At 71.0% G+C, this 115,343-nt stretch carries 88 protein-coding genes (2 of these 88 running past the window's edge); 33 read left to right on the forward strand and 55 right to left on the reverse strand.

Annotated elements, in window-relative coordinates; genetic code table 11:
- Both IE269_RS13040 and IE269_RS13045 read left to right on the forward strand, forming a co-directional pair.
- A protein-coding gene (locus tag IE269_RS13040) for a TIGR04222 domain-containing membrane protein (RefSeq protein ID WP_189823038.1) crosses the window boundary here: on the forward strand, positions 1–666 show its 3' portion. 105 nt of this gene lie to the left of the window's left edge; 666 of the gene's 771 nt are visible here — the last part of the coding sequence; its start codon lies beyond the left edge, outside the window; it ends in the stop codon at positions 664–666.
- A 199-nt stretch (positions 667–865) separates the two neighbouring features.
- A complete protein-coding gene (locus tag IE269_RS13045) occupies positions 866–2,491 on the forward strand; it encodes an alpha/beta hydrolase (RefSeq protein ID WP_189823039.1) in 1,626 nt (541 codons plus the stop codon).
- Positions 2,492–2,583: 92 nt separating this feature from the next.
- Here the strand turns inward: IE269_RS13045 and hemQ are convergent, their stop codons facing one another.
- Both hemQ and hemG read right to left on the reverse strand, forming a co-directional pair.
- Complete coding sequence (gene hemQ / locus IE269_RS13050; protein ID WP_189823040.1) at positions 2,584–3,330, reverse strand: hydrogen peroxide-dependent heme synthase; 747 nt, start codon at positions 3,328–3,330, stop codon at positions 2,584–2,586.
- A 4-nt stretch (positions 3,331–3,334) separates the two neighbouring features.
- Positions 3,335–4,798 carry a protoporphyrinogen oxidase gene (gene hemG / locus IE269_RS13055; RefSeq protein ID WP_189823041.1) on the reverse strand — a complete coding sequence of 488 codons (1,464 nt, stop codon included), beginning with the start codon at positions 4,796–4,798 and terminating at the stop codon, positions 3,335–3,337.
- Between the two features lie 202 nt (positions 4,799–5,000).
- Between hemG and IE269_RS13060 the strand changes: the two genes are divergently transcribed.
- From IE269_RS13060 to IE269_RS13070, 3 genes are all read left to right on the forward strand, one after another.
- Entirely contained in the window at positions 5,001–6,044 is a 1,044-nt protein-coding gene (locus IE269_RS13060; RefSeq protein ID WP_268253595.1) for a DUF4349 domain-containing protein, read from the forward strand.
- Positions 6,045–6,228: 184 nt separating this feature from the next.
- Positions 6,229–7,770 carry an alpha/beta hydrolase gene (locus IE269_RS13065; RefSeq protein WP_189823043.1) on the forward strand — a complete coding sequence of 514 codons (1,542 nt, stop codon included), beginning with the start codon at positions 6,229–6,231 and terminating at the stop codon, positions 7,768–7,770.
- 9 nt (positions 7,771–7,779) lie between these two features.
- A complete protein-coding gene (locus IE269_RS13070; protein ID WP_189823044.1) occupies positions 7,780–9,168 on the forward strand; it encodes an FAD-dependent oxidoreductase in 1,389 nt (462 codons plus the stop codon).
- 43 nt (positions 9,169–9,211) lie between these two features.
- On the opposite strand, the gene IE269_RS13075 is transcribed toward IE269_RS13070, so the two are convergent.
- Positions 9,212–12,328, reverse strand: coding sequence for an alpha-N-acetylglucosaminidase (locus tag IE269_RS13075; RefSeq protein ID WP_189823045.1), 3,117 nt, complete (start codon positions 12,326–12,328; stop codon positions 9,212–9,214).
- A gap of 287 nt (positions 12,329–12,615) precedes the next feature.
- Between IE269_RS13075 and IE269_RS13080 the strand changes: the two genes are divergently transcribed.
- Complete coding sequence (locus tag IE269_RS13080; RefSeq protein ID WP_189823046.1) at positions 12,616–13,746, forward strand: abortive phage infection protein; 1,131 nt, start codon at positions 12,616–12,618, stop codon at positions 13,744–13,746.
- Here the strand turns inward: IE269_RS13080 and hemE are convergent.
- Positions 13,743–14,810, reverse strand: a complete 1,068-nt coding sequence (gene hemE / locus IE269_RS13085; RefSeq protein ID WP_189823047.1) for a uroporphyrinogen decarboxylase — start codon at positions 14,808–14,810, stop codon at positions 13,743–13,745. The two genes, IE269_RS13080 and hemE, sit on opposite strands and share 4 nt — an antisense overlap.
- A 91-nt stretch (positions 14,811–14,901) precedes the next feature.
- Here hemE and IE269_RS13090 point away from each other — a divergent pair, with 91 nt between their 5' ends.
- From IE269_RS13090 to IE269_RS13100, 3 genes are all read left to right on the forward strand, one after another.
- Complete coding sequence (locus IE269_RS13090) at positions 14,902–15,597, forward strand: DUF3000 domain-containing protein (RefSeq protein WP_189823048.1); 696 nt, start codon at positions 14,902–14,904, stop codon at positions 15,595–15,597.
- Between the two features lie 254 nt (positions 15,598–15,851).
- Entirely contained in the window at positions 15,852–16,517 is a 666-nt protein-coding gene (locus IE269_RS13095) for a response regulator transcription factor (RefSeq protein WP_189823049.1), read from the forward strand.
- A 195-nt stretch (positions 16,518–16,712) separates the two neighbouring features.
- Complete coding sequence (locus IE269_RS13100; RefSeq protein WP_189823050.1) at positions 16,713–18,002, forward strand: ribonuclease D; 1,290 nt, start codon at positions 16,713–16,715, stop codon at positions 18,000–18,002.
- Positions 18,003–18,083: 81 nt separating this feature from the next.
- On the opposite strand, the gene IE269_RS13105 is transcribed toward IE269_RS13100, so the two are convergent.
- The 6 genes from IE269_RS13105 to IE269_RS13130 all read right to left on the reverse strand — a co-directional run bounded on the left by IE269_RS13105 (position 18,084) and on the right by IE269_RS13130 (position 24,979).
- The gene (locus IE269_RS13105) at positions 18,084–18,962 is read right to left on the reverse strand and encodes an ABC transporter permease (RefSeq protein ID WP_189823051.1); all 879 of its coding nucleotides are present in this window, start codon (positions 18,960–18,962) and stop codon (positions 18,084–18,086) included.
- Between the two features lie 2 nt (positions 18,963–18,964).
- Complete coding sequence (locus tag IE269_RS13110; protein WP_189823052.1) at positions 18,965–19,747, reverse strand: ABC transporter ATP-binding protein; 783 nt, start codon at positions 19,745–19,747, stop codon at positions 18,965–18,967.
- The gene (locus tag IE269_RS13115) at positions 19,741–20,472 is read right to left on the reverse strand and encodes a PIG-L family deacetylase (protein WP_189823053.1); all 732 of its coding nucleotides are present in this window, start codon (positions 20,470–20,472) and stop codon (positions 19,741–19,743) included. Before IE269_RS13115 ends, IE269_RS13110 begins: the two co-directional genes overlap by 7 nt.
- A gap of 26 nt (positions 20,473–20,498) precedes the next feature.
- Positions 20,499–21,140: a papain-like cysteine peptidase gene (locus IE269_RS13120; protein ID WP_189823054.1), complete on the reverse strand. Its 642-nt coding sequence runs from the start codon at positions 21,138–21,140 to the stop codon at positions 20,499–20,501.
- A gap of 621 nt (positions 21,141–21,761) precedes the next feature.
- Entirely contained in the window at positions 21,762–23,282 is a 1,521-nt protein-coding gene (locus IE269_RS13125) for a glycoside hydrolase family 3 protein (protein WP_189823055.1), read from the reverse strand.
- Positions 23,283–23,761: 479 nt separating this feature from the next.
- Positions 23,762–24,979, reverse strand: a complete 1,218-nt coding sequence (locus IE269_RS13130; RefSeq protein WP_189823056.1) for a class I SAM-dependent methyltransferase — start codon at positions 24,977–24,979, stop codon at positions 23,762–23,764.
- A gap of 445 nt (positions 24,980–25,424) precedes the next feature.
- Here IE269_RS13130 and IE269_RS13135 point away from each other — a divergent pair, with 445 nt between their 5' ends.
- Entirely contained in the window at positions 25,425–26,648 is a 1,224-nt protein-coding gene (locus tag IE269_RS13135) for a thiolase family protein (protein ID WP_189823057.1), read from the forward strand.
- Positions 26,645–28,777, forward strand: a complete 2,133-nt coding sequence (locus IE269_RS13140) for a 3-hydroxyacyl-CoA dehydrogenase NAD-binding domain-containing protein (RefSeq protein WP_189823058.1) — start codon at positions 26,645–26,647, stop codon at positions 28,775–28,777. The genes IE269_RS13135 and IE269_RS13140 overlap by 4 nt, the downstream gene beginning before the upstream one ends.
- 75 nt (positions 28,778–28,852) lie before the next feature.
- Here IE269_RS13140 and IE269_RS13145 read toward each other — a convergent pair whose 3' ends face one another.
- From IE269_RS13145 to IE269_RS13155, 3 genes are read right to left on the reverse strand one after another with little or no spacing between them, the layout of a single operon-like run.
- Complete coding sequence (locus tag IE269_RS13145; protein WP_189823059.1) at positions 28,853–30,367, reverse strand: phosphodiester glycosidase family protein; 1,515 nt, start codon at positions 30,365–30,367, stop codon at positions 28,853–28,855.
- A 4-nt stretch (positions 30,368–30,371) separates the two neighbouring features.
- Positions 30,372–34,868 (reverse strand): bifunctional glycosyltransferase/CDP-glycerol:glycerophosphate glycerophosphotransferase, encoded by a 4,497-nt coding sequence (locus IE269_RS13150; RefSeq protein ID WP_189823060.1) that lies wholly within the window; start codon positions 34,866–34,868, stop codon positions 30,372–30,374.
- Positions 34,865–35,890, reverse strand: coding sequence for a CDP-alcohol phosphatidyltransferase family protein (locus IE269_RS13155; protein ID WP_189823061.1), 1,026 nt, complete (start codon positions 35,888–35,890; stop codon positions 34,865–34,867). The genes IE269_RS13150 and IE269_RS13155 overlap by 4 nt, the downstream gene beginning before the upstream one ends.
- Before the next feature lie 270 nt (positions 35,891–36,160).
- On the opposite strand from IE269_RS13155, the gene galE reads away from it, so the two are divergent.
- Genes galE through IE269_RS13175 form a run of 4 tightly spaced genes read left to right on the forward strand, consistent with a single transcriptional unit; the run spans position 36,161 to position 39,706 of the window.
- A complete protein-coding gene (gene galE, locus IE269_RS13160; RefSeq protein ID WP_189823062.1) occupies positions 36,161–37,153 on the forward strand; it encodes a UDP-glucose 4-epimerase GalE in 993 nt (330 codons plus the stop codon).
- Positions 37,150–37,944: a rhamnogalacturonan acetylesterase gene (locus IE269_RS13165; protein WP_189823063.1), complete on the forward strand. Its 795-nt coding sequence runs from the start codon at positions 37,150–37,152 to the stop codon at positions 37,942–37,944. Before galE ends, IE269_RS13165 begins: the two co-directional genes overlap by 4 nt.
- The gene (locus IE269_RS13170; RefSeq protein ID WP_189823064.1) at positions 37,941–38,660 is read left to right on the forward strand and encodes an Ig-like domain-containing protein; all 720 of its coding nucleotides are present in this window, start codon (positions 37,941–37,943) and stop codon (positions 38,658–38,660) included. The genes IE269_RS13165 and IE269_RS13170 overlap by 4 nt, the downstream gene beginning before the upstream one ends.
- Positions 38,660–39,706 (forward strand): LCP family protein, encoded by a 1,047-nt coding sequence (locus tag IE269_RS13175; protein WP_189823065.1) that lies wholly within the window; start codon positions 38,660–38,662, stop codon positions 39,704–39,706. Before IE269_RS13170 ends, IE269_RS13175 begins: the two co-directional genes overlap by 1 nt.
- 16 nt (positions 39,707–39,722) lie before the next feature.
- Here IE269_RS13175 and IE269_RS13180 read toward each other — a convergent pair whose 3' ends face one another.
- The gene (locus tag IE269_RS13180) at positions 39,723–40,931 is read right to left on the reverse strand and encodes a PLL family lectin (protein WP_189823066.1); all 1,209 of its coding nucleotides are present in this window, start codon (positions 40,929–40,931) and stop codon (positions 39,723–39,725) included.
- A gap of 124 nt (positions 40,932–41,055) precedes the next feature.
- Here IE269_RS13180 and IE269_RS13185 point away from each other — a divergent pair, with 124 nt between their 5' ends.
- Positions 41,056–41,460, forward strand: a complete 405-nt coding sequence (locus IE269_RS13185) for an NYN domain-containing protein (RefSeq protein ID WP_189823067.1) — start codon at positions 41,056–41,058, stop codon at positions 41,458–41,460.
- Positions 41,461–41,496: 36 nt separating this feature from the next.
- Here the strand turns inward: IE269_RS13185 and IE269_RS13190 are convergent, their stop codons facing one another.
- From IE269_RS13190 to ngcE, 13 genes are all read right to left on the reverse strand, one after another.
- Positions 41,497–42,915, reverse strand: a complete 1,419-nt coding sequence (locus IE269_RS13190; protein ID WP_189823068.1) for a glycosyltransferase family 39 protein — start codon at positions 42,913–42,915, stop codon at positions 41,497–41,499.
- A 114-nt stretch (positions 42,916–43,029) separates the two neighbouring features.
- A complete protein-coding gene (locus IE269_RS13195; RefSeq protein ID WP_229897664.1) occupies positions 43,030–44,475 on the reverse strand; it encodes an amino acid permease in 1,446 nt (481 codons plus the stop codon).
- Positions 44,476–44,769: 294 nt separating this feature from the next.
- Positions 44,770–46,692, reverse strand: coding sequence for a 1-deoxy-D-xylulose-5-phosphate synthase (dxs, locus tag IE269_RS13200; protein ID WP_189823070.1), 1,923 nt, complete (start codon positions 46,690–46,692; stop codon positions 44,770–44,772).
- A gap of 254 nt (positions 46,693–46,946) precedes the next feature.
- Entirely contained in the window at positions 46,947–48,287 is a 1,341-nt protein-coding gene (locus tag IE269_RS13205; protein WP_438817546.1) for a sugar ABC transporter permease, read from the reverse strand.
- Complete coding sequence (locus IE269_RS13210) at positions 48,284–49,063, reverse strand: ATP-binding cassette domain-containing protein (protein WP_189823071.1); 780 nt, start codon at positions 49,061–49,063, stop codon at positions 48,284–48,286. The genes IE269_RS13205 and IE269_RS13210 overlap by 4 nt, the downstream gene beginning before the upstream one ends.
- Before the next feature lie 619 nt (positions 49,064–49,682).
- Complete coding sequence (locus IE269_RS13215; protein WP_189823072.1) at positions 49,683–50,765, reverse strand: sugar ABC transporter substrate-binding protein; 1,083 nt, start codon at positions 50,763–50,765, stop codon at positions 49,683–49,685.
- A 121-nt stretch (positions 50,766–50,886) separates the two neighbouring features.
- Positions 50,887–52,122, reverse strand: a complete 1,236-nt coding sequence (locus IE269_RS13220) for an ROK family transcriptional regulator (RefSeq protein WP_189823322.1) — start codon at positions 52,120–52,122, stop codon at positions 50,887–50,889.
- A gap of 231 nt (positions 52,123–52,353) precedes the next feature.
- Positions 52,354–53,232 (reverse strand): carbohydrate ABC transporter permease, encoded by an 879-nt coding sequence (locus IE269_RS13225; protein WP_189823073.1) that lies wholly within the window; start codon positions 53,230–53,232, stop codon positions 52,354–52,356.
- A complete protein-coding gene (locus IE269_RS13230) occupies positions 53,232–54,179 on the reverse strand; it encodes a carbohydrate ABC transporter permease (protein WP_189823074.1) in 948 nt (315 codons plus the stop codon). The genes IE269_RS13225 and IE269_RS13230 overlap by 1 nt, the downstream gene beginning before the upstream one ends.
- Before the next feature lie 63 nt (positions 54,180–54,242).
- A complete protein-coding gene (locus IE269_RS13235) occupies positions 54,243–55,526 on the reverse strand; it encodes an extracellular solute-binding protein (protein ID WP_189823075.1) in 1,284 nt (427 codons plus the stop codon).
- Between the two features lie 270 nt (positions 55,527–55,796).
- Positions 55,797–56,693, reverse strand: a complete 897-nt coding sequence (locus IE269_RS13240; RefSeq protein ID WP_189823076.1) for a carbohydrate ABC transporter permease — start codon at positions 56,691–56,693, stop codon at positions 55,797–55,799.
- A gap of 19 nt (positions 56,694–56,712) precedes the next feature.
- Entirely contained in the window at positions 56,713–57,633 is a 921-nt protein-coding gene (locus IE269_RS13245) for a carbohydrate ABC transporter permease (protein ID WP_229897667.1), read from the reverse strand.
- A gap of 125 nt (positions 57,634–57,758) precedes the next feature.
- Positions 57,759–59,195, reverse strand: coding sequence for an N-acetylglucosamine/diacetylchitobiose ABC transporter substrate-binding protein (gene ngcE / locus IE269_RS13250; RefSeq protein ID WP_189823078.1), 1,437 nt, complete (start codon positions 59,193–59,195; stop codon positions 57,759–57,761).
- Between the two features lie 363 nt (positions 59,196–59,558).
- Here ngcE and IE269_RS13255 point away from each other — a divergent pair, with 363 nt between their 5' ends.
- Positions 59,559–63,425: a GH92 family glycosyl hydrolase gene (locus IE269_RS13255; protein WP_189823079.1), complete on the forward strand. Its 3,867-nt coding sequence runs from the start codon at positions 59,559–59,561 to the stop codon at positions 63,423–63,425.
- A 65-nt stretch (positions 63,426–63,490) separates the two neighbouring features.
- Here IE269_RS13255 and IE269_RS13260 read toward each other — a convergent pair whose 3' ends face one another.
- The gene (locus IE269_RS13260; RefSeq protein ID WP_189823080.1) at positions 63,491–65,281 is read right to left on the reverse strand and encodes an ABC transporter ATP-binding protein; all 1,791 of its coding nucleotides are present in this window, start codon (positions 65,279–65,281) and stop codon (positions 63,491–63,493) included.
- Entirely contained in the window at positions 65,278–67,146 is a 1,869-nt protein-coding gene (locus IE269_RS13265) for an ABC transporter transmembrane domain-containing protein (protein ID WP_189823081.1), read from the reverse strand. Before IE269_RS13265 ends, IE269_RS13260 begins: the two co-directional genes overlap by 4 nt.
- Before the next feature lie 278 nt (positions 67,147–67,424).
- Here IE269_RS13265 and IE269_RS13270 point away from each other — a divergent pair, with 278 nt between their 5' ends.
- Complete coding sequence (locus IE269_RS13270) at positions 67,425–68,369, forward strand: FG-GAP repeat domain-containing protein (RefSeq protein ID WP_189823082.1); 945 nt, start codon at positions 67,425–67,427, stop codon at positions 68,367–68,369.
- A 210-nt stretch (positions 68,370–68,579) separates the two neighbouring features.
- A complete protein-coding gene (locus tag IE269_RS13275) occupies positions 68,580–69,521 on the forward strand; it encodes an FG-GAP repeat domain-containing protein (RefSeq protein ID WP_189823083.1) in 942 nt (313 codons plus the stop codon).
- An 82-nt stretch (positions 69,522–69,603) separates the two neighbouring features.
- Here IE269_RS13275 and acnA read toward each other — a convergent pair whose 3' ends face one another.
- Positions 69,604–72,315 (reverse strand): aconitate hydratase AcnA, encoded by a 2,712-nt coding sequence (gene acnA, locus IE269_RS13280; protein WP_189823084.1) that lies wholly within the window; start codon positions 72,313–72,315, stop codon positions 69,604–69,606.
- 269 nt (positions 72,316–72,584) lie between these two features.
- On the opposite strand from acnA, the gene IE269_RS13285 reads away from it, so the two are divergent.
- From IE269_RS13285 to IE269_RS13295, 3 genes are all read left to right on the forward strand, one after another.
- A complete protein-coding gene (locus IE269_RS13285; RefSeq protein ID WP_189823085.1) occupies positions 72,585–73,475 on the forward strand; it encodes a Vgb family protein in 891 nt (296 codons plus the stop codon).
- 102 nt (positions 73,476–73,577) lie between these two features.
- Positions 73,578–74,951 carry an FAD-binding oxidoreductase gene (locus IE269_RS13290; RefSeq protein ID WP_189823086.1) on the forward strand — a complete coding sequence of 458 codons (1,374 nt, stop codon included), beginning with the start codon at positions 73,578–73,580 and terminating at the stop codon, positions 74,949–74,951.
- A gap of 107 nt (positions 74,952–75,058) precedes the next feature.
- The gene (locus tag IE269_RS13295) at positions 75,059–76,588 is read left to right on the forward strand and encodes a helix-turn-helix domain-containing protein (protein ID WP_189823087.1); all 1,530 of its coding nucleotides are present in this window, start codon (positions 75,059–75,061) and stop codon (positions 76,586–76,588) included.
- Here the strand turns inward: IE269_RS13295 and IE269_RS13300 are convergent.
- Both IE269_RS13300 and IE269_RS13305 read right to left on the reverse strand, forming a co-directional pair.
- Positions 76,585–77,142: a hypothetical protein gene (locus IE269_RS13300; protein WP_189823088.1), complete on the reverse strand. Its 558-nt coding sequence runs from the start codon at positions 77,140–77,142 to the stop codon at positions 76,585–76,587. The two genes, IE269_RS13295 and IE269_RS13300, sit on opposite strands and share 4 nt — an antisense overlap.
- A gap of 52 nt (positions 77,143–77,194) precedes the next feature.
- Positions 77,195–77,704 carry a DUF4188 domain-containing protein gene (locus tag IE269_RS13305; RefSeq protein WP_189823089.1) on the reverse strand — a complete coding sequence of 170 codons (510 nt, stop codon included), beginning with the start codon at positions 77,702–77,704 and terminating at the stop codon, positions 77,195–77,197.
- 112 nt (positions 77,705–77,816) lie between these two features.
- On the opposite strand from IE269_RS13305, the gene IE269_RS13310 reads away from it, so the two are divergent.
- A complete protein-coding gene (locus IE269_RS13310; protein ID WP_189823090.1) occupies positions 77,817–78,464 on the forward strand; it encodes a MerR family transcriptional regulator in 648 nt (215 codons plus the stop codon).
- Between the two features lie 6 nt (positions 78,465–78,470).
- Here the strand turns inward: IE269_RS13310 and IE269_RS13315 are convergent, their stop codons facing one another.
- The 6 genes from IE269_RS13315 to IE269_RS13340 form a co-directional block, all read right to left on the reverse strand.
- On the reverse strand, positions 78,471–79,424 hold the full coding sequence (locus IE269_RS13315) for a PDR/VanB family oxidoreductase (RefSeq protein ID WP_189823091.1): 954 nt from the start codon (positions 79,422–79,424) through the stop codon (positions 78,471–78,473).
- Complete coding sequence (locus IE269_RS13320) at positions 79,421–79,579, reverse strand: hypothetical protein (RefSeq protein WP_189823092.1); 159 nt, start codon at positions 79,577–79,579, stop codon at positions 79,421–79,423. The genes IE269_RS13315 and IE269_RS13320 overlap by 4 nt, the downstream gene beginning before the upstream one ends.
- Entirely contained in the window at positions 79,576–80,643 is a 1,068-nt protein-coding gene (locus IE269_RS13325) for an aromatic ring-hydroxylating dioxygenase subunit alpha (RefSeq protein ID WP_189823093.1), read from the reverse strand. The genes IE269_RS13320 and IE269_RS13325 overlap by 4 nt, the downstream gene beginning before the upstream one ends.
- 73 nt (positions 80,644–80,716) lie before the next feature.
- Complete coding sequence (locus tag IE269_RS13330; protein WP_189823094.1) at positions 80,717–81,508, reverse strand: IclR family transcriptional regulator; 792 nt, start codon at positions 81,506–81,508, stop codon at positions 80,717–80,719.
- Positions 81,505–82,893 carry an MFS transporter gene (locus tag IE269_RS13335; RefSeq protein WP_229897610.1) on the reverse strand — a complete coding sequence of 463 codons (1,389 nt, stop codon included), beginning with the start codon at positions 82,891–82,893 and terminating at the stop codon, positions 81,505–81,507. Before IE269_RS13335 ends, IE269_RS13330 begins: the two co-directional genes overlap by 4 nt.
- 82 nt (positions 82,894–82,975) lie before the next feature.
- The gene (locus tag IE269_RS13340; protein ID WP_189823324.1) at positions 82,976–83,401 is read right to left on the reverse strand and encodes a MarR family winged helix-turn-helix transcriptional regulator; all 426 of its coding nucleotides are present in this window, start codon (positions 83,399–83,401) and stop codon (positions 82,976–82,978) included.
- Between the two features lie 303 nt (positions 83,402–83,704).
- Here IE269_RS13340 and IE269_RS13345 point away from each other — a divergent pair, with 303 nt between their 5' ends.
- The 4 genes from IE269_RS13345 to IE269_RS13360 all read left to right on the forward strand — a co-directional run bounded on the left by IE269_RS13345 (position 83,705) and on the right by IE269_RS13360 (position 87,674).
- Positions 83,705–84,631 (forward strand): SDR family NAD(P)-dependent oxidoreductase, encoded by a 927-nt coding sequence (locus tag IE269_RS13345; RefSeq protein ID WP_308436942.1) that lies wholly within the window; start codon positions 83,705–83,707, stop codon positions 84,629–84,631.
- Positions 84,632–84,716: 85 nt separating this feature from the next.
- A complete protein-coding gene (locus IE269_RS13350; RefSeq protein WP_189823325.1) occupies positions 84,717–85,637 on the forward strand; it encodes an amidohydrolase family protein in 921 nt (306 codons plus the stop codon).
- A gap of 28 nt (positions 85,638–85,665) precedes the next feature.
- The gene (locus IE269_RS13355; RefSeq protein ID WP_189823096.1) at positions 85,666–87,192 is read left to right on the forward strand and encodes an acyl-CoA synthetase; all 1,527 of its coding nucleotides are present in this window, start codon (positions 85,666–85,668) and stop codon (positions 87,190–87,192) included.
- 20 nt (positions 87,193–87,212) lie between these two features.
- Positions 87,213–87,674, forward strand: coding sequence for a MaoC family dehydratase (locus IE269_RS13360; protein WP_189823097.1), 462 nt, complete (start codon positions 87,213–87,215; stop codon positions 87,672–87,674).
- A gap of 111 nt (positions 87,675–87,785) precedes the next feature.
- Here IE269_RS13360 and IE269_RS13365 read toward each other — a convergent pair whose 3' ends face one another.
- On the reverse strand, positions 87,786–88,670 hold the full coding sequence (locus IE269_RS13365) for a PaaX family transcriptional regulator (protein WP_229897611.1): 885 nt from the start codon (positions 88,668–88,670) through the stop codon (positions 87,786–87,788).
- Between the two features lie 133 nt (positions 88,671–88,803).
- Between IE269_RS13365 and IE269_RS13370 the strand changes: the two genes are divergently transcribed.
- Both IE269_RS13370 and IE269_RS13375 read left to right on the forward strand, forming a co-directional pair.
- Entirely contained in the window at positions 88,804–90,078 is a 1,275-nt protein-coding gene (locus tag IE269_RS13370; RefSeq protein ID WP_229897612.1) for an LmeA family phospholipid-binding protein, read from the forward strand.
- Positions 90,079–90,272: 194 nt separating this feature from the next.
- Positions 90,273–92,336 (forward strand): S9 family peptidase, encoded by a 2,064-nt coding sequence (locus IE269_RS13375; protein ID WP_189823099.1) that lies wholly within the window; start codon positions 90,273–90,275, stop codon positions 92,334–92,336.
- A gap of 52 nt (positions 92,337–92,388) precedes the next feature.
- Here IE269_RS13375 and IE269_RS13380 read toward each other — a convergent pair whose 3' ends face one another.
- The 6 genes from IE269_RS13380 to IE269_RS13405 all read right to left on the reverse strand — a co-directional run bounded on the left by IE269_RS13380 (position 92,389) and on the right by IE269_RS13405 (position 100,671).
- Entirely contained in the window at positions 92,389–93,402 is a 1,014-nt protein-coding gene (locus IE269_RS13380; protein ID WP_308436943.1) for an ABC transporter ATP-binding protein, read from the reverse strand.
- A 34-nt stretch (positions 93,403–93,436) separates the two neighbouring features.
- Positions 93,437–94,459, reverse strand: a complete 1,023-nt coding sequence (locus IE269_RS13385; protein ID WP_189823100.1) for an ABC transporter ATP-binding protein — start codon at positions 94,457–94,459, stop codon at positions 93,437–93,439.
- Positions 94,459–95,445 carry an ABC transporter permease gene (locus tag IE269_RS13390; protein WP_189823101.1) on the reverse strand — a complete coding sequence of 329 codons (987 nt, stop codon included), beginning with the start codon at positions 95,443–95,445 and terminating at the stop codon, positions 94,459–94,461. The genes IE269_RS13385 and IE269_RS13390 overlap by 1 nt, the downstream gene beginning before the upstream one ends.
- A 37-nt stretch (positions 95,446–95,482) precedes the next feature.
- Positions 95,483–96,460, reverse strand: a complete 978-nt coding sequence (locus IE269_RS13395; protein ID WP_189823102.1) for an ABC transporter permease — start codon at positions 96,458–96,460, stop codon at positions 95,483–95,485.
- Between the two features lie 14 nt (positions 96,461–96,474).
- On the reverse strand, positions 96,475–98,223 hold the full coding sequence (locus IE269_RS13400; protein ID WP_189823103.1) for an ABC transporter substrate-binding protein: 1,749 nt from the start codon (positions 98,221–98,223) through the stop codon (positions 96,475–96,477).
- A 102-nt stretch (positions 98,224–98,325) separates the two neighbouring features.
- Positions 98,326–100,671: a collagenase gene (locus IE269_RS13405; protein WP_189823104.1), complete on the reverse strand. Its 2,346-nt coding sequence runs from the start codon at positions 100,669–100,671 to the stop codon at positions 98,326–98,328.
- A gap of 174 nt (positions 100,672–100,845) precedes the next feature.
- Between IE269_RS13405 and IE269_RS13410 the strand changes: the two genes are divergently transcribed.
- The gene (locus IE269_RS13410; protein WP_229897613.1) at positions 100,846–102,234 is read left to right on the forward strand and encodes an aminopeptidase P family protein; all 1,389 of its coding nucleotides are present in this window, start codon (positions 100,846–100,848) and stop codon (positions 102,232–102,234) included.
- Between the two features lie 83 nt (positions 102,235–102,317).
- Here the strand turns inward: IE269_RS13410 and IE269_RS13415 are convergent, their stop codons facing one another.
- The 10 genes from IE269_RS13415 to IE269_RS13460 all read right to left on the reverse strand — a co-directional run bounded on the left by IE269_RS13415 (position 102,318) and on the right by IE269_RS13460 (position 111,841).
- Positions 102,318–102,752, reverse strand: a complete 435-nt coding sequence (locus IE269_RS13415) for a VOC family protein (RefSeq protein WP_189823105.1) — start codon at positions 102,750–102,752, stop codon at positions 102,318–102,320.
- 93 nt (positions 102,753–102,845) lie between these two features.
- Positions 102,846–103,556 carry a GntR family transcriptional regulator gene (locus tag IE269_RS13420; RefSeq protein ID WP_189823106.1) on the reverse strand — a complete coding sequence of 237 codons (711 nt, stop codon included), beginning with the start codon at positions 103,554–103,556 and terminating at the stop codon, positions 102,846–102,848.
- A gap of 40 nt (positions 103,557–103,596) precedes the next feature.
- Entirely contained in the window at positions 103,597–104,991 is a 1,395-nt protein-coding gene (locus IE269_RS13425; protein WP_189823107.1) for an aldehyde dehydrogenase family protein, read from the reverse strand.
- Positions 104,988–105,995 (reverse strand): proline racemase family protein, encoded by a 1,008-nt coding sequence (locus tag IE269_RS13430; RefSeq protein WP_189823108.1) that lies wholly within the window; start codon positions 105,993–105,995, stop codon positions 104,988–104,990. Before IE269_RS13430 ends, IE269_RS13425 begins: the two co-directional genes overlap by 4 nt.
- A gap of 38 nt (positions 105,996–106,033) precedes the next feature.
- Positions 106,034–106,894 carry a dihydrodipicolinate synthase family protein gene (locus IE269_RS13435; RefSeq protein ID WP_229897669.1) on the reverse strand — a complete coding sequence of 287 codons (861 nt, stop codon included), beginning with the start codon at positions 106,892–106,894 and terminating at the stop codon, positions 106,034–106,036.
- Positions 106,895–107,078: 184 nt separating this feature from the next.
- Positions 107,079–108,512 (reverse strand): FAD/NAD(P)-dependent oxidoreductase, encoded by a 1,434-nt coding sequence (locus tag IE269_RS13440; RefSeq protein WP_438817547.1) that lies wholly within the window; start codon positions 108,510–108,512, stop codon positions 107,079–107,081.
- Positions 108,493–108,828: a (2Fe-2S)-binding protein gene (locus IE269_RS13445; protein ID WP_189823110.1), complete on the reverse strand. Its 336-nt coding sequence runs from the start codon at positions 108,826–108,828 to the stop codon at positions 108,493–108,495. Before IE269_RS13445 ends, IE269_RS13440 begins: the two co-directional genes overlap by 20 nt.
- 114 nt (positions 108,829–108,942) lie before the next feature.
- A complete protein-coding gene (locus IE269_RS13450; protein WP_189823111.1) occupies positions 108,943–110,133 on the reverse strand; it encodes an NAD(P)/FAD-dependent oxidoreductase in 1,191 nt (396 codons plus the stop codon).
- Positions 110,134–110,201: 68 nt separating this feature from the next.
- Entirely contained in the window at positions 110,202–110,663 is a 462-nt protein-coding gene (locus tag IE269_RS13455; protein WP_189823112.1) for a RidA family protein, read from the reverse strand.
- Positions 110,660–111,841, reverse strand: coding sequence for an acyl-CoA dehydrogenase family protein (locus IE269_RS13460; RefSeq protein WP_189823113.1), 1,182 nt, complete (start codon positions 111,839–111,841; stop codon positions 110,660–110,662). Before IE269_RS13460 ends, IE269_RS13455 begins: the two co-directional genes overlap by 4 nt.
- Positions 111,842–112,137: 296 nt before the next feature.
- Between IE269_RS13460 and IE269_RS13465 the strand changes: the two genes are divergently transcribed.
- The 3 genes from IE269_RS13465 to IE269_RS13475 form a co-directional block, all read left to right on the forward strand.
- Positions 112,138–113,868 (forward strand): AMP-binding protein, encoded by a 1,731-nt coding sequence (locus IE269_RS13465; protein WP_189823330.1) that lies wholly within the window; start codon positions 112,138–112,140, stop codon positions 113,866–113,868.
- A gap of 4 nt (positions 113,869–113,872) precedes the next feature.
- The gene (locus IE269_RS13470; protein WP_189823114.1) at positions 113,873–114,754 is read left to right on the forward strand and encodes a PaaX family transcriptional regulator; all 882 of its coding nucleotides are present in this window, start codon (positions 113,873–113,875) and stop codon (positions 114,752–114,754) included.
- A 156-nt stretch (positions 114,755–114,910) separates the two neighbouring features.
- Positions 114,911–115,343 carry the beginning of a GNAT family N-acetyltransferase gene (locus IE269_RS13475; protein ID WP_189823115.1) on the forward strand. The gene runs 440 nt beyond the window's last position, so only the first 433 of its 873 coding nucleotides appear in the window; it begins with the start codon at positions 114,911–114,913; its stop codon lies beyond the right edge, outside the window.

Raw genomic sequence — 115,343 nt, forward strand, 5'->3', positions numbered from 1 at the left:
CCCGACGTCCCGCCGTACGACGCGGAGTTGACGCTGCACGAGGCGGCCTTCCTGTGCGGAGGCCCCGAACGGGTGGCCGACCTGACCCTGCTGACCATGCACGCCGACCGCCGGCTGATGCTCGCCCACACCGGCTGGACCACCGTCGTCACCCCGCACGGCCACAACGGCCTGGAGCGCGCCGCGATCGCCGCGGCGGGCCCCGACGGCCAGTCCCGTACGGCAGTCGTACGGGCGGGAGTGGCCGCCGCCGAGACCGTGCGGGCGCTCGCCGACCGGCTGATCGCCTCCGGCCTGGCCGTCCCCGCCCACCTCCAGCACGCGGTACGCCACGGGGTCCGCGCGGTGCGGAACGCGACCGCGCTGATCCTGGCGCTGGGCGCGGTCGTCGGGTTCGTCCTGCCGCAGGACCCCGCCGAGACCACCCCGGCCGTGCTCTGGTTCACGCTCCCCCTGCTGCTCACGCTCGGCTGCCTGGCCGTGGCGCGCATCGAGGTCCACCCGTACACCCAGTGGGCGTCCACGGCGGGCCGCATCCGGCTGCGCGCCATGGAGGCGGACGGGCCCGAGGACGCCCACCGCGCCCTGCTCACCGCCGTCGCCGTGTCGGGCGCCCGCGCGATACCGGACCCTGAGCTGCGCACCGCCCTGACCGGAGCCCGCTGAGCACCGCCGGTCGCCTCGAAGCCCCGTTAAGCAGCGTTGACGGGCCCGTGAAGCAACGGGGTCAATGAGCCCGACACCGGACACCGGTGCTTTACATCGTCAACTGCCCTGCCAAGTATCCCTTTTGTCCAGTACGTACGAGAGCCGCCCCGGGCACCACGCCCGCCGCCGCGGCCGGATCAAGGGATCAGGGATCGCCATGAGAGCACTAGCGCTGTACGGAGCCACCACCCTCGGCTCCCTGGTCCTGACCGCCCTCGCGACGGCCCCCACCGGCGCGGCAGCCACCCCCCGCGAGTCGCCGGAGGCACGCGGCGTCGCCCGGGCCGCCGAGCGCGCGCAGACCGCCGGCCTGTCCTTCGGCCTGTGCCCGGAGTCGGAGCAACTGCCCGACGCGGTGCGCTGCGCCGCCGTCAAGGTGCCCCTCGACTACGCCGAGCCGCAGGGCAAGCAGATCGAACTGACCGTCAGCCGCCTGACCGCTCGGGGCAAGGACCCCAAGACCGGGAAGCCGGTGCCCCGCCAGGGCGCGCTGGTCTTCAACCCGGGCGGCCCCGGCGCCTCCTCCATGTACTTCCCGATGGTCGCGGGCATGCCGGAGTGGAAGAACATCGCCGCCGCCTACGACCTGGTGGGCTACTCCCCGCGCGGCGTCGCCCGCAGCGCTCCGCTGACCTGCATGGACTCGAAGGACTTCGCCGAGGCCCCCACCCAGGCGCCGGTGAACCCCTCCGAGTCGTACAAGAAGGAGCGGATCGCCCGCGCGAAGACGTACGCGCAGGGCTGTGCCCGCAACGCCGGCGAGGCGCTGCGCCACTACCACTCGCTCAACAACGTCCGCGATCTGGAGGTCCTGCGCGCCGCCCTCGGCGAGCCGAAGCTCAACTTCATGGGCGCGTCGTACGGCACCTACTTCGGCGCGCTGTACGCGACCCTCTACCCCTCGCACGTACGCCGCATGGTCTTCGACTCGGCGGTGAACCCCGACCCTGCGCAGATCTGGTACCGCAACAACCTCGACCAGTCGGCCGCTTTCGAGGGCCGCTGGGAGGACTTCCGCACCTGGGTGGCCAAGCACGACAAGACGTACGAGCTGGGCGACACCCCCGAGGCCGTGCAGCACAGCTACGCCAAGGCCCGAGCCGAGCTGGCGCACAAGCCCGCGGGCGGCACGGTCGGCCCCGGGCAGCTCCAGGCCGCGTTCCTGAAGGCGGGCTACTACGACGACGTGTGGGCGATGCGCGCCACCGCGCTCTCCGAGTACCTCAAGGGCAACCCGAAGCCGCTGATCGCACAGGCCGCCCCGCGCCCCGAGGCGGCCTGGGACGACGAGAACGGCAACGCCGTCTACACGGCCGTGGAGTGCAACGACGCCCCCTGGCCGACCGACTGGAAGACCTGGGACCGCGACAACACCCGGCTGGCCAAGCGCGCCCCGTTCGAGACCTGGGACAACGCGTGGATGAACCTGCCGTGCGCCTACTGGACCCAGCCCCGGCAGAAGCCGGTGGACGTGCGGGTCGCGAAGGGGGCGCTGCCGCCGACCCTGATCCTGGCCGCCGAGCGTGACGCGGCCACCCCGTACAAGGGGGCCCTGGAGCTCCAGAAGCGGCTGCCGGGATCGGCGGTGGTGACGGAGAAGGACGCCGGCACGCACGGCATCGGGGGCGGCGCGAACGCCTGCGTCAACACGCACATGGAGACGTACCTGCTGACCGGAAAGACACCGGTGCGGCGCGCTGCCTGCGCGCCGCACCGGGAGCCGAACCCGGTGTCGCTGGACGAGCGCGCCCTCCCACTGCTGGGGATTCCGGCCGCCGTCTGATCTTCCGGGCTGGGGCGGTGTTCCTGGTGAATACGCACCAGGAACACCGCCAAGTCATGTGTTCCGTATGGGAGTTGACCGTACGTCAGGTGTTACGCGAGCCCCGCCACGAGGTCCGCGACGCTCTTGCGGCGCCCGGTGTAGAAGGGCACCTCCTCGCGGACATGCATCCGGGCCTCGGAGGCGCGCAGGTGGCGCATCAGGTCGACGATGCGGTACAGCTCGTCGGCCTCGAAGGCCAGCAGCCACTCGTAGTCGCCCAGCGAGAAGGAGGCGACGGTGTTGGCGCGCACGTCGGGGTAGCCGCGGGCCATCATGCCGTGGTCCTTGAGCATGCGGCGACGGTCCTCGTCGGGCAGCAGGTACCAGTCGTAGGAGCGTACGAACGGGTACACCGAGACGTAGTCGCGCGGGGTCTCGTCGGCGAGGAACGCCGGGATGTGCGACTTGTTGAACTCGGCGGGGCGGTGCAGCGCCATGTTCGACCACACCGGCTCCAGGGCGCGCCCGAGCTTCGTACGACGGAACAGGTTGTACGCGGTCTGGAGCTCGTCCGAGGTCTCGGCGTGCCACCAGATCATGACGTCGGCGTCGGCGCGCAGCCCGGAGACGTCGTAGGTGCCGCGGACGGTGACGTCCTCGGCGGCGAGCTTGTCGAAGAGCGCCTGGACCTCGTCGGCGTAACCGTCGCGGTCCTCCGGCAGCACGTCGCGCAGCTTGAAGACGGACCACAGGGTGTAGCGGATGACCTCGTTGAGGTCCTTGGCCTTCTTGCCCGCGTTCGGGGCCTTGCCGCCGTTGGCGGGGACCTCGTTCGCGGCGTTCTCCTGAGCAGTCATGTGGCTATTGTCCCGTGCCGCCTGCCGTGCCCTCCACCAGGGTGGGCATGACCAAGATCTCTTCCGCGAGCGCGTCGGCGGCCCGCTGTCCGCTGCCGACGCAGGCGGGGATGCCGACGCCGTCGTACGCGGCCCCGCAGACCCGCAGACCGGGCACCTGCGCGAGGGCCGCACGGATGCGGGCGACGCGCGAGAGGTGGCCGACGGGGTACTGCGGGAGCCCGCCGATCCAGCGGGTCACCCGGGTCTCCACCGGCCTGGCGGCGAGCCCGGTCGCGGCCCCCAGGTCCTTCAGCGAGACGTCCACGAGGTCGGCGTCGTCGCGGTGCAGGTGCTCCTCCTCGCCGTACCGGCCGACCGACGTGCGCAGCACGAAGAGATCGGGCGCGTGCTCGCTCACCCAGCCCCACTTGCGGGAGGAGAAGGTCGACGCCTTGATGGTGTGCCCGTCGACGGGCGGCACCAGGAACCCGGACCCGTCCGGGAGCACGTCCTCGACGTCCTTGCGGGCGAAGGCCATGGTCACGAGCGCCATGGACGCGTACTCGACCTGCTGGAGCTCGGCGGCGGCGACCGGCGAGACGTCGGCCAGCAGTGCGGACGCGGACCAGGCGGGGGCGGCCAGCACCACCCCGTCCGCCTGGATCGAGCCGTTGTCGGTACGTACGGTCCACTGGCCGTCCGCCCTGGTCAGGGCGAGTACGGGGGTCTCGGTACGGATCTGGCCGCCCCGCGCCCGTACGGCGTCGGCGACGGCCCCCGGCAGGGTCCCGATGCCGCCGTCGATGCCCATGAACACGGGGCCGGTCTGCTGGTTGGCGGCGGCGCGCGCCTGGATCTCCCCGACCCCCTCCAGCAGCGAGTCGTGCTTCTTCGCCGCCTCGAACAGGGCGGGCACGGCGGCCCGCAGCGAGGTCTTGTAGACGTCGCCCGCGTACACCCCGCCGAGCAGCGGCTCGACGAGCCGGTCGACGACCTCGCGCCCGAGCCGGGCGGCGATGTACGCGCCGATGGCGATGTCGTCGCCGACCTCGGTGCGCGGCAGCGTTCTGTCCTCTTCGATACGGGTCAGACCTGCGGCGGAGAGGACCTCGGTGAGGACGGCGGGGTCGCCCGGCACGCCCATGACGTGGCCCTTGGGCATGGGGGTGAGCGTGCCCCGGTTCCAGAGGGAGGCGGTGGCGGTGGACGGCGGCTGGAGGCGCTCGCCCAGCCCGACCTCGCGGGCCAGGGCGACGGCCTCGGGCCGGCGGGCCAGCACGGACTCGGCGCCGAAGTCGACGGGGGCCCCGGCGATCTCCCCGGCCTCCAGCTTGCCGCCGAGCCGGTCGGTGGCCTCCAGGAGGGTCACCCGGACCCCGGCGCCGGTCAGCCGGTGGGCGGCGGCGAGGCCGGAGATGCCGCCGCCGACGACAACGACGTGCGGGGTGGCCTGCGGGGCGGCGTGGGGGGCGCTCGTACCGTTCATGGCTCCACTGTCTCAAACGCCGCGCCGCGTCCCGACCGTGACCTTCGAGTCCCGACCGTGACCGGTTCGGGGCCGCTTCGGGACCGGGAAACGGCAACCCGCGCGACCACCCCACACGTCGAACCTGCAACATCCTTCACCACTTTTCGGGGGGACCGAGATGCGGGCAGCAACAGGATCGGCGAGCGGCCGGACACGGCGGATGTCCATGATCGGGGCGGCGGTGGTCGCGGCGACGCTGGCGGTCGGCGGCTGCGGGGCGAGCGACGGGGCGTCCTCCAGCTCCGACCGGGGCGGCGGCAAGGCGGCGGCCCCGGAGGCGGCGAAGCAGCCGGGTGCCCAGCCGGGGGCGGACGCGGCGAAGCCGGGGGCGGGGTCGGGATCGGGGGCGGACGCGGCGAAGCCGGGGGCTCCGTCGGCGCCGAAGGCCCCGCAGCAGAAGGCTCCGGCGGCCAAGGTCCACGTGATCCGCACGGCAGAGCTCCACATGGAGGTGAAGAGCACGATCCAGACCCTGACCGAGGCACGGGCGATGGCCGAGACGGCCGGGGGCTACGTCGGCAACGAGTCGACGGAACGGGACAACGGCAACCACATCTACTCCCGGATCGCGCTGCGCGTGCCCCAGGACAAGTTCTCGTCGACCCTCGCCGAACTGGAGCGGAAGCCGGGCAAGATCCTGGCGCGGAAGGCGGACGCGAAGGACGTCACCGGGCAGGTGGTGGACCTGGCCAGCCGGATCAAGTCGCAGCGGGTGAGTGTGGCGAGGGTCCAGGAATTCATGGACCGGGCGTCGAAGCTGAGTGACGTGGTCACCCTGGAGGCCGAACTCTCCAACCGCCAGGCCGAGTTGGAATCCCTCCTCGCCCAGGAGAACGCGCTCGCCGACCAGACCAGCATGAGCACTATCACCCTCGTGCTGACGGAAACACCTCCGAAGAAGAAGCCGGAGCAGCCGAAGAAGGAGGACGAGGAACCGGGCTTCCTGGACGCGCTGGGTGGGGGCTGGGACGCCTTCCTGACCACGGTGCGGTGGATCGCGGTCGTGGTGGGCGCGGTGGCCCCCTTCGCGGCGGCCCTCGCCCTCCTCTGGCTCCTCTGGCGCAAGGCCCTCGCCCCCCGCTTCCCGCGCCGGGTGCAGCGCGGCCATGCTCCCGCCTTCCCCTCCTACCCGGCGGCCCCGGTGGCCCCGGCGCCCCACCCGGCACCGGCTCCTGCGGAGGGCGAGTCCCCGGACGAGAAGTGACCCGGGAGGGGCGAGTTTCTTCCGTGCGGGTGCGCCGCGGTTGCTCGCGCAGTTCCCCGCGCCCCTTTCAGGGGCGCGGGGAACTGCGCGAAACACCGGCCACCCCAACCGGCCCACCCGCCTCGCCCCACCCCCACCCACCCCCGATGGTGGAAGCCCGACCCTCCCCGAGGGAGTCCGCCGCATGCGCCTCGCCCCCGCCCTGACCCTCAGCACCCTCCTCCTCACCACCGCCTGCGGCACCAGCACCAGCACCGCCCCGGAGGCCCGGCCGGCGGACCTGACCGCCTTCCACACCCAGAAGCCCGACTGGACCCCCTGCCCGGGCAACGGCCCCGCCACCCCACCCCCCGGCTTCCTCTGCACCACCATCAAGGTCCCCCTGGACTACTCCGCCCCCGACGGCGACACCCTCGGCCTCTTCGTCACCCGCCGCCCCGCCACCGACCGGGCACACCGCCTCGGCGCCCTCTTCGTCAACCCCGGCGGCCCGGGCAGCCCCGCCTCCCCGTACGCGTACGGGGCACCGGAGACCTTCTCCCCCGAGGTGGCCGCCCGCTACGACCTCGTCGGGGTCGACCCGCGCGGTGTCGGGGACAGCAAGCCCCTGCCCCCGTGCCTCGACGCGAAGGCCATGAACGCGTACACGGCCATCGACACCACCCCGGACGACGCCGTCGAGGCGGACCGCCTCCGCGCCTCCGCCCGCGCCTTCGCCGAGGGGTGCGGCAAGAGCGCGGGCAAGCTCCTGCCGTACGTCGGGACCCTGGACGTCGCCCGCGACATGGACGTGGTGCGCCGCGTGCTCGGCGAGGAGAAGCTGCACTATTTCGGCCTCTCGTACGGCACGCTCATCGGGCAGGTGTACGCCGAGCGCTTCCCCGCCTCCGTCGGCCGCATGGTGCTCGACTCCAACGTCGACCCCGCCCTCCCCCTGGGCTCCCTCCTCGCCCAGCAGTCGGCCAGCATCGAGCAGACCTTCACCGCCTACCTCAACTCCTGCTCCACCAGGCCCACTTGCCACCTCCCCAAGAAGTCCGCCGACGCCTGGAAGAAGATCGACGGCCTTCTCGCGGACCTGGACGCCACCCCGATCCGCTCCCTCCCCGGCCGGACCCTCACCGACTCCGACGCCCGTCTGGCCGCCATGGCGGTGACGTACGCACCGTCCGTCTGGCCCATGTTCGACGGCGCACTGGAGCGGGCCTTCCAGGGCGACGGCTCGCAGCTCCAGATACTGGCCGACGCCGCCAACGGCCGCACCGCGGACGGCAAGGATCCGGAGGCGGGTTCCGCCCACCTCGCCGTCAACTGCGCCGACCACGGGGAGTTCCGCACCCCCGAGCAGTTCGCCGCCGCCGCACAGGAAGCCCGTACGACAGCACCACACTTCGGCCCGGCGAACGTCAACTCCTCACTCCCGTGCGCCTATTGGCCCGCCGAGTCCTCCGCCAAGGCCCATCCGGTCACCGCTCCCGGCACCCCACCCCTCCTCGTGATCGGCAACACGGACGACCAGGCCACCCCGATCCGCTGGTCCCGCGACGTCGCCGCCCGCCTGGCGAACGCCCGCCTGGTCACCAACGAGGCTTCCGGCCACGGCGCTTACCACCGCAAGGCGGGCCCCTGCCTGACCGGCGCGGTCGACACCTACCTCCTCACCGGCACCGCCCCCGGGGCCCGCACCACCACCTGCCCCGCACCCTCCGTCAAGGCAAGGCCATAGCGTGTGCCCATGACCTCCACTCCACCCGAGACCCTGATCATCATCGGCGGCGACGCGGCCGGCATGTCCGCCGCCTCGCAGGCGCGCAGACTCAAGGGCCCCGCCGAACTCAAGATCATCGCGTTCGAGCGCGGCCACTTCACCTCGTACTCCGCCTGCGGCATCCCGTACTGGGTCGGCGGCGACGTGTCCTCCCGCGACGAACTCATCGCCCGTACGCCCGACGAGCACCGGGCCCGCGAGATCGACCTGCGCATGCAGACGGAGGTCATCGAGATCGACCCCGAGGGCCGCCGGGTCAAGTCCCGCAACCTCAAGACCGGCAACGACGTCTGGACCTCGTACGACAAGCTCGTCATCGCCACCGGCGCCCGCCCGGTCCGCCCGCCGATCCCGGGCATCGACGCCCCGGGCGTGCACGGCGTGCAGAACCTGGACGACGGCCAGGCCCTCATCGACACCCTCGCCGCGACCGAGGGCCGCCGCGCGGTCGTCGTCGGCGCGGGCTACATCGGCGTGGAGATGGCCGAGGCCATGATCAACCGCGGTTACGAGGTCACCCTCATCAACCGCGGCGAGCAGCCGATGGCCACCCTCGACCCCGACATGGGCGCCCTGGTCCACGAGGCGATGACCGGCATGGGCATCACGGTGGTCTCCGACGCCGAGGTCACCAAGATCCTCACCGACGCGGACGGCCGCGCCAACGGCGTGGCGACCGACAACGCCACCTACCCCGCCGACGTCGTCGTCCTGGGCATCGGCGTCACCCCCGAGACCACCCTCGCTAAGGCCGCGGGCCTCCCCCTCGGCCCGTCCGGCGGCCTGGTCACCGACCAGTCGATGCGGGTGCGCGGCCACGACGACATCTGGGCGGGCGGCGACTGCGTCGAGGTCCTCGACCTCGTCTCCGGCCGCCTGCGCCACATCCCGCTCGGTACGCACGCCAACAAGCACGGCCAGGTCATCGGCTCCAACGTGGGCGGCGACTACGCCACCTTCCCGGGCGTCGTCGGCACCGCCGTCAGCAAGGTCTGCGACCTGGAGATCGCCCGCACGGGCCTGCGCGAGAAGGACGCGAAGGCCGAGGGCCTCCAGTTCGTGACCGTACGCATCGAGTCGACGAGCCGCGCCGGCTACTACCCGGGCGCGTCCCTGATGACGGTGAAGATGACCGCAGAACGCCGCACCGGCCGCCTGCTCGGCGTGCAGATCGTCGGCCGGGAGGGCGCGGGCAAGCGCGTGGACATCGCGGCGGTCGCCCTGACCGCCCGCATGACCGTCGAGCAGATGACCGCCCTCGACCTGGGCTACGCCCCGCCCTTCTCCCCGGTCTGGGACCCGGTCCTGGTCGCGGCCCGCAAGGCGGTGGCGGCGGTGCGCAAGGCGGGCGCGTAAGCGGAAGGGGGCGGGTCGTGCACGACCGGCCCGCCCCCGGCGCCTACTGGCCCGTCACCGCGAACCCCTCGAAGAGCGCACTCCCCCGCGCCTCGCCCCCGCCGTTCGCCGCGCTCATTCCGATGCCCACGTCCTGGGGCCCCTGCGCCGAAGGGACCGTCGCCGTGGCGACCTCCGTCCAGGTCGTGCCGTCGGTGCTGAAGGCGCCGGTGAAGGCGGTCCCCCGGCGGGTCAGGCGCAGGTGGACGGGGGCGGCGGTGCCGAGTGTCTGCCGGAAGGTGTCGATGGTGCCGTTGCCGTCGGCGTCCCAGGAGAGCACCACCCCGTTGTCCGGGGTCACGGCCAGCCCCACGAAGCCGGGCGCGACGCGTGCCGCCAGGTCGTTCCGTACGAAGAGGCCGGCCCTGGCCCAGGGGTCGGTACGGTCCTGGGCGGTCACCCGGGTCGTGACGACCGCGTTCTCCGGCAGCCCGCCCTCGCGGGTGATCGCGCCGAAGTCCGAGATGCCGCCCCACATGTCCGCTCCCCCGCCCGTCACCGCGAAGCGGTTACCGCGCTGGGCGAAGCGCGCCTCGTTGCGGTCGACCGTGCCGAACTCCGCACCGAGCCCGCCCTCGACGAGCACCTTCGCCGTCTCGGCCGCGCTGCCCGGCGTGCCCCCGACGCGGTAGGAGGCCAACGCCCGCATGTGCAGAAGGAGTTCGGACGGGTCGCCGTCCACGGTGACCTGCCAGCGGGCGGTGAAGGTCTCCCCCGGTGCGAGCGCGGGCAGGGTCGTCGGGGTGAGCGGCTGCGTGGCGACCCCGGCAGGTGCGGTGAGTGTGCAGCGCACGTCGGTCGCCGGGGCGAGGCCGTTGCGGTTGGCGACGGTCAGCGTGAGGGTCAGCGGGGTCGTCCCGCCGAGGGGGCCGCCGCTCGTGGTGAGGGCGGGTACGACGTGGTGCGGGTCGGCGGCGAGGACGTCCCGCACTCTGCGCGCCAGACGGTACGTGTCCCCCTGCGGCCGGGTGGCGAGGCGGCCCGGTGCCCGGGTCCAGGCGTCCTCCAGCGTGTACCAGTCGATCGGTTTCGGTGCCCGCTTCTCGGTGAGGGAGGCGGTCAGCTCGTCGAAGTACGCGGCCCAGCGGCGCCGGTAGAGGCCTCCGGCCAGGCCGCCCCATTCGCGGTTGGCGTAGTCGCGCAGCCCGCCCTGGTCCGCGCCGGAGCGGTGGCCCCACACGGTGAGCAGCGACAGCGCGTCGTAGGCGAGCCGGTCCGCCTCCGCCCGGTCGGCGCCCCAGCTGCGGGCGTCGGCCTCCCAGCGGCCGAGCAGGTGCGTGGGCCGGGTGGAGACGAGGGCGTCGAGCAGGTCGATCCGCTCCAGCCAGACCCGGGCGAGCGTACGCAGCCGGGGCAAGTCCCCTTGCTCGTATGCGGACTTGATGCGGGGCAGCAGCACCCGGCTCTGGTTGGCGAGGACCTGGCGGGCGACGTCCGCGAGGTCGTCGGCGTACGCGGAGGAGCGGCGCAGGGCGGGCGGCACGGCCAGCAGGGCGGGCAGTGCTCCGGCGAACTCCACATCGTCGTAACGGAGATGATCGGGCGACCAGCTCGCGGCCGTCTTCGCCGTCAGGGCGGGCCGGGCGGCGAACAGGGAGTCGGCGGGTTCGCTCCAGCTGTCGCGGCGGGTGGTGCCGTAGGCGGTGCGGCGCAGTACGTCCCAGGCGCGGACGGCGTTGCGGTCCCGGCCGCCGTACCGGGAGACGGCGTACCCGGCGAACCACTTCTCCAGGTCCAACGGAGCGGCGGACCAGGCCAGTTCGGAGAACAGCTCCAGCGCCGCGGGGTTGTTGTCGGCGCCCTCGGGCATGAGGGCGATGCCCCGCAGGGCGCTGCCGGGGCGGGTCAGCCAGGAGTGGTAGAGGGCGGCCCAGTCGGGGGTGTTGGCGCCGAGCGCGGTGTGCCCGCCGAAGTTCCAGATCGAGCCGAAGGCGTACGGGGCGCCGAGCCAGTCCTCCTCACGGTGGTTGATGCTCGCGTACCGGTCGGAGAGCCCGTCCAGGACGAGCACCCTGGTGCGGTCGGCGGCGGCCATGAACGCCTTGGACGGGTTGTCCTGCCAGCCGAGGATGGCCCAGACCGCCTGCGGACGGGCGGTGAGCAGGGCCTGCTGCACGGCCTTGACCGCGTCCGGCACGGGCACGTCGCCGGGCCTGCCGCCCTCGTGCAGGAGGTCCATCTTGTACATGCCGGAGACCCCGAACAGCTCACCGTGCACCCGGTAGTACGCGGCGGCCACTCGCCGGAAGTGCTCGCCCCGGGGGTCGAGCCAGTCGGGCCGCCGGAACCCGACCCAGTCGCCCTGCGGGACGGTGTGCGCACCGGGGTTGCGGTCGGCGAAGCCGGGTGGGACGGTCCCGAAGTAGCCGGGGAAGACCGGCGTCATGCCCAGCTCGCGCAGCCGCCCGGTAATCCTCTTCGCCAAGTCAACACGCCTGTCGAGGAGTTGCCGGGACACGGGGCCGCCGAACGCGGACATGTTCTGGAGCAGCCACCAGGGCTGGTGCGCGGGCCCGGGTATCCACTCCCGCAACTCCGTGTCGCTGTAGCCGAATTCCTGGAAGACGCGGTGGTACACGGCGTCGGCCCCGAGACAGACGAGCACCTCGTTGTACCCGTGCAGGGCGAGCACGTCGATCTCGCGCTCCCAGTACGCCCAGTCGCGGTAGGCCCCGGTGTACCCGTCGTTGGTGTCGTTGAGGGCGAACCGGTGCGGCACATTGGCGGCGACGGTCACCGGTTCCGGGACTGCGGGCAGGGTGGCCGGTAGGTTCAACTGCTCGCCCGCCCAGGTGATGTTGGCGCGGGCGACGTGCTTGAGGTACCAGTACAGGCCGCGCAGCCGCACCGCCGGAGTGCTGCCCTGGATCCGTATCCGCCCCCGGCCCCCGGAGACCCGGAACGCGTCCTGCCCCTCCGCCGCCAGCGGCTCGAAGCGGAACTGCCGCCAGTGGCGCGGGAGAAGCCGTCTCGCAGCCTCGGCATCGGCCCCGGGCGACCCACCGGGACCACCGGAACCACCGGGTACCGGAGCAGCCGCAACCGGCAGCGCGGTCGAAAGGGTCAGCGCGCCCACGGCGGCCGTGGTCGCGGCTGCGGCGAGGAAGGTGCGACGGTTCATGGTTCGTCCTCCGAGGCAGGGTGTGGGGTGCTCAGTCAGGACCGCTACTGCTGCGCCGCAGTGTTGCGCACGGTACGGGTGTGGCACGAGATGCCGTAACCCCTCCGCCGGCCCCACCCCGGCCGAATCCTCACGGCGAACCGCCACCGCTCTTCGCCGCTGCCGGGGCTTCGCTCCGACGAAGGTCTCCGACCCGTAGACCATCGACGGATGTCCGCAGCCGCCCGTCCGGGGCCACAGTGCGATCAAGCAGGCAGGTACGGAACCACAACCCCACGGGAGGCGCCATGCGCAACGACGGACTCAGCCGAGCGGGATTCCTGACCGGTACGGCGTCCGTCGCCCTCGCGGCGATGGCGACGGCCCCGGCCCGGGCCACCCCCGCACCACCGCTGCGACGCCCCGGCCTCACCCACCACGGCGTCGGCTACGAACTCCACGACGGTGAGCATCCCGAGACCGGCTGGCACGCCGGCCGTATGCGCCGTGACCTGCGGGCCATCGCCGACGAGCTGCACGCGAGCTGCGTCTCCGTGTTCGGCACGGGCGTCGACCGCTTCGCCGCCACCGCGTCCGAGGCCGCCGAGCGCGGCCTGCACCTGTGGCTCCAGCCCCGTCTGGCCGACGCCCCGCACACCGACATCCTCGACCATCTCGCCGAGACCGGCCGCGTCGCGGAGCGCCTGCGCCGCCAGGGCGCGCGCGTGGAACTCAGCGTGGGCTGCGAGTTCGTCCTCTTCGTCCCCGGCATCGTGCCGGGGACGAACGCCGTCGAGCGGATCGAGAACCTCACCAAGGGCACCTACGACCCGGCCCACCTGGTGCGCGCGCTGCGGGAGTTCATCGCCCGCGCCGCGAAGACCGGACGGTCCGTCTTCCGGGGCCCGCTGACGTACGGAGCGGCCCACGGCGACGACGTCGACTGGCGGCTCTTCGACGTGATCAGCGTCAACTACTACGGCTACCACCGCCGACGCAGCGGATACGCAAGTGACTTGACGCCGTATCAGAAGTGGGGGAAGCCCGTCGCGATCACGGAGTTCGGCTGCTGCACCTTCAAGGGCGCCCCCGAGAAGGGCGGGATGGGCTGGGCCTCCGTCGACTACACCAAGGACCCGCCGGAGATCGTCGGCGGCCTGGTCCGCAGCGAGCGCACGCAGGCCGCGTACCTCACCGACGTCCTCGACGTCTTCGAGTCACTGAACCTGTACGCCGCGCAGGCCTACCAGTTCGTCGTCCCCGACGCCCCGCACCGCCCGTACGACCCGAAGCACGACCTGGACCTGGCGTCGTACGGTCTCGTCAAACCGCTCTGGAAGGAGCTGGACCGGCCGACGGCGTCCTGGCACTGGGAGCGGAAGGAGTCCTTCCACGCTTTGGCCCGGCACTACGGCCGGGCCAAGGAGCGCAAGGTCTAGCGCGCGGTCCGCGTGTGGACGTACTCGACGAGCCGGGACAGCGCGTCCGGGTCCATCGACGGCAGGACGCCGTGTCCGAGGTTGAAGACGTGGCCCTCCAGGCCCTTCGCGGCCTCCAGGACCTCGTCGGTCTTCGCCATCACGGCCTCGGGGCCCGCGAAGAGGACGGCCGGGTCCAGGTTGCCCTGGAGCGCCTTGCCAGGGCCGACCCGGCGGGCGGCCTCGTCCAGCGGGACCCGCCAGTCGACGCCGACGACGTCCGCACCGGCCTGGCCCATGAGGCCGAGCAGCTCGCCCGTGCCCACACCGAAGTGGATGCGCGGGACCTCGTACGAGGCGACCGCGTCGAAGACCTTGGCCGAGGCCGGCATCACGGACTTCACGTAGTCGGCCGGGGAGAGCGCGCCCACCCACGAGTCGAAGAGCTGGACGGCGGAGGCGCCGGCCTCGATCTGGACCTTGAGGAAGTCGCCGGTGATGTGCGCGAGGCGGTCCACGAGGTCGGCCCAGAGCTGAGGGTCGCCGTACATCATGGCCTTGGTGTTCTCGTGGTTGCGGGACGGGCCGCCCTCCACGAGGTAGCTGGCGAGCGTGAAGGGCGCGCCCGCGAAGCCGATGAGCGGGGTCTCGCCCAGCTCCTCCACCAGCATGCCGACGGCCTCGGTGACGTACCAGACGTCCTCGGGGGTCAGGTCGCGCAGGCGGTCCAGGTCGGCGCGGGTGCGGATCGGGTCGGCGACGACGGGGCCGACGCCGGGCTTGATGTCGAGGTCGATGCCGATGGCCTTCAGCGGGACGACGATGTCGCTGAAGTAGATCGCCGCGTCGACCTTGTGGCGGCGCACGGGCTGGAGGGTGATCTCCTTGACCAGCTCCGGCATCATGCACGAGTCGAGCATCGGGATGCCCTCGCGCACCTTGAGGTACTCGGGCAGCGAGCGCCCCGCCTGCCGCATGAACCACACCGGGGTGTGCGGCACCTCTTCGCGCCTGCACGCCTTCAGGAAGGCCGAGTCGTACGTCTTGCTCTGCGGGCGGCCCGTGGGGGCTTCGTTGGCACTCACGTACCAAATCTTCGCACGCGCGCGGAAGCACTCGCCCCGGGCCGGGTGTCTCTCCCGCCGTAGGGGCCCCCTTCCGCCTACCCTTCCCCGCATGGCTCCGGCTCAGGGACGATTTTCAGATGACGCGCACGGTCACTCGCATGGCAGCAGCAACAGGGACGGCATGGAGGAGAACGCCGCCCCGCTCCCCTTTCGCCAGGCGGTAGACGCGCTGCGTGCCGCCCGGCTGCGCCCCGAGGTGGAGATCGACCCGACGAAGCCCCCCAAGCGGCTCGCTCCTTATGCGTACGCGCTGGAGGCGGCGGTCGTGGAGGAGGACGAGGACCTGGCCGACGGCCGCCTCGTCCTCCTGCACGACCCGGCCGGACACGACGCCTGGCAGGGCACCTTCCGCCTGGTGACGCTCCTGCGGGCCGAGCTGGAGCCGGAGATGGCCGCCGACCCGCTCCTCCCGGAGGTCTGCTGGTCCTGGCTGACGGGCGCGATGGACGCGCGCGGTCTGTCGTACGGGGAGGCCAGCGGGACGGTGACCCGGGCCGGCTCTCACTACTTCGGGGGCCTCGCGGACCGCAGGCCCGCCACCCAGATCGAGATCCGGGCCTCCTGGACCCCGCGCGAGGGCCTGGGCGGAGTGCCGGACACGGCGTCCTATCTGGCGGCCTGGTGCGACCTGCTGTGCCAGGTCGCGGGCCTGCCGCCCGCACCGGTGCACGGCCCCGAGACCGGCGTCCAGAGCCTGCCGGGCGTGGTGTCACTCCCCCAACGACGCGGCCCGCAACACCCCTGACCTGCGGTGATGAAGCGTCAGCGGGCCCACGGAGTCCTCCACGGGGGCCCGCTGACGGGGTGTCGGGAGGTCGCCCCCACCGGGGACCTTCTCGATCGTCCATCCGAATTGCCCGAAATGTTACTCATCAATTCGTGATCTTTCTCTAAAGCCGGGCGGGGTTGCTGCCGAAGGAGTCATTGACCCTTCCAGCACGGTTCGCCCCGGCTTGACCCCCATCAGCCGGTGCCATCCGCCACTCCCCCGGAGGCCTGGTGTCCGTTCTCCTTGAGCAGCCCGCAAGCATTGGCGCCTACCGGCCGAACAAGCCGACCGCCATGGTCGTCGTGGCCGATCCGCGCGTACGCTCCACCGTCACCCGCCACCTGTGGGCCCTCGGAGTACGTGACGTCATCGAGGCGTCCTCCATCGCCGAGGCCCGGCCCCGCGTCGGTCACCCCCGCGACATCTGCGTCGCCGACGTCCACCTGCCCGACGGCTCGGGACTCACCCTGCTGTCCGAGACCCGCGCCGCGGGCTGGCCCAACGGGCTCGCCCTGTCCGCCGCCGACGACATCGGCGCCGTTCGCAACGCCCTCGCGGGCGGTGTGAAGGGCTACGTCGTCACCGGCACCCGCAACAACATCGGCCAGCACCCCGGCCGCCCCGGCGCCGCCCCCATCGGTGCCGCCGCCGCCCGGATGCACCGCCGTCCCCCGGGCACCCCGAGCCACCCGGGCGGCTACCGGGAACTCTCCGGCCGTGAGGTCGAAGTACTGAGACTCGTCGCGGAGGGCCAGTCCAACAAGGCCATCGGCGTCTCGATGGGCCTGTCCGCCCTCACCGTCAAGAGCCACCTGGCGCGCATCGCCCGCAAGCTGGGCACGGGCGACCGGGCGGGCATGGTGGCGGTGGCCCTCCGCACCGGCATCATCCACTAGTCCCTTTCGCGGTACGGCTTCTCTCGCCGGGTGAACCTCCAGGCACCCGGCGGGCCCGGGCCCTGTGTCCTCCAGGCACGAGAACCCGGCGGCGGAACGTTCCGCCGCCGGGTTCTCGCCCGTCCCCGGGCTCCCTCCGCGCACTCCCGTACGCTCCGGCGTCGTGCCGCTGTCATACCCCTATACCCTTGACAGGTGACCGACGCCCAAGAGACCGCAGCAGAAGCAGACCTGCGAACCACCGGGGGCGGCCCCCCGGACGACGTCGAACCGGCGCCGATCCCGCTGCTGGAGCCACGCGAGGGCATTCCGCCCGTCGTGGCGACGCAGGAGGCCCTCGACGAAGTGATCGCGGCATTCGCCGCCGGAACCGGCCCCGTGGCCGTCGACGCCGAGCGCGCGTCCGGCTACCGGTACGGACAGAAGGCCTACCTCGTGCAGCTGCGCCGCGAGGGCGCGGGCAGTGCGCTGATCGACCCGGTCGGCTGCCCCGACCTCTCGGGCCTCGGCGAGGTCATCGCCGACGCCGAGTGGGTGCTGCACGCGGCCACCCAGGACCTCCCCTGCCTGCGCGAAATAGGCATGATCCCCACCCGGATCTTCGACACGGAGCTGGCCGGCCGCCTCGCGGGCATCCCGCGCGTGGGCCTCGGCGCGATCGTCGAGAACCTCCTGGGCTACGCCCTGGAGAAGGGCCACTCCGCCGTGGACTGGTCCACCCGCCCGCTCCCCGAACCGTGGCTGCGCTACGCCGCACTCGACGTGGAACTCCTCGTCGACCTGCGCGACGCCCTGGAGAAGGAGCTGGACCGCCAAGGCAAGCTGGACTGGGCGCTCCAGGAGTTCCGCGCCATCGCCGAGGCCCCGCCCGCGCCGCCGCGCAAGGACCCGTGGCGGCGTACGTCCGGGATGCACAAGGTGCGCGGCCGTCGCCGTCTCGCGGTCGTACGGGAACTCTGGAACACCCGCGACAAGATCGCGCAGCGCCGTGACGTCTCCCCGGGCAAGGTCCTGAGCGACGCCGCGATCGTCGAGGCCTCCCTCGCGGTCCCGCTGAACGCGAACGCGCTCGCGGCCCTCCCCGGCTTCGGCCACCGCATGGGCCGCCGCCAGCTCGAACAGTGGCAGGCGGCGATCGACCGGGCCAAGGCCCTTCCCGACATCGAGCTCCCCCAGCCCGGCCAGGCGGTCGCGGGCCCTCCTCCGCCGCGCTCCTGGGCCGACAAGGACCCGGTCGCGGCGGCCCGCCTGTCCGCCGCGCGGGCGGCGGTCTCGGCGCAGGCCGAGGAGATCAACATGCCGCAGGAGAACCTGATCACGCCGGACACGGTGCGCCGGGTGTGCTGGGAGCCGCCGAAGCCGGCGACACCGGAGAAGGTGGCGGAAGCCCTGGCCTCCCACGGCGCCCGCCAGTGGCAGATCGAGCTGGTCACCCCGCTGCTGGTGGAGGCGCTGGCGGCCAGGCCCGCCCCGGCGGCGGAGTGAGCCCGCGCCGCTCCCGGCGGCGCTACGCGTGAGTGAGGCCCCCGGTCACTGCGACCGGGGGCCTCACGCGTACCCCAGGAATCAGGAGTACCGGGTCACCAGGCCCTTGCGGCGGAAGGTGCGCAGCATCCGGCGCAGGGCCAGCAGGCTCAGCAGCGTCAGTACGGCCGTGCCCCCGGCCGCGAGGGCGAACTCGCCCCACGGCATCGGCTTCCCCGAGGCCAGGGTGCGGCCGACGGCGAAGACGTGGGTGGTGGGCAGGACCTGCGCGACGGGCTGGAGGACGGTCGGCAGCGTGGTGATCGGGTAGAAGACGCCGGACAGCGGCATGACCACCGAAAGCGCGCCCCACACCAAGGCCTCGGCCCCGCTGCCGTACCGCAGGACGAGTCCGACGACCAGCAGCGCCACCGCCCAGCCGGAGGCCAGCAGCAGGGCGGCGACCGGGATCAGGCCGAGGCCCAGCCGCGTGACGTCGAAGGCGTACGCGGCGAAGGCGAGGGCGGCGACCGCGACGGTGCTGGCGGCCGTGCGCACCAGGGCGAACAGACCGACGCCCGCGAGGTACTCCCAGTCCCGCATCGGGGTGGCGAGCAGGCCCAGCACGTTGCGCGACCAGGTCTCCTCCAGGAAGCCGGTGGCCAGCGAGATCTGGGTCTGGTGGACGAGATGCCACAGGACGGTGCCGCTGAGCAGATAGACGGCGACGGCGGTGGTGGCGCTCGGCGAATCCCCGGCGGCCTGGGCCGCGAACAGCCCGATCGACCCGTACAGCAGGGTGTCGACGAGCGGCCAGACCAGGACGTCGAAGAAACGGTGCGGGCTGCGCTTGAGCACCAGCCAGTGCCGCCGGGCCACGGCCCGCACCCGGTGGGCGGAGGCGGCGGCCGGGGAGCGGAGGGCGGGGCCCTCGGTGTCCGGGGGCACGGTGGTGATGGAGCTGCCCGTGGGATCGCTCATGCTCATGCGGTGGCCGCCCTTTCTCGTTCGCGGTCCTTGTCGCGCTCGGCGGCGAGGTGGAGGAAGACGCCTTCGAGGTCGTCGCGGCCGAAGGTGCGGGCGACGTCCTCGGGGGTGCCGTCGGCGGCGATCCGCCCCCCGTGCAGGAAGACGACGCGCCCGCACAGGCGCTCGACCTCGGTCATGTCGTGGCTGGTGACCAGGAGGGCGGTGCCGCGCTCGGCGGAGAGCGCGAGCAGTGCGGTACGGACGCGGAGCGCGATGTCCGGGTCCAGCGACGCGGTGGGCTCGTCGAGGATCATCAGGCGCGGCCGGTGCAGGGCCGCCTTGGCGATGCCGACCAGGGTGCGCTGGCCGCTGGAGAGCTGGGTGCCGATGGCGGCGGCGAGGTGGCCGATGCCGAAGCGTTCCAGGGCTTCGGAGACCGCCGCGTGCGGGTCGCGCAGCCCGTACAGATCGGCGTACAGACGCAGGTACTCCGAGACCCTGACCCGGTCCGGCAGCGGGAGATAGCCCGCGACGAAGCCGACGCCCTGCATGGCACGGGCCCGGTCGCCGGGCAGCCGGTGGCCGAGTATCTCCACACTCCCGGCATCGGGCTCCACCGCGCCGAGGCTCATCAGGAGGGTGGTGGTCTTGCCCGCGCCGTTGGGACCGAGGAGCCCGAGGCGCTCCCCGGCGCGCACGGTCAGGGAGACCCCGTCGACGGCACGCCCGCGTGCGTACTCCTTGACGAGGTCGCGGGCGACGAGCACGGGCGGGCGCTCGTCCGGGGGCGTCAGCATGCGGGCTCCAGGGACCAGACGAGTTCGGCGCGCAGCGGGCCGGTGCGGGAGAGGAAGGTGCCGTGGTCGCCGGCGACGGGGGCGAGCTGGGAGCCGTAGCACTGGGCGGCGGCACGCTTGGCGGCCCACTGGGCGTCGTCGGGCACGAGGTGGTGGTGGACGGTGGTGCGGTGGGTGCGCAGCAGCTCCTGGTACGCCAGACCGCACATGGAGCTCTTCGCGAGAGCCTCGCTCGCCTGGTCCGTTCCCCACTCCGGGAGGTGGCCGGTGTAGGGGAGGTCGGCGTAGACGCGGGGCAGGGGGGCGCCGAGGCGGGTGAGGGTGCGGGTGGCGCGCAGCCGGACGTTCTCGTGGTCGGGCTGGTTGCTGCCGAGGGGCGCCCAGACGTCGGTGCCGGCGGGGAGCCCGGCCAGGAAGGTGTCCAGGCCGGGGAGTTCGGGGCCGTTCGCGTACGGGCCGTCGGGGTGGTCGAGGACGACCTGCTCGACGCCGATCGCGGCGCAGGCGGCCGCGTCCTCGGCGACGCGGGCGCGGTGCGCCTCGTGTGCGGAGGAGAAGCCGCAGGTGGCGTCCCACCAGGAGACCGGGGCCTCGGGGGCCGGGGCGCCGCCGTACACGGTGACGACGGCGGTCGGCCCCGGCAGTGCGGCCAGGGTGGCGGCGAGGGAGAAGACGGCGTCGTCGAAGTGCGGGGAGAGGACGACGGTGCGCCAGGGGCGGGGCAAGGGGATACCTCCGGGGTGGTGAGGGCTCAGGAAGGGGTCGTGGGCCAGAGGGCGACAGGGTCGAGGGCACCGAACACGCGGTCCCAGTCGGCGTCGGAGCCCTGCCAGCGTCCGGGCACCTCGGGAACGGTGTCCCAGACGACACCGGGCGGCAGGGCGGCCGTGCTCGCGGGCGGGGTACGGCGCAGCCAGAGCACGGCGAACCGGTGGCCGGGATACCGATGCGCCAGCAGCTTCGGCAGCCGGGCCAGGTCGGCGTCCGTCAACTCGTCGAAGGCGTCGTGGTGGACGTACAGGGTCCGCTCGTCGGAGCGGGTCCGTTTGCGCCACCTCTCGGCGAGGTGCTGGAACTTCTCCCGTACGGAGGGGAGTTGACGGTCGATGTCCTGCTGCGTGAGCCGGTCGCCGGCCGCCGGGTGGAACTCGTGGAAGAAGCGGATGCCGGTGCCGCGGTCGTGCGCGCAGTGCCCGTCGCTGAAGGGTTCGCTCGCACCGGTGCGCAGCACGTCACGGAAGTCGGTTTCCAGGAGGGCGAGTACGGACGCGTAGTCGAGGTCGAGCCAGTCGAAGAAGTGGGCGCGGTCGGTGCCGGTGATGCGGCGGATCTGGTGGGTGGACTCGCAGTGGTAGCCGAGGCCGACGCAGGTGTCGTAGGGGGGTGGGGGCATGGGGGCTCCGGGGTGGGGAGGAGTGGGGACGGGGTGGGGTGGGGTGGGTACGGGGTGCGCCCGGTCGGGGGCGCGGGGCTGTGCCGCTTCTGCGGCTCCGCCGCGCGGGCGCGCTCTGCCCGTGCGGGCCGCTCTCTTTCCGTGCCCCTTCAGGGGCGCGGGGAACTGCGCGACCAGCCACGACGCTCCTGCACGGAACCGGTCCCCTTGCCCCGCGGGTTTAGGTGAAGGGGTGGGGCTGGGGACCCTTTGCCCCGGCGGGCAGGGGGCTTCACGTGCCCGGCACCGGGAGGCGCCCCGTGGGCCCTGTGGCTGCGCGCACCCGGCGGGCAAGGTGCGGGCAGGGGCCGGGACCGGGGCGGGCCCGGATCGGGCGTACCGCCCCCTTGCCCGCCCGTTCCGCCCCCGGGGGGCGGCCCCGCCGCCCAAGGGGACGGCGGCGAAAAGGGGCTCCGCCCAAGGGGACGGGGCGGAAAGGGGCTCCGCCCGAGGGGACGGGACGGAAAGGGGCTCCGCCCGAGGGGACGAGGGAGGTGGAAGGGGAGGCCGCGGTGCCCAAGGGACTAGGGGGAAGGGAGGAAGAGGGCGGTCTCGGCACCGAAGGGGGCCGGGGGTGGAGGGTCAGGCGCGGAGCGGAGAGGCCCATTGGCGGCCGATGAGCCGCTCCGCAGCCGCCATGGCATTGGCAAGCCCGGCCCCCCGGGTCAGCAGCGTCGGCACCTCCGGCAGCGGCACCGGCGTCAGCCCCATCTCGACGACGAGGAGATCAGGACGCCGGCCCCGAAGCCCAGCCAGCACCTCCCGCTGCCAGGGATCACGCACGGCGTCCCGGACGACCACCGCGACCGGCGCACTGCCGTCACCTCCTGGCAGCACGATCTCGCCCGGATCGGTACCGGGCTCGACGTCGACGGCGGATCCCAGCCCACCGAGCCGCTCCAGGCTCTGCGCCAGACCCCAGGGCGCCTCCCCCACCGCCAGATTGGCCCCTACGGCCAGCCGCACGACGTGAACGGGCCCGGACACGGGAAGCTCGGGCAGCCCCACACCGGCAAGGGCCCGCCGAGCCGCAACGAGACCGACACCGACACCAGCACCAGCACCAGCACCAGCACCAGCGGAAGACGCAGCCCCACCGACACCGGAACGCGGCGCGGCCCACGCCCGCAACGCCCCGACCCGCGCAGCCGCCTCCTCCAGACGTCCGACCGTCAACTCACCTCCCACGAGGGCCCGTTCCACCGCCTCGTACACCTCCGGAAGGATCTTCTCGCCGTCCGTGGCACCGAGCAGGACCAGATCGACGCCCGCCGCCCAGGCGAGCACGGCCGCCCCGCCGAAGCCCCAGCGATCGAGGATCGGGGCCATTTCCAGCGCGTCGCTGATCACGACGCCGTCGTAACCGAGTTCCTCGCGCAGCAGACCGGTGACCACGCGTCGGCTCAGGGTGGCGGGGAGGTCGTCCACCTGGGAGAGACGTATGTGCCCCGTCATCACGGCCTTGGCCCCCGCGTCGAACCCCGCGACGAACGGCGGCAGTTCGAGCGCGCGGAGCTCGTCGAGGGAGCGGGGTATGTCCGGCAGCCAGGAGTGCGAGTCGGTGCCGGTGTCGCCGTGGCCGGGGAAGTGCTTGAGGGTGGCGGCCACGCCTCGCCCCTGGAGACCGTCCACGAAGGCACGGGTGTGCCGGGCGACGAGGTCGGGGGTCGCGCCGAAGGAACGTACGCCGATGATCGGGTTGGTGGGACGGGAGTTGACGTCCGCGCACGGACCGAGGCAGAGGTTGATGCCGGTGTCGAGGAGGTCGTCGGCGACGGCCTCGGCGACCCGGCGGGTCAGATCGGGGTCGTCCACGGCACCGAGGGCGTGGTTGCCGGGGTAGACGCTGCCCCGGTGGTAGTCGAGGCGGGTGACGTCGCCGCCCTCCTCGTCGAGGGCGATCAGGGCGTCGGGCCGTACGGCGCGCAGCGGGTCGACGATGTCGTCGCGGAGGGGGCCGCCGGGCGGCAGGAGGTTGGTGCCGAAGAGGCCGACGCCTGCGAGGCCTTGGTCGAGGGCGCGTTTGACCCAGTCGGGCGGGGTGCGGCCGTCGTAGGCGGGGAGGAGGCAGGCGTTGACGAGAGAGATCAGGGAGTTGTCCATCGGGGGTCACCTTCGGTGAGGGTGGATGGGACGGAGTACGGGTGGCGCCCCGTCAGGGGCGCGGGGAACTGCGCGACCAGCCACGACGCGCCTGCACGGGAACCGTGCAATTGCCCCGCGGGTTTAGGTGAAGGGGCGGGGCTGGGGACCCTTTGCCCCGGCGGGCCGGGGGCTTCACGTGCCCGGTGCCTGGAGGCGGGCCCGAGGCCGCGGTGTCGTGGGCGTTCGGCGTGCAAGGTGCGGGTGGGGGCCGGGACCGGGGCGGGCCCGGAGCGAGGGGGCCGCCCCCTTGCCCGCCCGTCCCGCCCCCGGGGGGCGGCCCCGCCGCCCAAGGGGGCTGGGGAGAGGGAGGCAGCGGCCCCGCCGCCCAAGGGGACCGCGGCGAAAAGGGGCTCCGCCCAAGGGGACGAGGGAAGAGGCGGCCGCCCAAGGGGACGAGGGAAGAGGGGGCCGGGGGCGAGGGAAGAGGGGGTGCCCCCTCAGTCCCCCACCCTCCGCAGCACCACCCCCGTACTCCCCCTCTTGCTCAGATAGGCCCGCCCCCCGCACACCGCCTCCAGCGCCGGAGCGACCAGCACGGTCTCCTCCACCTGGGTCCACCGCGAGGTTCCGGCCAGCCACGGGCGGACCCGTTCGGCGAGGGCGGCGGGTTCGAGGGCGAGGAGCACCAGGTCGGCCGGGAGGGTGTCGAGGAGGTCGAGGTCCTGGCCGTAATAGAGCATCTCGATCAGGAGGTACGCGGAGCCCGGCAGCCGGGGCTCCGCCGCGAGCCCTTCGAGGGCGTCCGCGTGGACCCGTACGCCCTCGAAGCCGGTTTCGACGTGGCGGGCGAGGCGGTCGCGGAAGAGGGGGTTGGGCTCGGTCGCGTCGACCTCGTACCCCTTGGCGGCGAGCCGGACCGTGAGCGCCCCCTCGCAGGCGCCCACCTCGACGAGCGGCCCGTCCCCGGGCGAGCGGTGCCGGGCGATCCAGGCGGTGGAGGCGTCGAGCCGGGACCTCTCGTACGCGGAGGTCTCGAACTCCCACGGGTCGGCGACGGTGGCGGCCTCGTCGTCGAGGCTGGCCAGCAGGGCGAACAGGCCTTCGCGCTCGCGGGCCCCGTCGGTGGTGAAGAAGCGCTCGGCGGCCGGGACCCGCGCGGTGTAGATCATGAACTCGGGCTCGTCCGTACGGAGCAGCGGGGCGCAGTACCGGTTGACGAAGTCGAGCTTCGCGGCGACCGACGCGCGGTCCAGCGGGCGGTCCTCGTCGCTGACGAACTGGAGGTACGGGGAGTAGCCGACGGCGTGCCGCACCGGCAGTCCGTGGTCCCCGGCGGCCACGTCGCGGCCGATCCTCCCCCGGCTGCGCCGGTTGTCGGCGGGCGAGTGGGTCCAGACCCGGACCGCACGGCCCTCGGCGGCTTCGCGCAGCAGCCCGGCGAGCTCTTCGGAGCCGGGCGGGTCGTGGGGCGCGTCGGGGGCCCGTACGTGCGGGGCGAGGGCGGCGAGCCGGTCGGCCAGGGAGGTGCCGGCGGCCAGGTCGATCCACTGCCGGGTGTCGCAGCACAGCACCCGGACCGCCCCGCTCAAGGGCTCCTCAGGGGCCGCCCGTCCGGAGTGTTCCCCAGCCTCCTGCTCCACCGAAGCGGAACCTCGGGTGACGGAGAGGAAGTCGAGGACGGCGTCCTCGGCCCGCAGCACCACTACTAAGTCCATTACAGGGAGCACATCAGGCACGGTGTATCCCGTCGATAGGCACAGCACAGGAAAAACGGCAGGTCAAAGCCGTGTCGCACGTCCGGGGACGGGCGATCTCGTGGCGAGCCTAAGCGCTACCGAGCGGTATGGTCCAGACCAATTTTCCGGCCGCAAAAGGGAACCGAATGGCCTCAAATCCCGTACGGGGAGGCCGAGTCGGAATCCCCCGACAAGGGCCTGGCCGCCGATTCCCCCACTCCACCGCGACCCGCGCACCGGCGACTTTCCGCCACCCACGACACCCGGCGCCCGTTCGCGCGGAGTGTGACCTTCGCCGCTCCCGCCGTGGAGACTGTGCAGCATGGTTACCCGCAAGTAGCATGACGGTGTGCGGACGCGCCCACCTCGGCGTTGTCCGCGTACCGGCAGCAGCACCACCCCGCACCCCGGAGGAGAGCCAATCGTGCCTCGTACCGTCAGGGACGTCGTCTTCGTCGACGGCGTCCGCACCCCGTTCGGCAAGGCGGGCCCGAAGGGCATCTACCACGAGACCCGGGCCGACGACCTGGTCGTGAAGGCGATCCGGGAGCTGCTGCGCCGCAACCCGGACCTCGACCCCGCGCGCGTCGACGAGGTCGCCATCGCCGCGACCACCCAGATCGGCGACCAGGGTCTGACCCTGGGCCGTACCGCCGGAATCCTCGCGGGTCTCCCGACCTCCGTCCCCGGCTTCTCGATCGACCGCATGTGCGCCGGCGCGATGACCGCCGTGACGTCCGTGGCGGGCGGCGTGGCCTTCGGTGCGTACGACATCGCCCTGGCCGGCGGCGTCGAGCACATGGGCCGCCACCCCATGGGCGAGGGCGTGGACCCCAACCCCCGCTTCGTCTCCGACAAGCTGGTCGACGAGTCCGCCCTCTTCATGGGCATGACCGCCGAGAACCTGCACGACCGCTTCCCGGGCATCTCCAAGCAGCGCGCGGACGAGTACGCGGTGCGCTCGCAGGAGAAGGCCGCGAAGGCGTACGCCGACGGCAAGATCCAGGCCGACCTGGTCCCCGTATCGGTGCGTCGTACGAACGCGGAAGCCGGTGAGACGGGCTGGGGTCTGGCCACGGTCGACGAGCCGATGCGCCCGGGCACCACCCTTGAGTCGCTCGCGAACCTCAAGACCCCCTTCCGTCCGCACGGCCGTGTGACGGCGGGCAACGCCGCAGGTCTGAACGACGGCGCCACGGCCTCCCTGATCGCCGCCGAGGACGTCGCCCGCGAGCTGGGCCTCCCGGTCAAGATGCGCCTGGTGTCGTACGCCTTCGCGGGCGTCGAGCCCGAGGTCATGGGCATCGGCCCGGTCCCGGCGACCGAGAAGGCCCTCGCCAAGGCGGGCCTGTCGATCGACGACATCGGCCTGTTCGAGATCAACGAGGCCTTCGCCGTGCAGGTGCTGGCCATGCTGGACCACTTCGGCATCCCCGAGAACGACCCGCGCGTGAACCAGTACGGCGGCGCGATCGCCTTCGGTCACCCGCTGGCCTCCTCCGGCGTGCGCCTGATGACGCAGCTGGCCCGCCAGTTCGAGGAGCAGCCGCACGTCCGCTACGGCCTGACGAGCATGTGCGTCGGCTTCGGCATGGGCGGAACGGTCATCTGGGAGAACCCGCACTTCAACGGAGGCGACGACAAGTGAGCACCACCACCGCCGAGCTCCTGAAGGGCGCAGCCGAGCTGTTCCCGGACGAGGTCGTCACGCAGACGCACGTACGCCACCTCGCCCTCCCGGGCGGCGCGGGCAACTTCGCCCTCATCACCCTCGACAACGGCCTGGACCACACCAAGCCGACCACCTTCGGCCCCCAGTCGCTGGCGAACCTGAACGCCGCCATCGACCAGGTCGAGAAGGAGGCCGCCGAGGGCTCCATCGTCGGCATCGGCATCACGGGCAAGCCGTTCATCTTCGCCGTCGGCGCGGATCTGAAGGGCGTCGAGCTGCTCGGCCGCCACGAGGACGCGCTCGCCATCGGCAAGGGCGGCCACGACGTCTTCCGCCGCCTGTCCCACCTGGCCGTCCCCACCTTCGCGTACTACAACGGTGCGGCGATGGGCGGCGGCGTCGAGGTCGGCCTGCACTGCTCGTACCGTACGGTCTCCACCTCGATCGCGGCCTTCTCGCTCCCCGAGGTCTTCCTCGGCCTGGTCCCGGGCTGGGGCGGCTGCGCCCTCCTCCCGAACCTGATCGGCGCCGACAAGGCCGTCTCGGTCATCATCGAGAACTCGCTCAACCAGAACCGCCAGCTCAAGGGCAAGCAGGTCTTCGAGCTCGGCATCGCCGACGCCATCTTCGAGGGCGCCGACTTCCTGGAGCAGTCCCTCCTGTGGACCTCCGCGGTCCTGCGCGGCGAACTCCAGGTCCAGCGCCCGGAGATCGACCGCGGCGAGGCCTGGGACGCGGCGGTCGCCCGCGGCCGCTTCATCGCCGACTCGAAGGTGCACGGCGCGGCCCCCGCCGCCTACCGCGCGCTGGACATCATCGCCGCGGCCAAGTCCGGCGACCTCTCCGCCGGTTTCGACGCCGAGGACCAGGCGCTCGCCGACCTCATCATGGGCGGTGAACTCCGCTCCGGCATCTACGCGTTCAACCTGGTCCAGAAGCGCGCGAAGCGCCCGGCCGGCGCCCCGGACAAGAACCTGGCCCGCCCGGTCACGAAGGTCGGCGTCGTCGGCGCGGGCCTGATGGCCTCGCAGCTCGCCCTCCTCTTCCTCCGCCGCCTCGAAGTCCCGGTCGTCCTGACCGACATCGACCAGGAGCGCATCGACAAGGGCGTGGGCTACGTCCACACCGAGATCGAGAAGCTGCGCGGCAAGGGCCGCATCAACCAGGACAAGGCCAACCGCCTGAAGGCCCTGGTCACGGGCGTCCTGGACAAGGCCGACGGCTTCGCCGACGCCGACTTCATCATCGAAGCGGTCTTCGAGGAGATGTCGGTCAAGCAGCAGGTGTTCGCCGAGGTGGAGGCCGTCGCCCCCGCCCACGCGATCCTCGCCACGAACACGTCTTCCTTGTCGATTTCCGAAATGGCGTCGAAGCTCCAGCACCCCGAGCGGGTCGTCGGCTTCCACTTCTTCAACCCGGTCGCGATCCTCCCCCTCCTGGAGATCGTCCGCGGCGAGAAGACGGACGACGCCTCCCTGGCCACGGCCTTCGGTGTCGCCCGCAAGCTGAAGAAGACCGCCGTCCTGGTCAAGGACGCCCCGGCGTTCGTGGTCAACCGCATCCTGACCCGCTTCATGGGCGAGATCCAGAACGTCATCGATGAGGGCACCCCGGTCGCCGTCGCCGAGAAGGGCGTCGAGCCCCTCGGCCTCCCGATGTCCCCCCTGGTCCTCCTGGAGCTGGTCGGCCCGGCCATCGGCCTCCACGTCTCGGAGACCCTGAACCGCGCCTTCCCGGACCGCTTCACGGTCTCCCCCAACCTGGCCGCCGTGGTCAAGGCGGGCAAGCGCGGCTTCTACGTCTACGACTCGGGCGCCCCGGTCCTCGACCCCGAGGTCGCCGCGCTCCTCAAGCAGGGCGACGTCGTCCTGACCGAGGAGCAGGTCCGCACCCGCGTCATGGACGCGGTGGCGCAGGAGATCGGCCTGATGCTGGACGAGGGCGTCGTCGCCGAGGCCCAGGACATCGACCTGTGCCTGATCACGGGCGCCGGCTGGCCCTTCCACCTGGGCGGCATCACGCCGTACCTGGACCGCGAGGGCTTCTCGGAGCGCGTGAACGGGAAGAAGTTCCTGGCGGCGGGCGTGGCGAGCGTGCCGGCGTAACGCGTCGGGAAGTACGGGAGGGGCCTCACGGAGTCGGTTTCCGTGGGGCCCCTTCGGCGTGCGCAGACGGTCTGCTCAGCGGCCGATGACCAATGCGTTGGCCACCGGGCGCTCGACCACGCGCCCGCCCCATTCGGCCCTGGGGCGGTTGACGGTCTCCCCCTGGACGAGCATGGTCGACGATCCGCCCCCGTCCAGGTTGACGGCCTCGACCGCGCCGAGCGCGCGCATGACGGCGGCCGTCTCGTGGAGCGTCGCACCCACACTGGTTCGGGGCGCCCGACCGTCCGTCACCACGATGAGCAGACCACCGTCCTGGGTGATTCCGACAGCGGTCCGCGGCTCCCGGCGCAGCAACACGGGCACGGGGACGGGGCCTCCGGCAGGGGCCAGTCCGTTCGCCGCCGGATTCAGGTACACCTCACCGCTCCGTACGAGAGCAGGCCGTCCGCCGACCGCCCACTGAATCCCTGAACGGACTGTTCCTGCGCGGGTGTCCAGCAGGCTGGTGGCGACGGTGAGATCCCGCCCGGGCCGTGCGTGGTCGACGAGCCACTGCGCGGCGCCGCCGGAGCCCCGCAGCAGCGCACCGCCTTCCGGAATCCGAGGGGCCGGGCCGTGGTGCCGGGAGAGCACCTGCCCCTGCGGGCCGAGGCCGACCGAGATGCCGTTCGGGCCGTCGCCGCCGAGGGGTCTCCCGCCCGGTCCGGGGGTCAGAAGCGTCAAATCGCCTCCCCGGCCCGGACTGCTGTTGACACCGCTGACGGGGTGCTGGGCACCGGAGGGTGCGGTCACCGTTGTCCGGGTGCGGAGCTCGGTGACCTCGTATGCCCGGTGTCCTCCCGCCCGTACCAGAGCCGTGCCCCCCACGGGTGCGTCGTGCAGGAGCCGGTGGTCCGACACGTACAGACCGCGCGGTTCGACGCCTCTCGCCCCGGGACCCGTCATCGGTCGGAAGAACATGCCGTTCACGGCGGCCGTCGCCGAGGTCCGTTCCGCCGTGGCACGGACCGTCTCCGGCTCCGGGGCCCGAAGTCCCGGCACGGGGCGTACCGACAGGCCGCTGTCGCGGGCAAGGTGCAGGACGTGGATGTCCCACGGCCCCTCGCTCGGTCCGCCCAGCGCATCGGTGTGGGTGAGCAGCGCGCGGAATCCCGCCGCGGTCAGTCGTCGGCGCAGTGCCTGGGCGTCGGCCTTCCGGTCCAGCCGTCCCGATTGCACCGCGTGGCCCACGACACCGCCCGGTGCGTCCTGCGTCGCGGGCACGCAGAGATCCTTGACGTACGAGTCGAACCCCCGCCGGTCCAGCGCCGCCCTGAGCTCGGCGGCGTCCGCCCGGTCGGGCGACACCTCGCCCGAAGTCCGTACTCCGACCGTCCAGTGCCCCGCCGCATACCCGTGCGCGAGCCGCCAGTAGTCGACACCGGGCGCGAGCCTGCGGTGCCGGCGCACCTCGGTGCGGGTGCCGGGAGACCCGAGCGGCAGGTCCCCGAGCCGCCCCGGCCGCCGCGCGCCGTCGCCTCGGAGCAGCGCCAGCGCGGGAACCCCGCCCAGCGCCGCACCGAGGAACCCTCTGCGACTGGCCGCCACCGGGTCAGGCCGCGTCGGGCCAGGCGATGCTCAGCGGCGCCGACATGGCCTCTTCCGCCCGCACCAGGCTGAGAGGCGGCGGGACGACGCCCACCGGCTCGGGCGCCCGGGACACCAACTGCTCGATCGCCCGGTAGGTGCGGGCGCAGTTGTTCTGGTCCCGGTGGACGAAGAAGTCCTGCACCCGCTCCTGGTAGGGGCTTTCGACGGTGAAGCCGCGCTCGATCGAGGCGATGATCTCGTCGACGGCCGCCTCGACGGTTCGGGCCACCGGGCCGAACCCGTCGCGGGCGAGGTCGAAGTAGCCGCGCCGGTAGTGGCGTCCGTAGAAGTCCTCCTCGTCGAAGGGGACATGGACCAGGGGAATGCCCATGTAGGCCACGTCGAAGAACACGGAGGAGTAGTCCGTGACCATCAACGAGCATTCCTTCATCGCCTGCTGGAGGTCCCGTGCACCCGGATCCGCGACCTTCACCGAGGGCGAGTCGATGCGGAAGTGGTGCAGGTAGGGAAGGATTTCGTAGTGGGGGAAGAACTCCAGGTCCACGCCGTGCTTCTCCAGTTCCGCCACGAGGCGGGGGTGGGTGAGCAGCGAACGGTAGAAGCTGAAGTACTCGGACTGGGTGAAGACGGTCTTCGACGGCGCCCCGGACTTCTTGTAGGAGGCCGTGACGAGCCACTGCCTCCAGGTGGGCATGAGCAGGATGCGCGGACGCTGCCGGGGTTCACGGACGAGCGCGTCGAAGCGCGGGAACCCCGTGGGCTGCGCACGATCGGCGTAGGCGAGTTCCTGCGCCATGTACTGGGTTTCCTGCCGGCCGCTCGTCACGATCATGTCGTAGCTCGTGAGCTGCCGCGCGGCACCGACGGACACGTCGTTGTAGGTGACGCCGTGCTGCAGGAAGATCCGCTGGTAGTCGATCAGCTCTCCGAAACGGTGCAGGTAGAGCAGCTTCCCGTACTTCGGCGGAATCAGGTAGGACTCCGAGTCGTAGGCGCCGATCACCTTCTTGGCGTGCAGGAGGTACATGCGGTGCCGGAAGGAACCCCGCTTCAGCACGTGACCGAACTTCTTGATCCGGCCGTAGTGCTCGCTGTCGCCGTCGATCACGTAGTAGGCGTTGCGCCGCTTCTCGTTCGTCCTGATCCAACGGAAGAGGTGGGAGGCGTTGTCCTGGGCCGTATTGCTGCGTTCGCCGATCAGCCAGATGTCGCGGGAGCGCAGCAGCGGGCGGGTCGCCCAGTAGGCGAACCGCATGCGCCAGCCCGGCGCCCGCTTGCTGAGAATGCGCACTTCGCGGCGCAGTCTCCACAGTCCCTGGCTCACCCTGGCCCGCCGGGTGGTGTCCACGAGGCGGAAGTGGAGGGAGTCGCGGTTGCCGATGGTCACCATGTAGCGGTGGTCACCGACGCGGCCGGGCCCCTTGAAGCGGTGCAGCGGCAGCCGGGCCTTCATGACGACGTTGCGCTGCCCCTTGCCGTTGAGGTGACGGACGCGCAGCCGGAAGTCGCCGGCCTGGAATCCGCCGCGCGCCATCTCCTCCGGGGAGATCTCCGCGTACCAGCCCGCGCAACGGTCGCGTCCGTTGCGGGCGTTGGCGATGTCGCGCCGATGCACCTGGCGCAGCGGCACGACGACCTTGGCGGCCCTCGTCTGGTGCACGAATTCGAGTCGGTTCTCCATCGAGTCGCTGAGGTCCATCCCCGGGAAGCTCATCGAACCTTCGACGAGCAGGGAGCCGTCCCGCTCGGTGATGGACTCGACGACGACCGTCGGATCGGCGATCCGGGCGACCCGGCAGTCGTCGCCGCGTCGGCCGAACGAGCGGTAGAAGCCGTCGTTGTCGATCAGGACGCGTGGACGGACGCCGCCGGTCACGCGCTCCGGGTCCCAGAACAGTTCGAAGTTGCCGCTCTTGAGCGCGTAGTGGTCGAGCTGCTGTGCCGGGGTGGTCGCGTATTCCAGAATGACGTCGTCGGGGATGCCCCGGTAGTGCCGGTGCATGTCCGGGAAGATCTGCCGGACGTTTTCACGGCTCATGACGTTCCTCATGTTGCCGAGGAAGCCCTTGTAGGTGCGGACGGCGTATCGCTGGAACACCCTGCGGACTTCGGGAGCCTCGGCCGCGGCGACGTCGAGCAGGAAGAGGTTGAGCCGGAGGTGGTCCCGGTAGTTGGCGGGATTGCTCCAGAGCGAGTCCATGATGGAGGAGCCGTCGGGCCGCCCCCGGTAGTAGTACACCGGGGTGTCCAGGATGCTGACGCGACGGGCACGAAGCAGCGCCGGAAGCGTGACCCAGGCGTCCTCGAAGTGCACGCCTTCTCCGAAGGCGAGACCCAGACGGCGCAGCAGGCCGGTGCTGAAGAGCTTGTTGCAGGCCGAGCCGCTGAAGGCGAGATCCGGGGTTTCGGACAGGTCCTCGATGATCCGGTCCCCCGCCCCGAAGTACTGCTTCCACGGGCCGTAAGGACGGGCCGGGAAGTTCACCAGGTCGCCGATGACCACGTCGGAACCGTCCCGGCGGGCCGTGTGGACCATGCGGGAGAGCGCGTCCGGGCCCAGGATGTCGTCCGAGTCGAGGAACGTGACGAAGGGCGCCCGCACCAGCGCGAGTCCGTTGTTGCGGGCGTTGCCCAGACCGCCGTTGCGCTGGTGGAGGACGGTGGTGTTGGCGTACCGGGCCGCGAAGGCGTCGAGCATGCCGGGTGTGGCGTCGGTGGCACCGTCGTCGACGAGGACCACCTGTACGCGGTCGAAGTCCCGCTGGGCCGCGATGGAGCCCAGGCAGTCGTCCAGGTACTGCTCGACGTTGTAGCAGGGGACGACGACCGCCAGGTCGTACGTTTCCCGCGGCAGGCCCATGGGGGCGGCTTGCCGGCCCTGCCACCACATCCAGGGGGCGGACGGGTCCCGCTGCGAGATCTCGAAGTCGCCCGCGCTCCGGGCGTCCGCCGTGCGCAGCGCGAGGTTGCCGCTGACGGTGCGGTAGCCCTCCACCTCCACGCCGCCGGTGGTGAGGCGCAGCGGCGTGAGGTCCGTGTCGCGTACGAGCAGTGCGGACCGGCAGCGCTGTCCGTTCCAGTCGACCCGGACACCCAGGTTCCACACTGCTCCGGTGGTGGCGTCCCCGAGTGCTTCCGCGAGGTCGACCGTGCTGCGGAAGCGGATGTGGCGTGAGTCGACCGAGAGGATGCGGGCCGGGGCGAAGTCGTCTTCCTTGGTGCGACGGTTGCGCACTGCGGTACGAAGACTCAGCCGGTCGCCGGCGGAGATCCGGCCGAACCGGTTGACCAGTTCGCCCTCGAAGGTCAGCTCCGTTCCGGCGAGGGTCCAGGACAGCAGACGGCCGAAGAGGGGGGTGCGGTTCATGTCGGCCTTGTCCAGGCCGAGTTCGGTGACGTCGAGGCGACGGCGGGCGGCGGGCAGGTGCAGGTGGTCCCCGGACCAGTACACCCTTCCGTCCTCCTGGACGAGGTGCGAGGAGAGCACACTGCGCCGCTGGGCGTAGTCCAGCGTCGTCAGCGCGGCCTCCGTTTCGCCGTACAGCAGGAAGAAGGCCCGCACCCTGTCGAGGGGGCCGCACAGGTCGTACGCCTCGTCGCTAATCCCGCCGAGGTACGGGGCCACCGTCTCCGCGAAGCCGGTCCGGTACGCGGCGTCGCCCTCCGCGAGCGCTCCCATGTAGAGGCGCAGGTCGTGGGCGAGGAACTTGGCGTCCTTGCGGGCCTTGAGCGCGCTGTGGCCGTGGTCGAGCAGGAAGCGGTCGGTGGCGCGGTGCACCGCGACCCGGTCCTGGATGTTGCGCAGTTCACCGGTGCGACCGGTGATGGACGTTCCTTCCTGCTCCCACATCCAGCGGTAGACGGTCCCCGTCGTGAGGGTGATGCCGTCCGCCAGGCAGCCGGCCACGGTCGAGAACCAGGTGTCCTCGTAGAAGACGCCTTCAGGGAACTTGATCCCGTGCTGCTTGAGGAAGGCCGTACGGTACAGCTTGCCCGCCGCCACAGGGTCGTTGAGCAGCTGAGGGTGTGCGGGCAGCGAGGACACGTTGCGGTCCATCACGTACACGTCCGGGGCCCATGTCTTGCTCTCCCCGGTGTCCCTGTTGACCCTGAGCACACGGCCGGCGATGATGTCCCCGCCGTTCGCCGAGGCGGCCTCCAGCAGCAGCGCGCAGGCCTGGTGCGGGAGTTCGTCGTCGGCGTCCACGAACATCACGTAGTCGCCGCGGGCGGCGGCGACGCCGTCGTTGCGCGGGGCGCCGCATCCTCCGCTGTTGTGGGGGCGTGCGAGGACGCGCACCCGGGAGTCACCGGCCGCGAAGCCCTGCGCCACCGCGAGGGTGCTGTCCGTCGACGCGTCGTCGACGACCACGACGTCGAGGGCTTCATGGGTCTGGTGGAGGATCGACTTCAGGGCCCGCCCCACGGTCGGTGCGGCGTTGTGGGCGGCGATGACCACCGTGATCAGGTTGTTGAGACCGTCGTTTCGCGGGTTCACGCGCCGACCCTTTCCATGGCGTTCGTACTGTTGGCGATGTCGAGCCGGGCTCCGACCCAGTCCCGTCCACCGGAGGAAGCGCCGCGGTGGCGTCCCCGGAAGGCGGTCGCCGGGATTCCGGTCGACGTGCCCTCCGTCGAGAGTCCTTCGACGACGCGGGTGAAGTCGCGTGTGGAGAGCCAGAACTTGTACATGATGGCCAGCTCGAACAGGCCCAGCAGCAGCCCGGCGGCGGCCGTGGTCGCCACGATCTGCCCGAGCAGCGGGCCCACGATGAAGACGGCCATCTGGAATTCGATGCCGCTCACGAGGTGCGGGCGGATCCGGCGGCTCACCAGGGCGGTGCGCACTCGCGCGTACCAGGGGAAACGGCTCCTGAACTGTGCGTGCAGGTCGACGACTTCGCCCGTCTTCTCCTTCATGCAGGCGACGTTCAGGCCGGGGTTCTCACGCAGGAGGTCTTCGATGAAGACCACTTCGGCGCCTTCCCCGTCCGCCCCCTTGCGCTCCTCCATCAGGTTCTCGATCTTGCGGCGCATCGAAATGCGCATCTTGTAGATCTGGAGGGAATCGACGTATCGCAGCATGTCCAGGAAGACGACGGCCAAGGCGCCGAGGAGGTAGATCTCGTTCCCTGTGCGCCAGTACTGACCACCCATCAGGGCGATCGCGCAGAGCATGACCCTGATGCGGTCGAAGACGTAGTCGAGCCATGCTCCGAACACGGTGCCATTGCCCGTGAGGCGCGCCAGTTTGCCGTCGACGCAGTCGAGAATGAAGCTCACGTGGTAGAGCAGCGCACCGAGCGCCAGCCAGTTCCAGTCCGCGCGGCTGAAGCAATAGGCGGCTCCGAGCCCGACGAAGAGCGAGGCCCAGGTGACCCGGTTGGGAGTGACCCACTTCCAGAAGGCCACGGTCCGCACCAGGCGTGTGGCCACGGGGTCGACGAGCGCGACCGTCCACCAGGCGTCACGCTTCTTGCAAGTGAGGTCCTGAATCGCTTTCTGCGAAAGCCTTCTCATGGATTGGTGTTCACCGATTCTCCCCCGCCGCATGAACGCCCGGAAAAGAAGGGCCTGGACATTCCGGGGGCACCATCGGGCTATTTACTCAGAAGCGCGCCCATGGAGGCAGGAAATAAGAGCGCCGTAAGAATTTACCAGCGCCCTTCGTTGTTGATCATCAACCTTTGTCCCGAGTGCCAGGGACGAAAGTCCCGATAAGCACGGCCAAGGTCCTTCAATTCTCCCCCTTGTGCACATGTGAACACGGGGCACCCTACGATGGTCGACATGTCCTTTTTGATCACAGGTGGGGCCGGGTACATCGGCTCCCACGTCGTACGTGCCCTGACCAATTCCGGCGAGAAAGTCGTCGTACTCGACGACCTTTCCACGGGCGACGTCCGACGCATTCCCGCCGGAACGCCTGTCGTCATCGGCTCCACGCTGGACCGCGAACTGCTCGACCGCACGCTGCGCGAGCACCGCATCACCGGCATCGTGCACCTCGCCGCCAAGAAGCAGGTGGCCGAATCCGTGGCCCTCCCCCTGCACTACTACCGCGAGAACGTCCACGGACTGACCGTGCTGCTGGAGGCCGCCGCCGAGGCCGGTGTGCGCAGCTTCCTGTTCTCCTCGTCCGCCGCCGTGTACGGAATGCCGGACCTGGACGTGGTGACCGAGGACACCCCGTGCGCGCCGATCAATCCGTACGGCGAGACCAAGCTCGCCGGTGAGTGGCTGGTCCGTGCGGCAGGGGCTGCGACCGGCATGTCCACCGCCTGCCTGCGGTACTTCAACGTCGCGGGGGCCGCCGTCCCCGAGCTGGCGGACACCGGCGTCTTCAACCTGGTCCCCATGGTCTTCGAGAAGCTCGACGCCGGTGCGCCCCCGGCCGTCTTCGGCGACGACTACCCGACCCCGGACGGCACCTGCATCCGTGACTTCGTCCATGTCGAGGACCTCGCCGACGCCCACCGGGTCGTGGCCCAGTCCCTGGCGGAGCGCCCGGAGCGCTGCGACCTGACGTACAACATCGGTCGCGGCGAAGGAACTTCGGTACGCCGCATGATCGGCGACATCGTCTCGCTGACCGGCCACGACGGCATCGAGCCCCGCATCGAACCCCGCCGCGCCGGGGACCCGGCCCGGGTGGTCGCCGCCGCCGGCCGGATCGCCGACGAGCTCGGCTGGACCGCGCGCCACGACACCGCCGCGATGATCACGTCCGCCTGGGCCGGCTGGCGGCACCACCGCCCCACCGATGCACGGAGTGCTTCATGAGCAGGCCCCCGGCCACCCGTTTGTTCATAGCAGGGGGTTCCAGCGCCACCACTCGCGAGATCAGCCGAATACCCATGCTGGGCTGGGGTCAGGTCCTCCCCCTCTTCCTCACTCCTGATGTCGAGGTGGTCAACTGCGCCCGTGCAGGTGCCAGTACCCGTACGTTCATCGAACGTGGTCGACTCAACTGGATACGGGAAGAAATCGCACCTAACGACTTCCTTCTCCTCTCCTTCGGCTTGAACGACTGCAAGCCGGAGGAATACTTGAATTCCGAGCCGTTCGGCACCTTCCAGGACTACCTGCGGCAGTTCATTGACACCGCACGCGAGCGCCACGCCCATCCCGTACTCGTCACTCCACATGAGCGCCGTACTTTCGACACTCATGGGAACCTCCGCCATGCCATCGGCGACTACGTCATGGCGACACGGGAATTGGGCGCCGAGACGTCCACCCCTGTCATCGACATGTACGAGCGCAGCCTCGCCTGGTGGCGTCAGCTCGGTCCCGACGTGTCCAAGGAGTATTTCCTCCACCTGGGTCCGGACGAGCACCCCAACTACCCGGAAGGCATTGACGACATCACGCACCTGCGCCCCCCAGGTGCCCTGACCTGCGCACGGTTCATAGCCCGCGCGCTCGCCAAGGAACGGATCCTGCCCAGTCAGTGGGTGACCGGGCTGGACCCGAATCGACAGTTCGACCCCAAGGAGCTGGGTTGGGTCGATGACGATACCCACGCGGCCCTGGTGAAATCTCGTACCAAGAGAATGCGGAGCACGCTGTGAACCACTTGATCACTCGTGCCAGTGCGATCAGGCCCGGTTCGGCCCCCCTCGCTGCACACGTCACTCTCACCTCCGACTGCTCCGCCCCGGGCCCTCTCGCTCCAGGAAGCACCGTCGAGTTCGAGCTCAGCCTGACCACCGAGGGTGAGGGGCACCGCTATTTCGGCTACCTGATGACCGACTCATTCGTCCGTGTCGCCGATGTGATGGACGACGGCGGGCTCAAACTCCTTGCGTCCCAAGACCGGTATGCCCTCTCGGCAGGGCCGGGTGAGAGCACGACTGCGACCTTCCGACTGCGGATACACGACGCTCCCGGTGATGCCGTGCTGGCTCCGGCGCTCCGGGCGGGCCTCATCGACTCCCCCGGCGTGAACCTGACGCACAGCACCCACTCGATCGTCCAGGAGCGCTACCGCGTCACCGCGCTGCCCCCTCAAGGGCGGAAGCTGGTCGTACCGCCCGGTACCACCGTGTCCGTCGGTCACCTCACCGACGGGCTGCCCCAGGGCGTACGTCTCGTAGGCGTGGGGAGCGCCGGCCACGGCCTGGTCACCATCGCGACGGACGACTCCGTCGTGTACGCACCGGACCACGGCTACCGGGGCTACGACAAGATCCCGTACAGCCTGCGGACCGGAAACGGCAGCACGGTGCGCGGACAGGTCACGCTCTTCGTCGGGGACCTCCACTCGGTTCCGGGGGTGCTCGCCTGATGGCCCGTTCGATCACGAAGAAGCAGCGCACCCGCGGCCAACGCATACGTCGCGCCCTGTGCTGGGTCCTCGCCGGTGTTGTTGTCGTCGGTGGTGGGGTCGGGTACTGGGCGTACTCGCGGCTCGACGGGAATCTCAGCAACGTCGACATCGATGCCGCCCTCGGGGGCGACCGGCCCGGGAAGGATGCGCGGGGGGCGCAGAATCTGCTGGTGCTCGGGTCGGATTCGCGCAGTGGGGGCAACAAGGGGCTGGCCGGTGGGGACACCGGTGGGACCGCGCGGTCGGACACCGCGATGGTGGTGCACATTCCCGAGGGGCGGAAGCGGGCGACCGCGGTGAGCATTCCGCGGGACACCCTGGTCAGTCGGCCCGCGTGTGCGAAGAGCGGTGGTGGGGAACTGCCTTCGGCGCAGCGGGTGATGTTCAACTCCGTGTACACGGCCGGGGGGCCGGCGTGTGTGGTGAAGACCGTGGAGGCGATGTCGGGGATCCGGATGGATCACTACGTCGAGATCGACTTCGCGGGGTTCAAGGAGCTGGTGGACGCGCTGGGCGGGGTCACCGTGACCACCGAGCGGGCCATCGACGACAAGCAGAGCGGTCTGAAGCTGGCGGCGGGGACGCACCGGCTGGACGGGACGCAGTCGCTGGCCTTCGTTCGGACGCGGCACGGGATCGGTGACGGGAGTGACCTGGGGCGGATCGGGCTGCAGCAGAAGTTCATCCTGGCGCTGCTGGCGGAGGTCGAGCGGCAGGACGTGCTGGGCAGCCCGACGAAGCTGTTCAAGGTGGCCGACGCCGCCACGAAGGCGCTGACGACCGACTCCGGCATCGGTTCGCTGACCGGTCTCGCCGGGTTCGCGAAGAGCCTGCGGGGACTGGATGCCGGGACGATGGAGACGGTCATGCTTCCGGTCGCCTACGACAAGGCCGACCCGAATCGTGTCGTCGCCGCCGAGCCGCAGGCCGGGGAGTTGTGGGACGCGCTCCGGGCCGGACGGGCCGTTCCCGCCTCGGCGAAGAAGTCGCCCGCGGGCGGGTAGGCCGCGTCCGGGAGGGTCAGACCCGCACCCACGCCGCCAGCGACAGGCCCTTTTCGTCCGTGCGCTGGCGCGCGACGTGCAGGGTGCCGTCCGTGGCGATGACTGCCATCACGACCCGGTTCGTCGCGTCGAGGGCCAGGGCGGGCGGGCCCAGGCACTCCGGGCCCGTCAGGGACCACCACAGGCCCTCCGGCTCGGCCAATGTGCGGCATGCTGCCAGGGCCGGGCGGCCGGTGGTGGTGCGGTGGGCCAGGATCGTGCAGTCGTGGCCGTCTATCGGGGCGCGGAGGGCCGCAAGGGGGGTGTGCGGGGTCGGTTCGGTGCCGCGCAGGGGGGTGAGGGGGTGGTCCGGGTCCGGGTCCGGGTCCGGGTCCGGGCCCGTTCGGTGGGCGCAGAGGGTCGCGATTGTGGTGGGGGCCGGTGCCGGGGGGCCGTCCGTCGGCAGGGTGCCGTCCGACGGCGGAGTGCCGTCCGTCGGCGGGGCGTCGTCCGTGGGCTCGGTCAGGGGGACCTGGCCGTAGTAGGTCAGCTCGTTCTCGGTCGTCTCCAGGCCCGTGACCGTGCCCTCCGAGGCGTCGAAGGGGAGGGGGGCCGGCGGGGAGAAGGGCGCGCCCCGGTCCGGTTGGGTCCAGCGGGTGGTGTGGCCCTGGTTGGTCGTCGCCAGCAGTTCGATCAGGCCCGCGTCCGTGGTCGTCGCCGTCAGGGGCTGTCCGCAGCCGACGCCGCGCAGGTCCTTCCACTCCTCCCACTTGCCGTTGGCCGCCTGGCGGCGCAGCAGCACCCCGCCGTAGCCGTTGCGTACGAAGACGTGGACCGCGCCCGAACCGTCCACGGCCACCGTCGGGGCGCCCATGCGCGCCACCCGTGCCGGGTCCGGGTACGTACGCGTACCCAGCGAGGACCAGGCGCCCAGCGGGCGGCCCGACTGGTACTGCGTCGCGTGCAGGTACTCCGCCTCGGTGTCCTTGCGCTGCCTGCGGCCCACGACGTGCACGAAGCCGTCCGTGCCCTGCGCGATCGTCAGGCCGGTCAGCTCCAGCGCCGGAAAGACCTCCGGGCCCTTCCAGTCCGGTCCGCCCGGGCGGGTCTCGGTCCAGCGCAGCAGGGCGCCGTCGGCCACTCCGTACGCACTGAGGCGTCCGTCCTTGCCGCGCACCATCCAGCTGCGGCCCGCCACCGGGCCGGACGCCGGTCTCCCGGTGCCCTCCGTACTCCCCAGCCCCATTGCCGCCGCCCTGCCTTCCGCGCATATCCGATCGTGTGTGGGAATCGCGCATGTGAAACGTTCATGTATTCGAGCCAAGGATAGGTGGCGGGTCCGACAGTGGCCTCCGTGGGACGCTGGCCCCATGACGTCCGTGCCTCCCGTGCCTCCCGCCCCGCTGCCCCTGCTCGTCGTCGACGCGGCGAACGTCGTGGGATCCGTGCCGGACGGCTGGTGGAAGGACCGGCACGGGGCCGCCGAGCGGCTGCGGGACCGGCTGCCGGTGTACGCCGAGGAGGGAGTCGCCGGGCGGCCGGGGCCGGTCGAAGTGGTGCTCGTCGTCGAGGGCGCGGCCAAGCGGGTGGAGTCCGTGCCCGGCGTACGGGTCGTCGCCGCTTCCGGCAGTGGGGACGACCGCATCGTCGAGGTCGTCGCCGCCCGCGAGCCCGCCGAACGGGACTGCGTCGTCGTCACCGCCGACCGCGAGCTGCGCCGCCGGGTCGAGGCGTACGGCGCGGAGTGCGTGGGGCCTCGTACCGTACGAGGTTGAGTGCGGGGTTGAGTACGGGGCTGAGCGTGCCCGAGATCAGCGTGCGCGTGCGTACAGGACCGCCCCGTCCACCGTCGCCACCCGCTCGTACCCCTCCTCCAGGATGCGCCGCAGCGTCGGCATCCGGTCCGGGGCGTACGGCTTGCCCCGGGAGTCGTCGACGATCAGGGGCGGGCGCGTCCGGGCGATTTCGGCCCGGAAGACCGGCCAGCTGCCCTCGACTCCGTACCGCTCCCCCACCCGGGTGCCGGTGCGGCCGCCGCTGAAGTTCGTGAGGAGGCCGGCGGTCAGGTAGCGGCTGGCGGGGGTGCGGTCGGCCAGCCAGTACGTCTCGGGGTGCATGCCCCAGATCAGGACGGGGTCGGTGGCGGACGTACGGGCGCGGATGGCGTCGGCGAGGCGCTGGGCGTGCGCGAGTTCGGGGCGCGGGGCGAGGAAGCCCCAGGTCAGGAAGAGTGCGCAGGTGCAGGCGAGGGCGGTGAGCGCGCCGGTGGTCCAGCGGCGGGGCAGGGCGTGCAGGGCGGCCGTGCCGAGCAGGGCGAGCGGCGGCATCAGCTGGAGGTAGTAGTGGCCGAAGAAGTGGAATCCGGTCATGACGGCCACGGCGGAGGCCGCGAGCCACAGCCAGAGGTCCGCACTGGGTGCCCTCCACCGTCGTACGAGCGGAACCAGCAGGCCCAGACAGGCGGCGGCCAGGATGCCCGCGTTGCCGAGCCCCCGGCCGAGCGCGTACAGCCCCGAGCCGGTCAGGTCCGCGTACGAACCGGAACCCGTGACCACCCAGAAGAGGAAGCGGGAGGGGCCGGTGAGGAGGGCCACGGCGGCGACGGGGACGACGAAGCCCGCGACGGTACGGGTCAGGGCCTGCGCCCGTCTCGACGCGCTCCAGGCGAGCCACAGCGCCGGGAGGAGCACCGCCCCGCCGGTCTGCTTGGCCAGGAAGGCACCGGCGGCGGCCGCCCCCGCCCAGGCCCAGAGACGGCGGTCGGCGCACCACATGGCGAGGGCGGTCAAGGGCAGGGCGAAGAGGCCGAAGGAAGCGGCCTGGGTGTCCTCGGGGTGCAGCCCGGCGGAGATCAGCAGGAAGCCCGTCCCCGCCACCGCCCCGGAGAGGTCGCCCCACCTGCGGCGGGCCAGCGAGGCGAGGAGGGCGGCGGTGGCGAAGAGGGCCAGGACCGCGAGGACCTTGAGCGGAACGAGGGAGCGGTCGCCGAAGAGGCCGAGGGCGGCTTCGTACAGCCAGGGGACGAGGGGCGGCTTGCGGTCGACGACGGTGTCGTACAGGACCCCGCCTGCTGCAAGCTGGCGTGCCTGGACGGCGAGGAAGCCCTCGTCCGGGTTCCAGAGGGGGTGGAGGAAGGAGGGGAGGCGGGTGAGCGCGGCGAGGAGCAGCAGCCCGGGCAGGAGCCGTCGCCAGTAGGGGTACGGGGTCGGGGGCGCGGGCTCGACGAGCATGGGGCCAAGTTATCCGGCGCGGGATGCGGGGCCCCTTCGGGGGCGCGGGGAAAGAAGAGGGGCGGGTCCGCGGCCCCGTGGGACCGCGGACCCGCCCTCGGGGCGCGCGGGAGGTTACTTCGGCGCGGCGGCCGTCGACTTGCCCAGCTTGCTGTTCCGCCTGCCGTACACGAAGTACACCGCCACCCCGATCAGCATCCACACCCCGAACCGCAGCCACGTCTCCGCCGGCAGGTTCAGCATCAGCCACAGCGAGGCCAGGACCGACAAGGCCGGGATCAGCGGGACCAGCGGGGTCTTGAAGGAGCGGGGCAGGTCGGGGCGCTTGCGGCGGAGGATGACGACGCCGACGGCGACCACGACGAAGGCGAAGAGGGTGCCGATGTTGACCAGCTCGGCGAGTTCATCGATGGAGGTGAAGCCCGCGACGACCGCGACCAGGGCACCCAGCAGGATGGTGGAGCGGTACGGGGTGCCGAAGCGCGGGTGGACCTGCGAGAAGGTCTTCGGGAGGAGGCCGTCGCGGCTCATCGCGAAGAAGACCCGGGACTGGCCGAGGAGCAGGATCATGCAGACGGAGGTCAGGCCGACGGCCGCGCCGAAGCTGATCAGGCCCGCCCAGAAGGGGTGCCCGACGGATTTGAAGGCGTCGGCGAGCGGGGCGTCCGTGGAGAGGTCGCTGTATTTCTGCATGCCGGTGACGACCACCGACACCGCCACGTAGAGCAGTGTGCAGATGATCAGGGAGCCGAGGATGCCGCGCGGTACGTCGCGCTGCGGGAGCTTGGTCTCCTCGGCGGCGGTGGCGACGATGTCGAAGCCGATGAAGGCGAAGAAGACGACGGCCGCCGCCGTGAAGATGCCCATCACGCCGAAGCTGGTCGGGGTGAAGCCGAAGAGGAGCTGGACGAGCGGGGCGGTGAGGCCGCTGCCGCCTTCCGTCTCCACGGTGGGGGGAACGAAGGGCTTGTAGTTGGCACCGGTGATGAAGAAGGCGCCGACGATGATGACCAGCAGGACGACGGTGACCTTGATGCCGACGATGACGCTGGTCACGCGGGAGGAGAGCTTCATTCCGGCGACCAGGATCGCGGTGATGACGAGCACCAGGATGCAGGCCAGCAGGTCGAAGCCGAATTTGCCGTCGTGGGTGCCGGAGAGGAAGTCCGGCAGGTTGATGCCCGCCGTGTCCAGCAGTGAGCGCATGTAGCCGGACCAGCCGACCGCCACCACCGCACAGCCGAGCGCCAGTTCCAGGACGAGGTCCCAGCCGATGATCCAGGCGGGCAGCTCGCCGAGGGACGCGTAGGAGAAGGTGTACGCCGATCCCGCGACCGGCACGGTCGAGGCGAACTCGGCGTAACAGAGGGCGGCCAGTCCGCAGACCACGCCGGCGACCACGAAGGCCAGGGCGACCGAGGGGCCGGCCGTCTCCTTCGCGATCTTGCCGGTGAGGACGAAGATGCCGGTGCCGATGATGACGCCGACGCCGAAGACCGTGAGGTCGAGGGCGGAGAGGGACTTCTTGAGCGCGTGCTCCGGTTCCTCGGTGTCGCGGATGGACTGCTCGACCGTCTTCGTCCGGAAGACTCCCTGCTGCCTGCCGACGCTGTCCTGCCTGGCGGCGCCGCCCTGCCTGCTGTCCCCTGATGATCCTTGGTGTTCCGTGCTCACCGCAGCACCTCCGCCGATCGGCTGTCCCCACCTCTGGGTGGAGGGTCACCGCAATCATCGTGATCATTCGTGCGGGTCCGCGACCGTGCGAACGGCTTTTCACCCGATGGGGCGAATGTACGAAAAAGTCCGGGCCGGAGGTTTCCCTCCGGCCCGGACACAGACTGCGTCAGCGCGCCATCAGTCGCGTACGGCCTCCGCCGCCACCGTGCGCTCCAGCCGCCCGTCGATCTTCGCGACCAGGCCGGTGACCTGGCGGGCGATGTCCGGTGCGGTCAGCCCGATCTCGGCCAGCACCTCCTTGCGGGAGGCGTGGTCCAGGAAGACCGGCGGAATGCCGAAGTCACGCAGCGGAACATCCACGTCCGCGTCGCGCAGCGCCTGCGCGATGGCGGAACCGACGCCTCCGGCACGGGAGTTGTCCTCGACGGTGACGACGACCCGGTGCTGTTCGGCCAGCGGCGCCATCGCCTCGTCGACCGGCTTGACCCAGCGCGGGTCGACGACGGTGGAGGAGATGCCCTGGGCCTCCAGGAGGTCGGCGATCTCCAGGCACATGGGGGCGAGTGCGCCGACCGAGACCAGGAGGACGTCCGGACGGTCCACGTCGGCGGCGGGCTTGCGCAGCACGTCCATGCCGCCGACCTTGGCGACGGCCTTGACCGCCGGGCCGACCGCACCCTTGGAGAAGCGGACGACGGTGGGCGCGTCCTCGACCTGGACGGCCTCGCGCAGCTGGGCGCGGACCTGGTCGGCGTCGCGCGGGGCGGCGATCCGCAGGTTCGGGACGACCTGGAGGATCGACATGTCCCACATGCCGTTGTGCGAGGCGCCGTCGGTGCCGGTGACCCCGGCCCGGTCCAGTACGAACGTCACACCGCACTTGTGGAGGGCCACGTCCATGAGGACCTGGTCGAAGGCACGATTGAGGAATGTGGCGTAGACGGCGAAGACGGGGTGCAGGCCTCCGGTGGCGAGACCCGCCGCGGAGACGGCGCCGTGCTGCTCGGCGATGCCCACGTCGTACACGCGGTTCGGGAACGCCTTGGCGAACTTGTCCAGACCGACCGGCTGGAGCATGGCCGCGGTGATCGCGACGATGTCCTTGCGCTCCTTGCCGAGCTTGACCATCTCCTCGCCGAAGACCGAGGTCCAGTCGACGCCCGAGGAGGCGATCGGCAGACCCGTGTCCGGGTGGATCTTGCCGACGGCGTGGAAGCGGTCGGCCTCGTCGGCGAGGGCGGGCTGGTAGCCGCGGCCCTTCTCGGTGAGGCAGTGCACGATGACCGGGCCGCCGAAGCGCTTGGCGCGCTGGAGGGCGGACTCCAGGGCCTCGATGTCGTGTCCGTCGATCGGGCCGACGTACTTGATGCCGAGGTCCTCGAACATGCCCTGCGGGGCGATGAAGTCCTTGAGGCCCTTCTTCGCGCCGTGCAGCGTCTCGTAGAGCGGCTTGCCGACGACCGGGGTGCGCTCCAGGAACTCCTTGCCGCGGGCCAGGAAGCGCTCGTAGCCGTCGGTGGTGCGCAGGGTGGCCAGGTGGTTGGCGAGGCCACCGATGGTCGGCGCGTACGAGCGCTCGTTGTCGTTGACGACGATGACCAGCGGGCGGTCCTTGGCGACGGCGATGTTGTTCAGCGCTTCCCAGGCCATGCCGCCGGTGAGGGCGCCGTCACCGATGACGGCGACGACGGCGTCGTCCTTGCCAAGCACCTCGTTCGCCTTGGCCAGGCCGTCGGCCCAGCCGAGGACGGTGGAGGCGTGGCTGTTCTCGATGACGTCGTGCTCGGACTCGGCGCGCGCCGGGTAGCCGGAGAGGCCGCCCTTCATCTTCAGCCGGGTGAAGTCCTGGCGGCCGGTGAGCAGCTTGTGCACGTAGCTCTGGTGGCCGGTGTCCCAGAGGACCTTGTCCTTGGGCGACTCGAAGACCCGGTGCAGCGCGATGGTCAGCTCGACCACGCCCAGGTTCGGGCCCAGGTGGCCGCCGGTCTTGGACACCTCGTCCACGAGGAAGGTCCGGATCTCCGCGGCCAGCTGGTCGAGCTGCTCCGGGGACAGCCGATCCAGGTCGCGCGGTCCCTTGATGCGGGTCAGCAGGGCCACCCGTGCCTCCTTGCGGTTGAACTGGCTTGAGCTTTGGACGTTCGTGCCGATCTGCCGAGTCTAATGTTCCGCGCGCGGCGACGATCGGCGGGTTGTGCGAGCTGCATCACCCGTACGGGTCATGAGTTGCACAAACGTGCCCGGCACCTGGGTGTCGGTGCCGGGCACGTAGGGGTTTGACTGCTATGCGGGGCGTTCGGTTCCGGGGAATCCGCTCACCCAGGAGTGACGCTCAGCACGCCCTTCACCGGGCGCTAGGCACGCCCCGCCGCCTTCTGGCTCCTCCTGGACACGGAGTCCAGCACGACCGCCGCCAGCAGCACCGCACCCGTGATCATCGACTGGACCGCCTTGCTGGAGGAGCCCTCCATGTACAGGCCGGTCATGATCGACTGGATGACGAGGATGCCGAGCAGCGCCGACCAGGGGGTGCCCCGGCCGCCGAAGAGGCTGGTGCCGCCGATGACGGCCGCCGCGATGGCGAGCATCAGGGTGTCGCCGCCGCCGAGGTTGGAGTCGGCGACGCCGGACTGGGAGGCGATGAAGAGGCCGCCGAGTCCGCCCAGGAAGCCGGAGATGGTGAAGACGGAGATCCGGATCCAGACGACGTTGATGCCGGCCCGGCGCGCGGCCTCGACGCCGCCGCCGACCGCGAAGACCTGACGGCCGTAATTGGTGCGGCGCAGCACGAAGCTGGCGAGGACGATCACTGCGACGAAGACGGTCAGGCCGAGCGGCAGGCCGTCCTCCTGGTTGAGGACGTACGCGGCGACGAAGACCAGGACCGCGACGACCCCGGTGCGCAGCGCCAGCTCGCTCATCGGCCGGTGCGGCAGGTCCGCGGCCTTGCGGCGGCGGTGCTCGTTCCACTGCGACCAGGCGTACCCGGCGACCGCGACGGCGGCCAGGCCGTACGCGGCGGCGACGTCGCTGAAGTAGTAGTTGTTCAGGTGGTAGATGATGCCGCCGGAGATGTTGTTCAGGCTCAGGGTGTTCCCGAGGACGAACAACTGGAGGCCGCTCCAGCCGAGGAAGCCGGCGAGGGTGACCACGAAGGCCGGGACGCCGATCCGGGCGAAGAAGAAGCCGTGCAGGGCACCGATGGCGGCGGCGCCGACCAGGCCGATGAGGACCGCGAGGCCCTCGTTCATGTCCTGCTTGATGGCCAGTACGGAGCTGGCGGCGGCGGTGAGACCGGCCACCGAGCCGACCGAGAGGTCGATCTCGCCGAGCAGCAGCACGAAGACGATGCCGGTGGCGATGAGGCCGGGGCCGACGATGTACTGGGCGATGTTGCTCAGGTTGGACGGGTCCAGGAAGCGGCCCGAGCTGATCTGGAAGATCGCCCAGATCACGATGAGGCCGGTGACGACCGGTATCGAGCCGAGTTCACCGCCCTTGATCTTGCGCTTGAACTCGGTGAGGTATCCGGCGAAGCCCTGCTCGCGCACGAGCAGCCGGGGGTCGATCGCGGGAATCGCCCCGGCCGCTGCGTCCGGGTCGGCGTCCACGGGGGCGTGCTTCTGGTCCTTCGTGGACTCCTGCGAGTCGGAGGGCTTCTGGGGCTGGGGCGGGGTGTTCACGGTGTCACTCACTTCACTGCCTCCGCGCCTCGCGCCTTGCGACGGGTCACGGCGTTGTCCGTGGCTCCGGTGATGGCGGCGATGATCTCTTCGTTGGTGGTGTCCTTGACCTTGAAGACACCGTTGTTGCGGCCCAGGCGCAGCACCGCGACCTCGTCGGCCACGGCCTTGACGTCGGCCATGTTGTGGCTGATCAGCAGGACGGCGAGGCCGCGCTCGCGCAGCCGCTCGACCAGGTCGAGGACCTGGGCGGTCTGCTCGACGCCGAGGGCGGCGGTCGGCTCGTCGAGGATGACCAGCTTGGGCTCGCCGACGAGCGCGCGGGCGATGGCGACGACCTGGCGCTGACCGCCGGAGAGCGAGGCGATCGGGATCCGGACGCTCGGAATACGGATGGACAGGGTGTCCAGGAGTTCCTTGGCGCGCTTCTCCATAGCGACCTCGTCGAGCACCTTGGCCCGGCCGAGCTCGCGGCCGAGGAAGAGGTTGGCGACGACGTCGAGGTTGTCGCAGAGCGCGAGGTCCTGGTACACGGTGGCGACGCCGAGGCCCTGGGCGTCGTGCGGGCGCGCGATGGAGACGGGCTTGCCGTCCCACTCGATGCTGCCCTCGTCGATGGGGTGCACCCCGGCGATCGTCTTGACCAGGGTGGACTTTCCGGCACCGTTGTCGCCGACCAGGGCGACGACTTGGCCGGCGTGAACCTCCAGGTCGACGTCGGTCAGGGCCTGCACGGCTCCGAACCGCTTGGAGACTCCGCGTAGCGCGAGGACGGGCGCAGCGGACATGTGAACCATCTCCTTCGTCCGCCGGCAGGTGCGGCGGCGGGCCGCCGCAGCGGGTTTCGCATGCGACGGGATGGGGCGTGTGGGTGGGGGGCGGACGCGCGGCGGTCGGGTACGGGGTCCCGGTCCGCGTCCGACGGGCGGACGACGACCGGGACCCCGTACCCGACCCCGGCACGACGACGCCCGGGGCTGTACGGGCCGAAGCCGTACGGGCGGGTGCTTGTACGGGCCGAAGCCGTACGGACAGGTGCTGGGCGGGCCGAGGCGGTTCGGACGGGTGCGGTCGAACGGGTGCGGTCGGACGAGTGCGGCCGCACGGCCCGGTTCCGTACGAACTGCTGCCGTACGGAGACGAGTTGCGCGGCCGCGACCCGCGCACCCCCGGTCCGCACCGGCCGAGGCCGCACTCCCGAAGCCGTACGGCCCGAAGCGTCGCGCTCCGGAGCCGCCGTGCCAAGGGTCCGGGCACGGACGCGACCGGAAGCAGCCGGACCCCCGGCCCGGAATGCCGCCCCGGAGCACGAGCGCCGGCCACGAACCCCGGCCACGAACCCGACCCGACCCACCGAACCGGCCCGCCCCGAGGGCGAAGTGCCCCCGGGCCGCGCCTACTCGGCTGCTACTGGATGCCCGCGGCGGTGCAGGCCTTCGCGAACTCCGCCTTGCAGATCTCGGCGGTCTTGTAGAGCTGGTCCTTGACGACCGTGTCCTTGATGTTGGCCTTGGTGATGACCGTGGCCTGGATCAGCTCCGCCGGGATGCCCTTGGTGCTGGGGCTGTCGATCGTGCCGGCCAGCGCGAGCTTCTCGCCCTTCAGCAGCTTCACCGCGACCTCTGCGGTCTTGTCCGCCTCCGGCTTGTACGGCTTGTAGATGGTGAAGGCCTGGGTGCCGGCGAGGATCCGCTGGATGCCCGCGAGCTCCGCGTCCTGGCCGCCGACCGGGATGCCCTTGACGCCCGCCGACTGGAGCGCCGCGACGATGCCGCCCGCCATGCCGTCGTTGGCGGAGTAGACGGCGTCGAAGCCGTCCTTGCCCAGCGAGGTGATGGCGGTGCCCATCTTCTCGCCCGCGATCTTCGGGTCCCACTCGCCCGTCTGCTCGTAGACGACCTTCTTGACCTTGCTGTCGAGGACGGAGTGCGCGCCCTTCTTGAACAGCCCGGCGTTGGGGTCCGACTCCTTGCCGTTGATCATGACGACGCGGCCGTCCTTGGCCTTGTCGCCGAGCGCGTCGAGAATGCCCTGGCCCTGGAGCTGGCCGATCTTCTCGTTGTCGAAGGACACGTACGCGGAGACCGGGCCCTGGGCGAGACGGTCGTACGCGACGACCTTGACGCCCTTCTTGTCGGCCTCCTCGACCCACGCCTTGGTGGCGGCGGAGTCGACGGCGTCCAGGATGATGACCTTGACGCCGGAGTCGACGAGGTCGTCGAACTGCTGCTTCTGGGTCGCGACGGTCTCGGACGCGTTCTTGTAGTTGACCTTGCAGTCGGAGCACAGCTCCGTGATCTTGGCCTTGATCAGCGGGTAGTCGAAGGACTCGTAACGGGTCGTCTTGCTCTCCGGCAGGAGCAGGCCGATCGTCTTGTCGTCCTTCTTCTCTTCCTTGCCCGCGCCCGCTTCGCCGCACGCGGCGAGGGACACGGTCATCACGGCCGCAGCGGTGACGGCTATAGCGGCACGACGCAGATGGGTCTTCACAGTCCAACCTCCCTGACGAGGCCGCGTCGTTGCGGCCGAGGTGTCTGGAAGTCAACTCGCGTGCCGCCATAGCCGTCAAGGAGTAAACCCTTAACGAGATGACAACGGTGCCACTCGTTATCTAAGTGAAGGCAGGCGCCGAACGTTGGTCTGTACCAAGCGAGTTGACCGCTTGCGCCGTGTCCGATCCCGTCTGCAACAGGGTCGAATCACCCATTTCACTCAGTACGAGTGCCAGCGCGCCCAGTACCTCGGCCCGCCCGCCCAGCGCACCCGGCAGCACGCTCAAGTGCCGTGCCGCGCTGGGGATCGCGTACCGCGAGACGGAGTCGCGGATCGGCCCGAGCACCAGCTCGCCGGAGTCCGCGAGGTCGCCGCCGAGGACGACCCGGCTGGGGTTGAGGAGGTTGCAGAGGTGGGCGACGCCGCTGCCGATGTGGCGGCCGACGTCGGCGATCACCCGGCGGCACCCCGGGTCGCCCTCGCGGGCGAGCTGCACGACCCGCTCCATGGTCAGGTCGGGGCCGTGCGAGGGCATCAGCAGCGGCAGGACGTACCGGGCCGCGGTGAAGGTCTCCAGGCAGCCGCGGTTGCCGCAGCGGCACACGGGGCCCGACTCGTCGAGCGTGATGTGCCCGATCTCCCCCGCGGTGCCGCCGGGCCCCCGGTAGACGCGGCCGTCTATCACCAGGCCGGCGCCGACGCCGCTGGCGACCTTGATGTACGCCAGGTCGCGCACGCCGCGTCCGGCGCCCCAGACGAGCTCGCCGAGCGCCCCGAGGTTCGCGTCGTTGTCGACGTACACCGGAACGCCGAGGCGGCCGGAGAGCTCCTCGCTCGGGTTGATGCCCTGCCAGCCCGGCAGGATCGCGGTGGAGCCGAGGCGGCCGGATTCCACGTCGATGGGCCCGGGCACACCGAGGCCGACGCCGATGACCTTGTCCTGGCTGATTCCGGTGGCCTCGATGAGGCGCTTGACCAACTGTTCGGCGCGGTCGAAGCCCTGGGCGGCCGAGGCGTCGACGTCCAGCGGCTCGGACTCCTCGGCGAGCACCTGGTGGGCCAGGTTGCCGACGGCCACCCGCAGGTGGGTGTGGCCGAAGTCGACGCCGATGACGACGCCCGCGTCGCCGCTGAGGGAGACGCTGCGGGCCCGGCGGCCGCCCGCCGAGGTGGGCGTGACCTCGACCGTTCCGCCGTCCTTCAGCTCGCGCACGATGTTGGAGACCGTGGCGGCGGAGAGCCCGGTGCTTCTCGCGATCTCGGCCTGGGTCAGCGAGCCCGCCATGCGCACCGCGCGCACGACCCGCTCCAGATTGGCCCGGTGCAGAGACGTCTGCGACCCCGGAGTCTCCATCGACTCATCCACTCCCGATCCTGTCGGGCGGCGCGACGGCCGCCCGCTCCGGGGCCACGCCAGTGGGGCCCCGCCGTTCTTCCAACATGTGAACCCTAAGCAGAGTCTTCCCCACCCGCTCCCGTCAAGGCCTGGACCGAAGAGGGGCGAGAACGCGCCGAAGCGCCCGCCGACGGGGTCGACGGGCGCTTCGTTTCGTGCGGGACGCGTGGAAAACCGTACGAAAAGTGGCTACTTCACCGAACCGGCGGTCAGGCCGGACACCACGTGCCGTTCGATGAACGCGAACAGGATGATCACCGGGACGATCGCGACGACGGACGCGGCGAAGAGGTAGTTCCACTGCACCGTGTACGCGCCGATGAAGTTGTTGATGCCCACCGTCAGCGGCTGGCTGGCCGGGTCGGTGGTCAGGGTCAGGCCCATCGCGAACTCGTTCCACGTCGTGATGAACGTGAAGATGAGCGCGGTCACCACGCCGGGCAGCGCCAGCGGCAGCGTGACCTTGATCATCGCGCCGAAGCGGCTGGTGCCGTCCACCATCGCCGCCTCCTCCAGCTCCGCCGGGATGGAGCCGATGTAGGCGGTCAGGATCCACACCGCGAAGGCCAGGTTGAAGGCCGCGTTGGTGATGATCAGCGTCCAGACCGAGTTGAGCATGCCGAGCTGGTAGAACTCGCGGTACAGACCGATCAGCAGCGCGGTCGGCTGGAACATCTGGGTGACCAGCACGAGCAGCAGGAAGATCTTCCGCCCGCGGAACTTCATCCGCGCCGTGTAGTACGCGGCAGGAAGCGCCACCAGCAGCACGAGCAGCGTGGCGCCGCCCGCGACCAGCAGGGTGACCTGGAGGTTCTGCCCCAGCTCCGACTGCTTCCAGACCTCGATGAAGTTCGACCACTCGAAGCTGCTGGGCAGATAGGTGCGGTCGCGCAGCTCCGACTTCGGACGCAGCGCCGTAATGATCATTTCGAGGTACGGGGCGAGGAAGAGCGCGGCCAGGCCCCAGGCCACCACTGCGATGACCAGCGTGCGCGGCCGGAAGGTGCGCTTCGGGGGCTTCACCGACGGGCCCGTCGTCTTCGGCCGGGCGGCCGCAGCGGTGGCCATCAGTCCTCCTCGTTCCAGCGGCTGACCTTCAGGAAGATCAGTACGAGCACCACGACCAGGGCGAAGTTGACGACCGACATGGCCGCCGACTCACCGATGTCGGTCTCCTTCAGCTTGTACATGAACACCATCGAGGTGGACGTGTCGTAGCCCGGGCCGCCCTGGGTCATGGCCCAGATGATCGGGAAGGAGTTGAAGACGTTGATCAGGTTGATGACCACGCCGATGAGGAACGCCGGGCGGAGCATCGGCAGCGTGATGTGCCGGTACGTCTGCCAGGTGCCCGCGCCGTCGATGCGCGAGGCTTCGTAGACCTCGCCCGGGATGGTCTGGAGTCCCGCCAGCAGGGTGTACGTCGTGAACGGCAGCGAGACGAAGATCGCGACCGCCATCATCCACGGCCAGGCGGTGGAGGATTTGCCCAGCCAGTCCTGCGGCCCGTCGATGAACCCGAGGTCCATCATCAGCGTGTTGAGCACGCCTGCGGTCTGGTTGAGCATCCACTTGAAGCCGATGGCCGTCATCAGCACGGATGCGGCCCACGGCGCGATGAGCGCCCAGCGGGTGATCGTGCGGCCCGGGAACTTCTGGTTGAACAGCTGGGCGAGGGCCAGCGAGATCAGCATCGTGAGGGCCACGACGACGACCGTCCAGATGACCGTCCAGATCAGGACGGCCCCGAGGTCGGTCTCCTCGAAGAGCTTCTTGTACTTGTCCGTCCCGGCGCTGCCGCGGTTCTTGCCGGAGATGGAGATGTTGAGGAACGAGGTGCGGACCAGCTCGACGACGGGCCAGACGACCACGAAGAGGATCAGCAGGATGACGGGCGCTATCCAGGGCAGCGGGCCGAGCCTGGCCAGTCCGCTGCGGCGGCTCACCGGCCTGGGGGCGCGCCCGCCCCGTCCCCCGCCGGTCTCGGCGGGGGACGGAGGGGCCTTGAGTGACACGGTTTCTCCTGGGAGAGGGAGCGAGGAGAGGAGGTGCGAAGGTGAACGAGCCCGAGGGGCGCGTTACTTGACGGCCTTCGCCGCTTCCTCGGCCTTCTTCTGGAGGTCGTCCAGGACCGTCTTCGGGTCGTCGCTGGCCGCCTTGCCGCCGGTCTTCTTGATCTCGGCGGAGACGACGTCCCAGGAGGTGTCGTTGACCGGGTAGAACTTGGCGGTCGGCAGGGCCGCGAAGAAGTCCTTGAGCTTGGCGTTCTTCGGGTCGGCCTGCATGGCCTCGGAGGCGTCCGTGGTGACGGGCATGAAGTTGTACATCGACGCGAACTTCACCAGGTTGTCCTTGGTGTAGGTGAAGTCGAGGAACTTCTTCACCGCGTCCTTGCCGGCCTTGCCGTCCTGGAAGGCCATCGTCCAGTCGCCGACGCCCAGGGTGGACTCCAGCGGGGCCGTCTTGCCCGGGATCTTCGCCATCCCGAACTCGACCTTGCCCTCTTCGGCCATCTTGATGACGCTCGGGTGGCCGTTCATCATGCCGACCTTGCCGGCCGCGAAGTCGGCGAAGGCCGTCTTGCGGTCGGTGGAGGCGGGGTTGGGGTAGGTCAGGCCGGGCTTGACCAGGTTGTCCTGGAGCCACTTGAACGTCTCGACGTTCTGGGGGCTGTTGATCGTGTACTTGCCGGCGTCGTCCTTGTAGCCGCCGCCGTTGCCCATCTCCCACATCAGGGTCTCGCCCTGGGTCTCCTCGGGACCGAGCGGGAGGGCGTAGGGGATCTCCGCGGCCTTCTTCTCCTTGAGCTTCTTCGCCGCGTCGGCGACCTCGGCCCAGGTGGTCGGGACCTTGGTGATGCCCGCGGTCGCGAACGCCTTCTTGTTGTAGAAGAACGTACGGGTGGAGGCGACCCACGGCATGCCGTAGGCGGTGCCCTTGACCTTGCCCGCCTCGGCGAAGCCCTTCGAGAGGTTGGCCGAGGTCTTGGGCGACATGACGTCGTCGACCTTGTAGAGGAGGTCGTCGGCGACCTTGTCGGCGTAGCCGCCGGTCTGGAGGATGTCGGGCACGTTGCCGGACGCGATCATCGTCTTGACGGTCTTGTCGATGTCGGTCCAGTTGATGACCTGGACCTCGACCTTGTAGCCCTTGTTGGCGGCCTCGAAGTCCTTGGCGACCTTGTCCCAGAAGGGCTTGGAGGCGTCGGCCGCGCTGGTGCCGTAGTCGGCGGCGACCACCTTGATGGTCTTGCCGCCCTTGGCGTCGTCGCCCCCGCCGCCGTCGCCGTCGCCACCGCAGGCGCTCAGCCCCAGTGCCATCACGAGCGTTGCCGCACCGGTGGCGATAACCCGATTCCTCATGCTTCCAACCCTTCGACATCAGCGTCGACTTGCTGCCTACACCGGAGGTCGGCCCCCGGACCACCGGCCGGGTGAAGATCTCCCCCGCAGCGCCGTGGCACGGACACTACTCAGGCTCCGCGAAGGCGCAATAGGTTTAGACCACTTTCGTGTCCAAGCCGAAACCAACGTTCAACAGGGTTCCTGAAGAAGTCACTTGGGGTACTTCCGACGTCACACGAGGTGCCGCCCGGTTACCCGAGGTACCCCTCGACTCCCCGGGATCTTCGACTACTTGAGGGCGCCCGCGGTCAGGCCCGCCTGCACCTGCCGCTGGAAGACCGCGTACACGACGAGCACCGGCACCATGGCGATGGTCAGGCCCGCGAAGAGCGCGCCCCAGTCGCCCCGGTAGCCCTGGGCGATGGCCAACGTGGCGAGTCCTTGCGGGAGTACGTAGCTGGACTCGTTCTCGTTGTTGAGGAGGAGCGGAAGCAGGTACTGGTTCCACTGGCCGAGGAAGTTGAAGATGCCGATGCTCACCAGGCCGGGCTTGGCCATCGGCAGCATGATCTGGAAGAAGGTCCGGGTGTGCGAGGCCCCGTCCACCATGGCCGCCTCCTGCACGCCGGTGGGCAGCGTGCGGAAGAAGGAGGTCAGGAAGAAGGTGGTGAAGGGCAGCGAGTAGGCGATGTACGCGATGATCAGGCCGGGCCGTGTGTCGAGGAGCTGGAAGTTCTCCATGACCGCGAACAGCGGCACCAGCGCCAGGATCACCGGGAACATCATGCCGCCGGCGAACAGCAGGAAGACGAACTTGTTGCCGGGGAAGGTGAACCGGGCGATGACGTACGCGGCCATCGAGCCCAGCAGCATGGTGCCGGTCAGCGAACCCGCCAGGATGATCAGCGAGTTGAGGGCGTACTGCCCGATGTGTGCCTGGTTCCACGCGTTCGCGAAGTTCGCCCAGTGGAGGGACGAGGGCAGCCCCATCGGGTCGTTGAGGATGTCCGACGACGTACGGAAGGCGGTGACCGCGACCCAGATCAGCGGGCCGGCCGCCATCAGGGTCCACAGGATCAGGAAGGCGTGCGAGAAGACGTTGAGGGCGCCGCCGCTCTCCTGGACCTTGACCTGATCCGTCTTCGACTGCCGGGACTCGGTGCGTGTGCTCGTACTCGTACTCATGACGTGGTCTCCCCCGCTCTCAGTATTCGATCCGGTCGCGATTCCCGAGCCGCATGACGACCAGGGAGAACACCACGCTGAGCAGGAGGAGTACGACGCCGATGGCGGTCGCGTAGCCGAACTGACCCTCGCGGAAGCGCTCGTAGAGGAAGACCGGGGTCACCTTCATGGCGTGCGAGGGCATCATCACCAGCACGATCGCGAAGGAGTCCAGGGCCTGGATGCCCATGTAGACCCAGCCGGTGCGCACGGTGTCCCAGATCAGCGGGAGCGTCACCTTGAAGAAGGTGGTGCCCCGGCCGGCCCCGTCGAGCAGGGCGGCCTCGTAGATGTCCTTGGGGATGCCGCCCATCGCGGCCGAGAAGAGCACCACGTAGAAGCCGACGAAGCTCCAGCAGATCACGGTGAGCACGGCGATCAGCGCGAGGCCGTACTCGCCGCCCAGCCAGGCCGGGCCCTTGATGCCCACCAGGTCCAGACCGCCGTTGATGAGACCGGCGTTGGTGTTGAAGACCCGCCCCCAGACCACCGCGATGATGGCGACGGAGAGGACCTGCGGGAAGAAGTACACGACCTTGTAGAGCGAGGAGCCGGCGACGCCGGAGATGGCCTGGCCCTTACGGTGCCTGCCGCCCGCCGTGATCATGTAGGCGAAGAAGATGCCGAGGACGAGCGTGACGACCGGGGCGATCACCAGCAGGGTCAGGCTGGTGGTCGTGGAGTCCCAGAACCGTTCGTCGTTCCACATTTTGACGAAGTTGTCGAAGCCGACGAAGTTGGCTATCGGCCCGCCCGACCAGTCCGTGAGCGAGTAGTAAATCGCCTGGATGAAGGGCGAGATGACGAATATCGCGTAGAACGCCAGCGGAATCGCCAGGAATCCCGCGATGAAACGGTATTTGTCGAGCGTCCGGTACCTCCGGTCGTACCGGACACTCATCGGTGTGAATCGGGGCGGCAGAAGTATCGCCGCGAAGAACAACAGCCGGTTGGGAGGCTTGGCCGCCCGCTTCTCGATACTCATGCCGCTCCGATTTTCACCCGTTGCGCTCAACTAGCGGTGGTTCAGGCCTTCTTGATCTTCGTGATGCCGGAGTCCTTGGCGATCCGGTCCGAGGCCTTCTGCATGATGTCGAGGGCCTCCTTGGTGGTGATGCGGCCCATCATGAAGTCGCCCATCACCTTGTCGTAGTCGGCGGTGAACAGCTCGCCGTACCACTCCTTCCAGAACGGGATGACGATGTTGTCACCGGCCGCGGTGATGGCCTTCTGGGAGCTGTCGGTGCCCGGCGGCAGCTTCATGCCGTCGATGGCGCCCTTGAGCGCGGGGATGCCGCCGGTCTCCTTGAAGAGGTTGATCGACGCCTCCTTGCTGTACATCATGCGCATCCACTCCAGACCGCCCTGTACGTTCGCGGCCTTGGCCGGGACGATGAAGGGCTCGCCGGGCGGCGAGTACAGCGTGCCGAACGGCATCTTGTCGGCGGTGGACAGCGAGGGGGTGGCGCCGACGGTCATGCCGAAGCCGGCCGGGGTGGTGTCCTTGGCCTCGTTCTCCACCCAGGAACCGTTGGGCACGAAGACGCACTTGCCCTTGGTCCAGGCGGTCTGCATCTCGGTGTGGCCCTGCGGGCCGTCGAAGCCGGTGAGGACGTACTTCTTGGCGACGAGCTCCTCGAACGCCTCGAAGACGGACTTCACGGCGTCGTTCTTCCAGCAGTTCGGCTCCAGGTAGTCCATCGCCTCGATGACGGGACGGCCGCCGACCTGCGCGAACATCGCGTACATGGAGAAGAGCATGTAGCGCGGGTGGCCGCCCGGGTAGCTCCAGCCGTGGATGCCCTTGTCCTTGGCCTTCTTGCAGACGGCCAGCATCTCGTCCCAGGTCTTCGGGTACTGGGACTCCAGGGTCTCCTCCAGCATCCGCTTGGAGTACCAGTTGCCGTACACCGTCATGGCGATGTTGAGCTGGTAACAGCCCTTGGTGCCGAAGGCGCCCATGGACTGCATCGCCGGGTAGAGGCTGTCGCGGACGGTGACCGAGGGGTTGTCCCAGGAGGGCGCGTCCAGCATTTCGGTGAAGTCGGCGACCTGCTTGTTGGTCACCAGCTTGCCGATGTTCATCTGGTCGGCGCCGGAGTTGTTGATGACGTCCGCCGCCGGATTGCCCCGGACGATCTTCGGCTGGAGCTGGGTGGCGATCTTCTCCGTGGCCTTCTGGTCGACCTTCGCCTTGGGGTAGTTCTTGGCGTACATGTCGGACACGAATTTGGCGTACTTGTCCTTGTATCCGCCGTTGAAGATGTACACCGCGAGTGCGGCGTCCTCCTTCACCCCGAGCGGGTTCTTCTTGGACTTCTCGCCCTTCTGGGGCTTCTCGTCCGTGCCGCCGCCACCGCCGGCGGCACAGGAACTCAGTGCGCCGACTCCGGGCAGCGCGAGCAGGCTCGCGGCAGCGGTCCGCTTCAGCACATCACGACGATTGACGTTGGTGGGTCCCATGCTCAAGTCCTCGCCTTCTCCAGGACTCAGGCGGTGTACCGGTACGCCCCCGTTAGGAATTCGCCTTCGGCGAAGGGCCCCGCCACCGCGGTCAGATGACTTGATTGACATCCCGTTTCCCGGCCGTGCGGCATTCCGGGTCCTGCGGACGCCGATAGGTATAGTCCAGTTCCCGTCAACTGGGCAAGATCGTAAGCAAGGTTGGACGGCCATCTTTCCCGAGTTGAGACCTCTTGGATATCCACGCGCACTTTTGTCCAACTGGCGCCTCCCCAACATCCTTGACACCACTGGATACTTGGCTCACTACTGAGTAGCACCTGAACGTATGACAACGTTGTCGGAAGTGAAGGAAGCATCAGGATGCAGACCGGATCCAGACGCACGCGCACCGGACGCCGCCCGGGCACCAAACGCCGCAGAGGCACCACGGCGGCCCTCGCCTGCCTCACGGCCGGCGCCCTGTCGGTGACCCTGCTGACCCCGTCCGCCGCAGCCCGGCCGGGACCGCCCGGCCCCGTGACGAAGACGTTCGCCTCCTCCTTCGAGGCGGGCGAGCCCGCACCCACGTGGCGGGACACCGTGGAGACCGACTCCCGGGGCCGCAAGACGACCTCCGGCGTCGACGGCGGCGAGTCGCCCGGCATCCCGGGCAATGTCACCGACCGGGTCACCGACCTGCGGGCGAGCGCCGAGAACGCGGCGGGCGGCGAGGTCAAGGAGAACCTGATCGACGTGACGCCCGGCAGCAAGTGGCTGGCGTTCGTGCCGGTCGGCTGGGTGGAGTTCGACCTGGAGGCGCCGACGAAGGTCGTGACGTACGCGCTCACTTCGGCCAACGACCACGCCGAGCGCGACCCGAAGGACTGGACCCTGGAGGGCTCGGCCGACGGCAAGACCTGGACGGTGCTGGACACGCGCAAGGGCGAGACCTTCGCCTCCCGCTTCCAGACCAAGACGTACGACTTCGCGAACGACACCGCGTACGCGCACTACCGGCTGAACATCACCGCGAACGCGGGCGCGCCGATCCTCCAGCTCGCGGACGTCCAGTTCTCGAACGGGGACACCTCGACGCCCGTCCCCGAGGAGATGCGCAGCCAGGTGGACCGTGGCCCGTCCGGCTCCCCCACCGCCAAGTCGGGCGCGGGCTTCACGGGCAAGCGGGCGCTGCGCTACGCGGGCACGCACAAGCCGAACGGCAGGGCGTACTCGTACAACAAGGTCTTCGACGTGAACACGCGCGTCGGCCGCGGCACCGAGCTGTCCTACCGCGTCTTCCCCCAGCTCCCCTCCGGCGACAAGGGCGCGGACCTCAACTACCCGGCCACCAACGTCGCCGTGGACCTCGCCTTCACCGACGGCACCTATCTGAGCGACCTGCGCGCCCTCGACCAGCACGGAGCGGTGCTCTCGCCGCAGGGCCAGGGCGCGTCCAAGACGCTCTACGCGAACCAGTGGAACCACAAGGCGTCCCGGATCGGCTCGGTCGCAGCCGGCAAGACGGTCGACCGGATCCTGGTGGCGTACGACAACCCGAAGGGTCCGGGAGAGTTCCGCGGCTGGATAGACGACGTACGCATCGCGGAGAAGGCCCCGGAGAAGCGGCTCGACCGGCTCTCCGACTACGCGCTGACCACACGCGGCACCCAGTCCAGCGGTTCCTACTCGCGCGGCAACAACATCCCGGCGACCGCCGTCCCTCACGGCTTCAACTTCTGGACGCCGGTGACGAACGCGGGCTCCACGAGCTGGCTGTACGACTACGCGCGCGGCAACAACTCCGACAACCTGCCGCAGTTGCAGGCCTTCAGTGCCAGCCACGAGCCGAGCCCCTGGATGGGCGACCGGCAGACCTTCCAGCTGATGCCCTCGGCGGTGTCGGGCACGCCCGACGCCACCCGCTCCGCCCGCGCACTGCCCTTCCGCCACGAGAACGAGACGGCGAAGCCGCACTACTACGGCGTACGGTTCGAGAACGGCCTGCGCACCGAGATGACGCCGACCGACCACGCGGCGATGATGCGCTTCACCTTCCCCGGTGACGACGCGAGCGTCATCTTCGACAACGTCTCCAACGACGGCGGCCTCACCCTCGACCCCGCGACCCGCTCCTTCACCGGCTTCTCCGACGTGAAGAGCGGCCTGTCCACGGGGGCCACGCGCCTCTTCGTGTACGGCGTCTTCGACGCTCCCGTGACCGCGAGCGGAAAGCTGAGCGGCGGCGGGGGCGACGACGTGACCGGCTACCTGCGCTTCCGGCCGGGCAAGGACAAGCAGGTCACCCTGCGCCTCGCCACCTCCCTGATCAGCGTCGACCAGGCGAAGGCGAACCTGGCGGACGAGATCCCGGCGGGCTCCCGCTTCGAGCGGATCCGCGACCGCGCACAGGACGCCTGGGACGCGATCCTGGGCCGCGTCGAGGTCGAGGGCGCGAGCCACGACCAGCTGACCACCCTCTACTCCAGCCTGTACCGGCTCTACCTCTACCCCAACTCCGGCCACGAGAAGGTGAACGGCAGGACCCAGTACGCCAGCCCCTTCTCCCCGCAGACCGGTCCGGACACCCCGACCCGCACCGGCGCGAAGATCGTCGACGGCGAGGTCTTCGTCAACAACGGCTTCTGGGACACCTACCGCACGACCTGGCCCGCGTACTCCTTCCTCACCCCGAAGACGGCGGGCCGCCTGGTCGACGGCTTCGTGCAGCAGTACAAGGACGGCGGCTGGATCTCCCGCTGGTCCTCGCCGGGTTACGCGGACCTGATGACCGGCACCTCCTCGGACGTCGCGTTCGCCGACGCGTACGTCAAGGGCGTCGACTTCGACGCTTCTTCGGCATACGAGGCGGCCCTGAAGAACGCCACCGTCCTCCCGCCCTTCTCCGGCGTCGGCCGCAAGGGCATGGACACCTCACCCTTCCTGGGCTACGCCTCGACCAAGACCCACGAGGGCCTGTCCTGGTCCCTGGAGGGCTACCTCAACGACTACGGCCTCGCGAAGATGGGCGAGGCCCTCTACAAGAAGACGAAGAAGGCCCGTTACCAGGAGGAGTCCGCCTACTTCCTCAACAGGGCCCGGAACTACGTGAAGTTGTACGACGACAAGGCGGGCTTCTTCCAGGGCCGCGACCTGAAGGGCGACTGGCGCGTGCCCTCCGCCTCGTACGATCCGCGCGTCTGGGGCTACGACTACACGGAGACCAACGGCTGGGGCTACGCCTTCACCGCCCCGCAGGACAGCCGGGGCCTCGCCAACCTCTACGGCGGCCGCGCCGGCCTCGGCAAGAAGCTGGACACCTACTTCTCCACCCCGGAGACCGCGTCCCCCGAGTTCGCGGGTTCGTACGGCAGCGTCATCCACGAGATGACGGAGGCGCGTGACGTACGGATGGGCATGTACGGCCACTCCAACCAGGTCGCCCACCACGCCACGTACATGTACAACGCGGCCGCCCAGCCGTGGAAGACGCAGGCCAAGGTCCGCGAGGTGCTCTCCCGCCTGTACACGGGCAGCGAGATCGGGCAGGGCTACCACGGCGACGAGGACAACGGCGAGCAGTCGGCCTGGTACCTCTTCTCCGCGCTCGGCTTCTACCCGCTGGTGATGGGCAGCGGCGAGTACGCGGTCGGCTCGCCCCTCTTCACCAAGGCGACCGTGCGCCTGGAGAACGGGCGCACCCTGACCGTCCGCGCCCCGAAGAACAACGCCAAGAACATCTACGTACAGGGCCTCAAGGTCAACGGGCGCGCCTGGAACTCCACCGCGCTCCCCCACGACCTGCTCGCCCGGGGCGGCACCCTGGACTTCGCGATGGGCGACCGCCCGTCCGCCTGGGGCTCGGGCCGGGGCGCCGCCCCCGTCTCGATCACCCAGGACGACAAGGTCCCGGCCCCGCACACGGACGCGCTGACCGGCGCGGGCCCGCTCTTCGACAACTCCTCGGTCACGGAAGGCCAGTTGACGTCCGCCACGGACCTCCCGGTGGCTGCGCCGACGCGCGCCCTCCAGTACACCCTGACCTCCTCGGACCGTACGAAGGCGCCGACGGAGTGGGTCCTGGAGGGCTCGCAGGACGGGACCGCCTGGACGGCCCTGGACCGGCGGGCGGGCGAGTCGTTCGCCTGGGACCGGCAGACCCGGGTCTTCACGGTGCCGAGGCCGGGGGCGTATGCGCACTACCGGCTGGTGGCGAAGGGCGCGGTGGCGGAGGTGGAGCTGCTGTCGTGATCACTTGATCCACGAAGGGCCCCGTTCCGGATGCGGAACGGGGCCCTTTCGCGTGTAGGGATCCGTCAGGAGGCCTCTGCCGCGTGCACGCCGGTCGCCCGGGTGCCCGCCCACGCCTCCCAGAGCGCGGCGTACCGGCCGCCCGCCGTGCGGAGTTCGTCGTGGGTGCCGGTCTCGACGACGCGGCCCGCGTCCAGGACGACCACGCGGTCGGCGGTGGCCGCCTGGGTGAGGCGGTGCGCCACGATGAGGGCCGTACGGCCCTCGACGGCGCGTGCGGCGGCCTTCTCCAGGGCGCGTGCCCCGGTGCTGCCCGCTTCCGCCGTGGCCTCGTCGAGGATGGCGACCGGCGGGTCGGCGAGGACCAGCCGGGCCAGGGCGAGGGACTGGGTCTGGGCGCTGGTGAGGCGGTGGCCGCCGTCGCCGACGACCGTGGCGAGGCCGTCGGGGAGCGCTTCGGCCCAGGTCAGGGCGTCGACGTGGGCGAGGGCTGTACGGAGTTCGGCGTCGCTCGCACCCGGCCGGGCGAGGCGCAGGTCCTCCGCGAGGGGGCCGGAGAAGACGTGGGTCTCCTGGGTGACCAGCGCGATCGCGCGGCGCACGGCGGCCGGGCCGAGGTCGGCGAGGTCGGCGCCGCCGAGGCGGATCGTTCCTGCACTGGGCCGGTGGATGCCCGCGATGAGCTTGGCGAGGGTCGTCTTGCCCGCACCGCTCGCGCCGACCAGGGCGACCTTCTCGCCGGGGGCGAGGGTCAGGTCGATGCCGTGCAGGACGGGGTGGCCGTTGTCGTACGAGTGGGCCAGACCGGTGACGGTGACCGAGGCGTCGCGCGCGGTGGCCGGGCGCTCGGGCTCCTCGGGCAGCGGGAGGTCGGCGACGCCGACGATGCGGGAGAGGCCGGCGGTGGCCTTCTGGGCATCGTCGAGGAGGACGAGGGCCGCGTTGATCGGGCCGAAGAGGCTGTGGAAGTACAGGGCGGCGGCGGTCGCGGTGCCGAGCGTGGCGGAGCCGTCGCGGACCAGCCAGTACCCGACGCCGAGGACTCCGGCCAGGCCGATGAACTCGCCCACGTGCAGGCGGCAGTAGAAGCTGAGGACCAGCTTCACGCCCCGCATGGTGACGTCGACGGCCGCCCGGGAGCGGGTGGTGACGCGCTCGGTGTGCGCCTTCTCCAGCCGCAGGGCGCGCACGGTGGTGGCCCCGCCGATGGTGGCGAGCAACTGCTGCTGGAGCTTGCCGGTGACGACGCGCTGCTCGGCGTAGAGGGGGACGGCCCCACGCACGTACCAGCGGGCGGTGTACGCCTGGACGGGCACGGCGAGCAGGGCGGCGACCAGGAAGCGCCAGTCGAGGAGGGCCAGCGCGCCGAAGGTCAGCACGATGGCGACGACGGAGCGCGCCAGCTCGGGCAGTGCGGAGCGCACGGCGTCCGCGACCAGCGAGACGTCACCCGTCACGCGGACGGTGAGGTCGCCGGACCCGGCGCGCTCGACGCGCTCCAGCGGCAGCCCGAGCACCCGCTCGACGAAACGTTCCCGCAGCCGGGCGAGAACGGTCTCGCCGAGCTTCGCGATCCGCGAGACGCCGAACCCGGTGAGCACGCCCTGCACGACGGCGACCACGACGAGCAGCAGCACCACTCCCGTGATCCCGTCGACCTTCCGGTCCGTCGCGAGGTCCACGATGCGGCCGAGCAGCGGCTGCGTGAACAGGCCGACGGCGGTCGCGACGATCAGCGTCCCGAAGCCGCCGAGGGCGAGCAGCCGGTGCGGGCGGGCGAGTTCGCGCACGGCGGCCCGGGTGCGGGCGGGCGTGGCGACGGGCAGCAGCACTGCATCCTGGGGAGCGCTGGTCATGAGAGCACCGCCGTGCGGTAGGAGTCGTACCGGTCGAGGAGGTCGGCGTGCGCGGCCGTGTCGGTCACGCGCCCGCCTTCGAGGAAGAGGACGCGGTCGGTGACGGCGAGCAGGGCCGGGCTGGTGGCGACGACGACGGTCGTACGTCCCTGCCGGATGTCCCGCACCCCGGCGGCGATCCGTGCCTCGGTGACCGCGTCGACGGCGGTGGTCGGGTCCTGCAGGACGAGCACGGGCGGGTCGGCGGCGAGCGCGCGGGCCAGGGCGACGCGCTGGCGCTGGCCGCCGGAGAGGGAGCGGCCGCGTTCGGTGACGGGGGTGGCGGTGCCCTCGGGCAGGGTCTCGGCGACCTCGTCGGCGCCGGAGGCGGCGAGCGCGGGGCCGAGGTCGCGGCCTGCGGGTGCGGCGGCGGCGATGTTCTCGGCGAGGGTGCCCTCGAAGAGGTCGGCGTCGTGGTCGGCGACGAGGACGGCGGTGCGTATGCGGGCCGGGTCCAGCTCCGTGAACGCGACGCCGTCCAGGGCGACGGCCCCGCTGTCCGGGTCCCCGCGCCGCCCGAGGCAGCTGAGGAGTGCGGCGGCGTCGGCGGGGTCGGGGGCGACGACGCCGAGCAGCTCACCGGGTTCGGCGTCGAGGTCGACGGCGTCGAGGCTCCCGAGGCTGACCTGCTCCAGGCGTATGCGGCCGGCGGGGGTGGGGGCGGCACTCGTGGCCGTACGGGAGGAACCGGCGCCGGGGTCGGGGGCGGCTTCCGGTGCCGTACGGGAGGAACCCGTACCGGAGGAGCCGTTGACCGGGGCGTCCGCGCCGGTCGTCCGGTCGGCACCCGACGCGCTCCCGCCGCCGCCCGGGACACCGGTGCCCACCGCCGGTTCCGCGCCGAGGAGTTCCGCGATACGGGTGGCCGAGGCGCGGCCCTGGGCGAACTTGGCGGCGATCCAGGACATGCCCGAGAGGGGACCGAGGAGGAAGAGGGCGAGGCCGACCGCCGAGACGAGTTCGCCGATGCTGATGTCGCCGGACGCGGCGAGCCGTCCGCCGACGTACGCGACCAGGGCGATGAAGGCCCCGGTCAGCATGAGGATGACCGCGCCCTGCCAGGCCTGCGCCCGCGCGGCCCCCAGGGTCGCGGTGAGCGCGTCGCGGCTGGTGGCCCGGTAGCGGGCGAGGGCGGCGGACTCGGCGCCGATGCCCTTGAGGACGCGCAGGCCCGCGACCAGGTCGGCAGCGGTGCCGGAGGCGTCGGCGGCGCTCTCCTGCTCGCCGTGGCTGCGCCGCTCCAGCGGCTTGCCGAGGAGGTTGCCGAGCCACAGCAGCAGCGGGGTGCCGAGCAGGACGACGAGCCCGAGCGGAATCGAGATCCGGACGAGCACGACGGCGCTGACGAGCACTGCGGTGAAGTTCGCGACGCCCACGATCGACGCCATGGAGACCAGCCCGACCCGTCGGGCGTCCTCGGTGGCGATGCTGGTCAGGGCGCCGGGGAGACGTCCTTCGTCGGCGCCGCCGTGCGGGTCGACGACGCGGGCGACGAGCTGGACGCGCAGCTTGTGCGCGGCCTTCTCGGCGGCGCGCTCCCAGGCGCGGGCGCCGAAGCGGAAGCTGTACGACAGGACGACGTACAGGGCGGCGAGCGCGGCCAGCCACCACAGCAGCAGGCCCCCGTCGCTCCCGCCGACGGCCCGGTCGACGACCAGGCCGATGACGACGGGCACGAGGGCCTCGGCCGCCTGGTGCGAGGCGCCCAGCACGCTGCCGAGCGCGAGTTCGCGCCGCTGGCCTGCGAAGGAGCGCCTCAGTACGTCTCGGCCTGAGAGGACCGTTCGCCCCGGGAGGGCCGTCGTCCCCACTGTGTTCCTCCGCATGTGCCGCCTTACTCGAAAAGCCCAGGGCATGAAAAGCCCAGGTAAGGCTAGCCTAAGAATTCTTGCGCCGATCCGGAGCGGCGGCCGAAGAGATCCGGAGCGGCGACCGAAGAAGTTTCGACACACATAAAGATCACAAGCGGACATAAGCCCGAGAGGCGTCAAATCCCGGTAGGCGAAAAGTAGTTGGCGTGTGAAGATACCGTGGATCAAAAACGATCAAGCCGTGGCTCCCACAAGGATTCGCCCGGCCACTCCCCTGACCATGGAGTTCTTACGTGGCCAAGTCCACCACCCGCTCGCGCGGACGCTTCCTCTCCCGCGTCGCCGTCGCCGCGATAACCGCAGCCCTCGTGGGCACGACGGTCGGCTCGGCGCAGGCGGCACCGGCGCCGAAGCCCTCGGCCGCGGAGAAGGCCGCAGCCGCCTCCCAGCAGGCCCCGCAGCAGGCCGCACCGAAGGGCCGCGCGCTCCGCGCCGCGGCGGCGGCGCAGCCCCGGCACGCACTGTTCGGCATCACGGCGTCCGACGACGCCTACATCTACGCCCCGAACGACGCGGGCGGCTACGGCGCCCGCGAGTACGTGACCCCCGGCTACTCCTTCAAGTTCGCCGCCCAGTCGCACAACAGCGACAACACCGGCGGCTACTCCGCCGGCATCTGGAGCTGGGACTACTCCGGCCGCCTGGGCTTCTCCAGCGACGCGGGCACCACCGACCTCGGCGGCGGCTGGAACGTCTACAACCAGGTCCTCTCCCCCGGCGACCTGGCCGGCGCCGCGGGCGCCGACCTGATCGCCCGCGACGGCGACGGCACCCTGTGGCTCTACCTGGGCTACGGCGACGGCCGCCTCACCGCGAAGACCAAGATCGGCGGCGGCTGGGGCCAGTACACCCAGATCGCGGGCCTCGGTGACGTCAGCGGCGACGGCCGGGCCGACATCGTCGCCCGCGACGGCTCCGGCACCCTCTGGCTCTACCAGGGCAACGGCGACCGCAACGACCCGTTCGCGTCCCGCGTCAAGATCGGCGGCGGCTGGAACACGTTCAACGCCCTCGTGGGCGCGGGCGACCTCGACGGCGACGGTCTCTCGGACCTGATCGCCCGGGGCACCGACGGTTCGCTGTGGCGCTACTCGGGCACCGGCAACCCCGCCGCCCCGTTCAAGGCGCGCGCGCAGATCGGCACCAGCGGCTGGAACGCGTACCGCCTGATGTTCTGATCCACCCCGCGCGTCGCCCGACGGCGCGCAGCGCACGGCCGAGAGGGCCGCACCCCTGCGGGGGTGCGGCCCTCTCTCGTCACATCAGCCCCAATAACCCCTGGCGCAGGGGTAGTTGGCGTGTGAAGATATCGTGAATCACTTCTGCCGAACTCATGGCGCGTGTCAACTCTTCCGCGCCACGGCTCCTTCCTGCCTCCGGAGAACCGCATGGCCAAAAGCACTTCCCGTACGCGCGGGCGCATCCTGTCCCGCCTGACCGTCGCCGCGCTCGCGGCGGCCCTCGTCGGCACCACGGCCGGGGCTGCCCAGGCCGGGGAGATCCCGTTCAGGGAGCGGACCGCCGAGCTCAAGTCCGTCTCCCCCGCCCCGCAGAACGCCCCCCAGAACGCCGCGCGCGGCGTCGCCCGGGCGGCCGAGGAAGGCGTGCGCCAGGAGCTCTACGCCTTCGCGGGCCCGAAGTTCTACTGGTACACGCCCGACGGCAAGGGCGGCTACCAGGCTCGTGACACCAAGAACAACACCACCTGGGGCACCCTCAAGTTCCTCACCCACACCGACCGTGACTTCGACGGGTACACGGACGGCATCTGGGAGTGGCACACGGACGGCTCCCTGTACTACCAGGACGACCTCGGCGGCCGTCGGGTCGGCGGTGGCTGGAAGATCTACAACACCCTCTTCTCGCCCGGGAACCTGGGCGGTGCCGCCGGCTACGACGTGCTCGCCCGTGACGCCTCCGGCGTGCTGTGGCTCTACCTGGGCTACGGCGACGGCAATCTGACCGCGCGCACCAAGGTGGGCAGCGGCTGGGGCCAGTACACCCAGATCACCGGCCGCGGCGACATCTCCGGCGACGGCAAGGCCGACATCGTCGCCCGCGACCGCTCCGGCACGCTCTGGCTCTACCAGGGCACCGGCGACCGGAAGGCCCCCTTCAAGGGGCGGACCAAGATCGGCGGCGGCTGGAACACGTACAACACGCTGGTGGGCACGGGCGACCTCGACTTCGACGGGATCACCGACCTGGTCGCACGCGACACCAAGGGCGCGCTGTGGCGCTACTCGGGCACGGGCAACCCGGCCGTCCCGTACAACCAGCGCGTGAAGATCGGCACCAGCGGCTGGAACCAGTACCGCATCATCGCCTAGCACCCGCTCCGCACCACGCACAGCACGAGGGCCGCACCCTCTTCCGGGAGTGCGGCCCTTTGTACGCCGTGCGGAGCAGCTACTAGCTGCGGATCAGCGAACGCAGCACGTACTGCAGGATGCCGCCGTTGCGGTAGTAGTCCGCCTCGCCGGGGGTGTCGATGCGGAGCTTGGCGTCGAACTCGACGTCGCCCGCCTTCACCTTCAGCGTGTCCGGGATGCCACCGTCGTTGAGGCCGGTGACGCCGGTGATGGAGAAGGTCTCCTCGCCGGTCAGACCGAGCGACTCGGCCGAGGCGCCCTCCGGGTACTGGAGCGGGAGGACGCCCATGCCGATGAGGTTCGAGCGGTGGATGCGCTCGTACGACTCGGCGATGACGGCCTTGACGCCGAGCAGCGCGGTGCCCTTGGCCGCCCAGTCGCGGGACGAGCCCGAGCCGTACTCCTTGCCCGCCAGGATGACCAGCGGGGTGCCGGCGGCCTGGTAGTTCTGGGAGGCGTCGTAGATGTACGAGACCGGACCGTCGGCCTGGGTGAAGTCGCGGGTGAAGCCGCCTTCCGTACCCGGCGCGATCTGGTTGCGCAGGCGGATGTTGGCGAAGGTGCCGCGGATCATGACCTCGTGGTTGCCTCGGCGCGAGCCGTAGGAGTTGAAGTCACGACGCTCGACGCCGTGCTCCGTGAGGTACTTGCCGGCCGGGGTGTCGGCCTTGATCGCACCGGCCGGGGAGATGTGGTCGGTGGTGACCGAGTCGCCCAGCTTGGCCAGGACGCGGGCGCCCGCGATGTCCTCGACCGGGGTCGTCTCCATCGTCATGCCCTCGAAGTACGGGGGCTTGCGGACGTAGGTGGACTCGTTGTCCCACTCGAAGGTGTTGCCGGTCGGGATCGGCAGCGCCTGCCACTGGGCGTCGCCCGCGAAGACGTCCTGGTAGGACTTGTTGAACATGTCCTCGCCGATGGCGTTCGCCACGACGTCGTTGACCTCGGCCTCGGTCGGCCAGATGTCGGCCAGGAAGACCGGCTTGCCGTCCTGGTCGGTGCCGAGCGCGTCCTTGGTGATGTCGACCTTCATCGAACCGGCCAGGGCGTACGCGACGACCAGCGGCGGGGACGCCAGGTAGTTCATCTTGACGTCGGGGTTGATGCGGCCCTCGAAGTTGCGGTTGCCCGAGAGCACCGACGTCACGGCCAGGTCGTGGTCGTTGACGGCCTTGGAGACCTCCTCGGGCAGCGGGCCCGAGTTGCCGATGCAGGTGGTGCAGCCGTAGCCGACCAGGTTGAAGCCGACCTTGTCGAGGTACGGGGTGAGCCCGGCCTTGTCGAAGTAGTCGGTGACGACCTTGGAGCCCGGGGCGAGCGTGGTCTTGACCCACGGCTTGCGGGTCAGGCCCTTCTCGGTGGCCTTCTTCGCGACGAGCGCGGCGGCGACCATGACGTACGGGTTGGACGTGTTGGTGCAGGAGGTGATGGCCGCGACCGTCACCGCACCGTGGTCCAGCTCGTAGGTGGAGCCGTCGGGGGCGGTCACGGTGACCGGGTTCGACGGGGTGCCGGCGGAGGTGGCCGGGGCGTCGGAGGCCGGGAAGGACTCCTTCTCCGCCTCCATGTCGTCGGTGACGTAGTTGCGTACGTCGACGGCGAACTGCTGGGCCGCGTTGGCCAGGACGATGCGGTCCTGCGGACGCTTCGGGCCGGCGATGGAGGGGACGACCGTGGAGAGGTCGAGCTCCAGCTTCTCGGAGAAGTCCGGCTCGGCGGCCGGGTCCAGCCACAGACCCTGCTCCTTGGCGTACGCCTCGACGAGCGCGACCTGCTGGGCGTCGCGGCCGGTCAGACGCAGGTACTTCAGCGTCTCGTCGTCGATCGGGAAGATCGCGGCGGTGGAGCCGAACTCCGGCGACATGTTGCCGATGGTGGCGCGGTTCGCGAGCGACGTCGCCGCCACACCCTCACCGTAGAACTCGACGAACTTGCCGACGACGCCGTGCTTGCGCAGCATCTCGGTGATGGTCAGCACGAGGTCGGTGGCGGTGGTGCCGGCCGGGAGCTCGCCGGTCAGCTTGAAGCCGACGACGCGCGGGATCAGCATGGAGACCGGCTGGCCGAGCATCGCGGCCTCGGCCTCGATGCCGCCGACGCCCCAGCCCAGGACACCCAGGCCGTTGACCATGGTGGTGTGCGAGTCGGTGCCGACGAGGGTGTCGGGGTACGCCTGGCCGTTGCGCACCATGACCGTACGGGCGAGGTGCTCGATGTTGACCTGGTGGACGATGCCCGTGCCCGGGGGGACGACCTTGAACTCGTCGAAGGCGGTCTGGCCCCAGCGCAGGAACTGGTAGCGCTCCTTGTTGCGGCCGTACTCCAGCTCCACGTTCTGCTGGAAGGCGTTCGCGGTGCCGAACTTGTCGGCGATGACGGAGTGGTCGATGACCAGCTCGGCCGGTGCGAGGGGGTTGATCTTCGCCGGGTCGCCGCCCAGCTCCTTCACGGCCTCACGCATGGTCGCGAGGTCCACGACGCAGGGCACGCCGGTGAAGTCCTGCATGATCACGCGGGCCGGCGTGAACTGGATCTCCTGGCTGGGCTGGGCCTGGGAGTCCCAGCTGCCGATCGCGCGGATGTGGTCGGCGGTGATGTTCGCGCCGTCCTCCGTGCGGAGCAGGTTCTCCAGCAGCACCTTCAGGCTGTAAGGGAGGCGCGCGGAGCCCTCGACCTTGTCCAGCTTGAAGATCTCGTACGACTCGTCACCCACGCGCAGCGTGCTGCGGGCGTCGAAGCTGTTCGCCGACACGACAGTCTCCTTCAGTCAAAAAAGTGCGCGTTCTACCGCAATACAGCAATCCTGCCGCCACGACTCCGGGCCGACCCGCTAAGGTAAGGCTTAGTTAGGTAACCCTTACCGAGAAGTGGTGACTGCGGCGCGCTGGGCAGATATCTCGATGTCGAGATAACTCTAGTACATGGCCGCAGTACGGTCATGCCCGGCCGCCCCCTCCTGCCGACCCCCGGCCCGGAGCGGGCGCCTCCGCATGCCCTTTTCCACCGGTCAGGAGTCCGCAAGTGCCCCACACTTCCATCACCGCCGTACCCGTGTCCGACGAGAAGGCCGGCCCGTACGGCGTTGCGGCGGGCCCGGACGGGGCCATGTGGTTCACCAAGGTCCACGAGGGCGCGGTCGGGCGGCTCGGCGCCGACGGGGAGATCACCTCGTACGCGCTGGCCGACCCGGAGGGCGGTCCCACCGTGATCGCGCCCGGTCCGGACGGTGCGCTGTGGTTCACCGAGTACAAGGGGAACCGGGTCGGCCGGATCACCCTCGACGGCGAGATCACGTCGTACGAACGGCCCGGCGCGGGCCCGTACGGCATCGCGGCGGGCCCCGACGGGGCGATGTGGTTCACGGAGATGAACACCGACCGGATCTGCCGGATCACCCCGGAGGGCGACGTGACCGAGTTCACGGTGCCGGTCGAGGGCGGCTTCCCGTCGGCGATCGCGGCGGGCCCGGACGGGCGGCGGCTGTGGTTCACGCTCAACCAGGGCAATGCGGTCGCCTCGATCGATCTTTCCGGAGAGGTACGGGTGCACCCGCTGCCCACCGAGGCCGCCGGGCCCGTCGGGCTCGCGGCCGGGCCCGACGGGGCGATGTGGTTCGTCGAGATCATGGCGGGCCAGGTCGGGCGGATCGACGCCGAGGGCGCGGTCACGGAGTTCCCCCTCCCCGACCGCGCCGCGCGCCCGCACGCGCTGGTCGCGGGGGCGGACGGCGCGATGTGGTTCACCGAGTGGGGTGCCAACCGGATCGGCCGCATCGCGGTGGACGGCTCGCGGATCGACGCGTACGACATCCCCTCCGGCTCCTCGGAGCCGCACGGCATCGCGCTCGGCCCGGACGGAGTGCTCTGGACGGCACTGGAGTCGGGGGCGCTGGGGCGGATCGAGGCCGCCTGACGAATCGCCCGGATACATGACGGGAGCTGTCATGTATCCGGGGCATGCTCCTGCACACCGGCGCAACACCGCGCCGATGGTCGCGAGTTGAGGAGCAGCACAGTGGCGAGCAAGGACTTCCCGGCCGTCGAGGGTTCCACGTACGTCCCCGGGGACGAGGGGTACGACGCGGAGCTCGCCGGATTCAACACCGCGTACGCGCACCGCCCCTCCGTGGTCGTGGCGGCCCGGACCGCCGAGGACGTCCGGGCCGCGGTGACGTACGCCCGCGAGCACCGCCTGAGCGTCGCCGTACAGGCCACCGGCCACGGGCTCTCGGTGGCGAACGAGGGCGGAGTCGTGATCAGCACCCGCGAACTGGACGGCGTCCGCATCGACGTCAAGGCGCGCACCGCATGGATCGAGGCGGGCGTGCAATGGGGCCGCGTGATCGAGGAGGCCGCCCGGTTCGGGCTCGCGCCCCTCAGCGGATCGTTCCCGGGCGTCGGCGCGGTCTCGTACACGCTCGGCGGCGGCATCGGCATCCTGGCCCGCGAGTTCGGATACGCGGCCGACCACCTGAAGGCCGCCGAACTGGTCACCGCCGACGGGGAGTTGAGGACGGTGGACGCCGCGAGCGACCCCGAACTGCTCTGGGCGCTGCGCGGGGCCGGGCACAACTTCGGCGTGGTGACCGCGATCGAGATCGGCCTCGTTCCGGTGGAGCGGGTGTACGGCGGCCAGCTCGTCTTCGACGGGGAGCACGCCGAGCAGCTGATGCGGACGTGGGCCGCGTGGACGAGGACGGTGCCGGAGACGGTCAGCTCGGGGATCGGGTTCGTCGTGTACCCGGACATTCCCGTGCTCCCCGACGTACTGCGCGGACGGTACGTGGCCACGGTCTCGGTGGCCTTCAACGGGCCGGCCGAGGAGGGCGAGCGGCTGGTGGCTCCGCTGCGGGCGGTCGCGACGCCGCTCAAGGACGGCATCCGCGAGATGCCGTACACGGACAGCGCCGAGATCTACAGCGACCCGCCCTTTCCGCACGCGTACACCTCCACGAACGCGCTGCTCAGCGGCATCGACGAGGATGCGCTCGCCTCCGTGCTCAAGGCGGGCGGGCCCGACGCGGACATCATGTGCGTCCTCGGCGTGCGGCACCTCGGGGGTGCGCTGGCGCGGACGCCGGAGGACGGCGGGAGTGCGCTCGGGCACCGGGACGCCGCGTACCTTGTGCAGCTCATCACACCGATCGAGGGGAACGATTCCCTGGCCGTCGCCCGTTCCGTACAGGACGACCTGCACACCACGCTCGGCGCGCGGACGCTGGGCTCGGCGCTTGCGTTCACGTTCGCGGACGGCGAGCGGGCCACGGAGGCGCAGACCAGGAGCGGTTACGAGGCCGCGGACTACGAGCGGCTGGCGCGGCTGAAGGGCCGCCTGGACCCCGGGAACCTCTTCCGGAACAACCGCAACATCGTCCCGGTGACGGACTGAGCGGGCACGGGCCGACCTGACGGGGCGACAGGTCGGTCACCCGGCCCGTCACCCCTCTGGTCCAGCCGGGTGAGTTGTCATCTCATATCTGAGATAGCCTTCCGCTCATGGCAGACGACTACCTCGTACGCATCGGCAAGCTCATCCGTGACGCGCGTCAGCACCGTGGCTGGACGCAGACGCAGCTCGCGGACGCACTCGGCACCAGCCAGAGCGCGGTGAACCGGATCGAGCGCGGCAATCAAAACATCAGCCTTGAGATGATCGCCCGAATCGGTGAAGCCCTCGACAGTGAGATCGTGTCGCTGGGGTACTCGGGTCCGATGCATCTTCGAGTGGTGGGGGGTCGTCGCCTCTCCGGCGCGATCGACGTCAAGACCAGCAAGAACGCGTGCGTGGCGCTGCTGTGCGGCTCGCTCCTGAACAAGGGCCGCACGGTCCTGCGCAAGGTCGCCCGGATCGAGGAGGTGTTCCGCCTTCTGGAGGTACTCGGCTCCATCGGCGTGCGCACCCGCTGGATCAACGACGGCAAGGACCTGGAGATCGTCCCGCCGGCCGAGCTGGACATGGCGGCCATCGACGCGGACGCCGCCCGCCGGACCCGCTCGATCATCATGTTCCTCGGCCCGCTGCTGCACCGCATGGACCGCTTCAAGCTGCCGTACGCGGGCGGCTGCGACCTCGGCACGCGCACGATCGAGCCGCACATGATCGCGCTGCGCCGGTTCGGCCTGGACATCACCGCTACCGAGGGCATCTACCACGCCGAGGTCGAGAAGTCGGCCGGTCCCGACCGCCCGATCGTCCTGACCGAGCGCGGCGACACCGTCACCGAGAACGCGCTGCTGGCCGCCGCCCGGCACGACGGCACGACCGTCATCCGCAACGCGTCCTCCAACTACATGGTCCAGGACCTGTGCTTCTTCCTGGAGGCGCTGGGCGTCAAGGTCGAGGGCGTCGGCACCACCACCCTGACCGTGCACGGCGTGCCGGACATCGACGTCGACGTCGACTACTCCCCCTCCGAGGACCCGGTCGAGGCGATGAGCCTGCTGGCCGCCGCCGTGGTCACGGAGTCCGAGCTGACGATCCGCCGGGTCCCGATCGAGTTCCTGGAGATCGAGCTCGCCGTCCTGGAGGAGATGGGCCTCGACCACGACCGCTCCGCCGAGTACAGCGCGGACAACGGCCGCACCCGTCTCGTCGACCTGACGGTCCGCCCCTCGAAGCTCGAAGCGCCGATCGACAAGATCCACCCGATGCCCTTCCCGGGCCTCAACATCGACAACGTGCCCTTCTTCGCGGCCATCGCGGCCACGGCCCAGGGCCAGACCCTCATCCACGACTGGGTCTACGACAACCGCGCGATCTACCTCACGGACCTCAACCGCCTCGGCGGCCGCCTCCAACTCCTGGACCCGCACCGGGTGTTGGTCGAGGGCCCGACCCGCTGGCGCGCGGCCGAGATGATGTGCCCGCCCGCGCTGCGGCCCGCCGTGGTCGTCCTGCTGGCCATGATGGCGGCCGAGGGCACGTCCGTACTGCGCAACGTGTACGTGATCAACCGGGGTTACGAGGACCTGGCGGAGCGCCTGAACTCGGTGGGCGCGCAGATCGAGATCTTCCGGGACATCTAGGACTCGGAGGAGTCAGGTCCGGCGGATTCGCCCAGCGCCCGGTGCATGTGCTCCAGGCGCGCACGGGTCCGCCGGACCTCCCGGACCTCCGCCCAGCCGAGGAGCACGACGAGCGCCACCGCGCCCAGGCCGATCAGCGGGTCGAAGACGAGGAACGCCAGCACGCAGAACCCGGCTCCGATCACACCGAACACCGGGAGGGCCCGCCGACGGCGCTCGAGGCGGGTGCCGTGGCGGGCGACCAGGGTGCGCATCGCCTCGCGGTCCTCCGCGGCGGAGGGCACCAGCCCCTTCTTCAACCAGTTCTCCATGCGCCCGAGTTGGACCTTCGAGACGTTTGCCGCACGGCGGTCCGCGCGGGACAGGTACAGCGTGCCGACCACCGCCCCGCTGCCGGAAAGGCAGCCCATGACCAGGCTGTCGAGCCATTCGGACTGAAGGTCGACCGAAGCGAGCACGAGCACCGCGACGACCCACACCACGGCGGCGTAGATCCAGGGGCGGTCGTTCACCCAGGCGAGGGCACGGCGCGAAGAACCCGACATCGAAGACATGTTCGGCATCTTAGGGCCGTCCTGACCTGGCGCTTCACCCAGGCGGGGGGAGTCAGGGCCGGGCGGGGGCGCTGCGGTGGGCGAAGCGCTCCTTGGCCGTGCGGCCCCGCCGCTCCACCGGGATCGCGCCGGTCGCGGCGGAGAGACCGTACGGCGGCATGTAGGCGTAGATGGACTCGTACGAGCCCTCCGGCGAGACGTACGACTCGTGCCACAGGCCGACGTGGCCGGGCACCTTGCCCTCGCGCTGCTTGCGGTTGATGTACTTCCACACCCGGTGGTGGAACATCTGCGGCGAGGCGGCGTAGCTGTAGAGCTGCTCCTTGGTCTTCCAGTACTGGACGACGTAGTACGAGCGCGGGGACCCGGTGAGCAGGACGTGGCCGAGCAGACCCCGGCTGCGGTCCTTCTTCAGCTCGCTGAGCATCCGGAACATCGACACCATCACCGGCAGCCAGTGGTGCACCGCCCAGAAGTGGTTGATCCGCATGCCGATCAGCAGGACCACGGCGTCGCCCTCCAGGGCCGCCGTGGTGTTCCCCATGTTCACCTTGCCGGACATCTCGCCCACCCCTCAGCTCAGCTCGGCCAACTCGGTACGGGCGCTTGGATAACACGACTATCCAAGCGGCGCATGGTTGGATAGTGACACTCCCCAAGGAGAGGTACAAGGGATGCGGCTGGCCGAGTTGAGCGAGCGGAGCGGAGTCTCCCTCGCGACCATCAAGTACTACCTGCGGCAAGGGCTGTTGGCGCCCGGCAGCCGCGTCTCGGCGACGACCGCCGAGTACGACGAGAGCCATGTGCGGCGACTGCGTCTCATACGCGCCCTGCTCCAGGTGGGCGGGCTGCCGGTGGCGACCGCGCGCAAGGTGCTGGGGCACGTGGACGACGCGTCCCTCGGCCGTACGATCCGGATGGGCGCGGCGCTCTGGGAGTTGCCGCACGGGCCCGACCCGGACGACGACGGCAAGGACGAGGCCACGGCGGCGGCGCGGGTCGAGGTGGACCGGCTGCTGGAGAAGCTGGGCTGGGGGACGGTGCGGGAGATAGGTGAACTGTCTCCCGCACACCGGTCGTTGGTGGTGGCGGTGGCGACGCTCAGACGCCTCGGGTACGCGTGGGACTCCGAACTGATGGCCCCGTACGCCGAGTTGATGCACCAGGCGGCGGTCCGTGATCTCGACTTCGTGGAGACGCATCCTTCGGAGGAGGAGAAGGTCGAGACCGCGGTCGCGGCGGCGATACTGTTCCGGCCGGTCCTGGAGGCGCTGCACCGGCTGGCGCAGGAGGAGGAGTCGGCGCGGCGGTACGGGCTGTAGGGCCGGCTAGAGGTCGAGGACCAGGCGGGTTCCCTTGCAGCGGGAGACGCAGATCATCATGGTCTCGTTGGTGGCGCGTTCGGCGTCGGTGAGGACCGTGTCGCGGTGGTCGGGGACGCCGTCGAGCACGTCGGTCTCGCAGGTGCCGCAGGTGCCCTCGGTGCAGGAGTAGAGGACTTCGACGCCTGCCGAGCGGACGGCCTCAAGGACGGATTGGTCCGGGGTGACGGTCAACGTCCGCGTGGAGCGGGCGAGTTCGAGCTCGAAGGAGTCGAGAGGGGTCTCCTGCTCCAGGGGCTGGAAGCGCTCCAGGTGGAGGGTTCCGGGCGGCCAGTTCGCGGTGTGGTGGGCGGTGACGGCGTCGAGGAGCGGGGTCGGGCCGCAGCAGTAGACGCGGGTGTCCGGGTCGGGGTCGGCGAGGGCGGCGGGCAGGTCGAGCAGACCGGTCTCGTCGTGCGGGGCGATGCGGATGCGGCCGGGGCCGTAGCGGGCGGTCAACTCGTCGGCGTACGCCATGGATTGGCGGGTGCGGCCTCCGTAGAGGAGTGTCCACTCGGCGCCGACGGACTCCGCCGCCGCGAGCATCGGGAGCAGCGGGGTGATGCCGATGCCGCCCGCGACGAAGCGGTAGCGGGGCGCGGGGTGGAGGGGGAAGTGGTTGCGGGGGCCGCGGGCGGTGACCTTCGTGCCGGGTGCCAGTTCGCGGTGGACGTGGGCTGAACCACCGCGCCCCGCAGGCTCGTTGAGGACGGCGATGCGCCAGGTGCGGCGGTCGGCGGGGTCGCCGCAGAGGGAGTAGGTGCGGATCAGGTCGGGGGTGAGCACCAGGTCGATGTGGGCGCCGGGATCCCAGGCGGGGAGGTCGGCGCCGTCCGGGGCGCGGAGGGTGAGCGCGAGGACGCCGTCAGCGATCAACTCCGCCTGCTCCACGGACAGTTCGAGGTCGCACGTCGTCGTCATTGGTGTCCTTCGGGGTGGGACAGCATCCAGTCCCACATCTCGACCGGGTCCTGGGCGGTGTGCTCGGCGCCGCAGTGGCAGGTGCCGTGCAGGCGGTCGGTGCCGGGGAGCCAGTGGATGCGGTACACCTTCCCGGACGTATCTCCGCCGGTCATCGCACCGCCTCCACCGGCTTGGCGCCCTCTTCGGCCAGGCGGGCGAGGATGCGGCGGGCGGCGAGGGCGCCGGTGTCGATGTTGATGCTGAGTTCCTGGTAGCCGTCGGGCTCGGTGTCCAGGGTGCGCTGGAGGAGGTTGAGGGCGTTGACGTCCTGCATGACGACCTCGTGGTTGAAGTCCCGCAGGAACGCGGTCACTTCGGCGTCGTCGGTGGCGAAGTCGCGGGAGACCGCCCAGAAGTCGTAGACCTTGCCCTCGCTGGAGGGGGTGATGGCGTACGTGATCTCGGTGTGGAAGGCGTTCGGGTCGGTGCCGTCCGCCTCGGGGAGGACGCCCACGGGTGCGATGCGGCTGTGCAGGAGGTAGAGGCAGGGGGCGAAGTACTCGATGTCCTGCCAGCGGGTGATCCGGCCGTCGATTCCGGTGGAGCGGGCGTAGAAGGGCGGGCATGCGGCGTCGTCCATGTGGCGGCTGACGCGCACGATGCCGGCGTCCTCGTCGACCTCGGTGGTGATGGGGGTCTCGGCGACCTCGGGGGTGCCGATGCAGCCGCCGTGCAGATACGTCTCGTGGGAGAGGTCCATGAGGTTGTCGACAAGGAGGCCGTAGTCGCCGTCGATGGGCTCCATGCCGGTGACGGTCGTCCACGCCGGGTCGGCGAGGTGGCGGGCGCGCGGAATGGTCTGCGGGTCGGCGAGGGCCGGGTCGCCGATCCAGATCCAGATCAGGGCGTCCTGCTCGACGAGTGGATAGGAGGCGACGCGGGCGGTGCGCGGGACGCGCTTCTGGCCGGGCACGGAGACGCAGGTGCCGGTGGTGTCGTAGGTGAAGCCGTGGTAGCCGCAGACGATGCGGTCGCCGTCGAGGCGGCTCTCGGAGAGCGGGAAGCGCCGGTGCACGCAGCGGTCGGCGAGGGCGACGGGGGTGTGGTCGTCCTCGGTGCGGTAGAGCACGACGGGCTCGCCGAGGATCGTACGGCCGAGGAGTTCGCGGCCGATCTCGTGGGCGTAGGCGGCGACGTACCACTGGTTGCGGGCGAAGGGCGTGCTGGTGGAGGTCATGCGCTTACGGTCGTGACGCGGGCCACCGGGCGGCAAGGCGACTTCCGTCAGGCGGAAGGTCCTTCTGTGTACGTCAGGCGGGAGGGCCTTCCGCGTACGGTTCCGGCTTGGGCTGCCAGCCGAGCGCCCGGGAGATGCCGCGTGCGGCGAGGCGGACGGCGGGTATCAACGCCGGTACCTGCGCGCCCCGTTCGGGCACGACGACCGAGACGGCGGCGACGACCGACCCGTCCGGGCCGCGCACGGCGGAGGCCACGGACAGGGCGTCGTCAGTGATCTGACGGCCGCTCACCGCGCAGCCGGTGCGCCGCACTTCGGCCAGCACGCGGCGCAGCCGGGCCGGGTCGGTGATCGTGTACGGGGTGAACGCGGCCAGCGGGCTGCTCGTGTACGCCTCCTGGAGCGCGGCGTCGCCGTGCGCGAGCAGGGCGAGGCCGACCCCGGTGGCGTGCAGGGGCCACCGGGCGCCGACCCTTGTCCGTACCCCTACCGCCGAACGGCCCGAAAGCCACTCGATGTAGACGACCTCCGTGCCGTCGCGCACCGCGAACTGCACGTTCTCGTGGGTCGCCTCGTACAGGTCCTCCAGGAAGGGCAGGGCAACCTGCCGCAGCCCGAGCCCGCGCGGGGCAAGGGCTGCGGTCTCCCACAGGCGCAGTCCGATGTGGTACGTCCCGGCCGCGTCCCGCTCCAGTGCGCCCCACGCGGTGAGCGCGCCGACGAGCCGGTGCGCGGTGGTGAGGGTGAGCCCGGCCCGCTTGGCGATGTCGGTCAGCATGAGCGCCGGGTGCGCGTGGTCGAACGCGCCGAGGACGGCGAGGAGCCGGGCGGGTGCGTCGCGGGGCGGCGGGGGCTTGGCGGTCACGGGGTCATCTGATCACTGGGGGTCCGGGGCCTCGCTCCCGAGGTCCCCGCGGGCCCGTCCGTGACGAGGGCTTCGCCGCTGGTCTCGCGCATGAACCACAGGGTGATGACGGTGATGAGCGCGCCCGCGCACAGGAGTACGGCGAGCGGGGTGCTGCTGCCCTTGTAGGCGGCGAGGAGGCTGCCGGCGATCAACGGGGAGAAGCCTGCGCCGATGAGGGTCGCGCCCTGGTAGCCGAGGGATGCGCCGGTGTAGCGGACGCGGGTGCCGAACATTTCGGAGAGGAGGGCGCCCAGCGGGCCGTACATCGTGGACTGGGCGACGCCGTGGCCGAGGCAGATCGCCAGGATCAGCAGGCCGGGAGAGCCCGAGTCGACCAGCGCGACGATCGGGAAGGCGAGGGCTGCGGAGGCGACGGCCCCGGCGAGGACGACGGGGCGCCGGCCGACGCGGTCGGAGAAGGCGGAGGCGGCGGGGAGGACGAAGAGGGCGACCACCGAGGCGAGGGTGACGGCGGTGAGGACCTGTGGGCGGGTGTACCCGTGGGTGACGGCGTACGAAATCATGAAGCCGGTCAGCAGGGACTGTGCGGTGAACGCGCCGATGCCGACACAGGCCGCCTGGAGGACGGGCTTCGGCTTGCGCAGGAGTTCCAGGATGGGGGGTTTCGGCGGGGTGGCCGTCGACTCCTGTGTGCGCCGGGCCTCCTGGAAGAGCGGGCTTTCGGTGACCTTCAGGCGTACGAAGAGGCCGACGCCGAGCAGCACCACGCTGAGCAGGAACGGTATGCGCCAGCCCCAGCTGCGGAAGTCGTCGTCGGGGAGGGCGGAGACGAGGGTGACGACTCCGGCGGAGAGCACCGAGCCGAGCGGGGCGCCGAGTTGGGTGGCGCTGGACCACAGGCCGCGGCGCTTGCCACCCGCGTGCTCGACGTGTTCCACGACCATGAGGGTCGCGCCGCCCCATTCGCCGCCGATCGCCAGGCCCTGCACCACGCGCAGGGTGACCAGCAGGACCGGGGCCCAGACGCCGATGGCGTCGTAGGTGGGTAGCAGGCCGATGAGGAAACTGCCCGTGCCCATCATGAGCATGGTCAGCAGCATGATGGATTTGCGGCCGACGCGGTCGCCGAAGTGGCCGAAGACGATGCCGCCGAGCGGGCGGGCGAGGTAGCCCGCGGCGAAGGTGCCGAAGGCCGCGATGGTGCCGACGGCCGGGTCCGCCTCGGGGAAGAACAGCTCGCCGAAGACGAGGGCGGCGACCGTGCCGTAGACGAGGAAATCGTAGAGCTCCACGGCGGTGCCGAGCAGGCCGGAGAGCGCGACGCGGCGCAACTGCTTCTGCTGGAGGGGGTCTTGACTGGCGGGGGGACGGGGTGACTGCACGTCGGGCTCCCTGGGGCCGGGCCAATGTCACCGCGAAATTAGGCACCCTCCCGACGGCCGTCAATATTCTGCACAACATTGATCAGCCGAGACCCGCTTCCGCGACGCGGCGCAGCAGGGCGTGCAGGGTGTCGCGCTCGGCCGGGTCGAGCGGGGCGAGCAAGTCGTCGGTGACGCGCTCACCTGCGGCTTCGGTGCTCTTGAGGAACGCGCGGCCCGCTTCCGTGAGCACGACGACGCGGCTTCGGCGGTCACCGGGAGCCGGGCGGCGTTCGGCGAAGCCGAGGCGTTCCAGGTCGTCGACCAGGCCGACGATCGCGCTCGGGTCGTAGCCGAGCCGGGCGCTCAGCTCGCGCTGGAGCGCACCCTCGGAACCGGCGAGGAAGCGCAGCAGCGCGTAGTGGCGCAGGCGCAGACCGGACTCCTGGAGCGAGGTGTTGAAGAGCTGCCCGGAGCGCAGGCCGAGCCGGTAGAGCAGGTAGCCGGTGTCGGCGTGCAGGCCGAGCATCCAGGGCTCGCGGGCGTCAATGGACTCTTCGGGTGCGGGTGCGGGTGCGGATGCGGATGCGGATGCGGGCGCGGGTGCGGGTGCGGATGCGGCGGGCTTGGTGATGACGGGCTCCCTGATCGGCGCGTGCGGCGTACGGGGCACAGCATGACGCAGATCGAATGTGCCAACAACCATTGACATCAACAATGATTGTCCCTAGCTTCGATCTGGGCGACGGAGTCCGGCCCGGGTCCGGCTCAGGTCAGACTCCGGTGCCGCTCACCCCTTCCCTCAACCCCCTTGATGCGTAAGGACACTTCTGTGCCTTCTCTCGATCTGACCGGCAAGGTTGCCCTCGTCACCGGCAGCGGACGCGGCCTCGGACTCGCCTATGCCCAGGCGCTGGCGGCGGCCGGCGCGTCCGTCGTCGTCAACGACCTCGACGAGGCCGTCGCCGAAGCGGCCGTCAAGGCGATCCGCGAGGCGGGCGGCACCGCGGTCGCCGAGGTGGCGGCCGTGGGCACGACCGAGGCGGCCGAACGGCTGGTCGGCCGGGCGGTCTCGGAGTTCGGGCGGCTCGACGTGCTGGTCACCAACGCGGGCGTGCTGCGCGACAAGGTTCTGTGGAAAATGTCCGACGAGGACTTCGACACCGTGATCGGCGTGCACCTGCGCGGCACCTTCACCTGCGCACGGGCCGCGGCGGTGCGGATGCGGGAGCAGGGCGAGGGCGGCAGCCTGATCCTGGTCGGCTCCCCCGCCGGCCAGCGCGGCAACTTCGGGCAGACCAACTACGCCGCCGCCAAGGCGGGCATCGCGGCGATGGCCCGCACCTGGTCGATGGAGCTGGGCCGGGCGAACATCACCGTGAATGCGATCGTGCCGGTCGCGGCGACCGCGATGACCGAGACCATCCCGGCCTTCGCCCCGTACGTGGAGGCGCTGCGGGGCGGCGAGCCGCTGCCGGAGTTCCTGCGCAAGGGCGAGGGCTTCGGCACCGCCGAGGACTGCGCGGCGCTCGTGCCGTTCCTCGCCTCGGAGGCGGCGCGCGACGTCACCGGCCAGTGCATCGGCGTCGGCGGCGACCGGCTCACCCTGTGGTCGCACCCGCAGGAGGTGTCGGTCGCGTACGCGGACGGCGGCTGGAGCCCGCAGACCATCGCCGCGTCCTGGCACACCTCGGTGGGCGCCGCACCGCAAACGGTGGGCATCCCGGCCCCGAAGATCCCGTCGAGCCAGGAGGCGTGAACCCGTGAGCACCACGGACCCCGTACACATGACGGACCCCGCAAGCACCACGGACCCCGCAAGCACGACGAACGCAGCCCCCGTCATGAACGTCGCCGACCTCGTCGCCGTCGACGTGCACACCCACGCCGAGGTCTCCGCCAAGGGCAACGTCTCCCTCGACGACGACCTGGCCGACGCCTCCAGCGCCTACTTCAAGCTGGACGGCCGCAACCGCAAGCCCACCCTGCCCGAGATCGCCGCGTACTACCGCGAACGCCGGATGGCCGCCGTGGTCTTCACCGTCGACGCCGAGCACGCCACCGGCACCGCGCCCGTCCCCAACGACGAGGTCGCCGAGGCCGCCGCCGCCAACGCGGACGTGCTGATCCCGTTCGCCTCGATCGACCCGTTCCGGGGGAAGGCGGGAGTGCGCCAGGCGCGCCGGCTGGTGGAGGAGTACGGAGTCAAGGGCTTCAAGTTCCACCCGAACATCCAGGGCTTCTTCCCCAACGACCGCCTCGCCTACGAGCTGTACGAGGTGATCGAGGAGGCCGGGGCCGTCGCCCTCTTCCACACCGGGCAGACCGGCATCGGCGCCGGGGTGCCGGGCGGCGGGGGTATTCGGCTGAAGTACTCCAACCCGATGCACGTCGACGACGTCGCCGCCGACTTCCCGCACTTGAAGATCATCCTGGCTCATCCCTCCTTCCCCTGGCAGGACGAGGCCCTCGCGGTCGCCACCCACAAACCGGGCGTCCACATCGACCTGTCCGGCTGGTCGCCGAAGTACTTCCCGCCGCAGCTCGTCCAGTACGCCAACACCCTCCTCAAGGACAAGGTCCTCTTCGGCTCCGACTATCCGGTCCTCACCCCGGACCGCTGGCTCGCCGACTTCGACAAGCTGGGCATCAAGGACGAGGTCCGTCCGAAGATCCTGAAGGACAACGCGGTCCGGCTGCTCGGCCTCGGTTCCGGCACGGACACCGGCACCGCCACCGGTCCGGAGCACTCCGCCGCCCAGTGATCCGCCACCTCCGAAGGGGGACGCAACGATGCGCAACGAGGGAATCGGGTCCTGGCCCGCACGCCGTGCCCGCAAGACCCCGCACCGCACCGCACTGATCCACCAACGCACCGACGGACACCGGTCGTTCAGCTACGCCGACCTCCACGACCGCTCCACCCGGCTCGCCCACGTCCTGCACGCACGCGGCGTGCGGCGCGGCGACCGGGTCGCTCATCTCGGCCCCAATCACCCCTCCTTCCTGGAGACCCTCTTCGCCTCCGGTCTCCTCGGCGCCGTCTTCGTACCCCTCAACACCCGGTTGGCGATGCCCGAGATCGCCTACCAGCTCGCGGATTCGGGAGCCCGCATCCTGATCCACCACCCCAGTGTGCACGGCACCACTGACAACGCCCCGGGCACAACCCTCACAACAGCCCTTGACCTGCTGGAAGTCGGCCCGGATTACGAGGCGGCACTCGCCGCGGCCCCGGCCGCGACCATCGACGAGCCGGTCTCCCCGGACGACGTCTGCATCATCATGTACACCTCGGGCACCACCGGCCGCCCCAAGGGCGCCATGCTCACCCACGCCAACCTCGTCTGGAACGCGGTCAACGTCCTCATCGACCAGGACCTCGCCGCCGACGAACGGGCCCTGGTGTCCGCCCCCCTGTTCCACACCGCCGGCCTCAACATGCTGACCCTGCCGGTGCTCCTCAAGGGCGGGACCTGCGTCCTGGTCGAGTCCTTCGACCCGGACTCCACCTTCGACCTCGTCGAGGAACACCGCATCACCTTCATGTTCGGTGTGCCGACCATGTACGACCTGATGGCCCGCCACCCCCGCTGGCCCACCGCCGACCTCTCCACGATGCGCCACCTCAGCTGCGGCGGCGCCCCGGTGCCGACCGGCCTCATCGAGACGTACCAGCGCCGCGGCCTCACCTTCCAGCAGGGGTACGGGATGACGGAGGCCGCGCCCGGCACGCTCTTCCTGGCCGCCGAGCACTCGGTGGCGAAGGCGGGCACGGCGGGCGTCCCGCACTTCTTCAGCGACGTCGCCGTCGTCGGCCCCGACGGCGAGCCGGTGCCGGTCGGGGAGCTGGGCGAGGTCCAGGTGCGCGGGCCGCACGTGATGCCCGGGTACTGGGGGCTCCCGGCGGAGAGCGCGGAGGCGTTCCGCGACGGGTGGTTCCGTACCGGGGACATGGCGCGGGTGGACGCGGACGGCTTCGTCAGCATCGTCGACCGCCTCAAGGACATGATCATCTCCGGTGGCGAGAACATCTACCCGGCCGAGGTCGAGGACGCCCTGCTCGCCCACCCCGACGTCGTGGAGTGCGCCGTCATCGGCGTGGGCGATGCGCGCTGGGGCGAGGTGCCGCGCGCGGTGGTCGTCGTACGGGACGACGCGAAGGCGGAGCCGGAGGAGATCCTCGCGTCGCTGACCGGGCGGCTCGCCAAGTACAAGATCCCCAAGTCCCTGGTGGTGGCCGCCGAACTACCGCGCACCGCCTCGGGAAAGCTCGTCAAGCCGCGCGTTCGCGCTCTTTACGGCACACAAGACTCCTGACACACGAAAGAGGAACTCCCATGACCACCCTCACCGTCGACGGCCTGGACGCACTCAAGAAGCTGGCGGGCAGCGACCTGGGCACCAGTGACTGGATCACCGTCACGCAGGACCGGATCAACGGCTTCGCGGACGCGACCGGCGACCACCAGTGGATCCACACCGACCCCGAGCGCGCGAAGGACGGCCCGTTCGGCGCGCCGATCGCGCACGGATACCTCACGCTGTCGCTCTTCATCCCGCTGTTCACCGAGCTGCTCGACGTCCGGGGCGTCACCACGAAGGTCAACTACGGCCTCAACAAGGTGCGTTTCCCCGCCCCCGTGAAGGTGGACTCCCGACTGCGGCTGTCGGCCACGCTGGTCGAGGTGACGGAGGTGGCGGGCGACGGGGTGCAGCTCACCGTGTCCGGGACGATCGAGATCGAGGGCTCGGCGAAGCCCGCGTGCGTGCTGGAGAGTGTGACGCGGATGTACGCCTGAGGCTTGGCGGTACGCCTGAGGCTTGGCGGTACGCCTGAGGCTTGGCGGTACGTCTGAGGCTTGGCGGTACGTCTGAGGCTTGGCGCGGGTGCGCCCGCAGCCTCTCCCCGCTCAGCCCTCGTCCGGCCGCACCGCCACCAGGTCCAGAAGCCGTTCCGCCGACTCCCGTGCCCCCTCTCCCAGCCGGGCGTGGACCGCGCGGAACGTCTTCTCGGCCTGCTCGGCCGGCCAGTCGTCCGGCAGGTGCTTCACCGGCAGCCGCGGATCACCCCGGATGATCCGCAGCCACTCCGCGGCCAGCCGCAGCCGCAGGGCCAGCGGGTCCTCGATGGCGGCCGAGGCGTCGGCTGCGACGTCGGCCGAGCGATCGGCCGGGGCTCCGGCGAGGCCCCCGGCACTCTCCAGCGGAATCCAGCGTCGTACGAACTCCTCATAACGGCCCGCGAGTTCGGGCAGGTCCCACGCCTCCTCGATCATCGCGCCGATGTCGGTGCCCGCGTCGGCGTGCGCCCGGAAGACCTTCACATGGGCGGCCAGCCCCAGTTCCGCGACCAGGGAGGCCACGTCGACCTCGCCGGGCGCGATCCACAGCCCGCCGAACAGCGGCCCGAATCCGCTCCACACCAGCCGGGAGCGCAGGTCGTGCCGCTGCCGCTGCCAGGACTCGGGCAGCGAGAAGCCCAGCAGGGTCCAGGTGCCGTCCCAGTCGCGGTTGACCGCGCCGGTGTGCCAGACCCGGCGGTCGCCGTCGCGCAGGATCTCCTCGGAGCGGGCGGTGAGGCCGAAGTACATGCGCCGCCCCTCGCGCTGCTTGCGCAGCAGGCCGCGCCCGGCCATCCGGGTCAGTGTCGAGCGCGTCGCCTGCTCGCCGACGCCCGCGCGCGCGAACACCTCGATCACACTGCCCGAGTACACGCACACGTCCCGCCCGAGGACCTGATCACCGAGGAAGGTCAGCATCAACGACTGCGGGCGCAGGGCTTCTTCGCTGGTCACACCCCCACCGTAACCGTCCGTCGGCGCGCACTCGCCGACGGCAATACGCCCCAAACCACCCGGAGCCGGTCATCGAGCTTGCGTTCGAGGGTGGTTCGCATGGTGGGATGCTGCGATGCGACCCCCCACACGCATGACCGCTCATCCCGACCATCCCCACGACAACACCGGCCACTCCGACACCAGCCACGGCGGCCTCCCCCACACCGGCCGCCCCCGCAACCCGTACGACGAGCTGGCCGCCCTCGCTCCCCCTGAGCCGGACTACGCCGCCTACGAGCCCGACGAGCGCCTGCTCGGCCTCGGCCTGAAGTCGGATGACGACGACGAGGACGACGACGCCTGGGAGCCGCCCAACCACCGGGGCCGCAGCCGTTTCGGCGCGATACCCGTGGTGTTCAAGGTGGCCGTGACCCTGCTGGTCGTCTGCGCGTTCCTGCTGCTCGGCGACCGGTTCGCGGTGATGTACGCGCAGGACAAGGCCGAGGAGAAGCTCAAGGACACGATGCATCTGGCGACGCGTCCCGAGGTCGACATCCACGGCTTCCCGTTCCTGACCCAGGTCTTCGACAAGCGGCTCGACCGGGTCGACGTCGCGGTCCCGGACGTGGCTGCCGACCGCGTGTCGATCGCCGAGGTGCGGGCCACCGCGCGTGACATCAGCATCGTGGGCTCGCTGCCCACGTCCATCCAGGGCGCGGTCATCGGCAGCGTGGACGGCGACGTCCTGCTCTCCTTCGACGACCTCAACCGTGAACTCGGCTCGTCCCAGGCCAAGTTCAAGAAGGACGGCGAGAACCGCATCAAGGTCAGCGGCGAACTCCCCATCGCCGGTACGAAGGTGCTGCTCGGCGCGGAGGCGCACATCAAGCGTGACGGCGACCAGGCGGTGTCGACCACCATCAGCAACATGCGTGTCGACATTCCCGGCCTGATCACCTACCGCCCGGGCAAGGACCGCGCCACCTCCGGGCTGCGCCTGCACCCCGAGGCGGCGGCGCGGCTCGCCAAGGAGGGCGCCAAGATCAAGTCGCTGCTCGCGGTGCCCGCCGTGGTGGAGCGGCTGGGAGTGCCCAAGGAGTGGGTGGACAAGGCGCTGCACAGCGAGGAGGAGCTGCACCGGCTGACCGGTTCGCCCCGGTTCGTACAGCAGCTGATGAAGCTCAACCTGGTGGACGTCGTGGCCGACCACCCGTGGCTGCTGAAGAAGGTGGGCATCGACCCGAAGATGATCGCCTCGCTGCTGGCGATGCGTCCGCCGGAGCTGTCGGAGAAGCTGTCGATGTCCTTCCGGCTGCCGAAGACGCCGGGCGAGCTGCGGCTGCGGGACATCAAGGTCGAGCCGGAGGGCATCCGGGCGGACCTGAACGGGACGGGGCTGACGTTCGGGGACGTGGCGGGCAAGTAGGCCGCGCGTGTACGGGGCCGGGCGCGGCGGCGCCCGGCCCTTCGCGCGCCCTGGGGGCTCCGCCGGAGGTGCAACCACTCGGGACCGGAACACCCCGCCCCCGTGCACCCCTTACGCCACACCCAAACGACCCGCAGTGCAATTTCACATACCACTCCTTGACCTCCGCACCACCCTCCGGCGACGATCTCCCCATGCCCCTGGAACCCCTGAGCGACCCCTTCCTCGCCCTCTCCGCCCGCACCGCCCGCTTCTCCTACGGCGCCCCGCGCGCCACCTCCTTCGCCGACGACGGCGCGCGCCTCTTCTTCCTGCGCTCGGCCGGACCCACCGACCCGTACGACGACCTCTGGATCCTGGACACCGCCACCGGCGAGGAGCACCGGCTCACCGACTGCCGCACCCTCGCCCCGAGCGGCGGCGAACCCCCGCTGGTGGAAAGGCAGTTGAGGGAGCGCATCCGTCTCGTCGCGGCCGGTATCGGCTCGTACGTGCTCTCCGGTGACGGCCGCTTCGCCGTCTTCGCCCTGTACGGCCGCCTGTTCCGCGTCGCCACCGCCCCGGACGCCAAGCCGCAGCCGCAGGAACTCCCCACGCCGGGCCCGGTCTTCGACCCGCGCCCGAACGCGGACGGCTCACGGATCGCGTACGTCAGCGAGAACCGCCTGTACGTCGTGGACTGCGACCGGGACGTCACCGCGCAGGTCTCCCCGGAGGACGGCGCCCGCTGGGGTGTCGCCGAGTTCGCGGCGGCCGAGGAGCTGGGCCGCTCTCGCGGCCACTGGTGGGCGCCGGACGGCCGCACCCTGCTGGCCGCCCGGGTGGACGAGTCGGCGCTGCCCCGCCTGGACTACGGCGGCGAGTTCGCGTACCCGCAGGCCGGCGGCCCGAACGCGGACGTGCAGCTGTGGGCACTGGGCGAGGGCCACCACGTACACCTGGAGTGGGACACGTCGGCGCACCCGTACGTCACGGACGCCGGGTGGCAGTCGGACACCGAGATCCGGCTGACGGTGCAGGACCGGCTCCAGCGCGAGCTGCTCTGGCTGGCAGCAGACCCGGCATCGGGCACCACCCGGGTGCTGTCGCGGACGACGCACGCACTGTGGGTGGAGCAAGTGCCGGGCACTCCGGCCGAATTGACGGATGGTCGGATTCTGACGCCGGGCGAGACCGTGGACGGCGGTGCGCAGGCACTGGTGGCGGACGGGCGGCTGCTCACCGGGCCCGAACTCCAAGTGCGCTCTTTCGCGGGCGAGTTCGAGGGCTCGCTCGTGGTCGAGGCGGCTCTCGACGAGCCCGCCGACCAGCATGTCGTCCTGATCGACCCGGCGAGCGGGGCGGTGCGTCCGCTGACCGAGGGCCCCGGGGTGCACGCCGTGGTGGTGTCGTCCGGGGCGCTGCTGATCGTGTCGGCGGTACCGGGCGAGCAGGTCCGGCGTACCGTACGCACCTCCGACGGCCGGGAGTTGGAACTGCGCAGCCTCGCCGAGCCGCTGCCGTACACGGTCGCGCCGCGCTTCGCCCGGGTCACCACCCACCGCCTCCCGACTCAGGTGGTGCTGCCGCGCGGGCATGTCGCCGGGGAGCGGCTGCCCGTACTCCTGGACGTGTACGGCGGTCCGGGCGCGCAGGCCGTGACCAGCGACCCGCAGGCGCAGCAGCACCGGCAGTGGTGGGCCGACCAGGGCTTCGCGGTGGTGACGGTCGACAACCGGGGCACCTCGAACGTCTCGCCCGCGTTCACGCACGCCATGTACCGGGACTTCTCCCGCATCACGCTCGACGACCAGGTGGCGGCGCTGCACGAACTCGGTTCGCTGCACCCGGAGTTGGACCTGACCCGGGTCGCGGTGCGCGGCTGGTCGTACGGCGGCTACCTGGCGGCGCTCGCGGTGCTGCGGCGGCCGGACGTGTTCCACGCGGGGGTGGCGGGTGCGCCGCCCACCGACTTCCGGGAGTACGACACGGCGTACACGGAACGGTACTTGGGGCTGCCCGAGGAGAACCCCGAGGTGTACGAGGCGGACTCGCTGCGCGGTGACGCCGCCGGGCTGAGCCGTCCGCTGCTGCTGGTGCACGGCCTCGCCGACGACAACGTGCACCCGACGCACACCTTCCGTCTGTCGGAGGCGCTGACCGAGGCGGGCCGGGAGCACGAGCTGCTGACGCTGCCGGGGATCTCGCACATGACGCCGGGCGGGGTGCGGGAGCAGCTGATGGAGCACGATCTGGCTTTCCTGAAGCGGGTGTTGTAGTCACGCGAAGAAGCCCCGGGGCCCCGCAGGGTCCCGGGGCTTCTTCGTGCCCTCAGTACGGGAAGTGGCAGGCCACCTCCCGCCGCTCCCCCGGCATCCCGATCCTCAGCAGCGGCCGCTCGGTGCGGCAGACGTCCTGCGCCCTCGGGCAGCGCGGGTGGAAGGTGCAGCCGGGCGGCGGGGAGGCCGGGCTCGGCGGGTCGCCGAGGAGGGTGATGCGTTCGCGGGCCCGCTCGGCGGCCGGGTCGGGCAGCGGGACGGCGGAGAGCAGGGCCTTGGTGTAGGGGTGGGCGGGGTTGTCGTACACCTCGTGCTTGTCGCCGATCTCGACGATCCGGCCCAGGTACATGACGGCGACCCGGTCGCAGACCCGCTTGACCACGGACAGGTCGTGCGCGATGAAGACGTACGCGAGGCCGAGTTCGCGCCGCAGCCGCTCCATCAGGTTGACGACCTGCGCCTGTACGGAGACGTCGAGCGCGGAGACGGGTTCGTCGGCGACGACCAGACGGGGGTCGGTGGCCAGCGAGCGGGCGATGCCGATGCGCTGTGCCTGGCCGCCGGAGAACTCGTGCGGATAGCGGTCGATGTGCTCGGGGATGAGCCCGACCAGTTCCATCAACTCGGCTGCCCTGGCGCGGGCTTGGGCCACCGACTTTCCCTGCACCAACAGCGGGTCCGCGATGATGCGCGCTACCGTCTGACGGGGATTCAGCGAGGAGTGCGGGTCCTGGAAGACCATCTGGAGGTGCTTGCGGTGCGGGCGCATCGCGGACGGTTTCAGATGGGTGATGTCGGCGCCGTCGAAGGAGACGCTGCCGGAGGTCGGTTCCAGGAGACGGACGATCATCCGCCCGGTGGTCGACTTCCCGCACCCCGACTCGCCGACCAGACCCAGCGTCTCCCCCGCCCCGAGATCGAAGCTCACCCCGTCAACCGCCTTGATTCCGGGGCTCTTTCGCCCCGACCGGGTGCGCTTCCCGGGGAAGGTCATCGTGAGGTCGCGCACCGACAGCAGCGGTGCGCCCGTCTGCGCCTCGACGGGTGCGGCGGCGGGTGCGGTCATCGGACGGCCTCCTGGGGTGCGGCGGCGGGTGCGGTCATCGGACGGCCTCCTGCGCCAGGGGCGCGGTCAGGTGACAGGCGGCCCGGTGGTCGAGGGACCCCTCGGACCGTTCCGACAGGGGTACGAACGCGGGTCGTACGGTGTCGCAGCGCTCCCGCAGCTCCGGCCCCACCGCTTCCGCGTCCCGTGCCGCACAGCGCGGCGCGAATGCGCACCCCGCCGCAGGGGCCAGCAGCGACGGCGGTGATCCGGCGATGGCCCGCAGCGGGGCGTCGTCGGGGTCGTCGAGGCGGGGCAGCGAGTCCAGCAGCCCGCGCGTGTACGGGTGGGCGGAGGCGGTGAACAGGGCGTCCACCGAGGCCTGTTCGGCCGCCCGGCCGCCGTACATGACCAGGACCTCGTGGGCGACCCGGGCGACGACGCCCAGGTCGTGGGTGATCATGACGACGCCGAGTCCCCGGTCCTGCTGGAGGCGGGCGATCAGCTCCAGGATCTGCGCCTGGACGGTGACGTCGAGGGCGGTGGTGGGCTCGTCCGCGATGAGCAGATCGGGTTCGCAGGCGAGCGCCATGGCGATCATGGCGCGCTGGCGCATGCCGCCGGAGAACTGGTGCGGGTACTCCCCCGCCCGGCGGGCTGGTTCCGGGACGCCGACCTCGCCGAGCATGTCGATCGCGCGCCTGCGGGCGACGGAGCGGCTGCTGCGGAAGTGGACGCGGTGGTGCTCGGCGATCTGCTCGCCGACGGTGTAGTAGGGGTGGAGGCTGGACAGCGGGTCCTGGAAGATCATCGCCATCCGGCGGCCCCGCAGCGTGGACAGCTCCTTCTCGGGGAGCCCGGTCAGCTCACGCCCGTCGAGCTTGATGGAGCCCTCGACGCGGGCGCTGCGGTGCAGGCCCATGACGGCGAGCGAAGTGACCGACTTGCCGGAGCCCGACTCGCCGACGATGCCCAGCGTGCGCCCCGCCTCGACGCCGAAGCCGATCCCGTCGACGGCACGCACAACACCACGATCGGTCGTGAACTCCACGCTCAGATCGGAGACTTGAAGGAGCATCAGTACCTCACCCTCGGGTCGACGACGGCGTAGAGCAGGTCGACGACCAGGTTGGCGACGACGATGAAGAAGGCGGCCATCAGCGTCACCCCGAGCACCACCGGCTGGTCGGCGGTGCTGAGCGCGCCGTAGAAGAGCCGGCCCACGCCCGGCAGTCCGAAGATGGATTCGGTGATGACGGCCCCGGCGAGCAGTCCGCCGAGGTCCATGCCGAAGAGCGTGAGGATGGGGGTCATGCCGGAGCGCAGGCCGTGTTTGACGACGACGGTGCGTTCGGGCATGCCCTTGGCGCGTGCGGTGCGGATGTACGGCTCCGCCATCGCTTCGATCATGGAGCCGCGGCTCTGCCGGGCGTACATGGCCGCGTACAGCAGCGCGAGCGCGATCCACGGCAGCAGCAGGTTGATTGCCCAGGTCACGGGCCCTGCGGTGAAGTCGTGGTACTCGGGGTACGGGAGGATTCCGGCGATCCGGATCACCCCGTAGATGAGCATGACCGAGGTGAAGTAGACGGGCAGCGAGGCGGCCGCGACCGCGCCGACCATGAGGGTGCGGTCGGTGAGGGTGTTCTTGCGCAGGGCCGCGACGACCCCGGCGCCGAGTCCGAGCACGAGCCACAGCGCGGCCGCGCCGACGGCCAGCGACGCGGAGACGGGCAGCCGGTCGAGCAGCAGGTCCCAGACGGGGAGCGAGTTCTCGTACGAGTAGCCCAGGCACGGGAAGTCGCACTGGAGGGCGTACTGCCCGGTGCCCAGCGTGCGGCCGGTGAAGATGCCGGTGAGGAAGTCGGCGAACTGCCGCCACAGCGGGAGGTCGAGCCCCAGGTGGTGGCGTACGGCTTCCAGGCGTTCGGGGCTGCATGTCTTGCCGCAGGCGGCTGCGGCGGGGTCGGCGGGCAGGACGTAGAAGATGACGAAGGTGACGGCGGCGATGGCCAGCAGCACCCCGAGGACGCCGGCGAGGCGGCGCAGGAGATAGGTGATCATGCGCTGCGGGCTCCTCCCGGGTCGCAGATGTGGGCGGTCATGCGCTGCGGGCCCCCCTCGGGTCGAGGATGTCGCGCAGGGCGTCGCCGAGGAGGGTGAAGGCGAGCACGGCCAGGAAGAGGAAGGCGGAGGGGATGAGGAAGTAGGTGGGGTCGGTCTCGTAGAAGGTGACGCTCTCGGCGATCATCTGGCCCCAGGAGGCGGTCGGCGGGCGCACGCCGACGCCCAGGTAGGAGAGCGCCGCCTCGGTGCTGATCATGCCGGGGATCAGGAGGGTCGTGTACGCGATGACCGGGCCGAGCACGCCGGGCAGGACGTCGCGGGTGAGGATGCGCCAGGGTCCCGAGCCCGCGAGGCGGGCGGCGTCGACGTACTCGCGGTGTTTGAGCGAGAGGGTCTGGCCGCGGACGACGCGGGCGATGCCGGGCCAGCCGAAGAGGCCGATGACGGCGGTCATCAGGACGATCCGGTTGACGTCCCTGGCCACCGACATCATCGCGATCATGAAGATGAGGGAGGGGAAGGACATGGTCAGGTCCATCAGGCGGCTGAGTGCGGAGTCCACCTTGCCGCCGAAGTAGCCTGCGGCGATTCCGGCGGCGGTGCCGACCAGGACGACGATGGCGGTCGCGGTGAAGGCGATCAGCAGCGAGACCTGCGCTCCGTGCACGACCCGGGCGAACAGGTCGCGTCCGGTGCCCGGTTCGACGCCCAGCCAGTGCTCGGAGCTGATGCCGCCCAGCGGGCCGATCGGCAGCCCGCCGAGGTAGGGGTCGACGGCGGACTTGTCGAACTCGTCGGGGGCCCAGCCGCCGAGGGCGGCCAGCCAGGGCGCGGTGAGCGCCATCAGTACGAACAGGACGACGACGCCGAGGCTGACCTTGACGGCCGGGCGGCGGGCCAGTTCGCGCCGGGCGAGCTGCCAGGGGCTGCTGCCCGGCGGTACGGCCGCGGCCGCGGCCGGCGGGGGCGATTTCGGCCCCCGCGGCGCGGTGAGAGGAGGAGTGGCGGTCATGGCTTGACGGACCCTCAGCCCTGGTTCTTCTTGGGGTCCTTGAGGCCGATCGTCGCGTAGTCGAGCTGGCCGGACCAGACCGGGTGGCCGAACGCGCCCGCGACGTTGGTGCCGACCAGCAGCGGCTTGCGGCCGATGATCATCGGTACGGCGGGGTGCTTGGCGAGGATCTGCGCGTCGAGGTCGAGCCACGCCTTGTCGGCATGGGCGACGTCGGGCATGGCGGCGATCTCGTCGAGGCGCTTCATGGTCGCCTCGTCGCGGAACTGGCTGTTGTTGCCCATGTTCCCGGTCTCCTTGATGAAGCGGCCGTCGAAGACGAACGGCAGGAAGGAGGAGCCGTTGGGGTAGTCGGGGCACCAGCCGCCGAAGACCATCTCGGGGGCGGACTTGATCGCGCCGACCGCGTCGTTGTACGCCGCCGGGTCGACGGTCTCGATCTTCACCTTGATCCCGGCCTTGCCCAGGCCCTGCTGGGCGGCCTCGGCGCGGGCCTTGTCGCCCGTCGACACGGTGAGGGTGACGTCCAGGCTCGGCTTGCCCGCCTCCTTGAGAAGCTGCTTGGCCTTCTCGGGGTCGCCGGCCGGAGCGATCTTGAGGGTGTCGGGCTGCTTGCCGCCGGTCATGGACGGCGGCATGTAGGCGGTGGCGATCTCGTTGAGCGCGGGTCCGCCGCCCGCGGTGACCACGGCCTCCTTGTCCAGGGCGTACTGGACGGCCTCGCGTGCCTTGGGGTCGTTGAACGGGGCCCGGGAGGTGTTGAGCTGGAGCATCGTGGTGCAACCGCTCAGCTCCGCGACCAGCCGCTCCTTGACGGCGGGCTTGGGCAGCACCTTGGCGGCGCTCGGCGCGCCCATGTCGGACCACTGCACGGCGTTGGCGTCGGCGCCGCCGGAGGCGATGATGCGGTCGTCGATCTGGCCGCCCTTGAGGCCCATGACGACGACGAACTTGTCCGGGTAGGCCTTGCGGACCGTGTCGGTGGACGCGTCCCAGTGCGGGTTGCGCACCAGGACGAGCTTCTTGTCCCGCGCGTACGAATCGATCTTGTACGGTCCCGAGGAGAACGGCCGTGCGTCGTACTGGGCGCCCTTCTCCTGCTTCTGGGGCACCGGCGCGAAGGTGGGGAGGGTCGCGATGGAGGAGAACTCGGCGACGGGGCGGTTGAGTTCGAAGACGATGGTGTGGTCGTCCGGCGTCTTGATCGAGTCGAGGTGCTTGCCGGTCAGGGGGCCGGTGTAGCCCTTGGTGTTCGCCAGCAGGCGGGCCGCGTAGTCGGGGCCGCCGGTGAGGTCGGGGGCGAAGGAGCGCTCGACGTTGTACTTGATGTCCTGCGCCGTGATCTCCGATCCGTCCTCGTACTTCAGGCCCTTCTTCAGGGTGAAGGTCCAGGTCCTGCCGCCGTTGGAGGACGTGCCGAGGTCGGTGGCGAGGTCGGGGACGAGTTCGCTGCCGCTCTTGCCGGGTTCGGCCTTGAAGGTGACGAGGGTGCGGTAGAGCAGCCGGATGCCGAAGTCCATGATCGGCATGACCCAGTTGCGCGCCGGGTCGAGGTGGGAGAAGTCCTGGTTGGACAGGACGGTGAGGGTGCCGCCCTTGGCCGGGGTGCCGCCGACGATCTTGCCGTCGTTGGCGGCGGCCGGGTTGTTCCTGGCCTGGCCCTTGCCGCCGTCGTTCTTGGTGGCTCCGCCGCAGGCCGTGGCGCCGAGGGCGAGGGCGGTCACGAGGGTGGTGGCGAGGGCGATACGGGTGCGCTGGATCATGGCTACTCCACGGGATACGGGCATGCCGGGGCCCGGCCCGACCTGAAACGGGCCGGGCCCCGGGTGAGGGTGAGGGGTGGTGCCGGGGTGGTGCGGGTGGTGCTAGCGGCGCAGCGGGCCTTCGCACGTGTAGTCCGCGGTGCCGGCCCGGCCGTCGGTCCAGACGTCGACCTTGCCGAAGGAGCAGTTCATGTCGGCGAAGTTGTTCGCGGCGGGCTTGGAACGGTCGAGCAGGTAGTAGTCGACGGTCTCGGACATGTCCTTGAACACCTTGCTGGGGTCACCGGAGTTGCTGAGGTTCGCGGTGATCCGCCCGGTGCACACGAACCGGGCGAGCTCCTTTCCGCCGTCGTCCTTGCAGGCGGTCGGGTCCATGTAGGTGGCGGTCTTGAAGGCCGCCTTGACGTCGGCGACGGCCGTGAACTTCAGCGAACCGACCGGCGTGTACTGGGTGTTGGGCACGTAGAGCTGGTCGACGACGGCGATCTGCTGGTCGAGGAAGGCGTCGTAGCCGCGCTGGAGGTTGGCGTCGGAGCCCTGCTGGTTGCGCCAGGCGTCGAAGGCGGCGACGTTGTTGGCCCGCAGGTGCTTGTACATCTCCTGGAGCTTGCCGGGGTGGTCGCGCCACAGGTACTCGAAGAAGGTTCCGGCGTACGAGTAGAACCGGAAGCCGTCGCCGTCGTAGGTGGCGTGCAGGAGCTGATTGACCGTCATGCGCGGTCCGCCGCCCGCGGTGTCGGCGATGATGCTCTTGACCAGGGACTTGCGCACCGCGATGCCGTCTTCGCGGGTGGCGCCGTCGAAGAACTCGCCGGTGCCCTCGTCCATGGCGGTGGTGCGGTCGTTCTGGTACCAGGGGCCCTCGCCGAAGGAACCGGGCACGGCGAAGCGGCCGTTGAGGTAGTGCACGTACTCGTGGCGGAAGAGCTCTTCGAGGGTGAGCGAGGAGTCCTGGGGGACGCGGCGCTGGTAGGTGTAGAAGGTGGCGCCGCGCTCGATGTAGATGCCGCCGTTGTTGGTGTCCATGCCGGTGAGCAGCGGGTGGTAGTTCTCGTAGTCGGCCCGCGAGCCGTACAGGACGATGTTGAGGGTGGTGTTGGTGTCTCCCGCGATCGGTTCGGTGCTGCCGATCACTCGGTGGAACTGGGCCTTGACCTGCTTGGACGCGTAGTAGAGCTGGTCGACGGTGGCGCGGCTGAGGCCGGTGCGGACCTTGATGGCACCGTTGTCGTAGGTGTAGGTGTACGGGAAGATCTTCTTCTCGATGTCGGCCTTGCAGACGCCGTACTGCTGGCAGGCGCCGAAGTAGTTGAGCCAGGTGGCGACCTTGGCCCAGGGCTGGCTGCCCTCGCCGAAGTTCTGCTTGGCGGTGGCCAGGAGGGTGCCGAGGTCGGCGACGACGCCGTCCTTGAGTGCGGGTATCTCGCCGAAGCGGCCGTACTCGCTGAGCGCGTCGCGCACGACCCACTCGTTCTCGGTGCCCTTGAGGTGGATGTAGCCCGCGAAGGCCTTGAAGGCGTTGCGGTACGTGGCGTCGGCGGCGACTGCGTTGCGGAAGGCGGTGTCCTGGTTGCCGGAGTAGACGCCGAGGTAGTTGAGGGAGAGCGCGGACAGGGCCGCGCCGGCCCAGTCGCGGTCCTTGTGGGTGGCGGTGTGGGTGGGGTCCATCGTCGCCAACACCTTCTGGATCAGGCCCAGTTGGTGCTGGCGCAGGCCGGGAGCGCTGCCCGCGATGAGGGCTTCGCGCAGGGTCTCGGCGTTGGCCTTGGTGACGTCGAAGGTGCGGGCGGCGGTGCCGTACGCGGCGATGGCGCGGCGCATCGCGTCGACGGTCGGGGCGTCGGTGATGTCGATCTCGGTGCGCGAGAAGTCGTGGTAGGCAACCGCGTGGAGGTAGGTGAACATCTCCAGCAGGTGGGTGGTGTTCTTGCCGTCGTGGGCGGCGGCGAGGGACTCGGCGCGACGGGAGACGGCCTGGACATGGGCGTCGGACATGACGGGGATCAGCCGTGCGTCCCAGGTCCAGATCAGGTCGCGCAGACAGCCGTCGGCGGTGACCGCCGGGTCGGTGAGGAAGTCGGCGAACTGGGTGGGGCTCAGGCCCGTGATGCCGTCGAGGGTGCAGGGGGCGACGGCGGCTCTGAGCTCTCTGCGCTCCCCTCTCTTCTGCGCCGTGGTTCCCTTCTGAGCTGCGGGTATGCGCCCGTTCGAGGTGATCGCACGGGGCGCGGGGGCGGGTGCGGGCTTCGTCGACCTGGGTGCGTTCGCGAGGCGCTGGACCTCGTCGAACGGGTTGGCGCCGGCCTGGGCCGCACGGGGCTGCGGCTGGCGGGCGACGTCGGAGGAGGCGTTCGTCGTGGGGGGCGCGGGCGCGGCCTGGGCGGACTGGACCGCCGGGAGGGCGAGGGTTGCGGAGAGGGTTGCGGCCAGCAGGATCCTGCGCGGCATACGCGGGTGTGACACCTGGATCTCCGGATCTGTGTGGGGAGTTGAGGGGCCGGTCCGCACGACTGCCGTCGGCTTCCGTCGGCTACCGCGCCCCGAGGTGTGACCCGTAACATAGTAATGTGAAATTGCACTGACAAGGCTTCGGCCAACTCTCCTGCCCCTGGAGGCGAAAACGTGACCTCGCACCCCAAGCGGACCGCTCAACTCCGCACTGTCAGCCATGATTTGCCGGTTTCTCCCGCGCTGGACGCGTACATGGGAGAGCGCTGGGCGCCCTCTCCGCTGCCTTCGGACGCACGCGTTCCGGGCTTCGAGCACTTCGCAGGGAGGCGGGCGAGGCTGGCCGCGCTCTTCCCCGGCGAGCAACTGGTCATTCCGGCAGGCGAGTTGAAGGTCCGGTCGAACGACTGCGACTACCGCTTCCGCCCGTACAGCGCGTACGTGTGGCTGACCGGCCTGACGACCGAGGACCAGCCGGGCCACGTCCTGGTGATCCAGCCGGACGGGGAGGCGGTCCTCTACGTACGGCCGCGCTCGCCGCGCACGGACGGGCGCGGCGAGTTCTACCGCGACCGCAGGTACGGGGAGTTCTGGGTGGGCCGGCGGCCCGACCTCGACGAGGCGGCGCACCTGACGGGCATCCGGTGCGCACACCTGGACGACCTGAAGGTGGGCGCGGAGTCGCGTGTGGCGGGCAACGACCCCGAACTCACCACTGCTCTGAGCGAGTTGCGGCTCGTCAAGGACGCGTGGGAGGTGGGGCAGATCCAGCTGGCGATCGACCACACGGTGCACGGGTTCGAGGACGTCGTACGGTCACTTCCGGCGGCGCTCGCGCACCCGCGCGGCGAGCGGTGGATCGAGGGCGTCTTCAACCTCCGCGCCCGCGCGGACGGCAACGGCCCCGGGTACGACACCATCGCCGCGTCCGGCGCCCATGCGTGCGTCCTGCACTGGATACGGAACGACGGGGCGCTGGACCGGGAGAAGCTGCTCCTGCTGGACGCCGGCGTCGAGGCCGACAGCCTCTACACCTCCGACATCACGCGCACGCTGCCGCTGTCGGGACGCTTCTCGCCGGTGCAGCGGCAGGTGTACGACCTGGTGCTGGCCGCGCAGAACGCGGGGATCGCGGCGCTGAAGCCGGGGGCGAGCTTCCGGGACTTCCACCGGGCGTGCTCGGCGGTGCTGGCCGAGGGGCTGCACGAGTGGGGGGTGCTCCGGGTGTCGCCGGAGGAGTCGCTGCGGGCGGACAGCGGGCTGCACCGGAGGTACTCGCTGTGCAGTTCGGGGCACATGATGGGGCTCGACCTGCACGACTGCGCGCAGGCGCGGGCCTCCCAGTACCTGGACGGGGTCCTGGAGGAGGGCCAGGTCCTCACGGTCGAGCCCGGCCTCTACCTCCAGCCGGACGACGAGACCCTCCCGGCGGAGCTGCGCGGAATCGGCGTCCGCATCGAGGACGACCTGGTCATCACTGCGGAGGGCGCCCGTCTGATGTCCTCGGCGCTGCCCCGCGAGGCGGAGGCGGTCGAGTCCTGGATGGGCGAGCTGCTGGGCTGAGCCGTGGCCGAGCCGTGCCGGACCCGGTCCGGGTCCGGCTCCCCGCCCCGCGAGCACGAGAGCGCGGGGCGGGGACACAACTCCTACCGCTCCGACAGGGGTGCCGGCGCCTCCTGGAGGACCCAGCCGTTGCCGTCGGGATCACGGAAGTAGGCCCACGAGTTCCACGTGTCCCCCTTGCCCTCCTCCCACCCCTTCTCCCCCAGGTGCATCACCGGGCTGATGTCCACCCCCCGCCCCGCCAGCTCCTCCCGCCCCGCCACCACGTCCACCACGCACACCTGCATGCCCTGGAGCGACCCGGGTGCCGCCACCGACGCCCACTCCGCCGGCGGCGCCATCCCTTCCGTGAGCACGATCGAACATCGCGACCCCGTCGGCGTCAGCTGCACGACCCGTGTCGTCTCACTGATCTGCATGTCGATATCGACCTTGAATCCGCACTTCTGCGCGTAGAAGTCCTTCGCCCGGTCGATGTCCGACACCGGCACCATGACGACTTCGAGGGTCCATTCCACGGAAATCTCCTCCACTGCACGGGTCGCCGCGAACAGCACAAGGGCGGCGTACCAGGATGGACCTCCCATCCTGGTACGCCGCCCTTCCCCCCGCTACAAGAAACGCGCCGCCGGCTGCCTCGGCTCGACCGGCTCGTCCCTGGCCTGCGCCCACAGCGACCTCACGTGCCCCAGGTGCCTCGCCATGCACGCCTCCGCGGCCTCGGCGTCACCGGTCAGCATCAGGTCCAGCAGCTCCAGGTGCTCCTGTGCCGAGGGGAGGAGTTCATTGCGCTCGTCGAGACGGGTGAGGCCGTAGAGACGGGAGCGCTTGCGCAGGTCCCCCACCGTTTCCACCAGCCGCTCGTTGCCCGCGAGCCCCAGCAGGGTGAGGTGGAAGCGGCGGTCGGCCTCCAGGTAGCCGATCAGGTCGTGCTTGCGGGCGGTGGCCACGATCTCCTCGGCGACCGGACGCAGCGCCTCCAGTTCCTCCCGGGTGGCGGTCCTGGTGACCTTGCCGACCACCGGCACCTCGATGAGCGCGCGGATCTCGGTGTACTGGTCGAGATCGCGCTCGCTCACCTCGGTGATCCGGAAGCCCTTGTTCCGTACGGGCTCCACCAGACCCTCGCGCGCCAGGTCCAGCATCGCCTCGCGCACCGGCGTCGCCGAGACGCCGAAGTCGGCGGCGAGACCCGGCGCCGAGTAGACGGAGCCCGGGCGGAGTTCGCCCGCGATGAGTGCTGCGCGCAGGGCGTTCGCCACCTGGTCGCGAAGTCGTTCCTGTGCGGTGATCAGGTGGCGCTGCTGCTTCAGTTCACCCATGGCGGTCCTCCGTGTTGCTGCGGACTGCCAGCGTACAATGTCACGTTGCGCCGTCGGTGGCCCGGTGCAGCGAGTACGTACGTGTCGAGGTGTAGAAGTCCAGTGCGCTGCGCCCCTGTTCACGCGGGCCGTGGCTGGAGGACTTCGTTCCGCCGAAGGGGAGGTGGAAGTCGACACCGGTCGATGGCGCATTGATGCGGATCATGCCCGTGTCGAGCGCGTCGAGTCCGTGCAGTGCCGTGTCGAGGTCGGCGGTGTGCACGGAGGTGACCAGTCCGTGCGGGACGGCGTTGGCCATCCGTACGGCCTGACCGAGGTCCTCGGCGTGCAGCAGGGCGGCCACGGGACCGAACACCTCTTCCCTCAACAGAGCGTGCCCCGAGGGTACTTGCTCGACGAGCGTCGGCTCCACGAACCACCCTTCGTCGTGTACGGGCCTTCCTCCCGCCAGTACGGTCACGTCACGGGTGGCGTCCAGCACCTTCCGGCGCGCCTGCTCCGAGATCACCGGACCGCACACGGTGGCGGGGTCGGCCGGGTCGGCGGCCGGGATCGCGCGCAGGGCGTCGACGAGGGCGTCCCGGAGCGGCCCGAGGGCCGTACCCACGGCGATGACGCGGCTGGTGGCGGTGCACTTCTGGCCCGCGTACCCGGAGATGGCGGCGGCGATGTGGGCCGCGGCCCGGCGCGGGTCGGCGTCCGGGAGGACGAGTGCGGCGTTCAGGCCGCCCATCTCGGCCTGGACGGGGATGCCGCGCGCGGTGGCGGTGCGGACGACGGCGCCTCCGGTGACGGTGGAGCCGGTGAAGGAGACGACGTCGGCGGCGGAGGTGAGGGCGTTGCCCTCGGGCGCCCCGCCGGGCACGACGGTGAACACGCCGTCGGGGAGCGCCTGTTGGACGAGTTCGGCGAGGCGGAGCGCGCAGGCGGTGGCCTCGGGGGCGGGCTTGAGGACGACGGCGTTCCCGGCCGCGAGGGCGGGTGCCGCCTTCCAGACGGGGATGGCGAAGGGGAAGTTCCACGGGGTGATCAGCCCGGCGACGCCGTACGGCCTGCGCCGGGTGAGGAGCAGCCCGGGTCCGGCGGCGGGCTCGTGGACGGATCCGGTGGCGTCGTACGGGAGTTGGGCGTAGTAGCGGAGGATGGCGACGGTGCGGGCGACCTCGCCGCGCGCCTCGGCGAGGGGCTTGCCCACCTCTCGTACCGCGAGCTCCGCCAGCTCCGCGCCCGCCTGCTCGACGGCGTACGCGGCGGCGGTGAGCGCCTGCGAGCGGGCGGCGGCACCGGACGCGTACCAGGTGCGGTGCGCGTCGCGGGCGTGGTCGGTCGCCTCAACCGTCCGCCAGGTACCGGCACTGGGGGCGTCCGCGACCTGGTCGGCGGGGTTCGCGGGGTTGCGGGAGACCACGCGGGTGGGAGCGAGTGTGCTCGTCACAGGAGGAAACCCCCGGGGAACGGGTCGGTCGGGTCGAGGAAGTACTGTGCGGTGCCGGTGATCCAGGCCCGTCCGGTGACGGTGGGCACGACCGCGGGCAGGCCGCCGACGGTGGTCTCCTCGACGAGCCGGCCGGTGAACTCCGTACCGATGAAGGACTCGTTGACGAAGTCGCGGCCGATGGGGAGTTCGCCGCGGGCGTGCAGTTGGGCCATGCGGGCGGAGGTGCCGGTGCCGCAGGGCGAGCGGTCGAACCAGCCGGGGTGGATGGCCATCGCGTGCCGGGAGCGGACGGCGTCGGAGCCGGGGGCCGCGAAGTAGACGTGCTTGAGCCCGGCGATGCGGTCGTCCTCGGGGTGCACGGGGCGGTGCTCCGCGTCGGCGTTGACGGCGTCCATCAGGGCGAGCCCGGCGGCGAGGATGTCGTCCTTGCGGGCGCGGTCGAAGGGCAGGCCGACCGCGTCGAGCTGGACGAAGGCGTAGAAGTTTCCGCCGTACGCCAAGTCATAGGTGAGCGTGCCGAGTTCGGGTACCTCGATCTTGCGGTCGAGGGCGACGCTGAAGGCGGGGACGTTGGTGAGAGTGACGCCGGTGGCGGCCCCGTCCTTCACCTGGACGTCGACGGAGACGAGCCCTGCGGGGGTGTCGAGTCGGACGGTGGTGACGGGCTCCTGCACCTCCACCATGCCGGTCTCGACGAGGACGGTGGCGACGCCGATGGTGCCGTGCCCGCACATCGGGAGGTAGCCGGAGACCTCGATGAAAAGGACGCCGTAGTCCGCGTCGGGGCGGGTCGGCGGCTGGAGGATGGCGCCGCTCATGGAGGCGTGGCCGCGCGGCTCGTACATCAGGAGCGTGCGGACGGCGTCCCGGTGCTCGGCGAAGTGCAGGCGGCGCTCGGCCATGGTGGCGCCGGGGATGGTGCCGACGCCGCCGGTGATGACGCGGGTGGGCATGCCCTCGGTGTGGGAGTCGACGGCGTGGAAGACGTGACGGGTGCGCAACTGGGCCTCCGTGGCGGCTGGTTGGTGGTTCTTCCGGACTAGCGGTGGCCGTCGGCGATGAGCTTCTCGGTGACGGAGCGCACGATGGACGCCTGCTCCTCGGGGAGCGGGAAGCGCGGCGGACGGGTGGGGCCGCCGCGCTCGCCCGCGAGGTCCATGGAGAGCTTGATGGACTGGACGAACTCGGTCTTGGAGTCCAGCCGCAGCAGCGGGTGCAGCGCGCGGTACAGGGGCAGCGCGGTCTCCAGGTCGCCGGCGACGGCGGCCCGGTAGAGGGCGACCGAGGCGTCGGGGAGGGCGTTGGGGTATCCGGCGATCCAGCCGACGGCGCCGGCGAGGGCGAGTTCCAGCAGGACGTCGTCCGCGCCGATCAACAGGTCCAGTTCCGGGGCGAGTTCGGCGATCTCGTAGGCGCGGCGGACGTCGCCGGAGAACTCCTTGACGGCGACGATACTGCCGTCGGCGTGCAGGTCGGCGAGGAGCTGCGGGGTCAGGTCGACCTTGGTGTCGTACGGGTTGTTGTACGCGACGACGGGGACCCCGGCGCGGGCGACCTCGGCGTAGTGGGCGCGCACCGCGCCCTCCTCGGCCCGGAAGGCGTTGGGCGGCAGCAACAGGACGGAGCCGCAGCCCAGTTCGCCCGCCTGCTCGGCCCAGCGCAGGGCCTCGGCGCTGCCGTACGCGGCGACGCCGGGCATGACGCGGTCGCCGCCCGCGACCTCGACGGCGGTCGCCACGACGCGGGTGCGCTCCTCGTCGGTGAGGGTCTGGTACTCGCCGAGGGAGCCGTTGGGCACGACGCCGTCGCAGCCGGCCGCGAGGAGGCGGGCGACCTGGGCGGCGTAGGTGTCGTAGTCGACGGTGAGGTCGTCGTGGAAGGGGAGCGTGGTGGCGACCATGATGCCGCGCCAGGGGTGGCGGCGGGCGGCGGTGGTCCCGGTCACGGCTTCGGCTTCGGCGGAGCTGTTGTGCGACGCGTTCATGTGAGATCTCCCTCGTGTGATGTGTGACATTTTATTGAAGTGCGGACGGGTCCGGCAAGAGGGCCTGGGCACGAACTGCGTACCTTCCGCCTCTCGTTGCTCAGTCTTCTGCCAGTTGCTCCAGGGTGACGGGGCAGGCCAGCGGGCGGCGCGATGCGGTGTCGCCCGCGCCTCCCGCCAGGCACGCGACGGCGGCCCCGCACATCCGGCCCTGGCACCAGCCCATGCCGGCGCGGGTGAGGAGTTTGACGGTACGGGCGTCACGTGCACCCAACTCCGCCACGGCCTCCCGTACTTGACCGGCGGTGACCTCCTCGCAGCGGCAGACGTCGGTGTCGTCGTCCAGCCATGCGGTCCAGCCGGGGCGCGGCGCGTGGGCGACGGCCATGGCGTCGGCGAAGCCACGCAGCCGGTCCCGGCGGCGGGCCCGGGACGTCCGGCCCCTCCCGTCCCTTCCGGCGATGTCGAGTGCCGCCAACTCACCCTCCAACAGGGCGAGTTCCGCGCCGCCGACACCTCCGCTCTCACCGGCGGACCACACACCGGTCACGGTGGTGCGCTGCCGGTCGTCGACGACCAGGGCGTGGGTGCCGTCGGGGGTGAGGCGGGTGGCGCAGCCGATGCCGGTGGCGGGTTCGAGCTGCGGGACGAGTCCGTGGCCCACCGCGAGGGCATTGCAGGGGATCCGCCTCTCCGTGCCGGGCACGGGCCGCCAGTCGCGGTCCAGGCGCATGACGGTGACGGCTTCGACGCGGTCCTTGCCGTGCACTTCGGTGACGGCGCTGCGGGTGCGCACGGGTATGCGGTGGCGCAGGAGTGCGGCGGCGTGCACCGCCCCCTCGGCCAGCTTGCCGGGGTTGGCGGCGAGGGTGGCGGGACGGCGGGTGTATCCGACGTAACCGCTCGCTTCGAGAACCGCGGGTATCTCCGCCCCGGCGGCGGCGAGCGACCCCGCGACGGCGAGCAGCAGGGGCCCGCTCCCGGCGACGACGACCCGCTGTCCGGGCAGGACGAGCCCGGCCTTGAGCATGGCCTGCGCGCCACCGGCCCCCACGACTCCGGGCAAGGTCCAGCCGGGGAAGGGGAGTTGGCGTTCGTACGCCCCGGTGGCGAGCAGGAGCTTGGCCGCCCGTACGGTACGGCGCTGATCGGCGCCGTCGGGTCCGAGGGCGGCGTGCACCGACCACTCCCCCGCCGCGCCGGTGACGGCCCAGACGTGGTGCTCGGCGAGGTGGTCGACGCGTCCGGCGGCGACGAGCGCCTCCAGGCGCGCGGCCCGGTCGGCGTACGCCTGCCAGGCGTGGTGCAGGGCCTCGGGGCGGCGGGCGCCCAGGCCGGGGGCGGGGTGCCGGTAGAACTGGCCGCCGGTGCGGGCGGCGGAGTCCAGCAGGGCGACCCGCAGGCCGAGCCGCCCGGCGGCGACGGCGGCCGCCAGCCCGGCGGGACCCGCGCCGACGACGGCGAGGTCGTACGGGGCGTCGTCGCAAGCGTCTGGTGCGGCGGGGACGGTGTCGTCAGACGGCAAGGTCGGCACGCCCGGTTCCTTCCTGGGTGGTGACGGCGTCGCCCGGGCGGGCCGGGACGAGGCAAGCGCGTTGGTTCGGGCGGGAGTTGACGGTGGCGAGGCAGTCGTAGCAGGACCCGATCCCGCAGAACGCGCCGCGCGGGCGGCCGTCCCGCCGGGTGGTGCGCCAGGAGAGGATCCCGGCGGCCCAGAGCGCGGCGGCGACGCTCTGGCCGGGCAGGGCGGGGAGCGGACGGCCGTCGAGGGTGATCTCGAAGGCGGGATCGGGGGTGGCGTGGGCGAGGTCGAGGGGGGTGCGGGAGGTGTCGCGGGGATTGCGGCTCATGGCCGGCCTTTCGGTCGGAGCCCCCAGCAGGCGAGGGCGCGGGTACGGCGACGGGAGCTGGGGCGGCGGGCGGACGGCGGAGGCAGGCCGGCACCGTCACACCCGCCCCCGCCGTCACACCACCCCCGCCCCCACCCCGAACCTCTCCGGCCGGAAGGCCTCCGCGAGCGTCGGCGCCCCGACCGGGAGCCCGCCCGAGGGCCCCGCCGTCCCGCCCGTGAGCGCGTTCGCCACGAACAGGCCGGTCGCCGGTGCCAGCCCGACGCCAGCCCCCTCGTGCCCGCACGCCTGGAAGAGGCCCGGCACCCGTGCGTCCGCCCCGATCGCCGGGAGATGGTCCGGCAGGTACGGCCGGAACCCGTGGTACGTCCGCATCACCCGCACCCCCTTCAGCACCGGGAACAGCTCCCCCGCCTGCCGCGCCAGCCTCCGCAGCACCTCCACCGACAGCGACCGGTCGAAACCGACCCGCTCCCGGCTCGCCCCGATGAGCACCGGCCCGGCGGCGGTTCCCTCCACCACGGCGGAGGTCTGGAGCGCGGCGGACCCGCTGGCCACGTCGGCGACGTAGTCGGCCGCGTACACCTTGCGCCGTACGACGCGCGGCAGCGGCTCGGTGACCAGGACGAATCCCCGTCGGGGCAGCACCGGGAGCTCGGTCCCGGCGAGCGCGGCGATCTGGCCGCCCCAGGTTCCGGCGGCGTTGACCACGGCGGGGGCGAGGAGGTCGCCGCGCGGGGTGCGCACGCCTCGTACCGCACCGTCGGGCCCGCGCAGGACGGCCGTGACCTCCTCGCCCAGCCTCAGCTCGGCACCCGAGGCCCTGAGCAGGTGGGCGGCGGCGAGCGCGGGCTGGACCTGGGCGTCCTGCGGGTAGTGGACGCCGCCCGGGAGGCCGGGGGCGAGGTGGGGTTCGAGGTCGTGCAGGGCGTCTGCGCCCTCGATGTCCTGGCAGGTCACGCCCGCCTCGCGCTGTGTGGTGGCGAAGGTGCGCAGGGCGTCGAGCCCGTGCCCGGTGGTGGCGACGACGAGGCCGCCCTTGGGCTCGTACTCGATCCGCTCCGGGAATTCCTCGGCCAGCTCGCGCCACAGTCTCGTGGACAGCAGCGCGAGGTCGAGCTCGGGGCCCGGCTCCTTGTCGGAGACGAGCAGGTTGCCCTCGCCGGCGCCGGTCGTGCCGCCCGCGACGGGGCCGCGGTCGACGACGACGACACTCAGGCCGGAGCGGGCGGCATAGAAGGCGCAGGCCGCGCCGACCACTCCGGCTCCGACGACGACAACATCAAAGGGGCGTCTCGTGAACACATCAGTAATATGTCACACAACACTTGGGGTGCCAAGGGTTCTTGAGACGCCTGATTCTCAACTGTCCCTCAGTGCTCGGCGGTTCCCCCCGCCTCACGAGCATCGGAGAGCACGGCGATGCCGTCCAGCTCCACGAGTGCCTGTACGTCCCAGAGCCGGACCGTGCCGATCACGGCCATCGCCGGGTAGTCGCGTCCGGCCAACCGCCGCCAGATCCGCCCGAGTTCGGGGGCGTGCTCTCGGTAGTCGGCGACGTCGGTGGCGTAGACGGTCACCCGGGCCAGGTCGGCGGGGGTGCCGCCGGTGTCGGCGAGGGCGGCCAGGAGGTTGGTGAGCGCCGTCTCGAACTGCTCGACCAGCGTCTCCCCCACCACCTTGCCCGCCCCGTCGAGGGCGGTCTGCCCGGCGAGGAACACCAGCCGGGAGCCGGTGGCGGCGACGCTGACGGCGTGCGAGAAGCCGGTGGGCGGGGAGAGTTCGGCGGGGTTGTGGCGCTGGAGGCGTCCGCCGGTGTCGTCTGCGGGGGTCATCGTGCGTACAGCTCCTTCGCGATGATGGTGCGCTGGACCTCGGTGGCGCCTTCGTAGATGCGGGGTGCGCGCACCTCCCGGTAGAGGTGTTCCAGCAGGTGGCCGCGTTGCAGGGCGCGTGCGCCGTGCAGTTGGACGGCCGCGTCCACGACGTACTGGGCGGCTTCGGTGGCGAAGAGTTTCGCCATGGCGGAACTCCGGGGCACGTCCGGTTCGTTCCTGTCGTACGCGGCGGCGGCCGCGTAGACGAGCAGCCGGGCGGCCTCGGTCCGCGTGGCCATCTCGGCGACCTGATGGGCGACGGACTGGAGGTTCTTGAGCGGCCCGCCGAAGGCGGTGCGGGTGGCGGTGTGCGCGAGCGTGGCGTCGAGTGCGGCCTGCGCCATGCCGACCGCGAACGCGCCCACGCTGGGGCGGAAGAGGTTCAGGGTGTCCATGGCGACCCGGAACCCCTGGTCGGGCGCGCCGATCACGTCGTCCGGCGTGACGCGCACGCGGTCGAAGGCGAGCGCGCCGATGGGGTGCGGGGAGAGCATGTCGAGCGCGCTGCCGGTGAGCCCGGGCCGGTCGGCGGGCACCAGGAAAGCGGTGATGCCTCGCGCGCCCGCATCCGGTGTCGTACGGGCGAAGACGGTGTAGAAGTCGGCGTACGGGGCGTTGGAGATCCAGCACTTCTCGCCGCTCAGCAGCCAGCCGCCGGCCCTGCCCCCGTCCTGGTCCGGGTCCTGGCCGTGGTCGTGGTCCTGGTCCTGGCCGTGGTCCTGGTCCGGGTCCGGGTCCGCCCGCAGCTCCAGGGCCGCCGCGTCCGAGCCCGCGCCCGGCTCGCTGAGCGCGAATCCGGCGACGAGGCGGCCCTCCCGTACCCCTGGAAGCCAGCGTGCGCGCTGGGCGTCGGTGCCCGCACGGGCGACCGGGGACGCGCCGAGCCCCTGGAGCGCGAGGGCGGTCTCCGCCTCCGTGCAGCCGTGGGCGAGGGACTCCCGCATGAGGCACAGGTCGAGCGCGCCGGAGGAGAAGAGCCGCTCCAGCAGGCCGAGTTCGCCGAGGGCGGCGACCAGGGGGCGGTTGAGCCGCCCCGGCTCGCCCTTCTCCGCCAGAGGGCGCAACCGCTCCGCGGCGAGCGCACGCAACTCCTCGCACCACTCGCGCTGCTGCGGTTCCAGGGCGAATCCGGGCATCTGCGGCCCCTCTCAGCTCGCGCATCCCGCGTTTATCGCGGACCGTTGACTGTCGTCACCGTCACGATACGCTCGGGAGGGCCCGTACTACAGGCGACCGCACTCACGCACCGCGCCACCCGCACCGCGTACCGCGTACCGCTGCACCTTCTGGTGCACCTATTGGTGCGCTTTCTGGTGCACTTTCTGGACACGTCACCACAGCGCCCGTACCACCGCACGGCAGGATCACCCACCCGTCAGACCGTCAGTCGCAACCGGACTGCCCGCTGCAAGGGGGCCAACCCGTCATGGCCATGGAGCTGCACCCCTCGGCCCACACCGACACCTTCCCGCGCGACCACCTGCCGCCCGCCGAGCAGTGGCCCGAGCTCCGCTTCGAGCTGCCGGGGCTCCAGTACCCCGACCGGCTCAACTGCGGCGCCGAACTCGTCGACCGCCCGCTGGCGGAGTTCCGCTCGGACCGTCCCGCGCTGCGCATGCTGGACGGCGAGGTCTGGTCGTACGGCGAACTGCGCGAGCACACGGACCAGATCGCGCACGTGCTCACCGAGGACCTGGGGATCGTGCCGGGCAACCGCGTCCTGCTGCGCGGCCCGACCACGCCCTGGCTGGTGGCCTGCTGGCTGGCGGTGATGAAGGCGGGCGCGGTGGCGGTCACCGTACTGGCCCAGCAGCGGGCCGCCGAGCTGACCACGATCTGCGAGATCGCGCAGGTCAGCCATGCCCTGTGCGACGTACGGACGCTGGACGACCTGGTGAAGGCGGGGGTGCCGGGGCTGCTGACCACGGCGTTCGGCGGGGATGCGCCGGACGACCTGGTGCGGCGGGCGGCGATCAAGCCGCCGCTGTTCGAGGCGGTGGCCACGGCGGCGGACGACGTGGCGCTGATCGCGTTCACGTCGGGGACGACGGGCCGCCCCAAGGGGTGCATGCACTTCCACCGCGACGTGCTGGCCATCGCCGATACCTTCGCACAGTACGTACTGCGACCGGAGCCGGACGACGTGTTCGCGGGGAGCCCGCCGCTCGGCTTCACCTTCGGGCTCGGCGGCCTGGTGATCTTCCCGCTCCGGGTGGGCGCTTCGACGCTGCTGCTGGAACAGGCGGGCCCGCGCGAGCTGTTGCCCGCTCTGGCCGAGCACCAGGTGTCGGTGCTGTTCACCGCGCCGACCGCGTACCGGATCATGCTGGACGAACTGGCGGACCCGAAGGTCTCGCACGACCTGAGCGCGCTGCGCCGCTGTGTGTCGGCGGGCGAGAACCTCCCGGCGGCAACCTGGCAGGCCTGGTACGAGCAGACCGGCGTACGCGTCATCAACGGCATCGGTGCCACCGAACTCCTGCACATCTTCATCTCGGCGGCGGACGACGACATCCGCCCCGGCACCACGGGGAAGCCGGTGCCGGGCTGGCAGGCGCGCGTGGTGGACGCCGACGGCGCCGAGGTGCCGGACGGCGAGCCGGGGCTGCTCGCGGTGCGCGGCCCGGTGGGCTGCCGCTACCTCGCGGACGAACGCCAGCAGGTGTACGTACGGCACGGCTGGAACCTCACCGGCGACACGTACGTGCGTGATGCGGACGGCTACTTCCGCTACGTCGCGCGCGCGGACGACATGATCGTGTCCGCCGGGTACAACATCGCGGGCCCCGAGGTCGAGGACGCACTGCTGCGTCACCCCGACGTGCTGGAGGCGGCGGTGGTCGGCCGGGCGGACGAGCTGCGCGGGCAGGTGGTCGCCGCGTACGTGGTGCTGCGGGAGGGGGTGCCGCGCAGCGAGGAGAGGGTGGCGCTGCTGCGGGACTTCGTGAAGGCGGAGCTGGTGCCGTACAAGTGCCCGCGAGAGATCGTCTTCCTGGACGTGCTGCCGCGCACCCCGACGGGCAAGCTCCAGCGCTTCCGGCTGCGGAATGCGGGTGGGCCGTGGCCTGCGGGCAATGGGGCGGGGGTTCCGGGTGTGCCGGGGGCCGGGATGCCGGGTGCGTCCGGGACCGGCATGCCGGGTGCGTCCGGGACCGTACAGTGATCGCGTGGCTGACCTGCACACTCCTCGCTCGCTGATCATCACGCTGTACGGCGCCTACGGGCGCGGCGGCCCCGGCCTTCTCCGGGGCGGCGGTGACGTGCCCATGCCCGTGGCGGAGCTGATCCGGCTGCTCGCGGCGGTGGGTGTGGACGCGCCGTCCGTACGGTCGGCGGTCTCGCGCCTCAAGCGGCGCGGGCTGCTGGAGTCGGCGCGGACACCGGAGGGGGCGGCCGGGTACGCGCTGTCCGGCGACGCCCGCCAACTGCTGGACGACGGGGACCGCCGCATTTACGCCGGTACGGAGCCGAGCCTGGCGGACGGGTGGGTGCTGGCGGTGTTCTCCGTGCCGGAGGCCGAGCGTGCGAAGCGGCACGTGCTGCGCTCGCGGCTGGCGCGGCTGGGCTTCGGGACGGCGGCGCCGGGGGTGTGGATCGCGCCGGGGGGCCTGTACGAGGAGACCCGGCACACGCTGGAGCGGCTGCAACTGGCGGAGTACGTCGAGCTGTTCCGGGGCGATCACCTGGGGTTCGCGGCGACGCGGGACTCGGTGGCGCGGTGGTGGGATCTGGCGGAGATCGCGGAGTTGCACCATGCGTTTCTGGAGCGGCACGAGCCGGTGTTGCGGGGGTGGGAGGCGGGGGGTCCGGAGGGGCCGGGGAGCCCGGGGGGCGTGCGGGCAGATACGGGTGCGACGGATGTTTCGGAACGGGCCTACCGGGACTACCTGTTGGCGCTCGACTCGTGGCGGCACCTGCCCTACGCGGACCCGGGCCTGCCTGCCGAACTGCTGCCGAAGGACTGGCCCGGGGGGCGGTCGGCGGAGGTCTTCGCGGGGCTTCATGCACGGCTGCGGGACGCGGGGGCGGAGTTCGTGCGGGGGGTGTAGGGGGTTCGGAGGCGGGCCGGGCGGGCCGGGGGTCCGGGAGGCAGGAGGCTCGGACGCGGGGCTCGGATGCGGGCCGACGGGCGCATTCGTACGACAAATTCCCGCGCCTGTGGATACTTGCGCGCACGGTTCTCGGCAGTCTGCGCATGATGAGGCATGACCTGGACTTTCACGGAAGACCTCAAGGAATTCCTGGACGCCGCTCGTGAGTCGTTGGCGTCCAGACCGGCGCGGGACACGCTGCTGCTGACGGTGTCGGCGACGCTGGAGCGGCGGGGCCCGGACGCCTACGGCGAGGAGCCGCCGCTCTTCGGCTGGTGGCGCCGCCCGGCCGACGGAATCGTGGACGGGGCGCTGATATGGACCCCGCCGGAGCCGGTACTGCTGGGTGCGGTGCCCCCGGATGCGGTCCGCCCGCTGGTGCTGGCACTGGACGACGAAGTGGTCCTGGGCGGCCGGAGGTTCACCGGTCTGCATGCGGAGAGCGAGGCGGCGGAGGAGGCGGCTGCCGCCTGGTCGGAGCGGGGCGGTGTCGGACGTGTCGCTCCGGGGCGCGGGGTCGAGCATCGGCTGTACCGGCTGGGCGAGT

It is taken from the genome of Streptomyces spiroverticillatus (genome assembly GCA_014650415.1).
Lineage (GTDB): Bacteria > Actinomycetota > Actinomycetes > Streptomycetales > Streptomycetaceae > Streptomyces > Streptomyces spiroverticillatus.

Bases quoted from the DNA above. Each gene is read 5' to 3' on its own strand.
- IE269_RS13080 (WP_189823046.1), top strand. From the start codon at position 12,616: ATGCGCAACGACGGACTCAGCCGAGCGGGATTCCTGACCGGTACGGCG.
- IE269_RS13390 (WP_189823101.1), bottom strand. From the start codon at position 95,445: ATGATCACCTATCTCCTGCGCCGCCTCGCCGGCGTCCTCGGGGTGCTG.
- IE269_RS13220 (WP_189823322.1), bottom strand. From the start codon at position 52,122: ATGGAGACTCCGGGGTCGCAGACGTCTCTGCACCGGGCCAATCTGGAG.
- IE269_RS13060 (WP_268253595.1), top strand. From the start codon at position 5,001: ATGTCCATGATCGGGGCGGCGGTGGTCGCGGCGACGCTGGCGGTCGGC.
- IE269_RS13395 (WP_189823102.1), bottom strand. From the start codon at position 96,460: ATGACCGCCACTCCTCCTCTCACCGCGCCGCGGGGGCCGAAATCGCCC.
- IE269_RS13405 (WP_189823104.1), bottom strand. From the start codon at position 100,671: ATGCCGCGCAGGATCCTGCTGGCCGCAACCCTCTCCGCAACCCTCGCC.
- IE269_RS13045 (WP_189823039.1), top strand. From the start codon at position 866: ATGAGAGCACTAGCGCTGTACGGAGCCACCACCCTCGGCTCCCTGGTC.
- IE269_RS13120 (WP_189823054.1), bottom strand. From the start codon at position 21,140: ATGCCCCCACCCCCCTACGACACCTGCGTCGGCCTCGGCTACCACTGC.
- IE269_RS13185 (WP_189823067.1), top strand. From the start codon at position 41,056: ATGACGTCCGTGCCTCCCGTGCCTCCCGCCCCGCTGCCCCTGCTCGTC.
- IE269_RS13370 (WP_229897612.1), top strand. From the start codon at position 88,804: ATGACCGCTCATCCCGACCATCCCCACGACAACACCGGCCACTCCGAC.
- hemG (WP_189823041.1), bottom strand. From the start codon at position 4,798: ATGAACGGTACGAGCGCCCCCCACGCCGCCCCGCAGGCCACCCCGCAC.
- IE269_RS13240 (WP_189823076.1), bottom strand. From the start codon at position 56,693: ATGAGTACGAGTACGAGCACACGCACCGAGTCCCGGCAGTCGAAGACG.
- IE269_RS13110 (WP_189823052.1), bottom strand. From the start codon at position 19,747: ATGCTGACGCCCCCGGACGAGCGCCCGCCCGTGCTCGTCGCCCGCGAC.
- IE269_RS13265 (WP_189823081.1), bottom strand. From the start codon at position 67,146: ATGCGGAGGAACACAGTGGGGACGACGGCCCTCCCGGGGCGAACGGTC.
- IE269_RS13320 (WP_189823092.1), bottom strand. From the start codon at position 79,579: ATGACCGGCGGAGATACGTCCGGGAAGGTGTACCGCATCCACTGGCTC.
- IE269_RS13295 (WP_189823087.1), top strand. From the start codon at position 75,059: ATGGCAGACGACTACCTCGTACGCATCGGCAAGCTCATCCGTGACGCG.
- IE269_RS13075 (WP_189823045.1), bottom strand. From the start codon at position 12,328: ATGAACCGTCGCACCTTCCTCGCCGCAGCCGCGACCACGGCCGCCGTG.
- IE269_RS13235 (WP_189823075.1), bottom strand. From the start codon at position 55,526: ATGAGGAATCGGGTTATCGCCACCGGTGCGGCAACGCTCGTGATGGCA.
- IE269_RS13340 (WP_189823324.1), bottom strand. From the start codon at position 83,401: ATGCTCGGCCTGCACGCCGACACCGGCTACCTGCTCTACCGGCTCGGC.
- IE269_RS13355 (WP_189823096.1), top strand. From the start codon at position 85,666: ATGCGCAACGAGGGAATCGGGTCCTGGCCCGCACGCCGTGCCCGCAAG.
- IE269_RS13455 (WP_189823112.1), bottom strand. From the start codon at position 110,663: ATGACCCCCGCAGACGACACCGGCGGACGCCTCCAGCGCCACAACCCC.
- IE269_RS13375 (WP_189823099.1), top strand. From the start codon at position 90,273: ATGCCCCTGGAACCCCTGAGCGACCCCTTCCTCGCCCTCTCCGCCCGC.
- galE (WP_189823062.1), top strand. From the start codon at position 36,161: ATGTCCTTTTTGATCACAGGTGGGGCCGGGTACATCGGCTCCCACGTC.
- IE269_RS13210 (WP_189823071.1), bottom strand. From the start codon at position 49,063: ATGTCCGCTGCGCCCGTCCTCGCGCTACGCGGAGTCTCCAAGCGGTTC.
- IE269_RS13130 (WP_189823056.1), bottom strand. From the start codon at position 24,979: ATGGACTTAGTAGTGGTGCTGCGGGCCGAGGACGCCGTCCTCGACTTC.
- IE269_RS13315 (WP_189823091.1), bottom strand. From the start codon at position 79,424: ATGACGACGACGTGCGACCTCGAACTGTCCGTGGAGCAGGCGGAGTTG.
- IE269_RS13155 (WP_189823061.1), bottom strand. From the start codon at position 35,890: ATGAGAAGGCTTTCGCAGAAAGCGATTCAGGACCTCACTTGCAAGAAG.
- IE269_RS13255 (WP_189823079.1), top strand. From the start codon at position 59,559: ATGCAGACCGGATCCAGACGCACGCGCACCGGACGCCGCCCGGGCACC.
- IE269_RS13260 (WP_189823080.1), bottom strand. From the start codon at position 65,281: ATGACCAGCGCTCCCCAGGATGCAGTGCTGCTGCCCGTCGCCACGCCC.
- IE269_RS13385 (WP_189823100.1), bottom strand. From the start codon at position 94,459: ATGCTCCTTCAAGTCTCCGATCTGAGCGTGGAGTTCACGACCGATCGT.
- IE269_RS13460 (WP_189823113.1), bottom strand. From the start codon at position 111,841: ATGCCCGGATTCGCCCTGGAACCGCAGCAGCGCGAGTGGTGCGAGGAG.
- IE269_RS13125 (WP_189823055.1), bottom strand. From the start codon at position 23,282: ATGGACAACTCCCTGATCTCTCTCGTCAACGCCTGCCTCCTCCCCGCC.
- IE269_RS13360 (WP_189823097.1), top strand. From the start codon at position 87,213: ATGACCACCCTCACCGTCGACGGCCTGGACGCACTCAAGAAGCTGGCG.
- IE269_RS13325 (WP_189823093.1), bottom strand. From the start codon at position 80,643: ATGACCTCCACCAGCACGCCCTTCGCCCGCAACCAGTGGTACGTCGCC.
- IE269_RS13310 (WP_189823090.1), top strand. From the start codon at position 77,817: ATGCGGCTGGCCGAGTTGAGCGAGCGGAGCGGAGTCTCCCTCGCGACC.
- IE269_RS13225 (WP_189823073.1), bottom strand. From the start codon at position 53,232: ATGGCCACCGCTGCGGCCGCCCGGCCGAAGACGACGGGCCCGTCGGTG.
- IE269_RS13400 (WP_189823103.1), bottom strand. From the start codon at position 98,223: ATGATCCAGCGCACCCGTATCGCCCTCGCCACCACCCTCGTGACCGCC.
- IE269_RS13175 (WP_189823065.1), top strand. From the start codon at position 38,660: ATGGCCCGTTCGATCACGAAGAAGCAGCGCACCCGCGGCCAACGCATA.
- hemQ (WP_189823040.1), bottom strand. From the start codon at position 3,330: ATGACTGCTCAGGAGAACGCCGCGAACGAGGTCCCCGCCAACGGCGGC.
- IE269_RS13465 (WP_189823330.1), top strand. From the start codon at position 112,138: ATGGAGCTGCACCCCTCGGCCCACACCGACACCTTCCCGCGCGACCAC.
- IE269_RS13305 (WP_189823089.1), bottom strand. From the start codon at position 77,704: ATGTCCGGCAAGGTGAACATGGGGAACACCACGGCGGCCCTGGAGGGC.
- IE269_RS13165 (WP_189823063.1), top strand. From the start codon at position 37,150: ATGAGCAGGCCCCCGGCCACCCGTTTGTTCATAGCAGGGGGTTCCAGC.
- IE269_RS13380 (WP_308436943.1), bottom strand. From the start codon at position 93,402: ATGACCGCACCCGCCGCCGCACCCGTCGAGGCGCAGACGGGCGCACCG.
- IE269_RS13445 (WP_189823110.1), bottom strand. From the start codon at position 108,828: ATGAGCCGCAATCCCCGCGACACCTCCCGCACCCCCCTCGACCTCGCC.
- IE269_RS13420 (WP_189823106.1), bottom strand. From the start codon at position 103,556: ATGGGTGAACTGAAGCAGCAGCGCCACCTGATCACCGCACAGGAACGA.
- IE269_RS13350 (WP_189823325.1), top strand. From the start codon at position 84,717: ATGAACGTCGCCGACCTCGTCGCCGTCGACGTGCACACCCACGCCGAG.
- IE269_RS13105 (WP_189823051.1), bottom strand. From the start codon at position 18,962: ATGAGCGATCCCACGGGCAGCTCCATCACCACCGTGCCCCCGGACACC.
- IE269_RS13300 (WP_189823088.1), bottom strand. From the start codon at position 77,142: ATGTCTTCGATGTCGGGTTCTTCGCGCCGTGCCCTCGCCTGGGTGAAC.
- ngcE (WP_189823078.1), bottom strand. From the start codon at position 59,195: ATGGGACCCACCAACGTCAATCGTCGTGATGTGCTGAAGCGGACCGCT.
- IE269_RS13180 (WP_189823066.1), bottom strand. From the start codon at position 40,931: ATGGGGCTGGGGAGTACGGAGGGCACCGGGAGACCGGCGTCCGGCCCG.
- IE269_RS13245 (WP_229897667.1), bottom strand. From the start codon at position 57,633: ATGAGTGTCCGGTACGACCGGAGGTACCGGACGCTCGACAAATACCGT.
- IE269_RS13070 (WP_189823044.1), top strand. From the start codon at position 7,780: ATGACCTCCACTCCACCCGAGACCCTGATCATCATCGGCGGCGACGCG.
- IE269_RS13190 (WP_189823068.1), bottom strand. From the start codon at position 42,915: ATGCTCGTCGAGCCCGCGCCCCCGACCCCGTACCCCTACTGGCGACGG.
- IE269_RS13435 (WP_229897669.1), bottom strand. From the start codon at position 106,894: ATGGTCGCCACCACGCTCCCCTTCCACGACGACCTCACCGTCGACTAC.
- IE269_RS13065 (WP_189823043.1), top strand. From the start codon at position 6,229: ATGCGCCTCGCCCCCGCCCTGACCCTCAGCACCCTCCTCCTCACCACC.
- IE269_RS13090 (WP_189823048.1), top strand. From the start codon at position 14,902: ATGGCTCCGGCTCAGGGACGATTTTCAGATGACGCGCACGGTCACTCG.
- IE269_RS13275 (WP_189823083.1), top strand. From the start codon at position 68,580: ATGGCCAAAAGCACTTCCCGTACGCGCGGGCGCATCCTGTCCCGCCTG.